The sequence below is a fragment of the Streptomyces sp. NPDC014882 genome, assembly GCF_043081325.1.
GTDB lineage: Bacteria > Actinomycetota > Actinomycetes > Streptomycetales > Streptomycetaceae > Streptomyces.
Map to the genome: position 1 here is coordinate 1 of NZ_JBIBWL010000007.1, position 115,343 is coordinate 115,343.

95 protein-coding genes and 1 pseudogene are annotated in these 115,343 nt (G+C 74.9%); 35 read left to right on the forward strand and 61 right to left on the reverse strand.

Features of this window, described 5'->3' with window-relative positions; translation table 11 throughout:
- Positions 1–91: 91 nt before the first annotated feature.
- Positions 92–1,552, reverse strand: a complete 1,461-nt coding sequence (locus ACF09K_RS17795) for a serine hydrolase domain-containing protein (protein ID WP_392244560.1) — start codon at positions 1,550–1,552, stop codon at positions 92–94.
- A 97-nt stretch (positions 1,553–1,649) separates the two neighbouring features.
- Here ACF09K_RS17795 and ACF09K_RS17800 point away from each other — a divergent pair, with 97 nt between their 5' ends.
- Positions 1,650–2,621, forward strand: coding sequence for an LLM class F420-dependent oxidoreductase (locus tag ACF09K_RS17800; protein WP_392244562.1), 972 nt, complete (start codon positions 1,650–1,652; stop codon positions 2,619–2,621).
- 247 nt (positions 2,622–2,868) lie between these two features.
- Here the strand turns inward: ACF09K_RS17800 and ACF09K_RS17805 are convergent, their stop codons facing one another.
- From ACF09K_RS17805 to ACF09K_RS17815, 3 genes are all read right to left on the reverse strand, one after another.
- The gene (locus ACF09K_RS17805; protein ID WP_392244564.1) at positions 2,869–3,363 is read right to left on the reverse strand and encodes a DUF6328 family protein; all 495 of its coding nucleotides are present in this window, start codon (positions 3,361–3,363) and stop codon (positions 2,869–2,871) included.
- Positions 3,364–3,444: 81 nt separating this feature from the next.
- Entirely contained in the window at positions 3,445–4,428 is a 984-nt protein-coding gene (locus tag ACF09K_RS17810; RefSeq protein WP_392244566.1) for an aldo/keto reductase, read from the reverse strand.
- Between the two features lie 117 nt (positions 4,429–4,545).
- Positions 4,546–5,790, reverse strand: a complete 1,245-nt coding sequence (locus tag ACF09K_RS17815) for an FAD-dependent monooxygenase (RefSeq protein WP_392244567.1) — start codon at positions 5,788–5,790, stop codon at positions 4,546–4,548.
- A 256-nt stretch (positions 5,791–6,046) separates the two neighbouring features.
- On the opposite strand from ACF09K_RS17815, the gene ACF09K_RS17820 reads away from it, so the two are divergent.
- Positions 6,047–6,499: an SRPBCC family protein gene (locus ACF09K_RS17820; RefSeq protein ID WP_392244569.1), complete on the forward strand. Its 453-nt coding sequence runs from the start codon at positions 6,047–6,049 to the stop codon at positions 6,497–6,499.
- A 15-nt stretch (positions 6,500–6,514) separates the two neighbouring features.
- Here ACF09K_RS17820 and ACF09K_RS17825 read toward each other — a convergent pair whose 3' ends face one another.
- From ACF09K_RS17825 to ACF09K_RS17855, 7 genes are all read right to left on the reverse strand, one after another.
- On the reverse strand, positions 6,515–7,222 hold the full coding sequence (locus ACF09K_RS17825) for a ribonuclease H (RefSeq protein ID WP_392244571.1): 708 nt from the start codon (positions 7,220–7,222) through the stop codon (positions 6,515–6,517).
- 49 nt (positions 7,223–7,271) lie between these two features.
- Positions 7,272–8,270, reverse strand: coding sequence for an MASE1 domain-containing protein (locus ACF09K_RS17830; RefSeq protein ID WP_392245077.1), 999 nt, complete (start codon positions 8,268–8,270; stop codon positions 7,272–7,274).
- Between the two features lie 59 nt (positions 8,271–8,329).
- A complete protein-coding gene (locus ACF09K_RS17835) occupies positions 8,330–9,229 on the reverse strand; it encodes a PP2C family protein-serine/threonine phosphatase (protein WP_392244572.1) in 900 nt (299 codons plus the stop codon).
- A gap of 284 nt (positions 9,230–9,513) precedes the next feature.
- Entirely contained in the window at positions 9,514–11,154 is a 1,641-nt protein-coding gene (gene pgm / locus ACF09K_RS17840; protein WP_392244574.1) for a phosphoglucomutase (alpha-D-glucose-1,6-bisphosphate-dependent), read from the reverse strand.
- A gap of 106 nt (positions 11,155–11,260) precedes the next feature.
- The gene (locus ACF09K_RS17845; RefSeq protein ID WP_392244575.1) at positions 11,261–11,608 is read right to left on the reverse strand and encodes a PRC-barrel domain containing protein; all 348 of its coding nucleotides are present in this window, start codon (positions 11,606–11,608) and stop codon (positions 11,261–11,263) included.
- Between the two features lie 227 nt (positions 11,609–11,835).
- Complete coding sequence (locus ACF09K_RS17850; RefSeq protein ID WP_392244577.1) at positions 11,836–12,153, reverse strand: hypothetical protein; 318 nt, start codon at positions 12,151–12,153, stop codon at positions 11,836–11,838.
- 283 nt (positions 12,154–12,436) lie between these two features.
- Positions 12,437–12,613, reverse strand: coding sequence for a hypothetical protein (locus tag ACF09K_RS17855; RefSeq protein ID WP_382786834.1), 177 nt, complete (start codon positions 12,611–12,613; stop codon positions 12,437–12,439).
- A 199-nt stretch (positions 12,614–12,812) separates the two neighbouring features.
- Here ACF09K_RS17855 and ACF09K_RS17860 point away from each other — a divergent pair, with 199 nt between their 5' ends.
- A complete protein-coding gene (locus ACF09K_RS17860; protein WP_392244579.1) occupies positions 12,813–13,481 on the forward strand; it encodes a lysophospholipid acyltransferase family protein in 669 nt (222 codons plus the stop codon).
- A gap of 375 nt (positions 13,482–13,856) precedes the next feature.
- On the opposite strand, the gene ACF09K_RS17865 is transcribed toward ACF09K_RS17860, so the two are convergent.
- Positions 13,857–14,888: a LacI family DNA-binding transcriptional regulator gene (locus ACF09K_RS17865; RefSeq protein WP_392245079.1), complete on the reverse strand. Its 1,032-nt coding sequence runs from the start codon at positions 14,886–14,888 to the stop codon at positions 13,857–13,859.
- A gap of 342 nt (positions 14,889–15,230) precedes the next feature.
- Between ACF09K_RS17865 and ACF09K_RS17870 the strand changes: the two genes are divergently transcribed.
- The 5 genes from ACF09K_RS17870 to ACF09K_RS17890 all read left to right on the forward strand — a co-directional run bounded on the left by ACF09K_RS17870 (position 15,231) and on the right by ACF09K_RS17890 (position 22,819).
- Positions 15,231–16,157, forward strand: a complete 927-nt coding sequence (locus ACF09K_RS17870; protein WP_392244581.1) for a carbohydrate ABC transporter permease — start codon at positions 15,231–15,233, stop codon at positions 16,155–16,157.
- 4 nt (positions 16,158–16,161) lie between these two features.
- Complete coding sequence (locus tag ACF09K_RS17875) at positions 16,162–17,109, forward strand: carbohydrate ABC transporter permease (RefSeq protein WP_392244583.1); 948 nt, start codon at positions 16,162–16,164, stop codon at positions 17,107–17,109.
- Positions 17,110–17,204: 95 nt separating this feature from the next.
- Complete coding sequence (locus ACF09K_RS17880; RefSeq protein WP_392244585.1) at positions 17,205–18,542, forward strand: ABC transporter substrate-binding protein; 1,338 nt, start codon at positions 17,205–17,207, stop codon at positions 18,540–18,542.
- Between the two features lie 73 nt (positions 18,543–18,615).
- Complete coding sequence (locus ACF09K_RS17885; RefSeq protein ID WP_392244587.1) at positions 18,616–20,658, forward strand: beta-galactosidase; 2,043 nt, start codon at positions 18,616–18,618, stop codon at positions 20,656–20,658.
- Between the two features lie 127 nt (positions 20,659–20,785).
- Positions 20,786–22,819, forward strand: coding sequence for an RICIN domain-containing protein (locus tag ACF09K_RS17890; protein WP_392244589.1), 2,034 nt, complete (start codon positions 20,786–20,788; stop codon positions 22,817–22,819).
- A gap of 254 nt (positions 22,820–23,073) precedes the next feature.
- Here ACF09K_RS17890 and ACF09K_RS17895 read toward each other — a convergent pair whose 3' ends face one another.
- The 6 genes from ACF09K_RS17895 to ACF09K_RS17920 all read right to left on the reverse strand — a co-directional run bounded on the left by ACF09K_RS17895 (position 23,074) and on the right by ACF09K_RS17920 (position 30,176).
- On the reverse strand, positions 23,074–24,621 hold the full coding sequence (locus tag ACF09K_RS17895) for a CHAD domain-containing protein (RefSeq protein WP_392244591.1): 1,548 nt from the start codon (positions 24,619–24,621) through the stop codon (positions 23,074–23,076).
- 28 nt (positions 24,622–24,649) lie between these two features.
- On the reverse strand, positions 24,650–25,588 hold the full coding sequence (locus tag ACF09K_RS17900) for an STM4011 family radical SAM protein (RefSeq protein ID WP_392244592.1): 939 nt from the start codon (positions 25,586–25,588) through the stop codon (positions 24,650–24,652).
- Positions 25,589–25,597: 9 nt separating this feature from the next.
- Positions 25,598–26,995, reverse strand: coding sequence for an STM4012 family radical SAM protein (locus tag ACF09K_RS17905; protein WP_392244594.1), 1,398 nt, complete (start codon positions 26,993–26,995; stop codon positions 25,598–25,600).
- Positions 26,992–27,819: an STM4013/SEN3800 family hydrolase gene (locus tag ACF09K_RS17910; RefSeq protein WP_392245081.1), complete on the reverse strand. Its 828-nt coding sequence runs from the start codon at positions 27,817–27,819 to the stop codon at positions 26,992–26,994. The genes ACF09K_RS17905 and ACF09K_RS17910 overlap by 4 nt, the downstream gene beginning before the upstream one ends.
- Before the next feature lie 154 nt (positions 27,820–27,973).
- The gene (locus ACF09K_RS17915) at positions 27,974–29,110 is read right to left on the reverse strand and encodes an STM4014 family protein (protein WP_392244596.1); all 1,137 of its coding nucleotides are present in this window, start codon (positions 29,108–29,110) and stop codon (positions 27,974–27,976) included.
- A 106-nt stretch (positions 29,111–29,216) separates the two neighbouring features.
- The gene (locus ACF09K_RS17920; RefSeq protein ID WP_392244597.1) at positions 29,217–30,176 is read right to left on the reverse strand and encodes an STM4015 family protein; all 960 of its coding nucleotides are present in this window, start codon (positions 30,174–30,176) and stop codon (positions 29,217–29,219) included.
- A 218-nt stretch (positions 30,177–30,394) separates the two neighbouring features.
- Between ACF09K_RS17920 and ACF09K_RS17925 the strand changes: the two genes are divergently transcribed.
- From ACF09K_RS17925 to ACF09K_RS17935, 3 genes are all read left to right on the forward strand, one after another.
- Entirely contained in the window at positions 30,395–30,721 is a 327-nt protein-coding gene (locus tag ACF09K_RS17925) for a hypothetical protein (protein WP_382795304.1), read from the forward strand.
- A gap of 31 nt (positions 30,722–30,752) precedes the next feature.
- Positions 30,753–31,898: a DUF6745 domain-containing protein gene (locus tag ACF09K_RS17930; RefSeq protein ID WP_392244599.1), complete on the forward strand. Its 1,146-nt coding sequence runs from the start codon at positions 30,753–30,755 to the stop codon at positions 31,896–31,898.
- Between the two features lie 317 nt (positions 31,899–32,215).
- The gene (locus ACF09K_RS17935) at positions 32,216–34,762 is read left to right on the forward strand and encodes a discoidin domain-containing protein (protein WP_392244601.1); all 2,547 of its coding nucleotides are present in this window, start codon (positions 32,216–32,218) and stop codon (positions 34,760–34,762) included.
- A 154-nt stretch (positions 34,763–34,916) separates the two neighbouring features.
- On the opposite strand, the gene ACF09K_RS17940 is transcribed toward ACF09K_RS17935, so the two are convergent.
- Both ACF09K_RS17940 and ACF09K_RS17945 read right to left on the reverse strand, forming a co-directional pair.
- Positions 34,917–35,639: an FAD binding domain-containing protein gene (locus tag ACF09K_RS17940; RefSeq protein WP_392244603.1), complete on the reverse strand. Its 723-nt coding sequence runs from the start codon at positions 35,637–35,639 to the stop codon at positions 34,917–34,919.
- Between the two features lie 60 nt (positions 35,640–35,699).
- On the reverse strand, positions 35,700–36,908 hold the full coding sequence (locus ACF09K_RS17945) for a CPBP family intramembrane glutamic endopeptidase (protein WP_392244606.1): 1,209 nt from the start codon (positions 36,906–36,908) through the stop codon (positions 35,700–35,702).
- 136 nt (positions 36,909–37,044) lie between these two features.
- Between ACF09K_RS17945 and ACF09K_RS17950 the strand changes: the two genes are divergently transcribed.
- On the forward strand, positions 37,045–39,402 hold the full coding sequence (locus tag ACF09K_RS17950; RefSeq protein ID WP_392244608.1) for a sensor histidine kinase: 2,358 nt from the start codon (positions 37,045–37,047) through the stop codon (positions 39,400–39,402).
- The gene (locus tag ACF09K_RS17955; protein ID WP_392245083.1) at positions 39,402–40,058 is read left to right on the forward strand and encodes a response regulator; all 657 of its coding nucleotides are present in this window, start codon (positions 39,402–39,404) and stop codon (positions 40,056–40,058) included. Before ACF09K_RS17950 ends, ACF09K_RS17955 begins: the two co-directional genes overlap by 1 nt.
- Before the next feature lie 242 nt (positions 40,059–40,300).
- Here ACF09K_RS17955 and ACF09K_RS17960 read toward each other — a convergent pair whose 3' ends face one another.
- The 11 genes and pseudogenes from ACF09K_RS17960 to ACF09K_RS18010 all read right to left on the reverse strand — a co-directional run bounded on the left by ACF09K_RS17960 (position 40,301) and on the right by ACF09K_RS18010 (position 55,466).
- On the reverse strand, positions 40,301–43,675 hold the full coding sequence (locus ACF09K_RS17960) for a pyruvate carboxylase (RefSeq protein ID WP_392244610.1): 3,375 nt from the start codon (positions 43,673–43,675) through the stop codon (positions 40,301–40,303).
- Positions 43,676–43,752: 77 nt separating this feature from the next.
- Positions 43,753–44,211, reverse strand: a complete 459-nt coding sequence (locus ACF09K_RS17965; protein WP_392244612.1) for a hypothetical protein — start codon at positions 44,209–44,211, stop codon at positions 43,753–43,755.
- 90 nt (positions 44,212–44,301) lie between these two features.
- A complete protein-coding gene (locus ACF09K_RS17970) occupies positions 44,302–45,150 on the reverse strand; it encodes a lysozyme (RefSeq protein WP_392244614.1) in 849 nt (282 codons plus the stop codon).
- Between the two features lie 123 nt (positions 45,151–45,273).
- On the reverse strand, positions 45,274–45,468 hold the full coding sequence (locus ACF09K_RS17975) for a hypothetical protein (RefSeq protein WP_392244615.1): 195 nt from the start codon (positions 45,466–45,468) through the stop codon (positions 45,274–45,276).
- A gap of 172 nt (positions 45,469–45,640) precedes the next feature.
- Positions 45,641–46,294 (reverse strand): beta-glucanase, encoded by a 654-nt coding sequence (locus tag ACF09K_RS17980; RefSeq protein ID WP_392244617.1) that lies wholly within the window; start codon positions 46,292–46,294, stop codon positions 45,641–45,643.
- Between the two features lie 423 nt (positions 46,295–46,717).
- Complete coding sequence (locus ACF09K_RS17985; RefSeq protein ID WP_392244619.1) at positions 46,718–49,516, reverse strand: hypothetical protein; 2,799 nt, start codon at positions 49,514–49,516, stop codon at positions 46,718–46,720.
- Entirely contained in the window at positions 49,513–50,625 is a 1,113-nt protein-coding gene (locus ACF09K_RS17990) for an AAA family ATPase (RefSeq protein ID WP_392244621.1), read from the reverse strand. Before ACF09K_RS17990 ends, ACF09K_RS17985 begins: the two co-directional genes overlap by 4 nt.
- Positions 50,626–50,755: 130 nt before the next feature.
- A complete protein-coding gene (locus tag ACF09K_RS17995) occupies positions 50,756–52,243 on the reverse strand; it encodes a VWA domain-containing protein (RefSeq protein WP_392244623.1) in 1,488 nt (495 codons plus the stop codon).
- The gene (locus tag ACF09K_RS18000) at positions 52,240–53,616 is read right to left on the reverse strand and encodes a hypothetical protein (RefSeq protein ID WP_392245084.1); all 1,377 of its coding nucleotides are present in this window, start codon (positions 53,614–53,616) and stop codon (positions 52,240–52,242) included. The genes ACF09K_RS17995 and ACF09K_RS18000 overlap by 4 nt, the downstream gene beginning before the upstream one ends.
- A gap of 81 nt (positions 53,617–53,697) precedes the next feature.
- Positions 53,698–54,192, reverse strand: a pseudogene (locus ACF09K_RS18005) (hypothetical protein); the annotation flags it as partial.
- 449 nt (positions 54,193–54,641) lie between these two features.
- Positions 54,642–55,466 carry an anti-sigma factor antagonist gene (locus ACF09K_RS18010; protein WP_392244625.1) on the reverse strand — a complete coding sequence of 275 codons (825 nt, stop codon included), beginning with the start codon at positions 55,464–55,466 and terminating at the stop codon, positions 54,642–54,644.
- 125 nt (positions 55,467–55,591) lie between these two features.
- Between ACF09K_RS18010 and ACF09K_RS18015 the strand changes: the two genes are divergently transcribed.
- The gene (locus tag ACF09K_RS18015; RefSeq protein WP_392244627.1) at positions 55,592–55,933 is read left to right on the forward strand and encodes a helix-turn-helix transcriptional regulator; all 342 of its coding nucleotides are present in this window, start codon (positions 55,592–55,594) and stop codon (positions 55,931–55,933) included.
- Between the two features lie 466 nt (positions 55,934–56,399).
- Positions 56,400–57,968, forward strand: a complete 1,569-nt coding sequence (locus ACF09K_RS18020) for an NlpC/P60 family protein (protein WP_392244628.1) — start codon at positions 56,400–56,402, stop codon at positions 57,966–57,968.
- Between the two features lie 38 nt (positions 57,969–58,006).
- On the opposite strand, the gene ACF09K_RS18025 is transcribed toward ACF09K_RS18020, so the two are convergent.
- Positions 58,007–58,180 carry a hypothetical protein gene (locus ACF09K_RS18025; protein WP_392244630.1) on the reverse strand — a complete coding sequence of 58 codons (174 nt, stop codon included), beginning with the start codon at positions 58,178–58,180 and terminating at the stop codon, positions 58,007–58,009.
- Positions 58,181–58,398: 218 nt separating this feature from the next.
- On the opposite strand from ACF09K_RS18025, the gene ACF09K_RS18030 reads away from it, so the two are divergent.
- The gene (locus ACF09K_RS18030) at positions 58,399–59,034 is read left to right on the forward strand and encodes a class I SAM-dependent methyltransferase (protein ID WP_392244632.1); all 636 of its coding nucleotides are present in this window, start codon (positions 58,399–58,401) and stop codon (positions 59,032–59,034) included.
- A 97-nt stretch (positions 59,035–59,131) separates the two neighbouring features.
- On the opposite strand, the gene ACF09K_RS18035 is transcribed toward ACF09K_RS18030, so the two are convergent.
- From ACF09K_RS18035 to rpmG, 8 genes are all read right to left on the reverse strand, one after another.
- Complete coding sequence (locus ACF09K_RS18035) at positions 59,132–59,710, reverse strand: phosphatase PAP2 family protein (RefSeq protein WP_392244633.1); 579 nt, start codon at positions 59,708–59,710, stop codon at positions 59,132–59,134.
- On the reverse strand, positions 59,703–61,082 hold the full coding sequence (locus ACF09K_RS18040) for a diacylglycerol/lipid kinase family protein (protein ID WP_392244635.1): 1,380 nt from the start codon (positions 61,080–61,082) through the stop codon (positions 59,703–59,705). The genes ACF09K_RS18035 and ACF09K_RS18040 overlap by 8 nt, the downstream gene beginning before the upstream one ends.
- Before the next feature lie 154 nt (positions 61,083–61,236).
- A complete protein-coding gene (locus tag ACF09K_RS18045) occupies positions 61,237–62,982 on the reverse strand; it encodes a hypothetical protein (RefSeq protein WP_392244637.1) in 1,746 nt (581 codons plus the stop codon).
- 168 nt (positions 62,983–63,150) lie between these two features.
- A complete protein-coding gene (locus tag ACF09K_RS18050; RefSeq protein WP_392245086.1) occupies positions 63,151–65,124 on the reverse strand; it encodes a DUF1996 domain-containing protein in 1,974 nt (657 codons plus the stop codon).
- Positions 65,125–65,321: 197 nt separating this feature from the next.
- Entirely contained in the window at positions 65,322–66,326 is a 1,005-nt protein-coding gene (locus ACF09K_RS18055; RefSeq protein WP_392244639.1) for a hypothetical protein, read from the reverse strand.
- A gap of 266 nt (positions 66,327–66,592) precedes the next feature.
- Positions 66,593–67,129 (reverse strand): isochorismatase family cysteine hydrolase, encoded by a 537-nt coding sequence (locus tag ACF09K_RS18060; RefSeq protein WP_392244641.1) that lies wholly within the window; start codon positions 67,127–67,129, stop codon positions 66,593–66,595.
- A gap of 293 nt (positions 67,130–67,422) precedes the next feature.
- A complete protein-coding gene (locus ACF09K_RS18065; protein WP_392244643.1) occupies positions 67,423–67,545 on the reverse strand; it encodes a ribosomal protein bL36 in 123 nt (40 codons plus the stop codon).
- 52 nt (positions 67,546–67,597) lie between these two features.
- Positions 67,598–67,762 (reverse strand): 50S ribosomal protein L33, encoded by a 165-nt coding sequence (rpmG, locus tag ACF09K_RS18070; RefSeq protein WP_392244645.1) that lies wholly within the window; start codon positions 67,760–67,762, stop codon positions 67,598–67,600.
- Positions 67,763–68,013: 251 nt separating this feature from the next.
- Between rpmG and ACF09K_RS18075 the strand changes: the two genes are divergently transcribed.
- Positions 68,014–68,691: a lipoprotein gene (locus tag ACF09K_RS18075; protein ID WP_392244647.1), complete on the forward strand. Its 678-nt coding sequence runs from the start codon at positions 68,014–68,016 to the stop codon at positions 68,689–68,691.
- Between the two features lie 138 nt (positions 68,692–68,829).
- Here the strand turns inward: ACF09K_RS18075 and ACF09K_RS18080 are convergent, their stop codons facing one another.
- Positions 68,830–69,684, reverse strand: a complete 855-nt coding sequence (locus ACF09K_RS18080) for a DUF72 domain-containing protein (protein WP_392244649.1) — start codon at positions 69,682–69,684, stop codon at positions 68,830–68,832.
- Between the two features lie 378 nt (positions 69,685–70,062).
- Between ACF09K_RS18080 and ACF09K_RS18085 the strand changes: the two genes are divergently transcribed.
- The 3 genes from ACF09K_RS18085 to ACF09K_RS18095 all read left to right on the forward strand — a co-directional run bounded on the left by ACF09K_RS18085 (position 70,063) and on the right by ACF09K_RS18095 (position 77,528).
- Positions 70,063–72,657: a SpoIIE family protein phosphatase gene (locus tag ACF09K_RS18085; RefSeq protein WP_392244651.1), complete on the forward strand. Its 2,595-nt coding sequence runs from the start codon at positions 70,063–70,065 to the stop codon at positions 72,655–72,657.
- Positions 72,658–73,212: 555 nt separating this feature from the next.
- Complete coding sequence (locus tag ACF09K_RS18090; RefSeq protein WP_392244652.1) at positions 73,213–75,906, forward strand: SpoIIE family protein phosphatase; 2,694 nt, start codon at positions 73,213–73,215, stop codon at positions 75,904–75,906.
- A gap of 257 nt (positions 75,907–76,163) precedes the next feature.
- Complete coding sequence (locus ACF09K_RS18095) at positions 76,164–77,528, forward strand: FAD-dependent oxidoreductase (RefSeq protein WP_392244654.1); 1,365 nt, start codon at positions 76,164–76,166, stop codon at positions 77,526–77,528.
- 143 nt (positions 77,529–77,671) lie between these two features.
- Here ACF09K_RS18095 and ACF09K_RS18100 read toward each other — a convergent pair whose 3' ends face one another.
- Positions 77,672–77,926, reverse strand: a complete 255-nt coding sequence (locus ACF09K_RS18100; RefSeq protein WP_392244656.1) for a hypothetical protein — start codon at positions 77,924–77,926, stop codon at positions 77,672–77,674.
- A gap of 557 nt (positions 77,927–78,483) precedes the next feature.
- On the opposite strand from ACF09K_RS18100, the gene ACF09K_RS18105 reads away from it, so the two are divergent.
- Positions 78,484–79,110 (forward strand): hypothetical protein, encoded by a 627-nt coding sequence (locus tag ACF09K_RS18105; RefSeq protein WP_392244658.1) that lies wholly within the window; start codon positions 78,484–78,486, stop codon positions 79,108–79,110.
- A 69-nt stretch (positions 79,111–79,179) separates the two neighbouring features.
- Here ACF09K_RS18105 and ACF09K_RS18110 read toward each other — a convergent pair whose 3' ends face one another.
- Positions 79,180–79,680 (reverse strand): roadblock/LC7 domain-containing protein, encoded by a 501-nt coding sequence (locus ACF09K_RS18110; RefSeq protein ID WP_392244660.1) that lies wholly within the window; start codon positions 79,678–79,680, stop codon positions 79,180–79,182.
- Positions 79,681–80,341: 661 nt separating this feature from the next.
- Here ACF09K_RS18110 and ACF09K_RS18115 point away from each other — a divergent pair.
- From ACF09K_RS18115 to tgmB, 7 genes are all read left to right on the forward strand, one after another.
- Entirely contained in the window at positions 80,342–81,487 is a 1,146-nt protein-coding gene (locus ACF09K_RS18115) for a hypothetical protein (RefSeq protein ID WP_392244662.1), read from the forward strand.
- Between the two features lie 138 nt (positions 81,488–81,625).
- Positions 81,626–82,186 (forward strand): 2Fe-2S iron-sulfur cluster-binding protein, encoded by a 561-nt coding sequence (locus tag ACF09K_RS18120; protein WP_392244664.1) that lies wholly within the window; start codon positions 81,626–81,628, stop codon positions 82,184–82,186.
- A complete protein-coding gene (locus ACF09K_RS18125) occupies positions 82,183–83,193 on the forward strand; it encodes an FAD binding domain-containing protein (protein ID WP_392244665.1) in 1,011 nt (336 codons plus the stop codon). Before ACF09K_RS18120 ends, ACF09K_RS18125 begins: the two co-directional genes overlap by 4 nt.
- Complete coding sequence (locus ACF09K_RS18130; protein ID WP_392244667.1) at positions 83,190–85,295, forward strand: xanthine dehydrogenase family protein molybdopterin-binding subunit; 2,106 nt, start codon at positions 83,190–83,192, stop codon at positions 85,293–85,295. The genes ACF09K_RS18125 and ACF09K_RS18130 overlap by 4 nt, the downstream gene beginning before the upstream one ends.
- A 335-nt stretch (positions 85,296–85,630) precedes the next feature.
- Positions 85,631–85,912: a DUF1232 domain-containing protein gene (locus ACF09K_RS18135; protein WP_392244669.1), complete on the forward strand. Its 282-nt coding sequence runs from the start codon at positions 85,631–85,633 to the stop codon at positions 85,910–85,912.
- Positions 85,913–86,125: 213 nt separating this feature from the next.
- The gene (tgmA, locus tag ACF09K_RS18140) at positions 86,126–86,317 is read left to right on the forward strand and encodes a putative ATP-grasp-modified RiPP (RefSeq protein WP_392244670.1); all 192 of its coding nucleotides are present in this window, start codon (positions 86,126–86,128) and stop codon (positions 86,315–86,317) included.
- Between the two features lie 14 nt (positions 86,318–86,331).
- Positions 86,332–87,318: an ATP-grasp ribosomal peptide maturase gene (tgmB, locus tag ACF09K_RS18145; protein WP_392244671.1), complete on the forward strand. Its 987-nt coding sequence runs from the start codon at positions 86,332–86,334 to the stop codon at positions 87,316–87,318.
- Positions 87,319–87,334: 16 nt separating this feature from the next.
- On the opposite strand, the gene ACF09K_RS18150 is transcribed toward tgmB, so the two are convergent.
- From ACF09K_RS18150 to ACF09K_RS18200, 11 genes are all read right to left on the reverse strand, one after another.
- On the reverse strand, positions 87,335–87,640 hold the full coding sequence (locus ACF09K_RS18150) for a DUF5133 domain-containing protein (protein WP_392244673.1): 306 nt from the start codon (positions 87,638–87,640) through the stop codon (positions 87,335–87,337).
- Positions 87,641–87,924: 284 nt separating this feature from the next.
- Positions 87,925–89,694: an ABC transporter ATP-binding protein gene (locus tag ACF09K_RS18155; protein WP_392244674.1), complete on the reverse strand. Its 1,770-nt coding sequence runs from the start codon at positions 89,692–89,694 to the stop codon at positions 87,925–87,927.
- A 299-nt stretch (positions 89,695–89,993) separates the two neighbouring features.
- Positions 89,994–90,851, reverse strand: a complete 858-nt coding sequence (locus ACF09K_RS18160) for an aldo/keto reductase (RefSeq protein ID WP_392244676.1) — start codon at positions 90,849–90,851, stop codon at positions 89,994–89,996.
- Positions 90,852–91,013: 162 nt separating this feature from the next.
- Positions 91,014–92,282 (reverse strand): ABC transporter substrate-binding protein, encoded by a 1,269-nt coding sequence (locus ACF09K_RS18165; protein WP_392244678.1) that lies wholly within the window; start codon positions 92,280–92,282, stop codon positions 91,014–91,016.
- The gene (locus tag ACF09K_RS18170; protein ID WP_392244680.1) at positions 92,279–93,427 is read right to left on the reverse strand and encodes a branched-chain amino acid ABC transporter permease; all 1,149 of its coding nucleotides are present in this window, start codon (positions 93,425–93,427) and stop codon (positions 92,279–92,281) included. The genes ACF09K_RS18165 and ACF09K_RS18170 overlap by 4 nt, the downstream gene beginning before the upstream one ends.
- Entirely contained in the window at positions 93,420–94,316 is an 897-nt protein-coding gene (locus ACF09K_RS18175) for a branched-chain amino acid ABC transporter permease (RefSeq protein ID WP_392244682.1), read from the reverse strand. Before ACF09K_RS18175 ends, ACF09K_RS18170 begins: the two co-directional genes overlap by 8 nt.
- On the reverse strand, positions 94,313–95,260 hold the full coding sequence (locus tag ACF09K_RS18180; protein WP_392244684.1) for an ABC transporter ATP-binding protein: 948 nt from the start codon (positions 95,258–95,260) through the stop codon (positions 94,313–94,315). Before ACF09K_RS18180 ends, ACF09K_RS18175 begins: the two co-directional genes overlap by 4 nt.
- Positions 95,257–96,051, reverse strand: coding sequence for an ABC transporter ATP-binding protein (locus ACF09K_RS18185; RefSeq protein WP_392244686.1), 795 nt, complete (start codon positions 96,049–96,051; stop codon positions 95,257–95,259). Before ACF09K_RS18185 ends, ACF09K_RS18180 begins: the two co-directional genes overlap by 4 nt.
- 714 nt (positions 96,052–96,765) lie before the next feature.
- The gene (locus tag ACF09K_RS18190; RefSeq protein ID WP_392244688.1) at positions 96,766–98,031 is read right to left on the reverse strand and encodes a PucR family transcriptional regulator; all 1,266 of its coding nucleotides are present in this window, start codon (positions 98,029–98,031) and stop codon (positions 96,766–96,768) included.
- A gap of 143 nt (positions 98,032–98,174) precedes the next feature.
- A complete protein-coding gene (locus tag ACF09K_RS18195; protein WP_392244689.1) occupies positions 98,175–100,865 on the reverse strand; it encodes a LuxR C-terminal-related transcriptional regulator in 2,691 nt (896 codons plus the stop codon).
- Between the two features lie 251 nt (positions 100,866–101,116).
- Positions 101,117–102,037 carry an alpha/beta hydrolase gene (locus ACF09K_RS18200; RefSeq protein WP_392244691.1) on the reverse strand — a complete coding sequence of 307 codons (921 nt, stop codon included), beginning with the start codon at positions 102,035–102,037 and terminating at the stop codon, positions 101,117–101,119.
- A 356-nt stretch (positions 102,038–102,393) separates the two neighbouring features.
- Here ACF09K_RS18200 and ACF09K_RS18205 point away from each other — a divergent pair, with 356 nt between their 5' ends.
- The 3 genes from ACF09K_RS18205 (at position 102,394) to ACF09K_RS18215 (ending at position 105,010) form a co-directional block, all read left to right on the forward strand.
- Positions 102,394–103,695 carry a diaminopimelate decarboxylase gene (locus ACF09K_RS18205; protein ID WP_392245088.1) on the forward strand — a complete coding sequence of 434 codons (1,302 nt, stop codon included), beginning with the start codon at positions 102,394–102,396 and terminating at the stop codon, positions 103,693–103,695.
- 80 nt (positions 103,696–103,775) lie between these two features.
- Entirely contained in the window at positions 103,776–104,003 is a 228-nt protein-coding gene (locus tag ACF09K_RS18210; RefSeq protein ID WP_392244693.1) for a hypothetical protein, read from the forward strand.
- Between the two features lie 119 nt (positions 104,004–104,122).
- Positions 104,123–105,010: a Gfo/Idh/MocA family protein gene (locus ACF09K_RS18215; protein ID WP_392244694.1), complete on the forward strand. Its 888-nt coding sequence runs from the start codon at positions 104,123–104,125 to the stop codon at positions 105,008–105,010.
- 22 nt (positions 105,011–105,032) lie between these two features.
- On the opposite strand, the gene ACF09K_RS18220 is transcribed toward ACF09K_RS18215, so the two are convergent.
- Positions 105,033–105,311 (reverse strand): GlsB/YeaQ/YmgE family stress response membrane protein, encoded by a 279-nt coding sequence (locus tag ACF09K_RS18220; RefSeq protein ID WP_392245089.1) that lies wholly within the window; start codon positions 105,309–105,311, stop codon positions 105,033–105,035.
- Between the two features lie 292 nt (positions 105,312–105,603).
- Between ACF09K_RS18220 and ACF09K_RS18225 the strand changes: the two genes are divergently transcribed.
- Entirely contained in the window at positions 105,604–105,810 is a 207-nt protein-coding gene (locus ACF09K_RS18225) for a hypothetical protein (protein ID WP_363090040.1), read from the forward strand.
- A 236-nt stretch (positions 105,811–106,046) separates the two neighbouring features.
- Here ACF09K_RS18225 and ACF09K_RS18230 read toward each other — a convergent pair whose 3' ends face one another.
- From ACF09K_RS18230 to ACF09K_RS18250, 5 genes are all read right to left on the reverse strand, one after another.
- Complete coding sequence (locus ACF09K_RS18230; RefSeq protein WP_392244697.1) at positions 106,047–106,520, reverse strand: DUF5709 domain-containing protein; 474 nt, start codon at positions 106,518–106,520, stop codon at positions 106,047–106,049.
- Between the two features lie 308 nt (positions 106,521–106,828).
- Positions 106,829–108,322: a hypothetical protein gene (locus tag ACF09K_RS18235; protein WP_392244699.1), complete on the reverse strand. Its 1,494-nt coding sequence runs from the start codon at positions 108,320–108,322 to the stop codon at positions 106,829–106,831.
- Between the two features lie 286 nt (positions 108,323–108,608).
- Positions 108,609–110,954 carry a glycoside hydrolase family 65 protein gene (locus tag ACF09K_RS18240; RefSeq protein ID WP_392244701.1) on the reverse strand — a complete coding sequence of 782 codons (2,346 nt, stop codon included), beginning with the start codon at positions 110,952–110,954 and terminating at the stop codon, positions 108,609–108,611.
- Positions 110,951–111,709, reverse strand: coding sequence for an HAD family hydrolase (locus ACF09K_RS18245; RefSeq protein WP_392244703.1), 759 nt, complete (start codon positions 111,707–111,709; stop codon positions 110,951–110,953). Before ACF09K_RS18245 ends, ACF09K_RS18240 begins: the two co-directional genes overlap by 4 nt.
- Before the next feature lie 148 nt (positions 111,710–111,857).
- Positions 111,858–112,253: a nuclear transport factor 2 family protein gene (locus ACF09K_RS18250; protein ID WP_392244705.1), complete on the reverse strand. Its 396-nt coding sequence runs from the start codon at positions 112,251–112,253 to the stop codon at positions 111,858–111,860.
- A gap of 91 nt (positions 112,254–112,344) precedes the next feature.
- On the opposite strand from ACF09K_RS18250, the gene ACF09K_RS18255 reads away from it, so the two are divergent.
- On the forward strand, positions 112,345–113,025 hold the full coding sequence (locus ACF09K_RS18255) for a nucleoside/nucleotide kinase family protein (protein ID WP_392244707.1): 681 nt from the start codon (positions 112,345–112,347) through the stop codon (positions 113,023–113,025).
- A gap of 145 nt (positions 113,026–113,170) precedes the next feature.
- Entirely contained in the window at positions 113,171–113,806 is a 636-nt protein-coding gene (locus ACF09K_RS18260; protein ID WP_392244708.1) for a DUF6461 domain-containing protein, read from the forward strand.
- A 12-nt stretch (positions 113,807–113,818) separates the two neighbouring features.
- Here the strand turns inward: ACF09K_RS18260 and ACF09K_RS18265 are convergent, their stop codons facing one another.
- Positions 113,819–113,992, reverse strand: a complete 174-nt coding sequence (locus ACF09K_RS18265) for a hypothetical protein (protein WP_392244710.1) — start codon at positions 113,990–113,992, stop codon at positions 113,819–113,821.
- A gap of 242 nt (positions 113,993–114,234) precedes the next feature.
- Here ACF09K_RS18265 and ACF09K_RS18270 point away from each other — a divergent pair, with 242 nt between their 5' ends.
- Positions 114,235–115,155, forward strand: a complete 921-nt coding sequence (locus ACF09K_RS18270) for a MurR/RpiR family transcriptional regulator (RefSeq protein ID WP_392244712.1) — start codon at positions 114,235–114,237, stop codon at positions 115,153–115,155.
- Positions 115,156–115,343: the final 188 nt, after the last annotated feature.

Genomic DNA, 115,343 nt, shown 5'->3' on the forward strand with positions numbered 1-115,343 from the left:
CGCGTCCGACAGGATCAACTCGGCCTTCGGCCGCCCAGTACGCGCCACCCCGCAACCCTACACATCTGACCAGAACTCCTGACTCAGAAGACTAGAGCCCGTCGGGCGGGACCGGGCCGCGCGGCGCGCGCATCCTGCGCAGCGGGCCGCCGTGCAGCGGCCGGGTGGCCCAGTGGGCGGTGAAGGTCCCGTCCGCGAGGGTGCAGGTCACCCGGAGCCGGTGCGGGGTCTCCAGGAGGACGAGGTCCGCGGTGAGGGTGTCGCCGTCGCTCCAGCCGCCGCTCGCCGCGAGGGGCACGGGTTCCTCGGCCACGGTCCAGGCACCGGTGCCCAGGCGCGCCGCCGGGCGGTCGTCGCCCTCGGCGAGGACCAGCGTCCAGCCGTCGCCGTCCGCCGTGACGGTGACGCCGGTCAGGCTCGGCCGGTCGGCGCAGACACCGCCGTACGGGGTGAAGGCGGCGTCCCGCCACCGGTCCGGGTGTTCGGGCGGCGCGGGCTTCCCGGGGGCGGGCGGGAGGGCGAGGCGGGCGAGACGGTCGGCGAGTGCCGCGTCGGCGTCCCGGGGGCCGGGCAGCGGGGCCGGGCGGAACGCCGGCAGGAGGTGTTCCCAGACGAGGTCGAGCAGGCCCTGCATGTCGGGGGTCGCCGCGGTGGTGGCGACGACGGCGTCGTGCTCGGGCAGGACGAGGCAGAACTGGCCGTAGGCGCCGTCGCCGCGGTAGCCGTGCCGGGACCGCCAGAACTGGAGGCCGTACCCGCGGTCCCAGTCCTGCCGGTCGGCGTCGCCCATGGCTCCCGCGGTCGGCACGTGCGCGCGGGTCGCCTCGGCGATCCACTCGGGCGACAGCACCCGGCGCCCCTCCCAGCGGCCCTCGTCCAGGTACAGCTGCCCCAGCCGGGCGATCGCGTCGGTGGTGCCGTGCAGTCCGCTGAATCCCAGCTCGCGGCCGGTGCGGTCGGCGAGCCAGGCGACCTCGCCGAAGCCGAGCGGGTCCAGCAGCCGGGGCCGCAGGTAGGCGGTGAGGGACCGGCCGGTGACGCGCTGGAGGATCGCGGCGAGGGTGTAGGTGGCGGGCTGGTTGTAGGCGAAGACCGTGCCGGGCTCGCGGTCCGGCGGCAGCAGCAGGAAGCCGCGGACGAGGTCGTCGCGGTCGAGGGCGCGGGCCCGGTCCAGGGTCTCGGCCTCGTGCCCGCTCGTCATCGACGCCACGTGCCGTACCCGCATCGCGCGGCTGCGGGGGTCGGTGATGTCGGCGTCGAGCTCGGGGAAGTACGAGATCACCGGGTCGTCGAGCCCGATCAGCCCCTCGGCCACGGCGAACCCGGCGGCCGTGGAGGTGAAGCTCTTGCTCAGCGAGTACAGCAGGTGGAGGCGGTCGGGCGCGTACGGCGCCCACCAGCCGGCGGCGACGACGCGGCCGTGCCGCAGGACCATGAGGCTGTGCGGCTCGATGGCCCCGGCCGCCTCGACGGCGTCGAGGAAGGCGAGGACGCCCGAGGCGTCGACGCCCTGGGCGGACGGGGTGCCGGAAGGCAGGGGACGGGCACTCATGCCCGTATCCTGCCCCGTTCGCCGGGCGGACACCGAGGGGATTTCCCGTCCCGCCCGTGGTCCGTTTCCTCCCCGTCCGCCGGGGGACCCGGCCCCCATGGTGCGAATCGGATACACGATGATGACCGAGCAGGCCGGCCCCCGTGAACTGGTCGGCCATCTGGTGCGTGCCGAGGAGGTCGGCTTCGACTTCTCGGTGACCTCGGACCACTACTTCCCGTGGCTGCGGTCGCAGGGGCACTCGCCGTACGCGTGGAGCGTGCTGGGCGCCGCCGCCCAGGCCACCTCCCGCATCCCGCTGATGACCTACGTGACCTGCCCCACGGTCCGCTACCACCCGGCGATCGTGGCGCAGAAGGCGGCCACGATGCAGCTGCTGTCCGAGGGCCGCTTCCGGCTGGGGCTGGGCTCCGGGGAGAACCTCAACGAGCACGTGGTGGGCGGCGGCTGGCCGCCCGTGAACGTGCGGCACCGGATGCTTGAGGAGGCCGTGGAGATCATCCGCGCGCTCTTCGAGGGCGGCCACGTGACGCGTCACGGCACGTACTTCGACGTCGACTCGGCCCGTCTGTGGGACCTGCCCGACCGGGCGCCGGAGATCGGCATCGCGGTCTCCGGGGAGCAGTCGTGCGCGCTCGCGGGCCGCCTCGCCGACCTGGTGATCGCCACCGAGCCGAAGCCGGGGCTGCTGGAGGCCTTCGACCGGCACGGCGGCGCGGGCAAACCGCGCGTGGGCCAGCTGCCGGTCTCCTACGACCCCGACCGGGACACGGCGGTGAAACGGGCGCACGCCCAGTTCCGCTGGTTCGGCAGCGGCTGGAAGGTGAACTCCGAGCTGCCGCACCCGGACTCCTTCGAGGCGGCGACCCAGTTCGTCACCCCGGACGACGTGGCCGCGTCGATCCCCTGCGGCGACGACCCGGACGCCTTCGTCGAGGCGGTCCGCCCCTACGCGGAGGCCGGGTTCACCGAGGTCGCCCTGGTGCAGATCGGGGGCGACGCGCAGCCGGCGTACCTGGACTGGTCGGAGAAGACGCTGCTGCCGGCGCTGCGCGAGGCCTTCGCCTGACCCCGCGCGCCCGGCGCACCCCGTGCGCCCCGCGCCGGCCCGCCGCCCCGCGCCCGTCGGCGCGGTCCTCAACCGGCGTGACGGGCGCGGGCGGTGCCGGGGTCGTGTCGAGGCCCCGCACGGGACCCGCGTGCCGCACACTGCGCCCCGGCGTCGCGCGGCCGGGGCGCGGAGACGCCGGACGGCGGCGGTACGGGCGGGCCGTCCGTACGGCCGTCGCCCGTGCCGCCGCCGTCCGGCGGGTCCCTCAGCGGGAGGTGTAGCGGTGCCGGGTCCACATCGGGATGCCGAACCAGAACAGCAGGTACCAGGCGACCACCGCGGTGACCAGGTAGGGCACGTAGCCGTCGTGGGTCGCCACCCGCAGGATCAGCAGCAGGGCGGAGGTCATCGTGGCGAGCAGCAGCACCAGGCCGGTGAAGGTCATCCGCGAGGCCCAGGTGACCGCCTCGGGTTTCACCCGCCGTCCGGAGACGAGGCGGTGCAGGGAGACCGGGCCTATCAGGGCGCCCGTCGCGCAGGCGCCCAGGACGACCGTGACGATGTAGATCGCGTGCTCGGTGTCCCCGAGGGTCGCGTAGCGCGGGGTGAAGACGACCGTGAGCAGGAAACCGAAGAGGATCTGCACGCCCGTCTGGGCGACGCGGACCTCCTGGATCAGCTCGCCCCACTTCCGGTCGGCCCTCTCCTCCTCGGTCTCGTCACGGCCTCTGCGACGCTCGTCCCCCACTGCGGTGCCCACGTGTCCTCCCCGGTTCGAGTGAATGTTCTCCCGGCGAGTACCCGCTGATCGGCGTTTTCCTCCGCCCGATCGCGGTCCGGGCTACCAGCGGCCCTCGACCTGGTCCTTGATCCGCCGCTCGTACAGGTCCCCGATCGCCGCCAGGGTCTCCCCGGACAGCTCGGGCAGGCGGGCGGCGGCCGCGTTGGCGCGGGCCTGTTCGGGGGAACGGGCGCCCGGGATCACCGTGGTCACGCCGGGCTGCTGGACGATCCAGCGCAGTGCGAGCTGGGCCGGGGTGTACCCCTCGGGGGCGAGGGCGGCGAACTCGGCGGCGGCCTCGACGCCGGTGGCGTAGTCGACGCCGGAGAAGGTCTCGCCCTGGTCGAAGGACTCGCCGTGCCGGTTGTAGGTGCGGTGGTCGTTCGCCGGGAAGACGGTGTCCTTGGTGTACTTGCCGGACAGCAGGCCGGAGGCGAGCGGTACGCGCGCGATGACGCCGACGCCGGCTTCGCGGGCGGCGGGCAGCACCTCGCGCAGCGGCTTCATGCGGAACGGGTTGAGGATGATCTGCACGCTGGCCACGCCGGGCCGGGCGATCGCCGTGAGGGCCTCGGCGCAGGTCTCCACGCTGACGCCGTAGTGGGCGATGCGCTCCTCCTCCACCAGGGTGTCGAGGGCGTCGAAGACCTCGTCCGTGGAGTAGACGGGGGTCGGCGGGCAGTGCAGCTGCACCAGGTCGATGCGGTCCACGCCGAGGTTGCGGCGGGAGCGGTCGTTCCAGGCGCGGAAGTTGTCGAGGACGTAGTTCTCGGGGATCTGGTCGACGCGGCGGCCCATCTTGGTGGCGACCAGCACGTGCAGGTCGGGCCGGCCGCTCAGGAAGGCGGCGATGGTCTGCTCGCTGCGGCCGTCGCCGTACACGTCGGCGGTGTCGAAGAAGGTGACGCCCGACTCGGCGGCCGCCTCCAGTACCGCCAGGGCCTCCTTGTCGTCGACGTCACCCCAGTCGGCTCCCAGTTGCCAGGTGCCGAGACCGATGACGGATGCGTGCTGACCAGACCTGCCGAATTCGCGCTCGTCCATGGGAGCAGTCTGTCACCCGTGACGGCCGGGTGCGGAACCGGCCGGTCCGCTCCCCGGGCCGGCCGGTCCGCTCCCCGGTCCGGCCGACCCCCTCTCCGGTCCGGCCGGTCCGCCCGGTCACCTGCGGTTCGCCTCCGGGCGGGGCCGCTCGCGGGCGGCCGGGGTCCTGCTCTGCGCGGTCCTGGCGAGCCGGGGGCCGAGCCGGCGCTTGAGGCGGCGCAGGGCTTCGAGCCGTCCGGCGGCCTTGTCGAGCCGGTAGTACAACTGGGGCGGCACGTAGGGCAGCAGGGGCGAGTGGCGCTGCCCGAGCAGGGCGAACATCCGCTCCGGGGGGAGGTCGATGTAGCGGTCGAGGTTCTCGTACCACCGGGCGCTGTGCCGGGCGGCGCTCTGCGGGACCAGCAGGGCAGCGGTGCGGTCGCGCTCGTAGCGGGTGAGCGCCTGGGGGACGCCGGGGCCGTCCCGCAGGGCGTCGGCGAGCGCGAAGGCGTCCTCCAGGGCGAGGGTGGTGCCGGCGCCGATGGAGTAGTGGGTGGTGTGGGCGGCGTCGCCGAGCAGGACGACGTTGCCCCGGTGCCAGGTGCGGTTGGTCAGGGTGCGGAAGGTCAGCCAGGCGGCGCCCCCGTCGCCGTGGGCGCGGCCGATCAGGGGGTGTCCGTCGAGGACGTGGGCGAACAGCTTCTCCAGCCGTGCCGTTCCGTCGGCGTCCCGCGCGCGGTCGAGGCCGAGGCCGGTCCAGGTCCCGGGGGAGCACTCGATGACGCACGTGCTGCGTTCGGGGCCGAACGGATAGCCGTAGCACCAGATCCAGCCGTGGCCGGTCTCCACGAAGGCGAAGGTGAAGGAGTCGAAGACCTTGGTGGTGCCGAGCCAGACGTAGGGGTTGCGGCCGGGTGTCAGACGGGTGCCGAAGTGCCGGGCGTGACGGGTGCGCAGGGCGCTGTGCACGCCGTCGGCCGCGACGACCAGATCCGCCTCGGGCACGGTGTCGGGGGTGATCTCGCGCTCGAACTCCAGGCGTACGCCGAGTGCGCGGGCGCGGGCGGCGAGGATCTCCAGGAGCTTGTGGCGGCCGATGCCGTGGCCCTCGTCGCCGGGCTGACGGGTCACCAGGTGCCGTACGTGGGCGACGCCCTGGTTCCAGCGGACGGAGTTCTCCTCGACGGCGCGCGCCGACTCGGGGTCGCGGGCGTGGAGTTGGTCGAGGAGTCCTCGCCAGTAGGTGACGCCCCAGCCGTAGGTCGAGCCCTCCGGGTCGCGTTCGTGGACGGTGATGTCGTGGGACGGGTCCTGCCGCTTGAGCAGGATGGAGAGGTACAGGCCGGCGGGCCCGCCGCCGACGCAGGCGACCTTCACGCGCACTCCCGGAGGTGACGAAATGCGATCGATTCGCTACGCAAGGTAGCAGCAGGCGCGGCCGGTCACGGCGGGGTCCGCCGCGTGATTCCGTCGCTTCCCCCGCGCGGGCCGCACCGCGGGTGGGGTGGTCGCGCGCGGCGGACCCGCTCGGCCGCGCCCGCGCCACGCCTTCGACTCCGCCCGGCCGCGGGCGGATTGGCCCCCGGGGCCACGGGTACCCGAGCGCCACGTATCCGACGAGAGCGAGGAGGAGACGACCGTGACGCAGGTCGAGGAATCCATCGAGGTCAGTGTCCCGGTGCACACGGCCTACAACCAGTGGACGCAGTTCGAGACGTTCCCCGAGTTCATGGGCGGGGTGGAGCGCGTCGAACAGCGCACGGCCACCCTCACCCACTGGGTCACGGACGTGAACGGCGTGCACCGCGAGTTCGACGCCGAGATCACCGAGCAGATTCCGGACGAGCGGGTCGCCTGGACGACGGTGGCCGGCGAGGCCCGGCAGGCCGGCGTGGTGACCTTCCACCGCCTGGACGACGTCCGCACGAAGGTCATGCTGCAGCTGGACTTCGAACCCGAGGGTCTCGCCGAGACCGTCGGCGACAAGCTCGGCTTCGTGAAGCGGCAGACCAAGGGTGATCTCAAGCGCTTCAAGGAGTTCATCGAGGAGCGCGGTCACGAGACCGGCGGCTGGCGCGGCGCGGTCCTCTGACCGGCACCGCCGCGGTCACCCGGCGGCCGCCGTGCGGCAGTCCGGGTGGCCCCAGCCCTGGTCGTTCTTGGCGATCTGTTCCCCCGCCGCGTAGGGACGCCCGCACACGCAGCGGCCGGGGAACTTGGCTTTGATCGTGCGGGCGGACGAACCGCCGGGCCGCCGGGGCGACGTGCCCCCGGCGGCCTTGCGGCGTGCGCCGGACTTCGCGGGGACGTCGGGGGCGGGGGGCGGTTCGGGCGAACCGAGGGCGCTGCCCGCCGGTTCCTGGACGACCGCCGCCCGGCTGGCGGCCCGGTCCGCGAAGTCGTTCAGCTTGTCGCCGTCCACCTGGTGGGCGGGCACGTAGCGGAAGTCGACCGTGCGTCCGTCGAGCAGTTCGTCGATGCGCACGACCAGGTCCTGGTTGGCGACCGGCTTGCCCGCGGCGGTCTTCCAGCCGTTGCGCTTCCAGCCGGGCAGCCACGTGGTGACGGCCTTCATGGCGTACTGCGAGTCCATGCGGATCTCCAGCGGTACGGCGGGGTCGACCGCCGCCAGCAGGCGCTCCAGGGCGGTGAGTTCGGCGACGTTGTTGGTGGCCTTGCCGAGCGGGCCCGCCTCCCAGCGGGCCGGGGCTCCGGATCCGTCGGCCATCACCCAGGCCCAGGCCGCCGGACCGGGGTTGCCCTTCGAGGCCCCGTCGCACGCGGCCACCACTCGTTCACGCATGCGCACGATCATGCCATGCCCCCGGAAGGGGCCGGTCCGGGGCCCGGGTGCCGCTCCGGTCCTAGGGTTCGCGGCGCGGATCGTCCTCCGGCGCCTTCTGGGGCCGGCCGTACGGCGGGTCGCCCGCCGTGAGGTGTTCCAGGACCTCGACCAGCTCCTGGCAGGCCCGTTCCACCGAGCGGCGGGTGGTGCGCTGTTCGGTGATGACGGCCGAGAGCAGCAGGGCGGTCAGGGCCATGGTGCCGTTGAAGGCCTGGAGTTTGCCCATGACCTCCGTCTGCGAGAGGTTCGCGAAGGGGCCGGTCCCGTCGGTGGCCGCGACGGTGGCGAGGACCGAGGTGAACAGGGCGCACAGCATGCTGCCGGCGAGCTGGAAGCGCAGGGCGGTCCAGATCAGCAGCGGGTAGACGAGGAAGAGCAGGCTGACGGAGCTGTTGGTGGCCAGGGGGATCACCACGAGGGCGATGACGGCCAGGCCCGTGGCCTCCTTCCAGCGGGTCAGGGACGGTGGCAGGCGGGCGGCGTGCACGGCGAGCAGGACGGGCGTGACGATGAGGACGCCCATCGCGTCCCCGACCCACCAGGCCAGCCAGACGGGCCAGAAGGCGTGCGCGGCCAGTTGGTCGGTGAGCACGAGGGCCCCGACTCCCACGGTCGAGCTGACCAGCATCGCGGTCAGCGCCCCGAGGAACACCAGGGCGAGACCGTCGCGCAGGCGGGCGAGGTCGTTGCGGAAGCCCACCCGGCGCAGCATGAGGCAGGCGAGGACGGGGGCGGCGGTGTTGCCCGCCAGGTTGAAGACGAGGGCGGGGTCGGGCGAGGTGATCGACAGGATGACGAACAGCGCGCCGAGCGTGATCCCGGCCCAGCAGCGCAGTCCGAGGACCAGCAGGCAGGCCACGGCGACGCCGGAGGGCGGCCAGATGGGGGTGAAGATCGCGCCCTCGACGACGAGCTGCCGCAGCAGTCCCAGTTTTCCGGCCGCGTAGTAGCAGGCCGCGACCGCGGCCGTCTCGGCGGCGAGGACGGCCGGCCGGCGCAGATCGCTGGTACCCACCACAGCAGCCATCAGACACCGGGCCCGTGCCCACGGCGAGGCGGGGGGCGCGGGGACCGGCCCTATGGCTGAACGCGCCGGTCCCGTTCGCCGCCGCCCGCGCCGCCGCCCGCGCCGCCGGCAACCCTGCCGTCAGCCCTCTCGTCCGCGCCGTCGTGTCCGACGACCAGGACGGCGGCGTCGTCCTCGTGTCCGACGCGTTCGGCGCCCTTCATCACGGCAGTGGCGAGGGCGGGGGCGTCCAGGCCGGCGACGGCGGCGACACCGGCGAGCCGTACGACCTGGCCCAGGCCCTCGTCGACGCTCATCGAGGGCCCCTCCACGACGCCGTCGGTGAGCAGGACGAACACCCCGCCCCGGGTGAGCCGGTGGCGGGTGACCGGGTAGGTCGTCCCCGGCAGGACGCCGAGGGGCGGGCCGCCCTCGTCCTCGGCGATGCCGGACCTGCCGTCCGCGGTGGCCCACACGCACGGGATGTGACCGGCCCGGGCGCTCTCCAGCACGCCGGTCGCCGGGTCGAGGCGCAGGAAGGTGCAGGTGGCGAAGAGGTCGCCGCCGAGGGAGAGCAGCAGGTCGTTGGTGGCGGCGAGGAGTTCGCCGGGCTCGCCGGTGACGGAGGCGAGGGCGCGCAGGCAGACGCGGACCTGGCCCATGAAGGCGGTCGCCTCGATGTTGTGGCCCTGGACGTCGCCGATGGACAGGCCGATACGGCCGTCGGCCATCGGGAAGGCGTCGTACCAGTCGCCGCCCACGTTGAGGCCGTGGTAGGCGGGTGCGTACCGGACGGCGAGCCGGTAGCCGCGTGCGGTGGGCAGTTCCCTGGGGAGCATGCCGCGCTGGAGGGCGATGGCGAGTTCGACGCGGGAGCGCTGCAGCTCCGCGCGTTCGCGCGCCTGGGCGGTGAGCGAACCGAGCCTGGCCAGCAGCTCGTCGCCGTCGTCCGTCGGGCGCTTGCGGGCCATGGCTCCCTCCGGAGAGGACGGTAGCCCCTTCGGGGCGAAACTCACCTTTTACGTTTATTGGATGATACCGACGGCTCGGTCATCCGGAGCGGTGAGCCGGGCGGCCGGCCGGGGAGCACACGCCGCAGCCCCTGACGCACCGGGGGTGCCGGGCGCCGCGGCGGCACCCGGCTTCCGCCCCGCCCTGCCTCGGGCCGTGACGTGGGGCGGGGCGGGGGCGATGCCGGGCGAGGTGAGGCGACGCCGGGCGGAGCGGGGAGACGCCGGGCGGCGCGGCGCGTGTGTCAGCCGCCGAGGGCCGTCATCACCACGTCCTTGGCCTCCTCCTGCACCCGGCGGAGGTGGTCGGGGCCCAGGAACGACTCGCCGTAGATCTTGTACACGTCCTCCGTGCCGGAGGGGCGGGCGGCGAACCAGGCGTTCTCGGTGGTCACCTTGATGCCGCCGATGGCCGCGCCGTTGCCGGGCGCCTCGGTGAGGACGCCGGTGACCGGCTCTCCGGCGAGCGTGTCCGCGCTGACCTGCGCGGGCGAGAGCCTGGCGAGCAGCGCCTTCTCCTCGCGGGTCGCGGGGGCGTCGATCCGGGCGTAGGCGGGCTCGCCGAAGCGGGCCGTCAGGGCCGCGTAGTGCTCCGAGGGGGTCTTCCCGGTGACGGCGGTGATCTCGGAGGCGAGCAGCGCCAGGATGATGCCGTCCTTGTCGGTGGTCCACACCGAGCCGTCGCGGCGCAGGAAGGAAGCGCCGGCCGACTCCTCCCCGCCGAAGCCGAGCGATCCGTCGAGGAGGCCGTCCACGAACCACTTGAAGCCGACGGGCACCTCGACGAGCCGGCGCCCGAGGTCGGCGGCCACCCGGTCGATCATGGAGGAGGACACCAGGGTCTTGCCGATCCCGGTGTGCTCGGGCCACTGCTCGCGGTGGGTGTAGAGGTAGGCGATGGCGGCGGCCAGGTAGTGGTTGGGGTTCATCAGGCCCGCGTCCGGGGTGACGATGCCGTGCCGGTCGGCGTCGGCGTCGTTGCCGGTGGCGATGTGGAAACGGTCCCGCTGGTCGATGAGCGAGGCCATCGCGTACGGCGACGAGCAGTCCATGCGGATCTTGCCGTCCCAGTCCAGCGTCATGAACCGCCAGGTGGGGTCGGTGAGCGGGTTGACCACGGTCAGGTCGAGCCGGTGCTCCTCGGCGATGCGGCCCCAGTAGGCGACGGAGGCCCCGCCGAGCGGGTCGGCCCCGATGCGGACGCCCGCGGCGCGGATCGCGTCCAGGTCCAGGACGGCCGGCAGGTCGGCGACGTACGCGCCGAGGAAGTCGTGGCGGCCCGTGCCGGGGGCGGCGAGCGCCCGGCGCCAGGGCAGGCGGCGTACGTCCTTCAGGCCGGCCGCGATGATCTCGTTGGCGCGGTCCTGGATCCAGGAGGTCGCCTCCGAGCCGGCCGGGCCGCCGCTGGGCGGGTTGTACTTGAAGCCGCCGTCACCCGGCGGGTTGTGCGAGGGGGTGACGACCACGCCGTCCGCGAGGCCGCTCGTGCGGCCCCGGTTGTGGGTGAGGACGGCGTGCGAGACGGCCGGGGTGGGCGTGTAGCCGTCGGCGGCGTCGATGAGCACCGTCACGTCGTTGGCGGCGAACACCTCGAGGGCGGTGACCCGGGCGGGCTCGGACAGGGCGTGGCTGTCGGCGCCCAGGAAGAGGGGGCCGTCGGTGCCCCGCGCGGTGCGGTACTCGCAGATGGCCTGGCTCGTCGCGGCGATGTGGTCCTCGTTGAACGCCGTGTTCAGGGAGGAGCCGCGGTGCCCCGACGTGCCGAAGGCCACCCGCTGCACCGGGTCGGCGGGGTCGGGGTGCAGCGCGTAGTACGCGGTGACCAGCCGGGCCACGTCGACGAGGTCCTCGGGGCCGGCCGGCCGGCCCGCTCGTTCGTGCTGCATGGTCCGTTCCTCCGCTGGGGTCGATCCGTCACTCCCGCCCCATCTTTCCTCGTCGGGGGGCCGGTCCGCGAGGGGGCCCGGCGCGCGGCGGCGGGCCGCGGGGCGGTCAGTGTCCCGAACCGTGCCGGCCGCCGAGCTGGTCACGGTGGCGGGGGTCGCCCAGGTGGGTGTCCACGTCGAAGACGGACGCCGCCCGCACCTCGTCCCTGGTCCGGGAGACCTGCACGATGCGCGCCCTGTGGTCGATGCCCATGACGGCGTCCGCCGGGAGCACCACGTCCTTGCCGAGGAACCAGACCCCGGTGCGCACGACCAGGAACTGCGGGCCGAGATCGGCCGAGTACTTGCTGACCTTGCCCACGTGGCCGTCCGTGGCGTCCACCTGGTAGCCGGTCAGGTCGTCGTCGGGTGTGTGTCCGGCGGTCGGGACGCTGTGCCCTCGGTACTCGTTCACGGGGTCCTCCCTGTCGTCGTGTCCTGGTTCCTGCGTGTGCCCGGTACGGCTCGCGGCAGACGTCCGGGTCTCTGCCCGGTACGGCTCGCCGCGGACGTCCGCGTGTCTGCCCGGTACGGCTCGCGGCGGACGTCCGGGAAACCGGTTCCGGCGTCCCCGCGCGCGGCAGGCCCCCAAGAGGGTTCCTCCCGGCCGCCGTTCGCGCGGGGCACGGCCCGGAGGCCGGGTCAGATGTCGGAGTCGATGCCCGTGACCGCCGCCGGGCCCAGCGGGGCGTCGCCCTCGTCCAGGCCGGACTCGCGCAGCGCCGACTGCGCGAGCCGCCGCGCGCTCTCCTCGGCGTGCGGCGCGCTGTCCGCCTCCACGGTCAGCCGGATGGTGAACGTGTCGTCGTCGTTCAGGGAGAGGGCGTCGAGGTCCTCGCTGTTCCCCATCTGCGTGCGGTGCGGGTCGGCGGGCCTGAGGGAACGGCCGATCCGGGCCCGGGTGTCCGCGTCGATGCCGGTGGTGAAGGTGCCGGGGACACTGATCACGTAGGTCGTCATGACGATCCTTTCCTGGGTTTCCTCCCCGCCTACCCCGAGTTCCGCCCGGCCATCGGAACGCCGCCACGCCTCCCCCTGCCGGCGGAGCGTTCCGGGAACGGAGGCGGGGGCGGTGCGGGGCGGTGCGGAGGGGTACGGGGCCGCTCCTCCGCGTCGCGGCCGGTCCGCCCGGCGGGCTCCGCCGCGCGGCACGGCCGCCGGACCTTCCCTTCCCCCTCCCCCGCCGCACACGTCGGCGGGCCCGCCCTCCGGGTCACGGGGGCGGGCCCGGCCACGGACGCCGTCAGTGTCTGCGGCCGCGCGCCGACCAGCCGGCGCCGATGCCGCCGACGTGGAGGGCGAGCAGGGTCAGGCCGAGCAGCATGATGTTGGTGGAGGTGAAGGTGTCGTTGGTGGAGATCTCCGCCGCGTTGATCAGAAAGGCGATGAAGAACGCCACGGCCGCGATGATGGCGAGCACGGGGTCCGTCCCTTCGGGTGGTGGGAGCCGGTGGCGGCCCGGTCGGGTCCGTCGTGGTGCGGATGCCCCGGACCGGGCCGTGGACACGGCCCAACTCGCGGAAGTCGTACGGGTGTCTGAGTAGCCGTACTCAGGCGCGGTGGCCGCGCCGCCACGAGACTGGGCTCACCCACCCGACCCCGACCGGAAAGGGCCCGCCGTGCTGACCCGTGCCGCCTCCGTCCTGGTGCCCTTGTTCGGACGCCTCACCGTGACCAGTGAACTGCGGATGCGCCTGTCCGCGGGGACCATCTTCGCCGCCAACCACGACTCCCTGGCCGATCCCGCGGTCGTGCTGGCCGCGCTGCGCGGGCTCGGTGTGGAGCCCGTGGTGATGGCGACCGCGGGACTCTGGCGGGTGCCGGTGCTCGGCCGGGCGCTGGCCCGCGAGGGGCACATCCCCGTCCACCGGCGCTCCGCGCGCGCCGCGCACGCCCTCGACGCGGCCGCCGAGGCGCTCGCCGGCGGGCGGCACGTCCTGCTCTACGGCGAGGGCGGGCTCCCGGACCGCAGGGACGCGGCGCCCGGGCCGCCGGAGGCCTTCCGCACCGGACTCGCGCGCCTCGCGCAGGTCTCCGGCGCCCTGGTGGTGCCGGTGGGCCACGTCGGCGCCCGGCGGATCTCCTCGGGTTCGACGGCCAAGCAGATGGCGGGCGCCCTCACGGCACCGCTTCGCCGCCCGCACTGCCACGTCCACGTCGGCGCCCCGATGCGGCTCCCCGCGGAGTCCCGCACCGGCACGGCGGCCGCCCGCAGCGCCGTCACGGTCGCCTGGCGCACGGCGGCCCGGGCGGTGGGCGAACGTCACCTGGAGCTGGACCTGGTGTAGGGGGCGGCCCGGCCCGACGCGCGGGACCTGCGGGACAGGCGGCAGCGGGGCCGCCGAGCAGGGGGCAGCACGACTGCCGGTCAGGGAGCCGCAGGGCGGCCGCACCGGGAGCCGCCGGACAGGGTGTCGCGCAGGACAAGCCCGACCGGGAGCAGCAGGAGAGCCGGGCAGGCAGGCGGCAGCGCCGCGGACAGGGCCCGCCCGACAGCGGGCGGCGCGCCCCGGGCAGTCGGCCTCAGTCCTCCCCCGGCCGGCAGCGCTGCCGGACCGGCGACAGCAGGACAGCCGGACCGGGAGCAGCAGGACAGGCGGCAGCGCCGCGGACAGGGCCCGCCCTGCACCCGGCAGCGGGCGGCACGCTCCGGACGGCCGGTCTCAGCCCTCCCCCGGGCCCCCGGCCGACGGCAGCGCCGACGGGCCGGTGCCCGGCGGCGGTGCCGTGCTCTCGCGCAGGACCAGCCGGGTCGGCACGAGGGTCGTGCCGCGCTGGGGGCCGTCGCGGCGCATCTTGCGCAGGACGGCCTGGACGCAGAGCCGGCCGACCTCGGCGAAGTCCTGGTGGAGGGTGGTCAGCGGGGGCAGGAAGGAGGCGGCCTCGGGGATGTCGTCGAAGCCGATCACGCTGACGTCCTCGGGGACGCGCCGGCCGCGCTCGTGCAGGGCACGCAGCAGACCGAGGGCCATCTGGTCGTTGGCGGCGAAGACGGCGGTGCACTCCTCGCGGGCGGCGAGTTCGAGGCCGGCGTGGTATCCGGACTCCGCCGACCAGTCGCCGCGGACGAGGGGCGGGACGGGGCGGGACGCGTCGGTGAGGGCTCCGCGCCAGGCGTCGGCCCGGCGCTGGGCGGCGAAGGAGTCCGCGGGCCCCGCCAGGTGCCACACCGTCGGATGGCCGAGGTCCAGGAGGTGTCGGACGGCGGTACGGGTGCCGCCCCACTGGTCGGTGTCGACGACGGTGTAGTGGCTGCCGGCGTCGGAGTCGACGACCACGACCTGGACGTGCGGCGGCAGCGTGACGACGGCCGCGTCCAGGAGATGGACCTCCATGATGACGATGACCGCGTCGACGGCGAGCTCCTCCAGGCGGGAGAACGCGCCGCGCACCTCGTCCTGGGTGGGCACGGCGACCGGCAGCAGCGTCACCGCGTAGCCCTCGGCGGCGGCGGAGGTGGCGATGGCGTCCAGGGTGCGCATGTTGCCGGTCGTGGACAGCGTGAAGGTGATGACGCCTATGGTGCGGAACTCGCCGCGCTTGAGGGCGCGGGCCGCGCTGTTGGGCCGGTAACCGAGTTCCTTCATGGCGGCGAGCACCTGCTGCCGGGTCTCCTCGTTCACCCCGGCGTAACCGTTGGACACCCGGGAGACCGTCTGGGAGGACACGCCCGCCAGGCGTGCCACGTCCGCCATCGAGGCGGTGGCCCGGCCGCGGCCACGACCGCGTCGCACCACGGCGTCCTGCTCCCGGGCGCCCCCTGCCAGGCCCACGGCCGCCCCGGCTTCACCCGCCGGGGCCCTTTCGGCCATCTCCACGCTGCCCCCTCTTCCTCTCGCCGCGGCTTCCGGGTCCCGCAGACGACCCTTGACCATGGTTATCGGGGCAGTGTAGACATGCCGCCATCAGATGTTTACGTAAACATAACAGCCCACCGGCTCTTCCGGATGGCTGATGTTTGCGTAAACATCGTGGCGATACGGACGGCACATCCGTACGGCACCGCCTGTTCCAGGACTGGATGAGCGAGGAACGACATGACGACGCTGCAACCGCCGGTGGCCGCCGAGCCGCGGCCGGCGCCCCCTCCGGCGAAACGGGACCGCCGCTCGTGGACGGGCTGGGGTTTCATCGGTCCCTTCGTGGCCGTGTTCGCCCTGGTCTTCCTGGCGCCGATCGTGTATTCGATCTACCTCAGCCTCTTCCGGGACCAGCTCATCGGCGGCAACCAGTTCGTCGGCTTCGACAACTACACGCAGGCGCTGCAGGACGACCAGTTCTGGGACTCGCTCGTGCGGGTGGCGCTGTTCCTGGTCATCCAGGTGCCGATCATGCTGGGCATCGCCCTGCTGGTGGCCCTGGCGCTGGACAGCGGCCGGCTCTACGGCAAGAGCTTCTTCCGCATCACGATCTTCCTGCCGTACGCGGTGCCCGCCGTGGTCGCCACCCTCATGTGGGGCTTCATGTACGGCACGAAGTACGGCCTGGTCGGTGACATCAACGGGGCGTTCGACGTCTCGCTGCCCGACCCGCTCTCCCCCGACCTGGTGCTGGCCTCCATCGGCAACATCGTCACCTGGGAGTTCGTCGGCTACAACATGCTGATCTTCTACTCGGCGCTGCGCGTCATCCCGAACTCGCTGTACGAGGCGGCGGAGATCGACGGTGCCGGACAGTTCCGCGTGATCACCGCGATCAAGCTGCCCGCGATCCGGGGCGCCCTGGTCATCGCGACGATCTTCTCCATCATCGGCAGCTTCCAGCTGTTCAACGAGCCGAACATCCTGCGGCCGCTGGCCCGCAACGCCATCACCACCGACTACACGCCGAACTTCTACACGTACTCGCTGTCCTTCAACGGCCAGCAGCACAACTACTCCGCGACGGTGGCCATCATCATGGGCCTGATCACGATGGTGATCGCCTACGTCGTGCAGCTGCGCGGCATGCGCAAGGGAGCGTGACCCGATGAGCAGCCCTCTCACCACCGCCTCCCCGGACGCACCCGTCAAGACCTCCGGTCCCGGCCGTAACACGCCCCGCCTGCGCAAGCCGCGCCGGCACTCCCCCGACAAGCCCAAGCGCAGCGTGCTGCTGACGGTGCTGACCTCGCTGATCGTCGTCTACACCGTCGTGCCGCTGATCTGGCTGGCCATCAACGCCACCAAGACGCAGGCGGGTCTGGCCGACTCGTCCGGGATGTGGTTCGCCGACGACTTCGCGCTGTGGGACAACATCCGCGACACGTTCACCTACCACGACGGCGTGTTCGGGCGCTGGCTGCTGAACACCCTGATGTACGTGGTGCTGGGCGCAGGCGGGGCCACCCTCCTCGCGGTCCTCGGCGGCTACGCGCTGGCGAAGTTCGACTTCCCCGGCAAGCGCGGCATCTTCGCCACGGTCATCGGCGCGGTGGCGGTCCCCGGCACGGCCCTCGCGGTCCCCACCTTCCTGATGTTCAGCAAGATGGGCCTGACCGACACCCCGTGGGCGGTGATCATCCCCTCGCTGGTCTCGCCGTTCGGCCTGTACCTGATGTGGGTGTTCGCCACCGAGGCCATCCCCACCGAACTCCTCGAGGCGGCCCGCATCGACGGGGCCGGCGAGGCGCGGACCTTCTTCACCGTCGCCCTGCCGCTGCTCGCCCCCGGCATCGTGACCGTGCTGCTGTTCACCACGGTCGCCACCTGGAACAACTACTTCCTGCCGCTGATCATGCTCAAGGACGCGGACTGGTACCCGCTGACGCTCGGTCTGAGCGCCTGGAACTCCCAGGCGGAGACCGTCGGCGGCGAGGTCATCTTCAACCTGGTGATCACCGGTTCGCTGCTCACCATCCTGCCGCTCATCGCCGCGTTCCTGCTGCTCCAGAAGTACTGGCAGTCGGGTCTCGCCGCGGGCAGCGTCAAGGAGTGACCCGGCGGCTCCCCGGCCGCCCCCCAAGCCCCACATCACGCACCACCACCCTCACCCTCACCCCGTCCCACCCACGAAGAAGTGGAAGCACCCTCATGCGCAGAAACACCAGCCGCCTGCTGCGCGGCATCGCCCTCCTGTCGGCCGTGGCCATGGGCGCCACCGCCTGCGGCGGCTCGGACGACGACTCCGCCGAGAAGGCGGTCTCCGCCTCGGACGTGCAGGCGGCCCTGAAGAAGGGCGGCACCGTGACGGTGTGGTCCTGGGAGCCCACGCTGAAGACGGTCGCCGCCGACTTCGAGAAGAAGTACCCGAAGGTCAAGATCAACCTCGTCAGCGAGCGGTCGGGCGACAAGCACTACACCGCGCTGTCGAACGCGATCTCGGCCGAGAAGGGCGTCCCGGACGTCGCGCAGGTCGAGTACTTCGCGGTGAACCAGTACGCCCTCGGCAAGGGCCTCACCGACCTGGCCCCCTTCGGCGCCGACAAGCTGGCGTCCAAGTACACGCCCGGCCCGTGGAACGCCGTGAGCGAGGACAAGGCGGTCTACGGCCTGCCGATGGACTCCGGCCCGATGGCGATGTTCTACAACAAGAAGATCTTCGACAAGTACAAGATCGCCGTCCCGACCACCTGGGACGAGTACGTCGACGCCGCGCGCAAGCTGCACAAGGCCGACCCCAAGGTCTTCATCGCCAACGACACCGGCGACGCCGGCTTCACCACCAGCATGCTGTGGCAGGCCGGTTCGCGTCCGTACAAGGTCGACGGCACCAACGTGAAGATCGACTTCAGCGACGCGAAGGCCGCGAAGTACGCGGAGACCTGGCAGAAGCTCATCGACGAGAAGCTCCTCGCCCCAGTGACCGGCTGGACCGACGACTGGTACAAGGGCCTGGGCGACGGCAGCATCGCCACCCTGACCACCGGCGCCTGGATGCCCGCCAACTTCGTCACCGGCGTGCCGAACGCGGCCGGCCAGTGGCGCGCGGCCCCGATGCCGGCCTGGACCAAGGGCGACAAGGCCAGCGCGGAGAACGGCGGCAGCTCGCTGACCCTGCCCTCGCTCGGCAAGAACAAGGAACTCGCCTACGCCTTCGTGGAGTACGCGAACTCCGGTGACGGCGTCCAGACCCGCGTCAAGCAGGGTGCCTTCCCCGCCACCAAGGCGGAGCTGGAGTCCCCCGCGTTCCAGAGCACCAAGTTCGACTACCTCGGCGGCCAGGAGGCGAACAAGATCTTCGCCGAGTCCGCCGCGAACGTCGCCAGCGACTGGTCGTACCTGCCGTTCCAGCAGTACGCCCACTCGATCTTCAACGACACGGTCGGCAAGGCCTACGTCTCGAACACCAAGCTCGTGGACGGTCTGAAGGCCTGGCAGGACGCCTCGGTGAAGTACGCCGAGGAGCAGGGCTTCACCGTCGAGAAGTAGGACAGCACCGGACGAAGGGCGGCGCGGACGCGTTCCGCGCCGCCCCCGTGCACCACACCCCGGAAGGACCGCCATGATCTCCACCCTCCACTCCCGCCGCCGCGGAGCGGACGGTGACCCCGCCCCCCGACTGGCCTACGGCGCCGACTACAACCCCGAGCAGTGGCCACGGGACGTGTGGGAGGAGGACGTCCGGCTGATGCGCGAGGCCGGCGTCACCGTGGTGTCCGTGGCGATCTTCTCCTGGGCCCGGATCCAGCCCACCCACGACACCTGGGACTTCGCCTGGCTCGACGAGGTCATGGACCTCCTGCACGCCCATGACATCGGTGTCGACCTGGCCACCGCGACCGCCTCCCCGCCGCCGTGGCTGACCACCGCCCACCCGGAGATCCTGCCGGTGACGGCGGACGGCGCGACGGTGTGGCCGGGCGCCCGCCAGCACTGGCGTCCCACCTCCCCCGTCTTCCGCGAGCACGCCCTGCGGCTGGTGCGGAAGCTGGCGGACCGCTACAAGGACCACCCCGCGCTGGTGGCCTGGCACATCTCCAACGAGCTGGGCTGCCACAACGTCTACGACTACTCCGACGACGCGGCCCGCGCCTTCCGCGGCTGGCTGCGCGCCCGCTACGGCACGCTGGAGGCCCTCAACCACGCGTGGGGCACGGCGTTCTGGTCGCAGCGCTACAGCGACTGGGAGCAGATCCTGCCGCCGCGGCTGGCCGCCTCGCACCCCAACCCGACGCAGCAGCTGGACTTCAAGCGCTTCTCCTCGGACGCGCTGAAGGACTACCTGCGCGCCGAGCGGGAGATCCTGCGCGAGATCACCCCCGACGTGCCGGCCACCACGAACTTCATGGTGATGGGCAACACCAAGGGCATGGACTACGCGGACTGGGCCGACGAGATCGACTTCGTCTCCAACGACCACTACGTCCACCCCGGCCCGCAGGACCGCGACGAGCTGTCCTTCTCCGCGAACCTGACGAGCGGCATCGCCGCCGGGCGGCCCTGGTTCCTGATGGAGCACTCCACCAGTGCCGTGAACTGGCAGCCGGTCAACGTGGCCAAGCGGCCCGGCGAGCTCGCCCGCGACGCGCTGCTGCACGTGGCGCACGGCGCGGACGCGGTCTGCTACTTCCAGTGGCGGCAGTCGGCGGCCGGCGCCGAGAAGTACCACTCGGCGATGGTCCCGCACGCCGGCGCCGACAGCGACCTGTTCCGCGCGGTGACCGCGCTCGGCGCCACCCTGAAGACCCTCGCGCCGGTCGCCGGGACCGAGCGGGAGGCCGCCCGGGTCGGCATCCTGTACGACTGGCAGTCGTGGTGGGCCAGCGAGCAGGACTCGCACCCCACCGCCCTGCTCGACTACCGGCAGGAGGCGCTCGACTGGTACTCGGCGCTGCTCGCCCTCGGCGTCCGCGCCGACCTCGTCACCACCCGCTCCGACCTCTCCCGCCACGAGGTGCTGATCGCCCCGGTGCTGCACGTGGTCCCCGCCGAGCTGGCCAAGGAGCTGACCCGGTACGCCGAGCGGGGCGGTCACCTGATCACCACGTACTTCTCCGGTGTCGTCGACGAGAACGACCACGTCTGGCTGGGCGGCTACCCCGGCGCCCTGCGCGAGCTGCTCGGCATCCGCGTGGAGGAGTTCGGGCCGCTGCTGGCCGGCGAGAGCGTCGAGCTGGACGACGGGACCACGGGCACCCTGTGGACCGACCGGATCAGCGTCGCCGACGCCGACACGCAGGTCCTGGCCGGCTACCGCACCGGCGCGCAGGCCGGACGGCCCGCCGTCACCCGCCGCGCCACCGGCGAGGGCTCGGCCGCCTACGTCTCCACCCGCCTCGGCGTCGACGGCCTGACGGCGCTGCTGCCGCGGCTGCTGGAGCCGGCCGGGGTCGTCAGCGAGCTTCCGGCGGAGGCCCGCGGCCGGGTCGAACTGACCGTCCGGCGCGGGGACGCGGAACGCTTCCTGTTCCTGGTCAACCGCACCGACGACACGGTGCCCGTGCCCGGGCTGGACGGGGATGTCCTGGTCGGCACGGGCGGCACCGGCGGCGCCCTGGTCCTCGGGCCGCGCGAGGTCGCCGTACTGCGCCGGCCCGTCGGCTGAGACGGGCGCCCCACCCCCGCACGACTCCTCGGCGCGGCACGTACGCGTGCCGCGCCGAGGGCCATGCCCTCCCGCCCCTCCGGCGGGAGGGACCCATGCAGCGACCGCACCGCAGTTGGGAGAACAGATGGCACGCCGTACGCGCAACAGACGGACCCTCGGGGCCGCCGCACTGACCGCCCTGGCCACGGGGGCCGCCCTGCTCGCCGTTCCGGCGCGGGCCGAGGCCGCCGCGGCCGTCACCGTGACGCCGGACCCGTCGTACCGGCAGGAGAAGTTCGAGGGGTGGGGCACCAGCCTCGTCTGGTTCGCCAACGCGACCGGCGACTACCCGGCGGAGATACGCGAGAAGCTCGCGAGGCTCCTCTTCGACGACGACGGGCTGGCGCTCAACATCGCCCGGTACAACATCGGCGGCGGCAACGCCCCTGACGTCCGGGACTACCTGCGGGCCGGCGGCGCCGTCGAGGGCTGGTGGAAGGCGCCCGCGGGGACCACGCGCACGGACACCGACTGGTGGAGCGCAGACGACCCGGCCGACTGGAACGAGGACGCCGACGCCACCCAGCGCTGGTGGGTGGACCGGATCAAGAACGACGTGGACCACTGGGAGACGTTCAGCAACTCCCCGCCGTGGTTCATGACCGTCAGCGGCTACGTCTCCGGCGGGTTCGACGCCGGCGCCGAGCAGCTCAGGCCGGACGCGGTCGACGACTTCGCCGCCTACCTCGCGGGCGCGACGAAGCGGCTGGAGAAGGCCGAGGGCATCAAGGTCGACACGGTCGACCCGTTCAACGAGCCGAACACCAACTACTGGGGCACCCGTCTCGGCGCGGACGGCCGGCCGGTCGGCGGCCGTCAGGAGGGCGCGCACATCGGCCCCGCGGTCCAGCAGCAGGTCCTCGCCGCCCTGGCGCCGGCGCTGAGGAAGGCCAAGGTCAAGGCCGGCATCTCGGCGATGGACGAGACCAACCCGGGCCTGTTCGCCACGAACTGGAACTCCTACTCGCAGGCCTCCCGCGACCTCGTCGACCGGATGAACGTCCACACCTACGGCACCGGGCAGCGCACCACCGTGCGGGACCTGGCCAAGGCGGCGGACAAGCCGCTGTGGATGAGCGAGGTCGAGGGCGACTGGGGCGACGGCCAGAGCTTCACCGACATGCGCCCCGGTCTCGGGCTCGCCCAGCAGATCGTGAACGACCTGCGCGAACTGGAGCCCAAGGCCTGGGTGTTCTGGCAGCCGGTCGAGGACCTCGACAACATGAGGCCGGGCGGTGAGTCCGCGAAGGGCGGCAACTGGGGCAGCATCCAGCTCCCGTTCAGCTGCACCTCGAAGGACACGCTGGAGTCCTGCCCGATCCGCACCAACACCAAGTTCGACACCGCGCGCAACTTCACGCACTTCATCAAGCCCGGCGACCGGCTGATCAAGGTGGACGACACCTCCAGCGCAGCCGCCGTCACCGCGGACGGCAAGGGCGCCTCGCTCGTCCACGTCAACAGCACGGCCGAGGCCCGCACGGTCACCGTCGACCTGTCGAAGTTCCGCAAGGTCGGCGAGGACGCCACCGTCACGCCGGTGGTCACCAGCGCCGACGGCAAGCTGCGGCCGCAGGCGCCGATCGCGGTCACGGACGGCCGGGCCACCTTCACCGTGCCCGCGCAGTCGGTGACCTCCTTCGCCGTCGAGGGCGTCTCCGGCGTCGCCAAGGACGCCCCGCTGATCCGCAAGGGCCGCACCTACACGCTCACCGGTGTGCAGAGCGGCAAGGCGGTCACCGTCGCCGCGAACGGCACCGGTCTGGTCCTCGGCACCGGCGACGGCACCGTCGCCCAGCAGTGGCGGCTCGACGCCCGGTACGGCGAGACCGGCGCCCGCCAGCGCTACGTGTTCGCCGACCCGGCCGAGGGCAAGCGGCTCGCGGTCCGCGACGACGTGCCCGTGGTGGAGCCCGACACCGGGGAGCGCGACCCCGCCACCGAGTGGGTCATGTCGACCACCGGTGACGGCACCTGGACCCTGGTGAACCCCGCCACCGGCCGGGTCCTGGAGGTCGGCGGCCAGGCGACCCACGAGGGCGCCGCCGTCACGACCTGGCCGCCCAACTCCGGCTCCAACCAGCGCTGGAGGGTGACGGACGTGACCGACGCGCCGTAACCGGCCGTACCCGGGACCGGTCCGGCGGATCATGCCCCGGGCGCGGGGTCCGGCAACGGGGTCCGGCACGTCGTCCCCCGGCGGAGGGCGAGCCGGACGCACCGGACCCCCCTCGCCCCGGCTGCGGGGCGACGCCGGTCTCCTCCGAGGTGACCGGCCGGACGGACCCCGGCCCGACGGGCCGCGCCCGCACTGTGTCGTCGGCGGTGCGGGCGCGGCCCGTCGGGTGTGCCGGGTGCGGGGCGCCGCAAGCGCTACGCCCCGTGCCTGCCGGCGCGCTCGGCCGCCCGCCACAGCTCCGGCAGCTCCCGTTCCCGGTCGGCGGCCCCGGCCTGCTCCCGGCCGTACAGCAGTCCCCAGGTGAATCCGGGTTCACCGGCCCGGTGGGCGGCCACGGCCTGGCGGCGCAGGGTCTCGCGGGCCACGACGCTGTCGTGGTGGTCGCCGAGCGCCTGCTGCACGGCCTTGACGCGCTTGCCGAGGCGTTTCGCGGTGCCGCCCAGGGCCGGCCGGGCCGCCTCGGCCGCGTACCGGACCCGCTTGGCCGCCTTGCGGGCCTGGTGGAGGGCGGAGTCGCGCTCCGGACCCGCGGGCGTGCGCAGGGCGCGCTCGACGCGGCGGGCGAGGCGGTCGTGCTCCTTGCCGAGCGCCCCGGGCAGGGCCCTGGCCGGCTTGCGGGCGGCCTTCGGGCGCAGCGGCGGGTGGCCGGCCAGCCGGTCCAGTGCCTCCAGGAGGGCCGTGTAGCGGGGCGAGGACAGCGCCGCGAGGGTGCGGTCGCGGGCCTCGGCCGAGCGGGCGACGTCCCAGGCCTGGAGGCGGGCGGAGACGGGGCCGAGGACCAGTTCGCCGGGGAGCGCGTCGACGCCGCCGCGCAGCCGTTCCAGCAGTACCTCCTGGTCGCGTTCGGCGCCCAGTTCACCGCCGAGCCACTTCAGTTCGGCGCGCAGCGGCTCCGTGACCGCGCGGTCGAGGAGCGGCCGGTAGGAGCGCAGGCCGCTGCGCAGCCGGCGGCAGGCGACGCGCATCCGGTGCACCGAGTCCGGCAGGCCGCGCCGTACGGCCGGGTCGAGGTCGACGATCGCGCGGACCTGCCGCGTGAGGTAGGCGAGCACGTGCTCGCCGGCGGTGCCGGGGGTGCCGGAGGGCGGCCGCGGGGCGGGCGGCGCGCCGGGCACGGTGTCGTTCAGGGCGCGGACCGCCTTGGACGGGGAGTCGGAGCGGGTGAAGCCCTCCTTGCGGAGCGCCTTCTCGACCCGCTTCAGGACGGTGGCGGCGGGTTCCTCGGCGACCGCCTCGACCTCCAGCTCCGTCCAGGACGTGCGGCCGCGGTCGCCGCGCAGCGAGTCGGCGCGGACCCGGTCGAGCGTCAGCTCGGCGAGGAGGCCGCCGTCGGCGTCGAGCAGTTCGCGCACGGTCCGGTCGGTGCGCAGGCGCAGCACCGGTTCGAGGCGGGCGCCGCGGGTCCGGGAGAGCACCAGGTCGCGCAGGCCCTCGGGGATGTCGTCCGGGTTGCCGTGGTCGTTCGTCCCGAGGGGGGCGCGGATCTCCTCGCGGGTGTCGCCGTCCAGCGGCAGCTTCAGGTGCCAGCCGGCGTCGGGGCCGCCCGTACGGCGGCGCAGCGTCGCGGAGGCACGCAGCAGGCGCAGGTCGGCGGTGTCGTAGTACACCGCGTCCAGGTCGCGGGTGCCCCCGTCGACGAGCGACCAGCCGGTGCCCGCGCCGGTCAGTGCGGACAGGGTCGGCAGGTCGCCCGGTGCCGGCACCTCGTACTTTCGTTCGGTCTCCCGCGTCGACTCGGTCATGCCTACCCGGTTGACACGATCCGCGGGCTCAAACCTCCCGCGGCCCCGCGGACACGGGGGCCCGCGGGCCGACGGGGGCCCGCGGGTGGCCGGGGATCCGCGGGCCGGCCGTGTGCCGGGAGGGCACCGTGGCCGGGACGCGCTCCAGCACGCCGCCCGCGAAGACGTCGTAGAGGGGCAGCGTCTCCAGGTGGACGTAGCCGATGTGGCAGTCGCAGACGGCCAGCGGGCAGGGGCGGGGGCGCAGGGCGGCCCGGTAGGAGCCGTCGTAGAGGTTGCCGAGGGGGGCGGGGACGAAGTGGCAGCGGCGGACCGTGCCCTCGCCGTCGACGGAGACCACGGAGTCGCCGGTGCGGCAGGGCAGGCCGGCGCTGGTGTGCGGGTGGCGGCTGTACGGGAACAGCGGGTCGAGGTCCGTCCACCGGGCGGCGTCGGCGTCGGTGTAGGTGTGGCCCTCCGCGGCGTTGATCCACAGGTAGACGTGGGCGGGGAGGTCGGCGCGCAGGCGGCGGGCCGCTTCGAGGTGGTCGGGCAGGCCGACGACGCCGACGCTGAAGCGGATGCCGCGCGCGGCGAGGTCGCGGCACTTGGCGAGGAAGCGGTCGTAGGGGGTCTGGCCCGGGTGGTAGGTGCACCACAGGGCGAGGGTGTCGGGGTCCGCGTCGGCGAGCCAGTCGGTGCGGCAGCTGAGGTTGGTCTGGACGGCGACCCGGCGGACGTGCGGGAGCCGGGACAGGCCGGCGAGGGTGCGCCGGTACCAGGAACGGACCAGGGCCTCGCCCCAGGGGGTGAACAGCAGGGAGAGGCGGTCCCCGGTCTGCCCCTCGGCCCACTCGGCGAAGCGTTCCAGGGCGGCGCGGTCGGCGCGCAGTTGCGCTCCGGTGTCGCGCCGCTTGGCGAACGGGCAGTAGGGGCAGTCGTAGTCGCAGGAGGCCAGGGGGCCGCGGTAGAGGAGTGTCAGGTCCACGGTGGCTGCTCACTTCCTCTCGTAGGCGGCCATGGCGGCCCGCACGGCCGGGGAGAACAGGGCCGGGCCGATCGCGTCGGAGTGGGCGAGGCCCTCCGGGGTGAGCCTGAGGACGGCCGGGTCGCCGGTCAGCCAGCCCCGGTCGGCGAGGCGTTCGAGGTCGGGGCCGAAGTCGTCGGCGGGGGCGGCTGCGAAGCGGGCCCGGTAGTCGTCGGTGCGCAGGCCGTCGGCCTGGAGGAGGGACTGCAGGAGGTGGCGGCGGCGCGCCTCGTGGCCGTCCATGACGTGGCCCACCTCGGCATGGGCGAAGTCGGTGGCGCGGACGTAGTCGTCGATGATCGCGCGGACCTCGTGCATGCCGACGGCGTAGTCGAAGGAGTAGTGCAGGCGGGCCGTGTAGGAGCGGGCGCCGCAGCCGAGTCCGATCATGCCGTCGGTCTGGCAGGCGTGGTCGTCCGGTCCCTGGGAGGGGGCGTCGGCGCGGCGGAACATGCGCATGGACCGCTGGGTGTAGCCGTGGGCGAGGAGGTGGTCGCGGCCGGCCCGGTACAGGCGCAGCCGCTGCTCGTCCCATTCCGGGTCGGGGCCGCCGCCGCGGCGGTCGAGGCCGGTGAGGGGGCGGACGTAGAGGGGGTAGAGGTACAGCTCCTCGGGGCGCCAGGCCAGGGCCGCGTCGAGGGAGCGGCGCCAGGTGTCCTCGGTCTGCCCGTCGATGCCGTAGATGAGGTCGATGTTGAGGACCGGTACGCGCGCGTCGCGGATCCGGCCGAGGGCGGCCTCGACGTCGGCGCGGCGCTGCGGGCGTACGGCGGCGCGGGCCTCGGCCTCGACGAAGCTCTGCACGCCGAGGCTGATCCGGGTGGCGCCGCGGCCGGCCAGGACGGCGAGCCGGTCGGCGGTGGCCGTGGCGGGCGAGGCCTCGACGGACAGGGGGACGGCGCGCAGGTCGGCGCCCATGCGGTGCTCGGCGATGTCGCAGAGGCGGTCCAGCTCGGCCGCGGTGAGGAAGGTGGGGGTGCCGCCGCCGAAGGCCGCGGTGGCGAAGCGCACCTCGTCGCCGTCCCCGAGCGCCTGCCGTACGGCGTCCGCCTGGCGTTCGAGCGCGTCGAGGTAGGCGCCGGTCAGACCGTCGGGGGCGCCGACGCGGGTGAAGAGGTTGCAGAAGCCGCAGCGGACCTCGCAGAACGGGATGTGCAGGTAGAGGGAGAGGGCGTCCTTGGGTTCGGCCGCCCACAGGGCGCCGAGCGCGGGGCGGTCGGGGAGGGCGCGGTAGGCCGTCTTGTGCGGGTAGGCGTAGACGTAGTGCTGGTAGGGGCTGGTGCGGGTGGTCGGCTCGGCGGTCGTCGGCTCGGCGGTGGCCTGCTCTGCGGTCGTCGGCTCGGCGGTGGTCTGCTCGGCGGTCGTCATCCGGTGGCCTCCGTCGGACGGGGTGCGGGGTCGAGGAAGAAGTGGGCGTAGGGCACGGTCCACACGGACTCGTGGCCCAGGCGGTGGCCGGTGTAGCCGTCGTCGCCGTAGGCGGTGCCGTGGTCGGAGCAGACGATCGCGAAGCAGCGGCGCCGGCTGCTCGCCGCCGCGAACAGCCGGCCGATGTGCCGGTCGACGTACTCCAGCGCGGCGGCGTGCGACGCGCGGGTGTCACCGGCCTCGCGGGTCGCGCCGGGCAGGTGGAACCAGTTCGGCTGGTGCAGCGCGGAGACGTTGACGAACAGGAACAGCCGCTGTTCGTGCGGGAGTTCGCGTACGACGCGCTCGGCGCGGGCCACCTGGTTCTCGAAGGAGCGGGGCGAGGTGACGCCGAACTCCGGTTCCCAGTGGGACTCGTGGAAGAGGCCGGGCAGCACCGAGCCCAGCGGACCCCGCTTGTTGAAGAATCCCACTCCTCCGACGCACACGGTGCGGTAGCCCGCCTCCGCCAGGCCGGACACGAGGTCGGGGGTGTCGAAGACGAAGGTCTTGTCGGCGGTGGTCTCGCTGCCCGCGAAGCTCGCCGCGAACAGGCGCGGGTGCGGTCCGGGAGCGGCCGGGGTGGGCAGGAAGCCGGCGAAGATCGCCTGGTGGGAGGCGTAGGTGAAGCTGCCGGGGGCGTGCCGCTCCTCCCAGCGGCCGCCGGGGAGGTGGCGGGCCAGGTGGGGCAGGCGGCCTGCGGCGGCCAGCTCGGCGGCGACGTCGTGGCGCAGGGTGTCGAGGGTGACGAGGAGGAGGTCGTGGCTGCCCACCACCTGGTTCATGTCCGGCTGGTGCACAGCCTGCCGGTGCACAGCCTGCTGGTCCGCGTCCGGCTCGTGCACGGTTTCCCTGTCGGTGTCCGGCCGGTTCGGGCCGGCACCCGGCTGGTTCTGGACGGTGTCGGGCCGGTTCGGGTCCGGCCGGTTCGGGTCCGGTTCACGCATGGGGTGTTCCTGTTCTGTGGCGGGCGGGCGCGCCGCTCAGGGCCGCGGCCACCTGGGTGGCGTAGGTGTCGAGGCCCTCCGCGCCGCTGCCGGGGAGGCCGGTGAGCCGGGGCAGCAGGTCGCCGAAGGCGTTCACCTCGCCGACGGCGGCTCTGCGCCAGTCGACGGCCGGCAGCAGGTCGACGCCCACGCAGAGGGTGCGGGGGAAGCAGGCGGCGGCCCGTTCGCACACGCCGAGCAGGTCGGACCAGCGGGCGCCCGCCGCCGTCACGGCCCGCCGGGCCGCCTCGAGGTCGCCGCGGCTGCCGCCGAGGTGGAGGTTGGTGAGGGGCGAGCGGCTGGTGCGCACCACCGCGTGGGTGGCGCGGCCGGCCACGACGACGACCCGCAGATCGGCGGCGCGGCCCCGCTGGGAGGCCTTCGGGAACCAGCGTTCCAGGTGCAGGCCGTCGGGGGCGAGCGCGTCGACGACGGCCGCGATCTCCCGCTCGTCCTGGTAGCGGCGGACCCGCAGAGAGTTGAACAGGCGCCCGTCGGAGGTGAGTTCCACCGAGGTGGTGGCCCTGATCCGGCCCGGTCCGCCCGTCTCCACGGCCAGCACGCCCGACGCGGACGAGCCGTGCGCGGGTTTGACGAACAGCCGCGGCATCCGGTGCTCCCGCATCAGCGCCCGTACGTCGTCCCAGCCGCGCACCGGGGCGGCCGCGGGGCCCGAGGTGGGCGAGGCCGGGACCGGCACGCCGGCGGCGGCGAGGACGGCGTGGCAGCGCCGTTTGTCGAACAGCACGGGGAGGTCGTCGGGGTCGTCGAGGCGGATGCCGCCGCGCAGGCCGGCGAGGGCGGCGGTGAAGCCGGCGTACCAGCGGGCCGAGCCCTCGACGCGGGTGGGGTCGGCGGTGCCGCGCAGCAGCCGGTCGACGTCCGCGTTCTCGCCCGGCGAGTCGATCCGGACGATCTCCTCGGGTCCGAACTCGGCCCCGCCGGCGCGCAGGACCTCCGCCCAGGCGACGACGCGCGGGGCGGGGAGGCCGGCCGCCCGCACGGCGTCCGCGAAGAGGGCGACCCGGCGGTTCTCGGGGTTGCCGACGACCGCGAAGCGGGGCCGCCGGTGGGGGGCCGGCCGCTGCATGACGTCCTCTCCTGGGATGTTCGGGGGCCTGCGCGGTGCGGGGGTTTCCGGGAGCGTGCCGAGGGGGGTGCTCGGGGACGCGCCGAGGGGGGTGTTCAGGGGCTGTTCACTCCCCCACGGCCACGTACCGCCACACCGTGCCGTCGTCGTCGTGGTCCTCGTCGGCGTCGTCGCGGTCGAGGTCCACCTCGACGCCCTCGGTCTCGACGGTCCGGCGGATCCGGTCCGTCAGGGCCTCGCTGAGGTAGTGGTGGTGGAGGTCGAGCTTCTTGAGGTGGGTGAGGGGCTGTCCGGCGAGGAGCGCGGCGCCGCCCTCGTCGGTGAGGACGCCCATGGACAGGTCCAGGACCTCCAGGCGGGCGACCACCGGCGCGGAGGCGACGGCCGCGGCGACGGCGTCCTGCATCTCGCTGTTGCGCAGGGCCAGGTGGCGCAGGCGCGGCAGGCGGGCGCCGGACAGGATCGGCTCCAGGTCGGCGGCCTCGCTGTCGCCGCCGTAGTCGGGGGTGCCCAGCCACAGGTCGAGGTGCTCCAGCGCGGGCAGGTCGCTGGCGCCGATGCCGCGCACGACCTCCGCGGGCAGGCCGCCGGACTCGATGGTGAGCCGGCGCAGGGAGTCGTGCCTCAGCGCCGGGAAGCGCAGGCCCGAGCCGCCGCGGATCCCGAACTCCTCCAGGTCGGGGTAGGCGGCGAGGAGGGGCGTCAGATCGGTCTGGTTGATCCAGGAGATCTCGCACTCCTCCATGACCATGTCCCCGACGAACAGGGCCCGCAGCGCGGGGAACCGCTCGCGGGCCGCCACCAGCGCCTCGACGACGGCGGTGGGATCGCTCTCGTACGCCTCCTGCCAGGCGCCGACGACCAGCGCGCGCACGCGGGTGGTGTCGACGGCGGCGCAGAAGCGGGCGAAGGCCTGCGTCCACTCCTCGTCGGCGTCGTACACGCCGCTGGTGACCCGCCAGGCGACGGCCTCCGCCTCGGGAAGGCCGTCGGTCGGCGCGTCGGGGCCCGGGAAGGTGTGGGCGGGCAGCCGGTACAGCGCGTCGAGGTGGTCACCGATGGTCATGCGGCTGCTCCTGGGGAGGAAGAAGGTGCGTTCCGTGGTGACCGCAGTTCTACCAACAGGCACTGACAGGACCGGTGGCGGGGCACGGTCCCGGGCGGGCACGGTCCCGGGCGGGCACGGTCCCGGGCGGGCACGGTCCCGGGCGTTGTCAGTGGGGGCGCCTACGGTCTGCGTCATGAGTCCGGCGCGTCCCGCGCCGGCGGGAGGGAGGGCCGTTCGTGTACCGGCAGGGAGACGTGCTGATCGTTCCGGTGGCGGAGGAGGCCGTGCCCGCGCACGTCGCCGCCGCGCCGAAGGAGCCGCGCGACCGGCGGGGCCGGCTGGTGCTGGCGCTGGGTGAGGTGACCGGGCACGCCCACGCGGTCGTCGGGCCGGGGGAACTGGTGCGGGAGCCGGGGCCGTTCGGCCCGCTGCTGCTGCATCTGCCGCAGGGCGGCCGGGTGGTGCACGAGGAACACGCGGTGATCCCGCTGCCCAAGGGGTGGTTCCGGGTGATCCGGCAGCGGGAGTACGTGCCGGGGTCCGTGCGGATCGTGGCGGACTGAGCGGGTGGGGACGCAGGTGACGGAGGAGCGGATGACCGGTACGGAGCCCCTGGAGACCGCGGACACCGCGGGCATCGTGGACATGGAGGGGACGGCGGACGGGCGGGGTGCGGCGGAAGCGGCGGCGGACACGCGGGACGCCGCGGACGCGCGGGACGCCGCCGAGGGCGTCGGCTTCTGGCGCGCGCGTGCGGCGGCGGCCGTGCCCGCCGATCGCGCGGCCGCCGAGGCCGGTGTCCGGCTGGCGTACCGGCGGGCGGGGCTCGTGGAGCCGGAGCGGGTGCTGTGGGCCGCCTCCCCGCGCGAGGCGGTCACCCTGATACGCGCGCTGCGGGACCGGGGCCCCAGCGTCCGTGAGGCGGTCCGCACGGCCCCCTGGGCACGCGAACGGGCCCGCGTGCACGGCGAGTTGGGGGCCGCGGGGTGGGCGGCGCACTGGGCGGCGACGGGCGGCCGCCTGTGGGAGGCCACGCAGGCCCTGGTCGAGCGGATCCGGCGGGGGGTGCTGGAGGAACTGGCGGACGGGACCGGCCCCGGCGGCCGGGCCGCGGAGACCGAGGTGCGGCTGCTCCTGCTGGACGCCGTGCTCGGACAGCACGACGCGCCGTGGCTCGCCGCGTTCCCCACCGACCGGGAGCCGCTCGACGGACTGGCCGCGGTGTGCCGCACGGCCGGCTGGTGGTGGCCGTTCGCCGGGGTCGCGGTGGTGTGCGAACGTCCGGTCGCGCTGCACCGGGACGAGGCGGGCCGCCTGGACCGCGGGGACGGCCCGGCGCTGGCGTACCCCGACGGCTTCGCCCTGTACGCCTGGCGCGGCATGCCGGTTCCCGCCGCGTTCCTCGACGAGCTGACGGCCCTGACGCCGGAGCGGATCCGGGCCGAGGAGAACGCCGAACTGCGCCGGGTGATGCTGGAGCACTACGGCTACGACCGCTACCTGACCGACTCCGGGGCGCGTCCGCTGCACCGGGACGCCACGGGCACCCTGTGGCGGATCGACCTCGACGGCGACGAGCCGGTGGTGATGGTGGAGGTCCTCAACTCCACGCCGGAGCCGGACGGCACCCGGCGCACCTACTGGCTGCGGGTTCCGCCGTCGACCCGGACGGCCCGTGCGGGGGTCGCCTGGACGTTCGGGCTGCAGCCGGAGGCCTACGCGCCGGTGCGCGAGACCTGACGCCACGGCCGGGACCGGGGCGACGGGCGGGTCCGCGGGCGGGTCCGCGGGCGTCGTCTTCTGAACACGGCGGTGACCGCGGCGAGTCGGCCGCGGTCACCGCTCGAAAAGTTTCCTGCTTCACAGGGCTTGCCGGACCAAAGACGTCATCAGTTAAATCAAGCCGTGAACTAAGCGGTCGTTCCGGCGGGTCGTCCACCCCGCCGAACCCGCACCCGCCCGCGCCCGTCCGTGACCACCCGCACCCGCCCGCTCGCGTCCACCCCCTCGCACCCACCCGTCCGTACCCACCCGCACTCACCCCGCAGGGAACCCGCATGAGACTCAGATCCCTGGGTGTCGCGCTCGCCGCCACGGCGGCGTTGCTCGCCCTCCCCACGAACCGGCCGGCCGCGGCGGCGGCCGACACCCCGCTCTCGCAAGGCCGGACGGCCACCGCGTCGTCGACCGAGAACGCCGGCACCGGCGCCGCCCTCGCCGTGGACGGGAACACCGGCACCCGGTGGTCCTCCGCCGCCACGGACGCGCAGTGGCTCCAGGTGGACCTGGGCGCCACCGCCACCGTCAGCAGGGTGGTCCTCCAGTGGGAGGCCGCCTACGGGAAGGACTACCGGCTCCAGATCTCCGCGGACGGCAGCACCTGGACCGACCTGAGGACGGTCACCGGCGGCGACGGCGGCACCGACGCCCACGACGTGTCCGGCCAGGGCCGCTACGTCCGGATGCAGGGCGTGCGCCGGGCCACCGCCTGGGGCTACTCCCTCTGGGAGTTCCAGGTCTACGGCACCTCCGGCGGCACCGCTCCCGGCACCTGCGACACCGCGAACGCGGCGCAGGGCGCGCCCGCCGCGGCCTCCTCGACGGAGAACGCCGGCACCCCCGCCTCCGCCGCGTTCGACGGCGACGACGGCACCCGCTGGTCCAGCCAGGCCTCCGACCCCCAGTGGCTGCGGGTCGACCTGGGCTCGGTGCGGGACCTGTGCGGGATCGACCTGAACTGGGAGGCCGCCTACGCGAAGGACTTCCAGATCCAGGCCTCCGCGGACGGACAGACCTGGAACACCCTGCGGAGCGTGACCGGCGCGACCGGCGGCAGGACGAGTTACGACGTCAGCGGCTCCGGCCGGTACGTGCGGATCAACGGCACCACCCGCGCCACGCCGTACGGCTACTCGCTGTGGGAGGTCGCCGTGCACACCGGCACCACCGGCACCCCCCCGATCCAGGGCGGCGGGGACCTGGGACCCAACGTCATCGTCGTGGACCCGAGCACCCCGAACCTCCAGCAGAGGTTCGACCAGGTCTTCGCCCAGCAGGAGTCGAACCAGTTCGGCTCCGCGCGCTACCAGTTCCTGCTGAAGCCCGGCACGTACAACGGCGTCAACGCCCAGATCGGCTTCTACACCTCGATCTCCGGGCTCGGGCTCAACCCCGACGACACCCAGATCAACGGTGACATCACCGTCGACGCGGGCTGGTTCAACGGCAACGCCACCCAGAACTTCTGGCGTTCGGCGGAGAACCTGGCCGTCCGCCCGGTCAACGGCACCGACCGGTGGGCGGTGGCGCAGGCGGCGCCGTTCCGCCGGATCCACGTCCAGGGCGGCCTCAACCTCGCTCCGAACGGCTACGGCTGGGCCTCCGGCGGCTACATCGCCGACTCGAAGATCGACGGCACCGTGGGGCCGTACTCCCAGCAGCAGTGGTACACCCGGGACAGTTCGGTCGGCGGCTGGACCAACGGCGTGTGGAACATGACGTTCACCGGCGTCCAGGGTGCCCCGGCGACGAATTTCGACACCGGCCCCTACACCACGCTGGACACCACCCCGGTCTCCCGCGAGAAGCCGTTCCTGTACCTCGACGGCGGCGACTACAAGGTGTTCGTGCCCGCCAAGCGCACCAACGCGCGCGGGGTGTCCTGGCCGGCCAACGCGGGCGGCACCTCGATCCCGCTGAGCCGGTTCTACGTCGTCAAGCCGGGCGCGACGGCCGCCACGATCAACGCCGCGCTCGCCCAGGGCCTGCACCTGCTGTTCACGCCCGGCGTCTACCACCTCGACCGCGCGATCGAGGTGAACCGCGCCGACACCGTCGTGCTGGGTCTCGGTCTGGCCACGCTCGTCCCCGACGGCGGTGTGGACGCGATGCACGTGGCCGACGTCGACGGCGTCCGGCTCGCCGGGTTCCTCATCGACGCGGGCGCGGTCCGCTCCGACGCGCTGCTGCGGATCGGCCCGGCCGGGTCGAACGCCGACCACGCGGCCAACCCCACCACCATGCAGGACGTGTTCGTCCGCATCGGCGGTGCCGGCCCCGGTCTGGCGACCGACTCGGTGGTGGTCAACAGCGACGACGTGGTCATCGACCACACCTGGATCTGGCGCGCCGACCACGGCGAGGGCGTCGGCTGGGAGACCAACCGCGCCGACTACGGCCTGCGGGTCAACGGCGACGACGTCCTGACCACGGGCCTGTTCGTGGAGCACTTCAACAAGTACGACGTGGTCTGGAACGGCGAACGCGGGCGGACGGTCTTCTTCCAGAACGAGAAGGCCTACGACGTCCCGAACGCGGCCGCCGTCACCCACGACGGCATCGTCGGCTACGCGGCCTACAAGGTGGCCGACACGGTGAACGAGCACGAGGCCTGGGGACTGGGCAGTTACTGCAACTTCACGTCCGACCCCTCGATCGTGCAGCACCACGGCTTCCAGGTCCCGGTGAGACCGGGGGTGCGGCTGCACAGCCTCCAGGTGATCTCCCTGGGCGGCAAGGGCCAGTACGCGCACGTGGTCAACGACACCGGGGCGCCGACCTCGGGCACGGACACCATCCCGTCGAAGATCACGCAGTTCCCGTGAAGCAGGGCGTGAGGGCCTGCCGGTGCGACGACCGCCGTCGCACCGGCAGGTCCGGTGTCCGGCAGGTCCGGTGTCCGGCAGGTCCGGTGTCCGGCAGGGGCTCGCCCGGATCAAGCCCTGGTCAGGCTGCGGTCAGGCCCGGGCCCCGCCCCGGTCAGGCCCCGGCGGAGCGGGCCACGACGTCCGCGACCTGCCGGTGGACGACCGCGCGCGCCTCGGCGGGCAGCGCGCCGAACTCCGTGCGCTCCAGGGCGTGCGACGCCTCGTCGGAGCCGGCCGCGCACGGGACGCCCTCGCTGAGCACCTCGTAGCCGTCGCGGGCGGCGACCCGCAGGAGCCGGCGGCCGTCGCCGTCGTCGTGGACGGCGGTCGCGACGACGAAGGGCGGCGGCCCGCCCGCGTCCGCGGGAACCTTGTGGTAGCCGCTCACGACCGGGTCGCGCCAGCGCAGTCCGAGCATGAGGTGGCGCTTGGCCACGGTCTCGGCGAGATCGGTCTCGTACACCCGGCCGGACTCGAGGACCGTGGCCCGCGCGTCCAGGACGAGGGCGGCGGGCAGCAGGCACCGCAGCGTGCTGCCGACGATGTTGCCGCCGACGGTGGCGGTCCTGCGCACGGCTCCGGTGCCGATGCCGGCGGCGGCCCCGCGCAGCGCCTCCGGCGCCTCGGCGCCGATGCGGTGCAGCACCACGGCCGCCCCCAGCGTCCCGCGCCCGACCACGTTGGCTTCGGGCAACTCCCTAAGAGACATGGCCAGTTCGGGGAAGCCGTCCCGCTGCCAGGTGGCCCACACGAGGGTGGCCCCGCCTATCGGCACGGCGCCCTCGGCGAGGCATTCCCGCGCTTCGGACACGGAGGTGGGGAGACGCAACAACACGGCGACCGACCTTCCTTCCCGGGGAAGTCGGCGGAGCGGAACGACGCCTCCGCCGGGTGATCACTGGCAGGGCGCATTCTGCCCACGCCCGCGGGGGCGCGTACAGGGCTCACCGCCCTGCCCCGTGCGCCCCTCATGTGGGGGAACGGCCGCCGGCCCCACCGGTGCGCGGGCGTACCCGGCCGGGGCCGGCGGGAGCAGTGCGGGGGCGGGCGGGAGCGGCGCCGGGACGAACGGGAGCGGTGGCGGGGCGGGCGGGAGCGGCGCCGGGGCGGTGCGCGCCGGCCTCCGCCGCCGGGCCAGCCACAGGACGGCGGCGGCGTACAGGGCGACTCCGGCCAGGTCGACGACGACGAGGTGCCAGGGCAGGTCGGCGGCGGTGTCGTCGCTCTCCAGGCCGTCGGCGACGGCGGCCGCGGCGGCGAACGCGAAGAGGTTGTTGACGGCGTGCAGGCCGATGGCGGCCTCCAGCCCGCCGGTACGCACGGTCAGCAGGCCCGCGACGGCCCCGAACACCACCAGGTCGGCGAAGCCCCAGGGGGTGCCCCAGCCGTGGGCGGCGGCGAACAGCACCGCCTGGGGCGCGACCGCGATCCAGGGCGAGCGGACGAACGCGCCGACCGCCTGGGTGAGCCAGCCGCGGAAGACGTACTCCTCGGCCGCCGCCTGGAAGGGCACCAGCAGGACCAGTACGGCCAGGGCCGGCCCGAAGACCTCCCAGCCGGCCCACCGTTGCGGCTCCCCGTCCTCCGCGGACAGCAGGAACATCGCCCCGCCGGTCACGGCGAGGACCGGCAGGGCCGCGAGCACGCACAGGCCCAGCCAGCGCCGGCGCAGTCCGCCCGTCACGGAGGAGACCGTGCCGGCCGGGCGGCGGCCGGTCCACCGGACCGCGAGGAGCACGAGGGGGATGGCGACGGCGAGCATCGCCAGGTCGACGGCGGTGGTCGTCACCGGCCCGAACTCCACGGTGCCGTCCGGGCCTTCGGGGTACCCGCGCGCATGCCCCACGGCGTCGACGAGGGCGTAGAGCAGCCCGGCCGTCAGGACGTACGCCACCGTCAGGAACAGGGTGCCGAGGACCGGCCGCCACCACCGGTGCCGGGCCGAGACGCGGGCCAGGCGGTGGTGGCCGAGGGGTTCGGCGGGGTGACCGGGCGGTGTGAGGGCGAACCGGCCCGACGGCGGACCGGCGGGCCGGCCCGGCTGCGGGAAGGCGGCGGGCCGGAGGGGGAGCGGGGTCGGCCCGGGGACGGGCGGGTTCGTCATGACGGCCATCCTCGTCGACCGCCCGCGCCCGGACATCGGCCCGGCGCAGGAACGGCGCCTCCATCGCAGGGTGGAGGGCGGCCTCGTGCCGGTGGCGGGTGCACCCGGCCGGGCCGCGGCCTACGCTCGTCGCGACATGGAGACGATACGCAACTGGCTGCTCCCCGCCCTGCTCGCGGCCGGGCAGCTCATCTGGTGGGCGACCGGCGCGGACCCGGCCGGCGCGGACGGGCCGGGGCCGGTCCGGCTCGCGGCCGCGCTGGCCGTCCTGGCCGTCGAGACCGCCGCGCTGGGCCACCGGCGGCAGGCACCGGTCCGGTGCCTGGCCTGGACGCTGGGCACGCTGGTGGCCGGCCAGGTGGCCTGGGAGGAGGGCTGCTTCGGGTTCGGCACGCTGGTCGCGCTGTACTCGGTCGCCGTCCGCCGCCCCGTGCCGGTGACCGTCCGCGCGGTCGCCGCGGCCGTCGGCGTCGAGTGGCTGCTGTCGTTCGCGCACCTCGGGTTCCGGCCGGCCCTCGCCTCGGAATGGGCGCTCGGCGCGCTGGTGTACCTGGTGTGCGCGGGGCTCGGCGAGGGCCGGCGCCAGTGGCTCGACGGGCGGTCGGCCGCCGCCCGCCGGCTGGCCGGCGCGGAGGAGGCCCGGCGCCGGGCGGCCGACACCGAACGGCGGCGGCTGGCACGCGAGTTGCACGACGTGAGCGCACACCACCTGACGTCCGTCGTCATCACCGCCGACGCCGCCCGCCGGCTGGGACCGGGCCGACCGGAACTGACGGCGGAGGCCCTGTCGTTCGCGCGGCGCACCGGCGCCGAGACCCTCACCTCGCTGCAACGGCTCGTCGGGCTGCTGTGGGACACCGAGGACGACGCGCGGTCCGGTCCGACGACCGCCCGGATCGAGGAACTCATCGCCGGTTTCGGCCGGTTGGGCCGGCCGATCGAGACCGACCTCCCCGCCGACCTGGCCGGTCCCGCGGCGGAGGCGGTCCACGGGATCGTCCGCGAGGCCCTCACCAACACCCTGCGTCACGCGCCGGGCGGTGCCGCGCGCGTCGCCGTCCGGCGCGGGGACGGCGTCCTGGAGCTGACCGTGGACAACGCCGCGCCGCGCGGCTCCACCCCGTCCGGGATCGGCGGCCTCGGGTCGGGGCGCGGGCTCACCGGGATGCGGGAGCGGGCGGCCGCCGTCGGCGGGGAGCTGACCGCCGGTCCCCGCCCGGACGGGGGCTGGCGGGTCCGGGCCACGCTGCCCGACGCCACCGGGCCCCGGAACCCGGACGAGGGGAGCGGGCGCCGGGACGTGCTGCGGGAGCAGCGGCTGGCCGATCCGGTCCTGGTGTTCTCGGCGGCGGTGCTGCCCCTGCTGTCCGTGCTGATCGCCGCGGAGGACTGGACGGGGACGAGCCTGCGGGGCGCCCTGCCGGGGCTGTCCGTCCTGGCGGTCCTGCTGACGGTCCACGCCGTGCCGCTGCTGTGGCGCCGGCGTGCCCCGTGGGCGGCCCTCCTCGGGGTGCTGGCCACGTCGTGGCTGTGGCCGGTGACGGTCGTCGTGGCCGACGTCCCGGTGCGGGTGTCGCGGTTCTTCGACGTGGGGGCCGTCGCGGAGCTGCTCGCCGTGTACGCGATGGGGGTCTACGGCCGCGGCGCCGCCCGGACCTGGCCGGCCTGGGGGATGTCGGCGGTGTCGCTCTCCGCGGTGGTGGTGGCGACGGCGGCGGCGGAGGGGAGGCTGACGGGGACGGCATCGGTACGGCTCACCGCCGTGCTGGTGTTCGTGCCGCTGGCCGTTCTGACGGCCGGGGTGTTCGCCGCCCTGTGGGGCGCCGGGCTGGCGGTGCGCCGCAGGCGCCTGCGGGTCCTGGCCCTGGACGACCACGCGCTCGCCACCTCGCTGTGGCACGCGGAGCGGGCGGCGGACGCGGAACGGCGGCGGCTGGCGGCGCGGCTGCGCGACGCCGTCCTGGAGCGCACGGCCGCGCTGGTCGAGCGGGCCCGGCAGGGGCAGCTGGACGAGGTGGCCGCGGAGGCCCGGGCGGCGCTGTCGGCGATGCGCGAACTCCTGCACGGCCTGGGCGGGTCCGAGGAACCCGGGCGGCACCGCTCCCCCGCGCCCGCTGCCGCGGACCTCGTCTCGCTGTGCCGGGACCTGTCCTCGTCCGGCCGCCGGGTGCGCGTGCGCGGCCTGCCGAAGGCCGCGCGGGACCTGCCGTCACCGGTGGCGCTGTCGGCGTACGGGATCGTGGAGACGGCGCTCGGCGCGGGTGACCAGGGTCCGGCGCGGGTGACGTTCAGGCGGCGCCGGGAGGTGCTGCGGGTCACCGTGTCGGGCGTGCCGCTGGCGGTGACCGGGCCGGTGGCCGGGCGGCTGCGGGCGCGGGTCCCCGCCGGGGCGGGGCGGATCGTGTGCGAAGAGCCCGGTATCGTAAGGGCGTTGCTGTCGGCCCGGCCCGGTCCGGAGCCCGTCCAGGAGGTGTCCCCGTCGTCACGCGTGTGATGGTCGTCGACGACCAGGCGGTGGTCCGTGCCGGATTCGCCGCCATCGTGGACGCCGAACCCGATCTGACCGTGGTCGCCGAGGCCGGTGACGGGGCGTCGGCGGTGGCGCTGGCCGCCGAGCGGCGGCCCGACCTGGTGCTGATGGACATCCGCATGCCCGGCATGGACGGCCTGACCGCGACCCGTCTCGTCACCTCGGTGCCGGACGGGCCGCGGGTGCTGGTGCTGACCACCTTCGACCTGGACGCCTACGTCTACGAGGCGTTGCGCGCGGGGGCGTCGGGGTTCCTGCTCAAGGACGCCATGCCCGAGGACCTGCTGTCCGCGATCCGCGTCGTCGCCGCCGGGGAGGGCATCCTCGCCCCGACCGTGACCCGCCGCCTGATCGGCACCTTCGCGCAGGGCGCCCCGCGGCCGCCCGCCGTCACCGGTGCGCTGTCCTCGCTCACGCCCCGGGAGAAGGAGGTCCTGCTGCACATCGCGGCGGGGCTGGCCAACGCCGAGATCGGCGCCGCGCTCGGGGTGACCACGGGCACGGTGAAGACCCACGTGAACGCCCTGCTGTCCAAGCTGGGGCTGCGCGACCGCGTGCAGGCCACGATCCTGGCGTACGAGAGCGGGCTGGTGCGGCCGCGCGGCACGGCCGACGCGTAGGGGTCCCGTTCGGGCCGGGCTCGCGGGCCCGGCCGCGCGGGCGGCCCCGGGGCACCCGGTCCGCGCCACCACCGGTCCGGGCCGGTGACGTCCCGCCCGCGCGGGGCACGGGAACCGCCCGGCGCGCGGGCCGGCCCGACGACCCGCCGGAGCACGACGAGACCCGCGGACGGTACGCGGCCGCCGGGGAGCGACCGGCCGCGGCCGCACGGCCGGGGCGGGACCGGCCCGCCCCGGCCGGCTCAGCCCACCTCGACGAGCAGGTCGCCGCCCTCCACCTGCTGGACGCGGTTGACGGCGAGGCGGCTGACCCGGCCGCCGCGCGGGGCGGTGATGGTGGCCTCCATCTTCATCGCCTCGATGGTGGCGACCGTGGCGCCGGCCTCCACCTCGTCGCCCTCGGCGACCGCCAGGGTCACCACGCCCGCGAACGGCGCCGCGACGTGGCCGGGCTTGGACCGGTCGGCCTTCTCGGTGACCGGGAGGTCGGAGGCGGCCGCCCGGTCGCGGACCTGGATGGGCCTGAGCTGGCCGTTGAGGGAGGACATCACGGTGCGCAGGCCGCGCTCGTCGGCCTCGCCCACCGCCTGCAGCTCGATCAGCAGCCGCACGCCGGGCTCGAGGTCGACGGCGTACTCCTTGCCCGGCCGCAGTCCGTAGAAGAAGTCCTTGCTGTCCAGGACGCTGGTGTCGCCGTAGGCCTGGCGGTGGGCGTCGAACTCGCGGGTGGGGCCGGGGAACAGCAGCCGGTTGAGGGTGGCGCGGCGGGACTTCTCCAGGCCCTCCCGGTCCTCGCCGGTCAGCTCCGTGACGGGCTTGGCCTCCGCGCGGCCCCGCAGGGCCTTGGTGCGGAACGGCTCGGGCCAGCCGCCGGGCGGGGTGCCCAGTTCGCCGCGCAGGAAGCCGATGACGGAGTCCGGGATGTCGTAGGAGTCGGGGTGGGACTCGAAGTCGGCCGGGGACACGCCGGCGCCGACGAGGTGCAGGGCGAGGTCGCCGACCACCTTGGACGACGGGGTGACCTTCACCAGGCGGCCCAGGATGCGGTCGGCGGCGGCGTACATCGCCTCGATGTCCTCGAAGCGGTCGCCGAGGCCGAGCGCGACGGCCTGGGTGCGCAGGTTGGACAGCTGCCCGCCGGGGATCTCGTGGTGGTAGACGCGGCCGGTGGGCGAGGCGAGGCCCGCCTCGAAGGGGGCGTAGATCCGGCGGACGCCCTCCCAGTACGGCTCGAGGTCGCCGACGGCCTGGAGGTCGAGGCCGGTGGGGCGGTCGGAGTGGTCGGTCGCGGCGACCAGCGCCGACAGCGACGGCTGGGAGGTGGTCCCGGCCATGGAGGCCACGGCGCCGTCGACGGCGTCCACGCCGGCCCGGATCGCGGCGAGGTAGGTGGCGAGCTGGCCGCCCGCGGTGTCGTGGGTGTGCAGGTGCACCGGCAGGCCGAACTCGCGGCGCAGCGCGGAGACGAGGGTGGCGGCGGCCGGGGCGCGCAGCAGGCCGGCCATGTCCTTGACGGCCAGGACGTGGGCGCCGGCCTCGACGATCTGCTCGGCCAGGCGCAGGTAGTAGTCGAGGGTGTAGAGGCGTTCGCCCGGGTCGGACAGGTCGGAGGTGTAGCAGAGGGCGACCTCGGCGACCGCGGTGCCCGTCTCGCGCACGGCGTCGATGGCGGGGCGCATCCGGCCGACGTCGTTGAGGGCGTCGAAGATGCGGAAGATGTCGATGCCGGTGGCGGCGGCCTCCTGCACGAAGGCGTCGGTGACCTCGGTCGGGTAGGGGGTGTAGCCGACGGTGTTGCGGCCGCGCAGCAGCATCTGGAGGCAGATGTTGGGGACGGCCTCGCGCAGGGCGGCCAGCCGCTCCCAGGGGTCCTCGGCGAGGAAGCGCAGGGCGACGTCGTAGGTGGCGCCGCCCCAGCACTCCAGCGAGAGCAGCCGGGGCAGGGTGTGGGCGACGGCCGGGGCGGCGGCGAGGAGGTCCTTGGTGCGCACGCGGGTCGCGAGCAGCGACTGGTGGGCGTCGCGGAAGGTGGTGTCGGTGACGCCGAGCGTCGGTGACTCGCGCAGTCTGCGGGCGAAGCCCTCGGGCCCGAGGTCGACGAGCAGCTGCCGGGAGCCGGCGGGCGGCTCGGCGTCGGGCAGCGGGGGCAGCTTGGTGACGGGGTCGATCAGGTCGGGCCGTTCGCCGTGCGGCTTGTTCACGGTGACGTCGGCGAGGTAGGTGAGCAGCTTGGTGCCGCGGTCGGCGGAGGAGCGGGCGGTGAGCAGGTGCGGGCGTTCCTCGATGAACGAGGTGGTGACCCGCCCCGCCCGGAAGTCGGGGTCGTCCAGGACGGCCTGGAGGAAGGGGATGTTGGTGGCCACGCCGCGGATGCGGAACTCGGCGACGGCGCGGCGGGCGCGGTTGATCGCGGTCGGGAAGTCCCGGCCCCGGCAGGTGAGTTTGACGAGCATCGAGTCGAAGTGGGCGCTGATGTCCGTACCGGCGTGGGTGGTTCCGCCGTCGAGGCGGATGCCGGACCCGCCCGGCGAGCGGTAGGCGCTGATGCGGCCGGTGTCGGGCCGGAAGCCGTTGGCGGGGTCCTCGGTGGTGATGCGGCACTGCAGGGCCGCGCCGCGCAGGGTGACCGTGTCCTGCGACAGGCCGAGGTCGGCCAGGGTCTCACCGGAGGCGATGCGCAGCTGGGCCTGGACGAGGTCGACGTCGGTGACCTCCTCGGTGACCGTGTGCTCGACCTGGATGCGGGGGTTCATCTCGATGAAGACGTGGTGGCCGTCGCGGTCGAGGAGGAACTCGACGGTGCCGGCGTTGCGGTAACCGATCTCGCGGGCGAAGCGGACGGCGTCGGCGCAGATCCGGTCCCGCAGCTCCGGTGCCAGGTTCGGGGCGGGCGCCAGTTCGATGACCTTCTGGTGGCGGCGCTGGACCGAGCAGTCGCGTTCGAAGAGGTGGATGACGCCGCCCTCGCCGTCCGCGAGGATCTGCACCTCGATGTGGCGGGGGTCGACGACGGCCTTCTCCAGGAAGACGGTGGGGTCGCCGAACGCGGACGCCGCCTCGCGGGACGCGGCCTCGACGGACTCGCGCAGCCGGTCGGGGTCCTCGACGCGCCGCATGCCGCGCCCTCCGCCGCCGGCGACCGCCTTGACGAAGACCGGGAAGCCGATGTCCTCGGCGGCGCGGAGCAGTTCGCCGATGTCGTCGGAGGGCTGCGAGGAGGCGAGGACGGGTACGCCGGCGGCCCTGGCGGCGGCGACCGCGCTGGCCTTGTTCCCGGTCAGTTCCAGGGTGCGGGCGTCGGGTCCGACGAAGGTGATGCCCGCCTCCTCGCAGGCGCGGGCCAGTTCGGGGTTCTCGGAGAGGAACCCGTAGCCGGGGTACACGGCGTCCGCGCCCGCCCGGCGCGCCGCGCCGACGATCTCCTCCACGGACAGGTACGCCCGCACGGGATGTCCCGGCTCGCCGATCTCGTAGGCCTCGTCGGCCTTCAGCCGGTGCAGCGAGTTGCGGTCCTCGTGCGGGAACACCGCGACGGTGCGCGCGCCCAGCTCGTAGCCGGCGCGGAACGCCCGGATCGCGATCTCGCCACGGTTGGCGACCAGCACCTTGCGGAACATCCTGGATCCCTTCAGCCTGCCGGTGACGGGACCATGGTGTCGGTGCCGTCACCGGAGTGCCATGTGAGCCGGGCCACTCACCCTCGCGTCTCCCCCGTTTCCGGGCGGGCGGTGTGGTCGGGATGGCCGGCGGTACGGCGGGCTTCCTTCATCTCCGCCTCGTGGAGGTGGTCCCTGCCCTCGGCCAGTTCGTCGACGGCGGCGCGCTCGAGCCGCTTGAACGCCTCGTAGTACGTGCGGTCGTAGGCCTCGACGATCTGGAAGGTCCAGTGGCCGGGGATGACGTTGCGGCCGAGGATCTCGGTGGAGACCTGCTCGGCCCATTCGTCGTGCCCGGCCCTGCGCAGGAGGGAGACCGCCTCGTCCAGCTGGAGGTCGGCGGTGCCGGTCAGCTGGTGGAATCCGTAGAGGTGGCCCCTGGCCCGCTCCGTCGTCTCCAGTGCTTTGGACAGTGCGCCCAGGGCCCGCACGGTGTCGTCGCTCATCCCTTCGGGGCGGCGGTGGTCGCGGTCGGGTCCGTCTCGGTGTGTGTGCATGGTCCTGCCTGTCCCCCGGACCGGACCGGTCATGCCCGGTGCGGTCCGGGTCGTCGGACGCCCGGCGTCGGTGCGGCGGGCCCGTCGCCGTCAGCCGGTGGCCAGTTTCCGCAGTCCGTCCGGGGTGCCGTTGAACCGGTCGTGGTCGCCGACGGTGGGTCCGGTGGAGGTGTACTGCCAGAAGGTGTGGTGGGCCCAGCCGGCCGGGAGGGTGCCCGGCGTGGCGGCGTACCGGGCGATCCACAGGGGGTTGGTGGCGGCGAAGCCGGCGTGGTTGCCGGTGCACTGGGTCCACCAGCTGGTGGCGGTGTAGATGACGGCGTCGCGGCCGGTGCGGGCCTTGTAGCGGGCGAGGAAGCTCGCGATCCAGGAGACCATCGAGGCGTGGGTCTTGCCGAAGCAGGCGTCGCCGTAGGGGTTCCACTCGATGTCGAGGACGCCGGGCAGGGTCGTGCCGTCGGGGCTCCAGCCGCCGCCGTGGTCGACGAAGTAGTCGGCCTGCGCGGCGCCGCCGGAGGTGTCGGGCGTCGCGAAGTGGTAGGCGCCGCGGAGCATGCCGACGGCGCGGGAACCGTTGTACTGCTGGGCGTGGTAGGGGTTGGTGTAGGAGGTTCCCTCGGTGGCCTTGACGTAGGCGAAGGTGACACCGGAGGCCCACAGCGTCGTCCAGGCGACGTCGCGCTGGTGGCTGGAGACGTCGACGCCCTCGGGCCGGGTCGCCGCGCGGGTGTCGGGGGAGCCGGTCCGGCCGTCGTGGAGGGCGACGCCCATGCCCATGCGGGCGGTCCCGCGGGCGGGGACGGGGGCGCCGGGCGGCTCCCCGCCGGGGGCCGGCGGGGATATGGACTGGTGCGTGGAGAGGAGTACGGACAGGGCGACCGGCAGACCGGTCGCGTACAGACGCAGGCGGCCGAACGCCGCTCTCAGGGGCCTTCGCATGCCTCCCATCTGATGCGGTGTCGCGGGCGCCCGCACCTTTTCGTCCCTCCGTCGGCCGTACCCCCGGGCGACGGGCCCCGGGGGGAGGCGCGGCGCGGGAGCTCCCGCGGGGGGCCGGCCGGATCAGTTCCGGTCGGCGTCCAGCAGCGTCTGCAGATGGAGCATGCAGGGGGTGCAGTGGCGGTCGGTGGTGTTCGTGGCCGTCGCGCCGGTGGCGGAGACATCGGTGCCGCACAGGCTCGTCCCGTGGTGCGGGACCACCACGTGCCACACATGCTCACCGCCACCCGACGCAAGGCCCACCTTCATCTCGTACACGGCTCGTCCCTTCTGTCGGGCGTACCTCCAGAAGACCGCGCGCCGCGTCCGGCGTCCCCCTGGGGCGGGCCGTTCGGGGGACGCCGTAGCCCGGCCGCACCACCCGGGTGGCCGGGCGGCGCGGGCCGTGGCACAGTGCCCGCACGCGGGCCGGGGCCGTGGGACGTCGGGCTCAGGTGTGGCGGTGGACGGTGAGGGAGGCCACCTCGAAGGACATCTCCGTCACCTCCGGGTCGGGCGGCGGGTGGTAACGGCCCGCGCACACCGAGAGGTTGACGATGAGGTAGGCGTGCCAGCGCGATCCGACGCCGCGCCGGTCGGCGAAGACCGTCGTGCCGTTCAGGGACCACACGACGTTGCGGGCGCCGAACTCGACGGCGAGGTCGATCCAGGCGCCGGGGGCGACCGCGTCGTCGCGGTGGTAGCGGTGGGCGGCCCGGACGTGGTTGGAGAGTTCCAGCAGGTCCGGGTTGTCGGGGTGGTACTCGAAGACGTCGATCTCCTGGTCGCCGTCGCGCCAGGTCCAGATGGCGGGCCAGGCCCCGGTCTCGGCGGGCAGCCGCACCCGGGCCTCGAGCCGGTCGCCGGTGCGGGCCATGAAGCCCTCGTCGCTGCCTTCCGTGGTGAGCAGTCCCGTGTCCCAGAGGCCGTCGTCGCGTCGGGTGGCCCGGAAGGTGCCGGTCCGCGAGTAGGCGGGATCGGCCACGAGGTAATCGAGTTTGTTGTCGTCGGGGTTGACGGGCCCCCCGTCGGGATAGGCCCACGAGTGGCCCGCGACCCACTGGTGGTCCGAGGCGAAATCGGCTCTGAAACAGACGTCGGTCACCGGCGTGCTCCTCGCCCTCGCGCGTTCTGTCACGGAGGATCTGCCCGGTGCGCCCGTACGCACACGGCGGGTGCCCGTGAACGACCCGGGCGGGGGACGCCGGCCCGCACGGATGCCCAAATCCCGTACTGGCATGCGGAGTCGGGCCGACGTCCCGCGACGGCACCGGTGACGGCGGGTGTCGGACCGCTCCCGCCACTCCCCTCGCTCCCGCCACTCCCCTCGCTCTCCTCGTTCCCCTCGCTCTCCTCGTTCCCCTCGTTCCCGCGGCGGGCGTTCACCGCCGGGCGGTGCCCGGGGGCGTCCGTCCGGCAGAGGACGGGCCGGCGCACCGCCGTCCGGACACGGTGCGCCGGCCCGCCGCGCGCCAGTCCGGCGCGCGTCAGTCCGGCGCGCGTCAGCCGGCCGTCGGCCCGCCGTTTGTCAGCCGGCCGCCAGCAGTGCCTCCAGCGCCGTCGCGGTCACCGGGTGGGCGGTGAGGAGCGCGGCCCCCGGCGGGGTGTCCGCGGCGGGGCCCTCCCAGGTGCCCTCGCAGCCGAGCAGCTCCGCCAGCGCGTCGCACGTCGCCGGATGCGCGGGGAGGAGGGCGGCGCCGCGGGCCGCGCCGGCCGGCCGGTCCGCCGGGACGGCCGCGGGCTCCTGCGGGGCGCGCCACGGCGGTGTCCAGGAGTCCAGTTCCGCCAGCCGGGCCGGGAAGACGCGGCCCGCCTCGCGGATCAGCAGCGGGGCCAGTTCCGCGCCGCCCGCCCGCAGGCTGGTGATCAGCGTCGGCAGCCAGGGCAGCAGCACCGGGTCCGGGAGCCGCGCGAAGGCGTTCGACACCGCCTCGACGACGAAGTCCGCCAGGTGCGGCACCGGTTCCAGGGCGTGCACGAACCCGCTGAGGTAGCGCGGGTAGGCGGGCACCACCAGGGGGTTGCCGAGCAGTTCGTCGCAGCGGGCCCGCAGGTCCGTGCGGGAGAGCGTGCCGAGGTGGGTCTGCGCCGCCCACAGCAGTGCCGTGCGGGACGGCTCCTCCGGACGGGACCGGGCGAGGGCCAGCTCCAGCTGCGTGCGGTCGCAGCCCAGGGAGAGGGCGAGGCCCTCCATGCCGAAGAGGAACCCCAGCATGGCCGCGACCTGCCGGACGGTGGCGTCCTCGTCGGTGAACGCCGTCGGCAGCAGCGTGCAGTAGTGCGCGTAGCCGGTCGTGACGAAGGACTCGATCCACGGCGGCAGGGCCGGCTCGGCGGTGCGGTAGTACGCCAGCAGGCGGCGCACGCGGCGCAGCACCTCGGGGGCGCCGTCCACGGTGCGCTCCGCCGCGAGGACCTCCAGGGCGCGGGTGCCCAGCTCGTCGGCGAGGCGGCGGCTGCGCAGGTGGAGGACGGCGTCCTCCACGGTCTCCAGGACCTGCGCCGCCGTCGCCTGCGGGGCGTACGCGGCGCGCCGCAGGCGCTGTTCCAGGACCTGCTCGATGCTGACGCCCTCGTAGCCCAGCTCGATGAGGGCGCGCTGGTGGGTGCCCAGGGCCAGGTCCCAGGACTCCTGGATGGCGCGCTCCCCCAGGCGCCGGTCGCCCATGATCGGCCGGGCGGCGCCCTGGGGCAGCAGCCGGCGCAGCATCCACAGCACGTCGGAGCAGCGCTCCAGTTCGGGCCGGCCGGCGATGTCCAGCAGGGCGCGCTGCACGCCGCGCTGCTGGAGTTTGAGGTTCAGCGGGGCGAGCCGGTCGTGGACGTCCCGGGCGAGGGGCGGCAGCGCGTCGTAGCCGACCTGGCCGATCCGGTCGCCGCCCATCATGATCTCGACGAGCCGGCCGACGTCGCGCCGCCCCGGTACGGCTTCCTTCTCGATGCAGGTGACGGCCGCGTCCTGGAAGTCGTACGGCGTCGGGCGGACCCGGTCGCGCATCCCGGCCAGCAGGATCGACGTCTCGAACACGGCGATGGCGTCGGCGGTGGAGGCGAGGTAGCCGTTGCGCCGCGCGGCCCGCACGATCTCCACCGACCAGCCGAGCAGTTCGGCCTCGTCGAGGGGGTCGAGGGCGGGCGGCCGCCGGAGGAACCCGGTGAGCCGGTCGGCCGGCGGGGCCGGGGAGGCGGGGAGCGCGGGCACGGCCGCCTTCCTCGGCCGGGTGCTCCTCTTCGTGCCGGCCTGTCCTTCCAGGCGGTACGGCCGCACGCCGGTCCGCTTGAGGTTCTTGGCCCATTCGGAGGCGGCGATGGACACCGATCCGGCGGCGAGGCCGAACTGCGCCTCGATCGCGGCGTGGCTGGAGGGGATGAGTCCGTGCCGCCACGTGGTGGGGGTGGGCGGGGTGATGGTGAAGCCGTCGCTGCCGTCGACGCCGAACTCCTCGACACGGCTGGCGGCGTGGAACGCGCCGCAGACGTAGAGGCAGTCGGCGGGGTCGGTGCCGGTGGCCGCGAGGTGCTCGCGCATCCGCGTCCACATGTACCGTTCGCGGTCCTCGTCGACCCGGACGCGGCGCCGGTCGCCGGGTGCCAGGCGCCGGAAGAGGCTGCCGATGAGCAGCATGACCTGCCGGTAGGTGTCGTGGTCGCTGTCGCCGAGCGGCAGTTCGACGTACTGGTGCCACCACTCCGACCAGTGCCGTACCCGGCCGTGGCGCAGCAGGTGCTGCTCCAGCTCGGCGAAGCGGGGCCGCAGGTCGCCGATCTCGACGCCGACCGCGTCGCCGTGCAGGACGCTCTCCTCGTCGGCGGGCGGCGCGTCGGGGTCGGGGTCCGCGGCGGGCGGGGTCTCCCACTGGAAGACGTGGTCCGAGGAGCGGTCGACGAGGACCAGCTCGACGCCGGGGGTGTCGAGGGCGTAGGCGATCGCCTGGTACTCGGCGGAGGCCTCGGTGACCGGGGCCACCACCGACAGCGGCGACCAGTCGGCGGGGAAGCCATCCACCTCGGTCGCGAACGCCTGGACCGCCACCGGGAGGCGGCAGTTGCGCAGCTCGGTGAGGAGGGGCGCCATGTCCTCGCACAGTTCCAGGTAGACCACCTTCGGCTGCTTCTCGCGCAGTCGGCGGGCCATGGCGAGCGCCGAGGCCGGGGAGTGGTGGCAGACCGGGAAGATCTCCAGCGGCTCGCGCACGGCGCGCTCGACGTCGTCGACGATGCCGCGGAGGATCCCCTCCAGGGCGCCGGGGCCGTCGGCGAACGCGGTCGCCGCGTCCTGGAGCTGGGTGCGCAGGGCACCGAACGTGCCCTCGGGCGGGGCGCTCACGACAGGGTCGCGATCGCGTCGCGGCCGCCCTCCAGGAACTCCGGCCAGGAGCCCCCCTCCTCCTTGCTGCGCGGCTCGACGACGCCGTGCAGGTACTTGTTGAGGATGGCGAGGTCCTCGGGGTCGCGGCGGGCGAGGGAGCCGACCAGGGAGGCGGCGAGGGTGCGCGCGGTCAGGGCGCGCTCGCCGAAGAAGTCGCCGTGCAGGACGGCGTCCTCCAGGACGCCGATCTGCTCGGCGGTGGACAGCGCGGACTCCAGCTTCTCGTCGTCGCCGGCCGCCGCGGCGGCGGAGGCGCGCAGGTCGGCGAAGCTCTGCAGCAGCACGTCCAGCAGGGTGGGCGGGACGTCGAGTTCGATCCGGTGGCGGCGCAGCAGTTCCTCGGTGCGGAAGCGGACGATCTCCGCCTCGCTCTTCTTGTTCGTCACGACGGGGATGCGGACGAAGTTGAAGCGGCGCTTGAGGGCCGAGGACAGGTCGTTGACGCCCCGGTCGCGGCTGTTGGCGGTGGCGATGACGGAGAAGCCCGGCTTGGCGAACACGATGCCGTCGCTGTCGAGTTCGGGGACCGAGATGTACTTCTCGGAGAGGATCGAGATCAGGGCGTCCTGGACGTCGCTGGTGGAGCGGGTGAGTTCCTCGAACCTGCCGATCGTGCCGGTCTCCATCGCGGTCATGATCGGCGAGGGGATCATCGACTCGCGGGACTGGCCCTTGGCGATGACCATGGACACGTTCCACGAGTACTTGATGTGGTCCTCGGTGGTGCCGGCGGTGCCCTGGACGACCTGGGTGGAGTTGCGGCAGACGGCGGCGGCCAGCAGCTCGGCCAGCCAGCTCTTGCCGGTGCCGGGGTCGCCGATGAGCAGCAGGCCGCGGTCGGAGGCGAGGGTGACGATGGCCCGCTCGACGATGCTGCGGTCGCCGAACCACTTCTGGGAGACGTCCCGGTCGAGGCCGTCCGCCCGCTCGGAGCCGAGGACGAACAGCCGGATCATCTTGGGCGACAGCCGCCAGGAGAACGGCTTGGGGTTGTCGTCCACCGACTCCAGCCAGTCCAGTTCCTCGGCGTACTTGATCTCGGCGGGGGCGCGCAACAGGTCGGACATCGACAGGCCTTTCTACGGAAGGGCGAGCAAGAGGAGAAGAAGGAGAAGAAGAAAGGGGAAGGCGGGAAGGCGGGAAGGCGGGAGAGGGAGAAGGGGAGAGAGGAAGGGAGAGGTCGGCGCGGCGGGCGTCTCAGGTGAGGAACGTCTTCAGCTCGTGCACGAGCTTGCGGATGTGACCGGAGAGCACCGGCGTGCCGAGGTCCTTGAAGCGTTCCCGGAACCAGGGGTTGACGCTGCCGCGGCCGGAGCTGGTCACCGAGCCGACGGGGATGAACTTGACCCCCGAGCGGTGCAGGGCGGCCATGCTGTCGTAGAGGGGCTCGCCGCGCCACTCGTAGAAGTCGGAGATCCACACCACGACGGTGTTGCGCGGCTCGGCGATCTTCGGCTGGGCCAGGGCCATGGCGACGGTGCCGTCGGTGCCGCCGCCCAGCTGGGTGCGCAGCAGCGTCTCGAAGGGGTCGTGCACCCAGGGGGTCAGGTCGAGTGCCTGGGTGTCGTACGCGATGAGGTGGACGTCGACCTTCGGCAGCCCGGCGAAGATCGAGGCCAGGATGGTGCAGTTGACCATGGAGTCGACCATCGAGCCGGACTGGTCCACCACGACGACGAGCCGCTGCGGTGTGGTCCTGCGGGCGGTGTGCCGGTAGTAGAGGCGGTCGACGTAGAGCCGCTCCTCCTCGGGGCTGTAGTTGGTGAGGTTCTTCCAGACGGTGCGGTCGAGGTCGAGGTTGCGGAACACCCGCTTCGGCGGGACGGACCGGTCGAGGGCGCCGACCGTGGTCTTCTCCACCTGGGTGCGCAGCACTTCGGCGACCTCGTCGACGAACCGGCGGATCAGCGCCTTGGCGTTGGCGAGGGCGACCCCGGAGAGGTTGTTCTTGTCCCGCAGCAGTTGTTCGATCAGCGACATGCTCGGGGTGAGCCGGGCGGCGAGCGCGGGATCGGCGAGCACCTCGCGCAGGTGCATCCGCTTGACCAGGTCGCCTTCGAGGGCGCCGAGTTCGGGTCCGATCTGCGGGATCAGCCGGCTGAGGTCGGGGGTCCGGCCGTTGCCGCCCGAGCCGGTCGGGCCGGCGCCGCGGCCGCCGCCGGCCCGTCCGCCGCGCAGGTCGCCGGGCGAGCAGCCGAGCGCCCGCTCCAGCCAGCCGGCGTCGGACTGCCAGCGTGCGAGCTGCCCCGCGCTGACGGCTCCGGTGCCGGTGGCGAAGACGTTGAGCAGCACCTTGGAGACGAGGGCCGCGCGCCGCACCTCGGCCGGGCGGTCACGGGTGTCGTCGGCACCGGGGCCGGCGGCCGGGTCGGCATCGGGTTCGGGGTCGGGGTCGGGTTCGGGGACCATCAGGCCGTCGAACTCGGCGGCCAGCTCCGGGTGGCGCTGCACGACGGAGTCGACGGAGGCTCCCGGGTCCAGCAGCGCGGGCGGCAGGCCGATGTCCTCGACGACGGCGAGGCTCGCGGACTCCAGTGCGGCCTGCTCCTCCGGGTCGAAGAGGCGGGCCAGGAGACGCCAGTAGAGGACCTGCCGGCGGTTGTCGTGGCCGGCGTGGTCGGCGTGGGGGGTGGTCGCGGTCTCGGCCGTGTGCCGGACGCCGCTCTCGGTCTCGGTCCCGGTCATTTGCGCAGCAGCCTTCCCGCCCGCTCCCGCAGGACGGTCACGGCGTCCGTGGCGGCCTTCTCGGCCCTGGCGCCGGTCTTGTCGGTGGTGCCGCCCGCCCAGGCGCCCGCCTGGAGGGCGGTGGTCCTCCTGCGCACCGTGGTCTCCACGGCGAGCGGCTGGAGGTGGAACGCGCCGTCGTCCCAGCGCAGCAGGCCGATGCAGGCGCTGGAGGCGGCCACCGCCGCGGGGGTGAGGGGGCCGGCGGCGGGGATGCGGTCGGTGTCCACGGCGAGGGTGTGTCCGGCGAAAGCGAAGGAGATCGTGGAGTCGCCGTCCTGCCGGGCTTCGTAGCCCTCCAGGAACACCGGTTCGGCCAGGCGCGCGGGGTGGCGGTCCAGCGGTGCGGTGGGCGGTGCCGTGGCGGCCGGGAGGGCGACGCGGGCGGCGGCGAAGGCGTCGGCGGGTTCACCCGGGTGGGCCCGGTCGTCGTCCCAGATCAGGTCGCCGTCCTCGGTGAGGGGCATGTCGGTGAGCTGCATGGACCGGCCTTCGCCGAGGGCGGTGAGCAGCGCCAGGTGGGGCCGCAGGAGCTGCCAGACGCCCGCCGCGACGACGGTGTCCGGCTTGGGCACGGAGACGCTCGCGCGCACCAGGCGGGCCGCCCCGCCGTCCGCCGGTTCGAACACCGCGTGGACCTGCGCCTGGGCGGCCGTCGCGTGTTCGTGCAGGTCGACGCCGAGGGGGAGCAGACGGCCGGTGGCGGGGGCGGTCGGCGCGGGCTCGGCGGCGCCGGGCCGGGTCAGCAGCAGGGCGCGCGCCCACAGGTCGCCCCAGCGGCGGGCGGGGAAGCGGTCCAGGGCGACGCCGGGGCAGGAGGCGGCGAGTTCGGCGGCGAAGCCGTCGAGCAGGGTGGCCAGTCGGCGCAGGGCGGGATCGGGCAGCATCGCCGAGACGATCTGCGCGGACGATCCGACGAGTTCGTGGTCGATGCCCTGCCAGCCGGCGCGGGCGAGGTCGGCGAGCCAGGTCCGGGCGGCCAGCAGCAGGTTGACGGTCTGCCGCGGCGCCGGAACGGGTGCCGCGGCCTCGCCGCGGGTGCGGCCGGTGCTCTCGTCGGCGCGGGCCGTCAGGGCGTCGTGGACGGCCCCCAGGAGGGCGGTGCGGGCGGCGGCGAGGGCGACGAGGTGGTCCTCGCCCGCGGCTCCCGCCGCCGCCTTCTCGACGGCTTCCGCGACCCGGGCGGCCAGCGGTGATCCGGCCACGGCGCGGGCGAGTTCCGTCAGGTCGGCGACGCGGGCGGGCTGCGGGCGGAGCAGGCCCGCGACGAGGGCCCGGTCGAGGGCGTCGACCGCCGCCAGCGCCTCGTCGAGTCCGTCGACGGGGGCGGTCAGCGGGTCCGCGAGCCCCGCTTCCGCTTCCGTGCCGGGCGCGGAAGCGAGGGCGGGCGCGGGCGTTCCGGGGGCGTCAGCCGTCCGGGTCGGCGGGAACCACTGCATCTCGGGCGACGGGACCGTGGTGGGCGCGAGTTCGAGGTAGGCGAGGTGCCGCAGGAAGCGGCTGAAGACGGAGGCCGCCGAGGCCTTGCCGTCGGCCGGGGCGGGCCGGGCGGCGGTCATGGCGTCGGTGATGCCGGGGACCGTGGCCTCCCCGCCGGCCGGCTCGACGCGCAGGTAGCGGGCGACGCGCTCGGCGCCGTACTGCAGGCCGGCCTCGGTGATCAGGGCGCGGATGTGGTTGCAGTACGAGCCGCGCGCGCCGCCGCAGGGGCGGTTGTTGTTGGTGCTGCACGCGAACGCGTACGTCCCGGCGGCCACCGACGAGACGTACACGCGCTCGATGTCCGAGCCGCTGGAGACGACGCCCTGGAGGCGTCCGTCGGCCAGTTCGACGAAGGGGACCTTGGCGAGTTTGCGGGGCCGCGCGGGCGGCACCACACGGGCCGTGCTCGACTTCTCCCAGTCCGACAACGCACCATCTCCTTTGCAGCACGAAGCCCGGGCACGCCGGGTCGGCGCGGCACAGGGGGGCTGTCGCACCGGAGTCGGCGCGACAAGGACGAAGCTACCGGTGACCACTGACAACGGCCCTCGATCACCCGTGCGGAGCGGTTCCGGCACCCACCGCCCGCCGCCGGACCGGCGGATGCCCGGCCGACGCGGCGTCAGACGCCCGCGACCGAAGCGGAGTCGGATCCGGGGCCGGCGCGAAGTCGGGTCCGCTTCGGTCGCGGCAGGGGACGCGGGCGGACCGGCCACGGTCACCGCGCACGGGTCGGCGCGGAGTCGGATCCGGGGCCGGCGCGAAGTCGGATCCGCTTCGGTCGCGGCAGGGGACGCGGGCGGACCGGCCACGGTCACCGCGCACGGGTCGGCGCGGGCGCGGGCGTGATCACCCCGCGCGGGTCACCCCGCGCGGGTCATCCGTCGACGCGGTCGGCCCTCTCGTCCCTCTCCCCCGCCGGGCACTCGGAGCGGATCCGGGCGACGGCAGCCGCCACCTGCTCCCGGACGGCCTCCGGCGGCGGGTCCCCCTCCACGGCGCCGACGAGGTCGCGGGCGAGGTGGTGCAGCTTGGTGTTGGTGTGCTGGGAGGCGTCGACCAGCACCCGCCAGGCGTCCTGCGCGCTCAGGGCGAACGAGGCCATGAGGATGCCGCGGGCGAGGTCGATCACCGGACGGGTCCGCATGGCCCGCCGCAGCTGGACGACCTCGACGCGCAGGTTGCGTTCGCCGTCGGGGTCCTGCGGCGGTCCGGGGGCGAGCACGTCGTCCGCGGAGCGGGGACCGACGCCGGTGCCGGTGCCGGTCTCGGCGTCGGTACCGCTGTCGATGTCGGTCTCGGCTTCGGCGTCGGCGTCGGCGAACAGCCGTGCCGTGCCGGTCAGTTCGAGGAGCCGCTCCACCTCGGGGGCGGCCGAGCGCACGACGACCCTCTTGCCCTGCCGCAGGCCCCGCTCGCGCAGTTCCAGCAGGACGTTCAGGGCGGCGCAGTCGCAGAACACGACGGCACCGAGGTCCAGGTCCACGGCGGCGGCCGCGGCGGCCAGTGCCGCCCGCAGGGCGTGCTCGAGCTGCTCGGTGGCGTCCAGGTCCAGCTCACCGCGGATCTCCACGGCCACCCGGTCACCGCGCGCGTGCAGGGACACCCAGGGCACCGGCCGGGTGTGCGGCGCACCGCTCCCCCCGGCCCCCGGGCCGTCATCTCCCGCGTCGCGGCCCGCGCCGTACGCAAGCTCTGCCATGACCGCCTCCCCGGTCACCGTCCTCACCTTCCCAGCCTCACTCCGCTACCCGCGATGCGTCAATCGATACAGGAAGTTCAGTTCCGGTTTTCGTGTACATGAATCCCCGGTCGTACGATTGCGGCATGGGAGGACTGCCCGAACCGCACACCGGCTGGACGTTCCTGACGAACCACGCCCGCGTGCTGGCGGTCATCGCGGACGACCGGACGACCCGGATCCGCGACATCGCCGCGCGCTGCCGACTGACCGAACGCGCCGTCCAGAAGATCATCACCGACCTGGAGCGGGACGGTTACCTGTCCCACACCCGGGAGGGGCGCGGCAACACCTACCGGATCGAACCGGGCAAGGTGCTGCGCCATCCGGCCGAGGCGGGGCTGACGGTGGCGGCCCTGCTCTCCCTGCTCGCCCGGGACGAGGCGGCCCCCGCCCGCGCCCCCGGACCGGACCCCGGCGGCGCGTGACCGGACGGGGCCGCCACGGCCACGGCCACGGCCACAGCCGCAGCCACGCCTACCAGTCACCGGCCTCCGGCCTCCGGTCACCCTCGGACAGCCGGACCGGAGAATCCGAGCCGGACGGCCTAGCGGAGTGGCCAACTCGGCCGGAGTGAAACGCCGTTGTGGTGAAGAGAGACCAAGGTCACGAATACGTATCGGACATTTAACCCTTGAATCTTCACACCAGCCACACAAGTTGGCTAGGTTGACGCAAGGCCGCACGACCGACTCCGGCGAACCCCGCCGGCCGCGCGGCCTCCGCCGAGTCCGGGGCACCACGTGCCGCGGCCGGAGCCGGGACCCCTCGTCCCCGGAGCGGGACGCCCGACCGCCCTGCGGGACGGCGTGCGCGGGAGCACCTTGCCGCAAGGAGCGTTCCCGGACCCACCGCCCGACCCGGCCGGCGGAGCACGGAAGGAGTACGTCTTCCATGGCGACGGATCGCACCGCGCTCCCGACGGGCACAGGTTCCGCACGTGTCGAGGACGCCGGCGTGCCGAGCCGCGCGGAGGTCCAGCAGCGGGTCAGCGCCCTGTACGACCGGGCCGAGACCGACACCGGGACCTTCAACGCCACCCGCGCCAGGTCGGGCGGAGGCGGCCGCCGGACCGTCACCTCCGTCGCCAACAGCGGGCGGCCCGCGTCCGATCCCTCGCTGGAGGCCGTGACCCGCCAGTGGTTCGACATGGCGCGCAGCCGGATCGGACCGACCACCGCCGCCACCCTGCCCACCGACCGCCTGCCGGACCGGCGGGCGGGCCTCCCCCGCCCGCGGAGCGCACCGGAACCGCAGTCCGGCGGCGGCGCGCGGGAGTCGGAGGCGGGTGGCCGGCTCGAACTGGAGGCGGGCGGGCGGACCCCGGCCGCGCTGCCGGCGGCCCCCGCCGCCCCGTCGCCCAGGGCACTGCCGCCCGTTCCGGCGGATTCCGCGCCCGCGCCCGCCCCCGCCCCGGCCGCCCCGCGGGCGACCCTGCGCAGCGGCAAGGAGGCCGTCCGGCAGAAGCTCGCCGTCGCCCGTGAGGTGCTCGCCCGCGAGGTGCGGGCCCGCGCCGTCCCGCAGTCGGTGCCGCCGCTCCCCGCGACCGCGTCGCGGCCGGTCGAGCAGACCTGGGACACCGGGCAGTGGCAGACCTACCGGCCGGGGACGGACACCTGGGCGGGACAGTCGGCCGGCACCGCGGCCGACGCCCTCACGACGACCGGCCGGAACGCCGTCGTCCACACCAGCGCCGAGACCGGCCCGCCCGTGCCCGCCGCGCAGCCCGGCCCGCCCGCGTCCGGCTTCCCCACCCCCGCCTCGGGTTTCGCCGTACCCCAGCCGCCGCTGGCGGCGCCCGCCCAGGCCTTCCCGGAACCCGAGACGGGCCTCCTGGCGGCCAGTTACGGCGACCTCCTGGCTCCCGCGCCCGAACACACCGCCCCGGGCGTCCCGGCCGTCCCGATCACCCCGGCCGTCCCGGCCCAGCCGCTCCAGGCCACGCTTCCGGCACCGGAACCGGCCTTCACCGGCGCCGGGTTCCCCCTCCCCGCTCCCGGCATCGGCCTCCCGCTGCCCGAGTTCACCCTCCCGACCGCGCCGGTGGCCGCGCCCGCCCCGCCCCTGCTCGACGCCACCGCCCACACGACCGGGACCGGCTACCTCGGCAAGGCGGACAAGGCCCTCGCCTTCGCCCGTGCCCAGATCGGCAGACCGTGCGTGACGGGCGCCACGGGGCCGGAGTCGTACGACTGCTCCAGTCTCACCCAGGCCGCCTGGCGGGCCGCGGGGGTGACGCTGCCGCGCACGGCCCTCGACCAGGCGCGGGCCTTCACCCGGGTCGCCCTGGACGACCTGTGCCCCGGCGACCTGGTCTTCTTCCACGACGATCTGAGCCACACCGGTCTGTGCACGGGCGGCGGCATGATGATCCACGCCCCGGGGCCCGGTGCGGCCATCCGCGAGGACTCGGTGCACGCCCTCGGCGCGGGCGCCCTGCGCGGAGCGGTGCGACCCGCCTGAGCCCGCCCGTCCCGGTCACCCGGTGTGACGAGAATCGCTCACCGCGCGCCCGAGCCCGCCCGCATCTGCTGCCGGCGCGCGTTGTTGTAGACGCGCAGCAGGTGCTTCGAGACCGCGCACGGCACGGCGTCGTAGTGACACTGCCGACAGGTGCGGGCGTGCTCCTCGTAGGTGGCAAGGGCTTGCTGCAGGGCGTCCTGGGGCGAGGTCATCGGGGGTCCTCCGAAGGGAACGACGGTCGCGGGGCCCCACCTACCGGCCAGTAGCCCCCTCTCAGAAAGAAGAGTGGATCATGTTACTGACGGTAGCGGAAACTCGGATTCCGCCTGCTTGCGGAAACCGGCCACGGCCCGGTCCGGACCGCCCCTACACTGGGGCGCCGTCAGGGCCGCGCGGGTGCGGGGCCCGCCCACCACGACGGGAGGCCGACGTGACCGGCGAGGACGGCAGGCGGCGCGCGGCGGCGGTGTTCGACGCGCTCGGGTCCGGGTACGAGAAGGCCTTCGCCCGCTCCGAGGGGCACCATCGATCGCTGCGGTGGCTGCTCGGGCGCCTCGCGCCGGGCAGCCGGGTGCTGGACGTGGGCAGCGGGACCGGCCGGCCGACGGCCGAGACCCTGGTGGAGGCCGGGCACGACGTGCTGGGCGTCGACGTCTCCCCCGTCATGGTCGGCCTCGCCGCCCGGCAGGTCCCCCGGGCGACGTTCCGGTGCGTCGACGTACGGGAACTGCCCCTGGAAGATGGCTCGTTCCACGCGGTCTGCGTCTACTTCTCCCTGCTCCAGATGGACCGCGCCGAGCAGAGCGCCCTGGTCGCCCGGCTGGCACGGGCCCTGGTTCCGGGCGGCAGCCTCGTCCTCGCCACGGTGCCGCTGGACGTGGAGGGCGTGGAGGCGGTGTTCATGGGGCAGCCGGTGCGGGTCACCAGCTTCGCCCGCGACGACCTCGTCGAGATGGTGCGGGGCGCGGGGCTGACGGTGCTGGCCGAGGAGAACCTGCTGTTCACCCCCGACCACCCCGAGGCCGTGCCCGAGCCGCACGTCTTCCTGCACTGCGCACGGGCGTAGCCGCACCGCCCCGGCTCCCGCCCGCCGCCGCCCGGCCGTCCGGCCGTCCCGTCGGCCTCGGCCGCCCGGCCGGGCCCGCCCCCGTCCCCGCGCCGCCTCAGCGGTCCAGCCGGCCCGCCACCCCCAGCACGACGGCCGCCGCCCCCGTCCCGAGGAGCGCGCCGGCCACGACGTCGCCCGGGTAGTGCACCCCGGTGTGGACGCGCGAGTAGCCCACCGCGCAGGCGAGCAGGCCCAGCGGGACGGCGGCGACCGGGAACGCCTGGCCGACGGCGGCCGCGAAGGCGACGGCCGACGCGGTGTGCCCGGACGGGAACGAGGCGGAGTCCGGCATCGGCACGTGCCGCCCGGGGAACGGCGAGTCGACGGCGCGGTGCGGACGCGGACGGCGGACGAGACGCTTGCCGAGCAGGTTGGCGCTCGCCGAGGCGACCCCGACGGCCGCCACGCCCAGGGCGGCGGCGCGCCGGGCCCGGCCGCCGCTCAGCGCGAGCCCGCCGGCGATCACGAAGGACAGTTTGGAGTGGTCCGACGCGGCCGACAGCCGGCGCAGCGCGGTGTCCAGGGTGGGTGTCCTGGTCACGGTGACGGTCTCGTAGAGGGCCTGGTCGAGGGTGGCGAGGTCGTGCACCAGGTGTGGTGCGCGGCTGCGCGGCTCGGTTCGGCGGTCAGACATCGGGCGTCTCCTGGATCGTGCGGGTGTCGGTGCGGCCGAGTGCGAGTGCGACGATGCGCCGCCAGTCGACGGCGGGGGGCGCGTAGGGGGCGCCCGGACGGTGGCGGGGCACCCGGACCCGGAGCGCGCCGGGCCGCAGCGTGCACACGACCGGGACGGGCAGGCCGAGCGCCTCGCCGTCGACGGCCACCGGGATGTACTCCCCGGGCGCCTCCACGGTGACCCGGCGGGACGTCACGGACGTGATGCCGCTGGCGCGTTCGCCGAGCAGGACCAGTTCGGCGGCCTGCCCCGGTCCCTCCACGTGGACGCCGACGACGCCGAGCCGTCCGGTGTCCAGGCGGGGGCGGCGGCCCCCGCCGAGCGGGTCGGCGCGGGCGTAGGGGTTGTTGCTGACGAGGAGTGCCTGCGGGGCGTGCAGCCGGGTGTCGTCGGTGTGCACGTCGAGGGCGGCGCCGGCCTCGCCCGCGAGCAGGTCGGGCAGGTGCTCCAGGAAGGTGGCGGCCTTGGCCTCGCGGTACTCCGGGCTCTGCACGATCTCCGCGTACGCCCCGAACGACACGGTGTTGACGAACGGCCGGCCGTTGACGTCGCCGAGGTCGACGCGGAGTTCCACGCCGTCGGTCAGGGCGTCGAGGCCGCGCGCGGGGTCGGCGCGGTCCAGGCCCAGGTCCATGGCGAAGTGGTTGCGGGTGCCGGCGGCGATGACCAGGAAGGGCAGTCCGTGGTCGGCGGCCACGGCCGCGACGAGCGCCTGGGTGCCGTCGCCGCCCGCGACCCCGAGCAGGTCGGCGCCGTCGGCCACGGCCTGCCGGGCCACCAGCGCGGGGTCGGGGTAGACGTCCGGGCCGAGCACGATCACCCGGGCACCCAGTGCCTCGGCCCGCTTGACCAGGTCGAACCGCTCGACCTTGCCGCCGCCCGAGCGGACGTTCATCAGCAGCACCGGGCGCTTCGGGGGCGGGACCTTACGGGTGTGCATGCCGCGCGGGCGGCGCAGGTTGCGCAGCGCGGAGCGGGCCGAGGCGAGGGCCGCCGTCCACAGGGCGAGCGCGCCGACGGCCACGATCCACAGCCCGGACGCGGCGTACAGCACCAGCACGCCCGCGGGCGCCGCCACGGCCAGCGACGCGCCCACCAGCCGGGCCCCGCCGCGGTGCGCGAGCATCCACCAGACGCCGGCCCCGGCGAGCGCGAGCCCGGCGAACCCGGTGAGCAGGATCAGCCAGCCGCCGGAGTCGAAACCCGAGAGGACCACGGCGACGCAGCCGGCGAGCAGCAGCAGGGCCAGTCGCGCCCAGCCGCGGGCGCGGCCGATCCCCCCGTGCGGCCGGGTCGTGTCCGTCGTCCCCTTCGTGCCCGTCTCCTTCACCCTGCGCCCACCATGCTCCGAGTTCCCCCTGTCCACGTGGCCCGGGCCATCGTGCCGCCGTCCGCTCCGGATGTCCGCACCCGGGCACCGGACCCGTCTCCCGCGTCCCCCGTGGGGGCGGCGGGGCGGCTCGGCGTCCCGGGCGTGCCCTCGGTCAATTGTCCATGCCGCAGCAGCCGCTCGCGCCGGGGACCCCGGACGCGGTGTCGAGACGGCAGAAGCAGGACGCCTCGACGGGCACGTCCGTCAGCGCGTCCGCGAACTTCAGCTGCTGGGCCACGATCCGCGCCTCGCCGTCCTTGCCCAGCCGGACGAGGCATTCGTGCAGTCCGTGCAGGGACCAGATGTTGCCCGGGTGCTGGGAGGGCCGGGGCAGCGAGTCGTCGAGGCCCAGGTCGGCCCGGTAGACCGCCTCCGCCTCGGCGATCCGGCCCTGTTCGAGCAGCAGGGCTCCGTAGGCGTGCCGGGTGGGCTGCATCCAGCCCCAGGGCTCGTCGTAGGGGAGGCCGTCGTCGAGTTCGATCGAGCGTTCCAGGGCGGCGAAGGCGGCCTCGTACCGGCCCTTGCGGTACTCGAGTTCGCCGTCGAGCATGGCGTCGGCGACGGCGAGGATGTCGGCGCAGGTGTTGTTGAACAGCATGCGCGTCCGCGGGACCCGGGCGGCGGCCTCCCGGAACCGGGTGCGCTCCGCCTCCGCCTCCGGGATCCGGCCGGTCGCCGAGAGGGCGACGCCGCGGGCGTAGTGCCGCATCGCGGTCGTCATGCTGTACAGCCGCGGGTCGGCGGGCTCCGGCAGGGCCAGGACGTCGGCCCAGCGGCCGAAGCGGATCAGCACGTGGACCCGCATCGCGAGGAACGCCTCCAGCCAGTCCGCCATGGGCGGGCTCTCCACCCGCAGCAGTTCCTCCGGCAGGCACTCCTCCAGCCGGGCGGCGGCCTCCAGGGCGGTCTCCGACCGGCCGAGGAACATCGCGCCGTAGATCCGGAAGTGGTGGTTGTGGGCGCGGTAGAGGGTGTAGAAGTTCATCGCCCCGGCCCGGGCCGCGTACTTCTCGTCGGCGGCGATCGCCCGGGTGTTGTCCGCCACCACCGCGCGGTAGTTCCCGCACAGCACCTCCAGGTGCGAGGGCATGTGCTGGAGGTGGCCGGCGTCGGGCACGAGGTCGCGCAGCCGGTCGGCGGCGGGCAGCGCCCGCTCGGGGGCCGGGGACATCTCCATGAGGTGGAGGTGGAAGTGCAGTACGCCGGGGTGGCGGGCCCCGGCCTCCGTGGCGAGCGCGGCGTCGAGCACGGCCCGCGCCTCACGGGTGCGCGCGCCCTCGGCGGGCTCGCCCGTGCGCAGGTCCCACAGCCGCCAGGGGGTGAGGTTCATCAGCGCGTCGGCGTACAGGGCGGCCACGTCGAGGTCGTCGGGCGCGAGGGCGTGGACGGCGGCCATGGCGTCGGCGTAGGGCGCGTTCCACACCGAGCAGTCGGCGGCGGGCCGGTCGCGGGGGTAGCGGGCGCGGAGGGCGCCGATCAGGGCGCGTTCGACGGGGGTGGCGTGCCCGGCCCTGTCGTGGGCGCGTTCCACGGCGGCGTGGGTGCGCGCCACGGTCCGCGCCAGGTCCCGGTCGTCGAAGAACTCCCAGGGCTTGTTGTAGTTGGGACCGAGCGCGTAGGCGATGCCCCAGTGGGCCATCGCGCAGTCCGGGTCGGCGCGGGCCGCGGTCTCGAAGCAGGCGACGGCCTCCTCGTGGTGGAAGGCGTACGACCAGACCAGGCCGCGGTCGAACCAGCGCTGGGCCTCGGCGGAGGAGGTGGTGACCGTGCGGTGGTGGTCGCCGAGGTCGTAGTACTCCGGGTCGGTGTCCGTGGTGGTGTCCCTGGTCGTGTCCCTGGTGCTGTCTGCGTCCCGCATGGGGCTCCCCTCGTCGCGCGGCCGCCCCGCCGGTCCGGGGCCGGCGCCGCCCGGAGCGACCCGTGCGGTCACTCCGAGCGACATATACCGTGCGGCCCGGTGGCGGGGCGGTCTCTCGCGGCGGGAGCACCCGTTCGTGCCCGTGCGCGGCGGTTGTCCGGCGGAACCTCAGGACGAGCGTCCGGCGGAGCGGCGCAGGAGGACGAACCCGCCGATCAGCAGCAGCGCGCCCGCGGCGGCCGGCCACAGGCCGGTGCCGGTCTCGGCCAGACTGCCCTGGGCCTGCGGTGCGGGGACGGGGGGCGGGGAGTCGCCCGTGTCCGCGGTGACGGGGCTCTGCTCGGGGGCCGTCGCGGGGGCCCCGACCTCGCCCTTGGCACCGGCGTCCGGGGCGGGGGCCTGCGCCGCGGGTCCGGTCGACTTGGCGGTCGGCTTCGTGTCGATGCGGGGCTCCGCGGTGCGGGGGGTGTCACCGGAGCCGGCGCCGCCCTCGGCGGGCTCGGTCCCGGGCTCCGCCGTGTTCCGGGCGGGGGGCTGCTGCTGACCTGCGCCCTGGTCCTGACCGCCCTGGTCCTGACCGCCCTGGTCCTGACCGCCCTGGTCCTGACCGCCCTGGTCAGCGCCACCGGCGTTGTCTCCGCCGCCGTTGTCGGCCCCGCCGTTGTCACCGCCGGCGTTGTCACCGCCGTTGCCGCCGCCCGTGCCGGCGCCGCAGGTGCGGCCCTCGTTGATGCAGGCGACCATCTCGTTCATCAGGTCCTCGTCGAAGACGTTGATGAAGTCGCCGTGGTCGGTGACCGGCTTGTGCAGCTGCTCGGGGAAGGAGTCCACCGCGAACAGCGGGGTCGTGCGGCCGCCGTCCTGGAGGCTCGGCGCGTCGACGTCGTAGACGATGCGCTGCACCAGCTGCGGGACGGCCTTGAAGCCCGCCGGGCAGCTTCCGTCCGCCGCCGCGAACGCCACGTGGGTGCGGTGGTTGGCGCTGTCGATGTTGTTGCCGTCCCAGCAGCTCTGGAAGCGGAAGGTGCGCACGACGTCGCTGCCGTTCGGGCAGACCGGGTACTTGTCCTTCAACTGCCGGTCCTCGAAACCGGTGCAGCTCCACGAGGCGTTGGCGTTGGCCGTGCCGTTGACGAAGGCCTTGGCGTCGCCGGTGATGATGCGCAGCAGCCGGGGCATGGCCGTGACGGTGGAGCGCGGGTTGCCCACGAAGGTCATGGTGACCTCCTTGGGCGTGACGATCTCGCCCGCGTTGCCCTCGACGCCGCCGCCGGGGGACTGGGCGTCCTTCTCCTGGGCGCCGTTCTGCAGTCGCAGCACGGGCCAGAAGTACGACGACTTGTCGCCCTGGTCGACGCAGGTGGTCTCGGCATCGGCGAGGTCGCCGTCCGAGGCGAAGGCGTCGTTGGCCTGGTTGCCCACGTAGTCGTGGAAGTGGTGGGCGCCGTTGGTGACACCGGGCGCGACGATCACGTTGTCGGAGTTGAAGACGCCGTTGGCGTTGACACCGCAGCTGGTGGCGAAGGTGCCCCGGGAGGGGCCGGTGCCGGGGGCGACCGCCTGCCCGGAGGGCTGCACGGACGTGATGTCGGCGAAGTCGGCGGCCACGGGGCCGTTGCCCGCCTGCCCGCCGTTGCCCCCGCCGCCCTGGCCGCCCTGCTGCCCGCCGTTGTCCTGCTGCTGCCCGTCGCCGCCCTGCTGCCCGTCTCCCTGATCCTGGCCGTTTCCTTGGTCCTGGCCGTCCCCGCCGTTGCCCCCGGCTTCCTCGGCCGCCTTGTCGTCGGCGGTGCGCAGCGTGCAGGCGGCGAGGTCGGCGAGGCCCTCCGGGCGGTCGCCCACGCGGTCGATGGCGATCCCGATGCGCTCGATCGTCGCGGCGCGCTTCTCCTTCAGCGGGTTCATCACCGCGTTGTCGGCGAAGCCGGAGTCGTCGCGCACGGCCTGTGCGGATTCCTGGAGTTGACGGTAGGCCGCGGCTGTCTGCTGGTCCAGCAGGGCGAGTTCGCGGTCGACCTCCTCGCCCGCCGCGTCCGGTACCGAGGTCAGCCGGCTGCCCACGTCCGGGCAGTCGACGGTGACGGAACCGGACGTCCAGGGCCCTTGGCCGCCCTCGGTGGCGGAGGCGTAGACGTTCGCGGCCATCAGCCCTCCGCCGCCGAGCATCAGCGCGACCGCGGCGAACGTCGCTCGTCGTCCGCCCGTCGGGCGCCTGCGCCTGTTGTGTCCCACGAAGTGCTCCAAAAAAAACGTCGTCGGCGGCAAGGACATGAAATCCCCGCGGCTCTATACGCGGCCGGGCCCAGGAGTGTTCAACCGCCCCGGAGATTCATGGGAGTTTCTCAGATATCCACACCGATCCGGGCTTCGGCCCTGGACGGGGAGCCCTTCGCCGCAGCCGGTGCGGCCGGGGTGACGGCCTTCCGGGCGGCCGGCCCACCGGCACCGGTCCGGTCGACGGCCTCCCACGCGGCCGGCCCACCGGCACCGGTCGGCAGGGCCGACGCGGTTCGGCCCGCAGGACGGCGCCGGGCGAGGCGCCGGGCGGGCGTCGACGCGCGGAACCGAGCGGGCGGCAGCGTGCGGAACCGAGCGGGCAGCCGTCGGCCGTGGAGCAGCCCGAGGACGATCGCGGCGGCCACCGCTATCAGGTGCTCGCGTCCCGCGAGGTTGGGCTTGGCCACCGACTCCCACACCATCGAGCCGCCGGTGAGGGTGAAGACGACGGGGGCCCGCCGCACGACGGAGATGTAGGTGAACAGGCCCACGACCGCGGCCGACGGGCCCGTGTCGAGCACCTGCCCGGCCTCCGGCGGCAGGCCGAACCCCCACCGGTCCGGACCCGCCATGATCATCACCCGGGCGGTGAGGGTGCCGGCCAGCGTGGTCGCGTAGGCGACGGCCAGCGTGCGGGCCCGGCCGATGCTGTTCTCGGCCAGCGCGAAGGCGAGGAACAGCTGGGTGATGCCGGCCCAGACCGGCAGGTCGAGCGCGGGGACGTACAGCGAGACCGGGGTGCGCAGGAGGGTCAGCCACAGCGGGAGGTCGCCCTGGACCCCGCCCACGGCGCGCACGACGTCGGCTCCGGCGGGCCGCTGGGCGAGGGCGTGGAAGAAGATGACGCCCCCGACGGCCACACCGGCGAGCAGCAGCCCGGCGGGTCCGCGCCGCAGCAGTCGCCGTACCGGGTCGACGACGACGGCGTGCGCCTCGGCGCGCAGCGTGCGCAGGACGAACGCGCCCGCGCCGGTGACCCGGGCCGCCGCGCCGGGCCGCTCGCCCGACGCGCCGCCGCGCACAGGCCGGCCCTCACCGGCGCCGTGCCGCCGTCGCTGTGCTGGACGCACGATCCCCAAGGTCTCCCCCACCGCTCGCCGCGCGCGGGGAGCGAGCGGCCGGATCCGGCACCCGGCGCGCGGTGCCGGCCCGGGGGCGGACCCGCGCGCCGGGTCGTACGCCCATGTAGACGCAGGGAAGGCCTTCGGGGATCACTCCCGGGCGTGATCAGGCAGAACACCGCGCGGGACCCGGCCAGAAACCGTCCGGAACGTGCCGTACGCCTACGCCTCACGCCTCATGGCCTACGCCGGGACGGTCGCGCTCCGGACGCCGGTCAGCTCCACAGCTCCTCGCTGCCGCACAGTCGTGCCCCCATGTTGCGTTCCATCATCCGCAGCGCCGCGTCCGCGAGGTCGGCGTGGATGTGGGCGACCGCGTCCCGCGGGACGGTCACCTGGAGGTGGCGGATGTGGGCGTCCAGCGCGGAGTACAGGACGCACTGCTCGGTGACCTGGCCGCACAGGACGAGATGGTCGATGCCCTGCTGGTCGAGCAGGTAGGCCAGCGGGGTGTCGAAGAAGATCGAATGCCGGGCCTTGACCACGAAGAGGGAGTCGTCGTCGGGAACCAGCGGTTCGACGAGGTCGGCGCGCGGCCCGGAGAGCGCCGTGTCGAGGAGTTCGCCGTGGTGGGACCGCCACTCGCCGAAGTTGTCGTTGACGTAGACGACCGGGATCCCCGCACCGCGCGCCCGTTCCAGCAACCCGGCCGCCGCCGGGACCACCTCGCGGGCCGACGGCAGGAGCAGGTCGGCGTCGGGGTGGTCGTAGGTGTTGATCATGTCGATGACGATCAGTGCGGTGTTGCCCATGCGCGCACGGGTTCCCCTCCGGGAGCGAATACCACGGACCGCCCTCCGACCGGACGGCCCGGTTCGGCGTCGCCGGTGGGAGGGGGTCCCGGCCGGATCGGAGACGGGGGAAGTCGGCGCCGGCCGGGAACGGCCGGGGTCCCTCCGGGGAGCCGGCCGCTTCCCCACCGTAGGACGGTCGCGCCGGGTCCGCGCGCCGGGCGGGCGGAGCGGGTGACCGGCGGCGGACAGGCCGGTGGGCCCGGGTTCCGGTCGGTGCCGGAACCCGGGCCCGCCGGGCCGCCGCGGGGCCCTCAGCCCTGGCGGGCCTGGAAACGGGGCTCCTTCTCGTCGATGACGAAGGTGACCCCCTTCCGGCGCACGACCTGCGCTCCGGGCCCGGACTTCAGGGAACGCGGGGAGCCGCGCACCTTCATGGCCGCCTCCTCCCGTGCCGCGCCCCGGTGCTCCTCGGCCGGCCCTTCCCGGTCAGCGCTCCTCGCGGAACGTGACGTGCCGTCCGGCGACGGCGTCGTACTTGCGCAGGACCAGCCGGTCGGCGTCGTTGCGGCGGTTCTTGCGGGTGACGTAGGTCGTGCCGGTACCGGCCGTGGACCTCAGGGTGACGACGGGGCGCGCCGTACTGCGTGCCATGGGGACCTCCTTCCACCGGCATCGCCCTCATTGAGCGGTGCATGCCAGTCGCATGGTGCAACAGCCGAGGGGACCGGGTCATTCCCGCCCGGAACGGGACGTGACCGGCCGGCCGGCGGCGCGGACGGCACCCCCGGCGGACCACCGCCCGCGGCGGCGCCGGCCTGCCCCTCCGGTGGCTCCCCCGCCTCGGTTACAGTGCCCCGCCGGTATCGAACAAGGAACCGGTTTCGAGCGGAGGAGAGACAGCGGTGCGCTTCGGGGTGGGGAACGGATGGCGGGGCCTGGCGGCGGCGGTCCTGCTGACGGGGCTGGCGGCGGGGTGCGGGGAGTCGGGCGACGGCCCGGACGCGTCCGGCGCGAAGGCGAAGGCGAAGGCGTCGGCCGGCGCCGAGGTCGCGGCGCGGGGGGAGAGCGTCGGCGCCGCGGGCTCGGCCTGCGAGCTGCCCGTCACGTTCGACATCGCCGAGTTCTGGGAGGCCGAGGCCATCGACGCGGCCTCCCGGCAGGGCGAGACCGGCAACGAGATCGTCGACGACCTCTCCGACGCGTTCCTGCACCAGGGCCGGGTCACCATGGCCTGCGAGGTCGACGCCAAGCCGGCCGGCAAGCTCGGCTTCCTCCGGGTGTGGACGGGCAGGCCCGGTGACGCCGACGCCCGCGCCGTGCTGGAGGGCTTCGTCACCGCCGAGGAGGGGGCGGACGGGGCCGAGTACCGCTCGTTCAGGACCGGTTCGCTCGCCGGCACGGAGGTGGAGTACACCACGACGAGCGAACTGCTGGAGGAGACGAAGAAGGAGCGCGCCCTGGCCGTGAGCACGCCCGACGGTCCGGTCGTCGTCCATCTCGGGGGCATGGACACCGAGGAGCACGAGGCGATGCTGCCGGCGTACGAACTGGCCAAGAGGACGCTCCGGCTGACCGCCTGACGGCCTGACCGCGTCGGCGTCGGGGCGGGAGCCCGGGCGGGGGCCGGGGCCGGGCCCCGCCCGCCCTGTCTCGCGCGTCCCGTCTCCCGTCCCCCGCGCCCCGTCTTCCAGGTCCCGCCGTCCCGTCCCCGGGTGCCGTCAGGGCTGCCGGTCGGCGAGCAGTTCGCGCATCCGGGCGGCGGCCCGCACGGCGGCGTCGGCGCAGCAGTTGTTGAACAGCACGTGCACCTTCTCGGCCCGGTCGGCGAGCGCGTGCACCCTGGGCAGCCATTCGCGCAGTTCGTCGTCGGTGTACTCGTGCCGGAAGCGGTCCTCCTTGCTGCCGGTCCCCCAGGCGCGGCTGCGACCGTGGAACCGCACGACCGCCAGCCGTTCGCAGGTCACGGGCGTGACCGGCGGGATCGCGGACGGCAGCGACGGCTCCATGTCGACGGCGACGGCGGAGAAGCCGTACGACCGCAGCCATTCCTCCGTGGCGGGCCGCTGCCGCTCGTGCCACCAGTCGGGGTGCCGGAACTCCACGCAGACCGGCCACCCGGCGGTGCGTTCTCGGCACTCGTCGAGGACGGCTCGCGCGCGTGGGCCGGGCCTCAGCCACGGCGGGAACTGGAACAGGACCGCGCCCAGCCGCCCCGCCTCGCGCAGCGGCCGGATGCCGTCCGAGAAGCGCCGCCACACCTCGTCGAGCGCCTTCGGTGAGCGGACGTCGTCGGGCAGCCCCGGCGGCAGCACCGCGGACCGGGTGGGGTGGCCGGTGAGCAGGGAGAAGGCCTTCACGTCGAACACGAACCCGTCCGGCGTGCGCTGCGCCCACAGCCCGCTGGTGCGTTCGGAGGGCAGGGCGTAGTACGTGGAGTCGGCCTCGACCACGGAGAAGTGTTCGGCGTAGTGCCGCAGCCGGCCCTCCGCGTCCCGCCGCCCCGACGGGTACCAGCCGCTGCCGAGGAGCGCCCGGTCCGTCCACGAGCAGGAGCCGATCAGTATCTCGCCCATGGCGGCCGGTTACCCCGGACGGGCGGGGTCAGCCACCGGTGCCCCGGATCCGTCCGCGAGGTGACCGTCCGTCCCCGTGGGACGCCGGTCGGCCCACGGCGGTGGCGGTCCCGCGGGCAGCGGCGGCGGCAGCGGCCCGGCGGTGACCCCGGGGGCGGCCCGGACGCCACCCCGACGGCGGCCCCGACGGCGGCCCCGACAGGCGGACCGCCGGGACGAACCACCGCGACGACCGGCGGGGTCCGCGCCGCGCCGCGCGGACCGGAGGCGCAGCGCCGCGCGGCCGTGTCCCGGCGCGCCGCGCGGATGCACACCCGCCCCCGTGAGGCGCATTCTTGCTGTGTCGCCCTCCGGGCGGCGCACGGACGAGGTGGGTCGATGACTGGGAGCGCCGGGGACCGGCGGAAGCCGCCCGCTCCGCCGGCCGCGCTGCTGGCCGGGGCCGTGGCCGACGGGCTGCGGACCGCGGGCGGCCGGGCCGGGGGCCTGTACCTGTGCTCCGGCACGCCCGGGCTCCTGCGGCTCGCCGTCCTCTCCGGTCTGCCGGGTCCCCTGTTCCGTCCCTGGGACCGGGTGACCGTGGACCGCCCGTTCCCGGTGGCCGACGCCTACCGGCTGGGCTTCCCGGTGGTCCTCGCCAACGCCACGGAGGCCATGCGCCGCTATCCGCAGTTCGCGGCCGGGCTGCCGTTCCAGTTCGGGACGCTCAACGTGCCCGTCGGCGCGGCGGGCCGGACCTTCGGGGTGATGACCGTCCTGCGGCCGGCCGCCGACGACGCCGCGGCGGTCCTGGCCGAGAGCGACCGTCTGCAGCGCGTCGCCGAGTACCTCGGCGTCGCCCTGCTGCGGAGGGAGGCGGCGGGCGGCGGCGTCACCTGGGACGAGGATCCGCTGTGCGTGCGCCCGCCGGCCGTGGGCCGGGCGCCCGGCCGGTTCGGCCACCTGACCTGGGACCCGGCGACGGACGCCGTCACCGCCGACGGCCCCGTACGGACCCTGCTGTCCCTGCCCCCGGACCGGGAACCGGGCACGCTGGCCGCCCTGACCCGGTCCGTCGACCCGGCCGACGCCCACCGGCTGCCCGCCCTGCTGCGGGAGACCGCCCACGGCCGGCCCCCGCCGCAGCCCGTCCAGGTCCGCCTCGCCGACGGCGGCCTGCGCCTGCTGGAGCTGTGGCCCTCCGTCCCGGCGGCGCCCGCCTCCGGCCCGCGTCCCGTCGCCGGGGTCCTCTTCGACCCGGGTCCGGGTGCCCTGGCCGACGGCGCCGCCGACCTGCTGCCCGAGGGCGTCTTCTGCCTCGACCGGCTCGGGCTGGTCGTCTACGCCAATCCCCGTGCCGCGCACCTCCTGGGCGTCCCCCGGGACCGGCTGGTCGGCCGGTCCCTCTGGGACGCCGTGCCGTGGCTGGACCAGCCCGTGTGCGAGGAGCACCTGCGCGGCGCCCTGCTGTGCCCGGAACCGGTGCACTTCCACGTCCGCCGGCCCGACTCCGGGGAGCCCCGCCCGTACGACGCCGGCGGCCGGGACGGCCGGCCGGGGCGTGACCGGCCCGCGGCCCCGCGCCCGTACGAGGGCGACTGGCTGAGTCTGGCGGTCTACCCCGGCCTCGACGTCCTCACCTGCACCGCCGTCCCGGCGAACCGGGTGCCCCCCGCCCCGGCGGCCGGGGCCGGCGCGCCGACGACCGCCGGGCCGGTCCCGGAGCCTCCCGCCGACCCGGAGACCGGCACGCCCGCGCCGGATCTCACCGCCTCGACCGCCCCGCCGTACCGGCCCATCGCGCTGGCCATCGCCCTGACGGAGGCGGTGACCGCCCGCCAGGTGTCGGCGGTGGTCATGCAGGAGCTGCTGCCCGCGTTCGGGGGCCGCCGGATCGCCATCTACCTGTTGCAGGAGAGGCACCTGTACCTGGCGTGGGAGAGCGGCTTCCCCGAAGGTTTCCTGGCGCCGTTCGAGGGCGTGGCGCTGGACGCACGGCTGCCGGGCGTGGAGACGCTCACCACCGGCCGGCCCCTCTTCTTCGACTCGATGGAGCAGATCGCCGAGGCCTACCCCGGCATCCCGATGGACGCGGCGGAGGGCGCCCGCGCCTTCCTCCCGCTGATCGCCTCCGGCCGCGCGGTCGGCTCGTGCATCCTCGGCTTCGACCGCCCGCGCAGTTTCAGTTCCGAGGAGCGCACGGTCCTGACCGCTCTGGCCGGGCTGATCGCCCACGCGATGGAGAAGGCCCAGCGCTACGACACCGAGGCGGCCCTGGCCCGCGGGCTCCAGCAGGCCCTGCTCCCGAGGCGGCTGTCGCAGCACGCGGGCGTGGAGACCGCGGGACGCTATCTGGCGGGCACCGAGGGCATGGAGGTGGGCGGCGACTGGTACGACGTCGTGGAGGCCGGGGACGGCCTGGCGCTGGTCATCGGAGACGTCCAGGGACACGGGGTGCAGGCCGCCGCGACCATGGGGCAACTGCGCAGCGCGGTGCGGGCCTTCGCGCTGAGCGACCGGCCGCCCGAGGAGGTCATGGGGGGCACGAACCGCCTGCTGATCGACCTCGACCCCGGCCAGTTCGCCAGCTGCTGCTACGTCCGTCTGGACCCGGCCACCGGCCTGGCCCGGGTGGCCAACGCCGGGCACCTCCCGCCGCTGCTGCGTCACCCGGACGGACGGACGCGCGTCGTGGACCTGCCGGAGGGGATGGTGCTCGGCGTCGACGCCCGCGCCCGGTACGCGGTGGCGGAGCTGCGTCTGGAGCCGGGCGCCGTGCTGGCGCTGTACACGGACGGGCTGGTCGAGCGGCCGGGGCACGACATCGACGACGGCATCGGCGCCCTGCGGGCGGCGCTGGCCGAAGCGGGCGCCCTGCGGGGGCGTTCCCTCGCGGACATGGCCGACCGGCTCACCGCGACCGCCCGCCAGGCGTCCGACCGGCCCGACGACATAGCCCTGCTGCTCGCGACCCGCAGCGCCCCGCCGGCGTAGGGTCGCCGAGCCGCGGACACCGCTCCCGTCCGGGACCGGCCGTGCCGGCGGCCCGACGCGTCACAGGGTCACCGCACCACCGGGCGACCGGACGCCGACCACTCGGCAGACCCCCACTCCGGCGCCGGCCAAGCCACCATCACCCGCAGCCGGCCCGCCCCAACCCCCGCCCCGCTCCCGCCCCGAGCAGGGGCCCGGCCTCCGCAACCGCCCCGCCCCACCGCGGGACCCGGCAGACCGCCGACGGCCACCCGAACCGGTGGACCACCGGACCGCAGGACCACCGGACGCCGACCACCCGCCGGACCCCCACTCCGGCGCCGGCCAAGCCACCATCACCCGCGGCCGGCCCGCCCCAACCCCCGCCCCGCTCCCGCCCCGAGCAGGGGCCCGGCCTCCGCAACCGCCCCGCCCGGCCACGGGACCGGCGGGCCGTCGGCGGCCGCCCGGACCGGCCCGCCCCACCCGTGCCGGCGGCGCCGTGGGGGCAGCCGCGGTCCGTCACCCCGCGTAGTGCCCCTCGCCTGACGGGGCCGGGCAGTGTAGACATGGCACATGGTCCGACTCCTGGGGCGATCGGGTGCCCGGCCGGCCCGTCGCCCCCGGGCCCCGCTGGTGCGGCGCACGCCCGAGACCTCTCTCGGCAGGCGCAGTCTCGCCGCGCAGGTGTTCGTCCTGCAGGTGGTCGTCGTCCTGTTGCTGGTCGTCGCCGCGGTCGTCGCCCTGGTGCTCCAGGCGCGGCGCGACACCACCGAGGAGGCCCGCAACCGCTCGCTCGCCGTCGCGCAGACCTTCGCGAACTCGCCCGGCATCCTGGCGGCGCTGCGCAGCCCCGACCCGACGGCCGTGCTCCAGCCGCGGGCGGAGGCCGTGCGGAAGGCGTCGGAGGTCGACTTCGTCGTCGTCATGGACCCGGACGGCATCCGCTACACCCACCCCAAGCCGGACCGCATCGGCAAGAAGTTCGTCGGCACGCTGGCCCCGGCGCAGGCCGGCGGGACGGTGGTCGAGCAGATCGACGGGACGATCGGGCGGCTGGTGCAGGCCGTGGTGCCGGTGAAGGCGGCCGACGGCCGGGTCGTGGGGCTGGTGTCGGCCGGCATCACCACCGCCCGCGTCGGCGGGAACGCGAACCGCCAGCTGCCGCTGGTGCTGTCGACGGCCGCGGTGGCGCTGGCCCTGGCCACCGGCGGCACGGCCCTGGTCAGCCGCCGCCTGCTGCGGCAGACGCACGGTCTGGGCCCGCGCGAGATGACCCGCATGTACGAGCACCACGACGCGGTCCTGCACTCCGTGCGCGAAGGGGTGATCATCGTCGACGGCGAGGGCGGTCTGCTCCTCGCCAACGACGAGGCGCACCGGCTGCTGGACCTGCCGCCGGACGCCGAGCTGCGCAAGGTGGTCGACCTGGGCCTGGACGCCGACACCGCCGAGCTGCTCGCCTCGGGCCGGATGGCGACCGACGAGGTGCACCTGGTCGGGGAGCGGCTGCTGGCGATCAACCAGCGGCCCACCGACCTCGCGGGCGGCCCGGCCGGCAGCGTCGCCACGCTGCGCGACTCGACGGAGCTGCGCGCCCTGTCGGGCCGGGCGGACGCGGCGCGCGAGCGCCTGGACATGCTGTACGCGGCCGGGGTGGGCATCGGGACGAGCCTGGACGTGACGCGGACCGCGGAGGAGCTGGCGGAGCTGGCCGTGCCCCGGTTCGCGGACTTCGCGTGCGTCGACCTCTTCGACGCCGTGCTGGAGGGCGAGGAGCCGGAGCCGCGGGGCGCCCTGCGGCGCACGGCGATGCGCGCGGTCCGCGAGGGCGCGCCGCTGTACCCGGTCGGCGGGCGGATCCGGTTCGTGAAGTCGTCCCCGCAGGCCCGCAGCCTGGCGGAGGGCCGGCCCGTGCTGGAGACCAGGCTCGCCGAGTCGCCGGGCTGGCGGGCGCAGGACATGGAACGGACCGAGCAGGTGGTGGGGTTCGGCATCCATTCGCTGATCACCGTGCCCGTGCGGGCCGGGGCCCTGCTGCTGGGGGTGGTCAGTTTCTGGCGTTCGGAGCGGCCGCAGCCCTTCGACCCGGAGGAGGTCGCCCTCGCGGAGGAGCTGGTGGCGCGGGCCGCGGTGTCCATCGACAACGCGCGCCGCTTCACCCGCGAGCACGGCATGGCCGTCACCCTCCAGCGCAGTCTGCTGCCGCGCACCCTGCCCGAGCAGGGGGCCCTGGACATCGCCTACCGCTACCTGCCCGCGCAGGCGGGTGTCGGCGGCGACTGGTTCGACGTGCTGCCGCTGTCGGGGGGCCGCGTCGCGCTGGTCGTCGGGGACGTCGTCGGGCACGGGCTGCACGCGGCGGCCACCATGGGGCGGCTGCGCACCGCCGTGCACAACTTCTCCGCCCTGGACCTGCCGCCGGAGGAGCTCCTCGGGCTCCTCGACGAGCTGGTCGCGCGCATCGACCAGGACGAGACGGCCGACGGCACCACCGCGCCCGTGGCGGGGGCGACGTGCCTGTACGCGATCTACGACCCGGTGTCGCGGTGCTGCGCCGTCGCCCGCGCCGGCCATCCGCCGCCCGCGCTGGTCCGCCCCGACGGACGGGTGGAGTTCCTCGACGTCCCGGCGGGTCCGCCGCTGGGGCTCGGCGGGCTGCCCTTCGAGACGGCCGAGGTGGAGCTGGCGGAGGGCAGCCGGCTGGTGCTGTACACCGACGGGCTGGTGGAGGACCGCAAGCAGGACATCGACACCGGCCTGGAGCGGCTGCGCGCCGCGCTCGGGGACGGCGACGGCTCGCCCGAGGACACCTGCCGGGTCGTCCTGGAGTCGCTGCTGCCGGCCCGCCCGAACGACGACATCGCGCTGATCGTGGCCCGCACCCGGGCGCTCGGCGCGGACCGGGTCGCCGAGTGGGCGGTGCCGGTGGACCCGGCGGCCGTCGGCAAGGTGCGGGCGGCGGTGGCCCGGCAGCTGGCCCGCTGGGAACTGGAGGAGCTGTCGTTCACGACGGAACTGATCCTCAGCGAGCTGGTCACCAACGCGATCCGGTACGGCAGCCCGCCCGTCCGGGTGCGTCTGCTGCGCGACCGCACGCTGATCTGCGAGGTCTCCGACAGCAGCAACACCTCGCCGCACCTGAGGTACGCGGCCATGACGGACGAGGGCGGGCGCGGGCTGTTCCTGGTCGCCCAGCTCACGGACCGCTGGGGGACCCGCTACACGCCGACCGGGAAGGTGATCTGGGCGGAGCAGCCGCTGCCCTGAACGGGCCGGTCCCGCGCCGGCCGTCCTGACCGACCGGCCCGAACCGGGCTGCGCCTGCGCGGACCGGCCGCCCCCGCGCCCGGCCTGCGCAGGCCGGGCGCGGGGGCGGCGGCGTCCTCGGCGGGGTGCCGTGCGGCCGTCCGCTGCTCATCAATGTCGCTTATGAGTTCATAGAGCGGACCCGCGTACCGGGTTAGGTTCGCCTCAGTTTAGGCTTCCCCCGAGTCGATCTGTCACCGCTCGAAGGGAACCTGATCATGCCCCGCCCCCTGCGGGTAGCCATCGTCGGAGCCGGCCCCGCCGGGATCTACGCCGCCGACGCGCTGCTCAAGTCGGATGTGGCCACCGAGCCCGGTGTCTCCATCGACCTCTTCGAGCGCATGCCTGCCCCGTTCGGTCTGATCCGGTACGGCGTGGCCCCCGACCACCCCCGGATCAAGGGCATCATCACCGCCCTGCACCAGGTCCTCGACAAGCCGCAGATACGTCTCTTCGGCAACGTCGACTACCCGGCCGACCTGAACCTGGACGACCTGCGCGCCTTCTACGACGCCGTGATCTTCTCGACCGGCGCCATGGCCGACCGCGAGATGTCGGTCCCGGGCATCGGCCTCGACGGCTCCTACGGCGCCGCCGACTTCGTGTCCTGGTACGACGGCCACCCGGACGTGCCGCGCACCTGGCCGCTGGAGGCGGAGAAGGTCGCCGTCCTCGGTGTCGGCAACGTCGCCCTGGACGTGGCCCGCGTCCTCGCCAAGACGGCGGACGAACTGCTGCCCACCGAGATCCCGCCGAACGTCTACGAGGGCCTGAAGGCCAACAAGGCGCTCGAGGTCCACGTCTTCGGCCGCCGCGGCCCGGCGCAGGCGAAGTTCTCCCCGATGGAGCTGCGGGAGCTGGACCACTCCCCCAGCATCGAGGTGATCGTCGACCCCGAGGACATCGACTACGACGAGGGTTCGATCGCCACCCGGCGCGGCAACAAGCAGGCCGACATGGTCGCCAAGACGCTGGAGAACTGGGCGATCCGCGACACCGGCGACCGTCCGCACAAGCTGTTCCTGCACTTCTTCGAGTCGCCCGTGGAGATCCTCGGCGAGGACGGCAGGGTCGTGGGGCTGCGCACCGAGCGCACCGCCCTCGACGGCACCGGCAACGTCAAGGGCACCGGCGAGTTCAAGGACTGGGACGTCACGGCGGTCTACCGCGCCGTCGGCTACCTGTCGGAGAAGCTGCCGAAGCTGCCCTGGGACCTCGAGTCGGGCACGGTCCCGGACGAGGGCGGCCGGGTCATCGAGGAGAGCGGCGCACATCTGCAGTCGACGTACGTCACCGGCTGGATCAGGCGCGGCCCGGTCGGCCTGATCGGCCACACCAAGGGCGACGCCAACGAGACGGTGTCGAACCTGCTGGACGACTTCGCCCACGGCCGTCTGCACACGCCGTCCTCCCCCGCTCCCGAGGCGGTGGACGCGTTCCTCGCCGAGCGCGACGTCCGCTACACCACCTGGGAGGGCTGGTACAAGCTGGACGCGGCGGAGAAGGCGCTGGGCGAGCCGCAGGGCCGCGAGCGCGTCAAGATCGTCGAGCGCGAGGACATGCTCCGCGAGAGCGGCGCCTGACCGGCCGCGGAAGCGGCGCGCGACCGCTGGTGGGAAGGGCCCGGGACCGCCGTCCGCGGGCCCTTCCGCCGTCCGCGGGCGCACCTCGGGCGCGCCGCGGGGCCCGGGTGGAGTCCCGGCCCCCGCGGGCCCGCGCCGGGCGCTCAGTCCTCCCTCTTCCGCCGGATGGCGGTGGCCCCCGGGATCATCCCGTCGTCCACCGCCCGGTCGACCGCTTCGTGCACCTCCCGGTACACCAGGTCGGGGTTCTCCGCGGGCCGGTCCGGCAGGCCCGCCTCCTGCCGGTCCAGGGCGGTGCGCCGCGCGAGTTCCTCCTCGTCGGGCCGCAGGGGCAGGCCCTTGCCGTGGCCGGAGTACGGATCGCCCTCGACGGCGCGGTTGGATTTGTGATGCGTCATACCGTCTCGCCCTCCTTCTCCTCCGCCCGTCCGCGCGGCCGCTGAGCACGGTGCGCCGGAGGGGGTCGTCCCGCGCATCGGCGACGGGCAGGCCGCCGGACGGACCACCACCCGGCGACGGCATCGACAGGAGCGGCTCCCGGTGCGGCGACGGGTCCCTTCAACCGAAGCGCGGCGCCGGATGCGCCGCAAGTGGAGGTGAAGGTTCCGCCACCGGCCTCCGTCACCCCCACGGCCTCCGCCCCCTCCCTGGCCTCCGCGGCCCCCGTCACCTCCCTGGCGTCCGCGGCCTCTGTCACCTCCATGGCGTCCGCGGCCCCCGTGACTTCCGCGGCCTCCGCGGCCTCCGCGGCCAGAACACCCGGAGCGTCGGCGCGCCCGTCCGTGCCCCGGTGTGACCTCCCCGTGCGCCCGTCCCGCGGGCTCGGCGGGAATGGCGTCGTGAGGTCACGGGCATGCTGTGGACGAGGTCACCTCCGGTGGGCCGTACCGGAACCGGAACGCAGTGCCCTTCCCTTCTCTCCCCCGCCCGCCCGCTCGCTCGAAGGAATCCGGTCTTGGCTCAAACGTTCCCCGAGGCGCCGTCAGCCCGCCGTCCCGGCCGCTCCTGGACCATTCGCGTGGTCGGGCACCGGGACCGCACCGCGTCGGTCACCTGTTCCTCCGCGTGCGCGATGCCGTCGCGCTCGCGCGATCTCGCGGCCCTGCGCCGCTTCGCCGAGGCCCATGCCGCCGCGCACGCCAGGGCGGCGTCGGTGCGGTACGACGCCGCCTGCGGGTGCCGGCGCGAGCAGTGCGCCCTGCACGAGGGCACGCGGGTCGCCTGCGCGGGCGCGGTCCTGCTGGTGCTGCGGCACGACCCGGCCGTGGGCCAGGTGTGGACGCTCAGCGAAGTCTGCTCCGCATGCGCCGCGTTGATGCCGCACACCCGGATCATCGGCCGGGCGACGCCGCCACCGGCCCACGCCGCCGGTCCGGTCCCGGCCGACGTCCGCCCGGCCGGCATCGGTGCGGGGGAGATCGGCGCGGGGGACGTCCGCCCGCCGTCCGCCGCGGCCGTGGCACCGCCGCGGCGGGTTCCCGGCGGCTTCAGCGCGCCCGGCGCGAATCCGGGCGGTGCGGAACGGTTCGTGGACCGGCGGCGCGGTGCCGGCCGCCGCCGGGGACGGACGGGCGGCGCGTAGGCCCGCTCCGTGGCGCGGGGCCGGGCCCGGGGGCGCGGGTGCGCCTCGCGGTGCGGTCCGCCGGCCGGTTCAGCCGCCGTACTCCGGACCCCGCTGGGATCTGAACTGCCGCGGGAGGCGCATCGGCAGGGTGCCCAGGGCGCGGTCCTCGGGCGGGGGCGGGGCGGTGGGGACGGCCGGGTGCGCCGGCTCCGGGGTGGGCAGGCCCGCCATCAGGCCGGCGATGTGGGCACCGCTGCGCCGGCCTTCGAGGTGCAGGCGGCCGACGTTGGCGCGGTCGTCGGCGAGCAGGGTGAGGACGGCGGTGGGGCCGGCCGCGTACGTGGCGACGTACCCCCCGGCCCCGCGCACGAGGAGTTCGCGGAACTCGCCCCGCGCCGTGAGGTCCACCAGGCGGTGTCCGACACCGAGGGCGGCCGCGGTGAGCGCCGCGAGGCCCTCCGCCTGGACGCCGGGCATGTCCTGGGCGAGGACGAAGCCGTCGACGCTGGCCGCCAGCGCCCCCGTCAGCTGGGGCATGCGGGTGCGCAGCCGGTGCAGTTCGTTCAGGACCTCGGCCTCGACGGCCATCACCAGTCTCCTTTCGGCGCGAGTCGACGGCGCGGCGGTCACCGGTCCGGCGGAGTCCGGCGGAGTCCGGCAGCGGGCGGCCACCGAGGGCGTGATCCCGAGATTACGGAAAGTGGCGGCCCCGGGTGGGCGCTTCGGCATTTTCCTCCGGAACATGCCGCCCGGTTCCGGGGAAGGGCCCACCGGACTCCGCGGGAGGACTGTTTCCGGGGAAGGATCCGCGGGCTCCGCGGGAGGGCTGTTCCGGACGCGGGGACGGGGCCCGCCCCGACGCGGATGGTGGGCGGGCCCCGTCCGCCGGGTCGATGGTCGGCGGCCGCCGGACACCCCGTGTGCGGGCCGGGCCGGCGGCGACCGCCGCGCCGGCATCCGGGGAGGAGCCCGCCACCGGCGCGGTCCGTCCTGTGAGACCGGGTGACACCGGTACGTTTCTCCTGCGTACGGTCGGCCGGATGCCGCCGCCCGCCCTCCCCGGGACCGCACGGTGCGGGGCCGCACCGCGCGGGACCGCCGCCCGGGCGCCCCGCCCCACGCATGGCGCGGGGCCCGGACGGAAAGGCGCATCACGACCTGTTCCGCACCGACCCCGCTTGATCACCCGCCCGCCGCGACGGCGATACTGGCACCGCCCCGCCGTCCCCCGCTCCTCACGAAGGGACTCATGCTCACCTCTCCGACCGTCCCGGCCCCGACGCCCTCCACGGTGTGGCTGACCCGCGGCCGCCACACCGGGCCGACCGCGCCGGACGTCCTGCGCAAGAACCTCCGGTCGCTCAAGGACGCCGGCACGCTCCAGGACTTCCTGGAGGTCCCCGACGCCGGCACCGCCGAGGGCGGACTGGTCTTCGAAGCCCGCTGGCAGGTGTCCGGGGACATCACCGTACGGGCCCGGCTGACGCTCGGCGAGTGGTCCGGGCAGGGCCAGGAATGGACGCTGGTCGCGGAGGCGGAGCGGCCGTGGGACCTGCGCTGGCCGTCGCCGGCCGCCATGTTCTGGCCGTGGGACGAGGACGCCCTCTGGGGCCAGGAGACGGTCACCGGCGGCCGCTACCTCGACGTCAGCGCGCTCCCGGCCGACGACAAGGAACTGCGGCGGGTGCTGCGCGGCGCCCAGCGGGACACCTGGACCATCGACGTGCTGGTGCACGAGGCCATGACCCCCGACGAGCGGGGCCGCCGCTCCCTGGTCCCGCTGCTGCCGCCCGGACTGCACCACCGGGTCGTGGAGCACCGTGCGGCGCCGCACCAGTTGCGGACCGCGAACTGGGCGCTGCGCGAGTCCGGCGTGGAGCTGCCCCGCGGCGGCGCGCTGGTGCTGCCGGGGTCACCGGCCCCGGCCGGGTACGAGGCCGCCGACTTCACGGTACGCAGCGTCTTCCTGGACGGCACGCGCCCCGGCGAGCTGCTGGACGCGGTGACCCGGTTCGCCGCCCTGCCCCAGCCGCTGCCGGCCGGCGGCGAGGCCGCGCTGACCGCGCTGCGGGACGAGTGGCGGCTGCTGACGCTGGAGGAGGAGCTGGCCCGCGAGCGCAGCCTCGTGGTCAGGTACCGGGAGGCGCTGGAGGCGATGACGCAGTCCCGTGACCTGTACCGGGAGGCCGCCGAACAGGCGCACGAGGCGCTGGCGGCGTACCGGGAGGCGGCCGGGCCGGGTGAGCCTCCGCAGCCGGCCGCCCGGTCGGCCGGCTCGCCGTTCCAGCAGCTGGGCCGGACCCTGGAACGGCTCCGGGAGACGGCGAAAGGCCTGCGCCCGGCCGCCGCCGAGAGCCCGCGGGAGCGGGGGCCGGCCGACGGCGGGGCCGGGTAGCCGGGGCGGGCCCGCCCGGCCCGGCCACCCGGCCCGGCCCGGCCCGCGGCCGTTTCCCGCCCTTCGGACGTGTCGGGCGCCGTCCGCTGGATACGCGGTCCCCACGGCACGACGGGTCTTTCCGAAGGGGTCCACGACATGGGCAGCGAGCAGCATCCCGAGCACGACGCCGGCGCACCGCCCCCGCACCGTTCCGAGACGGCCCTGCGGGTCAACGGCACGCCGCACACCCTGGTCGTGGACCACCGGCGCGTCCTGCTGGACCTCCTGCGGGAGGACCTGGACCTCACCGGTGCCAAGAAGGGCTGCGACCACGGCCAGTGCGGCGCCTGCACGGTCCTGGTCGACGGACGGCGGGTGAACAGCTGCCTGCTGCTCGCGGTGGCCGCCGACGGCTGCGACGTGACGACCGTCGAGGGGCTGTCGGGTGACGGCGGGGAGCCGCACCCGCTCCAGCGGGCCTTCCTGGAGCGCGACGCCTTCCAGTGCGGCTACTGCACTCCGGGGCAGCTCTGCTCCGCGGTCGGCGCCCTCGCGGAGGCCGAGGCCGGCCACCCCTCGCACGTCACCGGCGCGCGGGCGGTCCGCGGGCCGGTGCCGCTCGACCGGGACGAGATCCGCGAGCGGCTCAGCGGCAACCTGTGCCGCTGCGGTGCGTATCCCCGCATCGCCGACGCGGTCGAGGACGTGATCCGGTGAAGCCCTTCGCCTACGTACGGGCCCGCAGCCTCGCCGAGGCCGCCGACGCCTACGCCTCCCACCCCGGCGCCCGCTACCTGGGCGGCGGCACCAACCTCGTCGACCTGATGAAGCTCGGCGTGGAGCGGCCCACCGCCCTCGTCGACGTCACCCGTCTGCCCCTGGGCGGGGTGACGGAGCTGCCGGACGGTTCGCTGCGGGTCGGCGCGCCGGTGCGCAACAGCGACCTGGCCGCGCACCCGCTGGTCCGCGAGCGCTACCCCGTGCTGTCGCAGGCGCTGCTCGCCGGTGCCTCCGGTCAGCTGCGCAACGCCGCGACGACCGGCGGGAACCTGCTCCAGCGCACCCGCTGCCCGTACTTCCAGGACGTGTCCAAGCCCTGCAACAAGCGGGAGCCGGGCAGTGGCTGCGGCGCCCTGGCCGGCGTGCACCGCGATCACGCGGTCCTCGGCCACTCCGAGCACTGCGTCGCCACCCACCCCTCGGACCTGGCGGTCGCCCTGGCCGCGCTGGACGCCGAGGTCGAGCTGTACGGCCTCGCGGGCGTACGGCGGGTGCCCGCGGCGGAGTTCCACCGGCTGCCCGGGGACCACCCCGAGCGGGACTCCGTGGTGGAGCCGGGCGAGCTGGTGACCGCGGTCCTGCTGCCGGCCGCCACGGCCGGGGTGCCCTCCGCGTACCGCAAGGCGCGCGACCGGGCGTCGTACGCCTTCGCGCTGGCCTCCGTCGCGGTGGTCCTGAAGGTGTCGGACGGCGTGGTCGCGCACGCGGGGATCGCGTTCGGAGGGCTGGCGCACCGGCCCTGGCGGGCCCGGCGGGCCGAGGAGGCGCTCGTGGGGGCGGCTCCGACCCGGGCGGCGTGCGAGCGCGCCGTCGGCCTCGAACTGGAACGGGCCCGGCCGCTGCCAGGCAACGCCTACAAGGTGCCCCTGGCCCGGAACCTCGCCGTCGACGTCCTCGGCCGGCTCGCGCACGACGGCCCGGCACCGTACGGGGAGGACGCGTGAGGCCGCCCGCGACGGGCGCCCCGGCCGAGCGCCTCGAAGGCCGCGAGAAGGTCACCGGCACCGCCCGCTACGCCGCCGAGTTCTCCGCCCCCGGGCGGCTGTTCGCCCGTCCGGTGCCCGCCGGGGTCGCCCGCGGCCGGGTGACGGGGGTGGACGCCTCGGCCGCGCTCGCCCTGCCCGGCGTCGTGTCCGTGCTCACCCACGAGAACGCGCCGCGGCTCGCCGAGCCGGACGATCCGACCCTCGCCGTGCTCCAGGACGCGCGGGTGCCGCACCGGGGCTGGTTCGTCGCCCTGGTGGTGGCGGACAGCCCGGAGGCCGCGCGGGCCGGCGCCGCCGCCGTGCGCGTCGACTGCGCGGCGGAGCCGCACGACGTCACGCTGTCCGGGACGCACCCGGACGCCTACGAGCCCGAGGAGGCCAACGGCGGGCACCCGGCGGTCCGCGAACGCGGCCGCCCGGCGGAGGCGTTCGCGGCCGCGGCCGTCCGGGTCGACGTCGGCTACCGGGTGCCGCCGCTGCACAACCACCCCATGGAACCGCACGCCGGCACCGCGCACTGGGACGGGGAGCACCTCAGGGTGCACACCTCCAGCCAGGGCACCACGACCGTACGGGACGTCCTCGCCGGGCTGTTCGGGCTGGACGGGGAGCGGATCACCGTCACCGCCGAGCACGTCGGCGGCGGCTTCGGCTCCAAGGGCACGCCCCGGCCGGACGTGGTGCTCGCGGTGATGGCCGCCCTGCGGCACCCCGGGCGGCCGGTCACGGTCGCCCTGCCGCGCCGCTTCCTGCCCTCGGTGGTCGGGCACCGGGCACCCACCCTGCACCGGCTGCGCCTCGGCGCGGACGCCGACGGCCGGCTGACCTGCCTGGACCACGAGGTCACCACGCACACCTCCCGCGTGAAGGAGTTCGTGGAGCAGGCGGCGGTGCCGGGCCGTGTCATGTACGCCGCCCCGCACAGCCGTACGGCGCACCGCGTGGTCCCCCTCGACGTGCCGAGCCCCTCCTGGATGCGGGCGCCCGGGGAGGCGCCGGGGATGTACGCGCTGGAGTCGGCCGTGGACGAACTCGCCGCGGAACTGGGCATGGACCCGATCGAGCTGCGGGTGCGCAACGAGCCGGAGACGGAACCGGACAGCGGACGGCCGTTCAGCAGCCGTCACCTCGTCGAGTGCCTGCGTGAGGGGGCGCGCAGGTTCGGGTGGGAGCGGCGCGACCCGCGGCCGCGGTCCGGCCGGCGGGGTCCGCTGCTGGTCGGGACGGGCGTGGCCGCGGCCACCTACCCGGTGCTGGTGTCGCCGTCGGCCGCGGCGGCCCGCGCCCTGCCCGACGGGAGCTTCCTCGTCGAGGTCAACGCCACGGACATCGGCACCGGGGCCCGTACCGTCCTCGCGCAGATCGCGGCGGACGCCCTCGACGTGCCCCTGGAGCGGGTCCGGGTCCGGCTCGGCAGCAGCGACCTGCCGTCCGCCCCGCTGGCCGGCGGCTCCTCCGGCACGGCCTCCTGGGGCGGGCCGGTCCACGAGGCGTGCGTGCGGCTCGCGCGGCGGCTGGCCGCCTTCCCGGGACCCGTGTCCGAGCACGGCCTGGTCGAGCACGCCGACACCGCCGGTACCGCCGACGCGGACACCGGGTACGCCCGGCACGCGTTCGGGGCGCACTTCGCGGAGGTCGCCGTGGACACGGTGACCGGTGAGGTACGGGTGCGCCGGCTGCTCGGGGTGTACGCGGCGGGGCGCATCCTCAACGCCCGTACCGCCCGCTCGCAGTTCGTCGGCGGCATGATCATGGGTCTGGGCATGGCGCTGACCGAGGGCAGCACGGTGGACGCCGCGTTCGGCGACTTCGCGGAGTCCGACCTGGCGTCGTACCACGTGCCCGCGCACGCGGACGTGCCGGACGTCGAGGCGCACTGGGTCGAGGAGGACGACCCCCATCTCAACCCTATGGGCAGCAAGGGCATCGGGGAGATCGGCATCGTCGGCACGGCCGCCGCGGTGGGCAACGCGGTCCACCACGCCACCGGGGTCCGTTTCCGCGAACTCCCCCTCACCCCGGACCGGGTGCTCACCGCGCTGCCGGAGCCCGGCCGCTGAACCGGCGCCCGTCCCGCCCCGTACGTCCGCGGGGCGGGACGGGCGGCCTGGCCGGGTCGGGCCGGTCCCGGGCGGGCGGTGCCGCGCCAGCGCGGCCGGGTACCGGGGTGCGGGCCGTCCGGTGGCCGCCCCGGAGCCGGACGAGGAGGGCCACGGCCGCGGCGACCGTGTGAGCGCGCCGCGGCCGTCCGGGGCGGGCGCGCCGCCGTGGCGAACGACACCCGCCCGGCGTGGTTTCCCTTCCCCGGACGGGGCATTCGGCATCTGACAACGGGGAAATCGACAGTCGGGGAACCACCGGACACCGCGCGGCGGACCGCGCACAGGGAGGGCCCGTGGATGCGACCACCACGCTCGTCGCCGTCGCCGCGGTAGTGGCGGTGGCGCTGTTCGCCGTGGCCGCCACCGTCATGGTGCGGCTGGTCCGGGCCCGGCGCGGCCTGCGGCAGGCGGGCCTGCCGACCGGACCGCGCTGGGTGTTCTGGGGCGCTGTCGCCTACTTCGTCCTCCCGGCCGACCTGCTGCCCGACCCGGTCTACCTCGACGACATCGGCGTCCTGCTCCTCGCCCTGCGCTCGCTGCGCCGCTCCCCCGACCACGCGGACCTCACCGACTGACCGCTCGGGAAGACGTTTTCACCCCGCACGAGGCTCATCGCCCCTGCTCAGCTCCCTGTGCCCGGCCCGACCCGGCGATGATCACGGAGAGTGAGGAAACCAACCATCCGTTCGATTCGTATAAGTGACTGAAGGTGGCACCACAGCAGCGGGCCCGAGTGACGTCGCACGGCGGCACCGCTTGATCGACGCAGTACCGACGAGGGAGAGACGATGCAACCGTTCGCGCTCAACTACGCACGCCCGGCGGCGGAGTTGGAGTTCACCGCTCCGTACGCCTATGACCAAGGAATGCAGTTGAACGTGCTCCTCGACGGCCGGATCGCCGCCCGCGACCACGCCCTGCTGAGAGAGCTCGGGACGACGACCTCCACAGCCGGCTCCAAGACGCACTTCGACGACTGAGCGCGGCGGCCGAGATGACCGTGCTCATCCTCACCACCGAAGAGGACGTCACGGCGGACATGGTGGTCGTGCACCTGAACGCCGCCGGCGTTCCCGTCGTACGGCTCGATCCCGCCGACCTGACCGGTTCCGTCGCGCTCTCCGGGGAGTACGTGCACGGTGTCTTCCGGGGCCATCTGTCGTCCGCGGGACGGCTGGTGGGCATCGACTCGCTGCGCTCGGTGTGGGTCCGCCGGCCCGGCGCGGCGGCGGCCCGCGCCCCCGAGCCGTCCGCGTGGCTCACCGAGGAGGCCTCGCAGGCGCTGTACGGGATGCTGCGCGGCGGCGCGGCGCGCTGGATGAACCATCCGGACGCGTCCCGGCGGGCCCGGCACAAGCCGTGGCAGCTGCGGCTGGCCCAGCGCAGCGGGCTGCCCGTGCCGGCCACGCTCATCACGACGTTCCCGCAGGCGGCGCGGGACTTCGCCGAGCGGTACCCCGACCTGGTGGTCAAACCGGTGTCCGGGGCCCATCCGCAGGACCCGCCCCGGGCGGTGCCCACCACCCGGGTCCCGCCCGGCACCGACTTCGCCGCCGTCGCCTACGGCCCGACACTGCTGCAACGGCGGGTCGCCAAGCGGGCCGACATCCGGCTGACGGCGGTGGGCGACCGGCTGCTGGCCGCCCGCAAGGCGGCCTGCGCCGACGGCGACCCGGAGGTGGTGGACGTGCGCTTCGCGCCGTCCACCGCGCCGTGGCGCCCGGTCGACGTCCCGCCGCGCCTGGCCGAGGCCGTGCGGACGTATCTGCGCGAGGCGGAACTGGCCTACGGCGCCTTCGACTTCGCGGAGGACGCGGACGGCACGTGGTGGTTCCTGGAGTGCAACCAGGCGGGTCAGTTCGGCTTCGTCGAGGTCGAGACCGGCCAGCCGATCGCCCGTACCATCGCGGGGTGGCTGGCCGGGACTCCCCCGCGAGGGCCGGCCCGGCACGCGGACCGCTGTGGTTCGGCGGTGCCGTGAGCCGGGCCGGGGGGCCTCAGACCGCCAGGGACAGGCCGCTCTCCTCGTCCCGCTCACCGTCCCTCGCCGTCCCGTCCTGCACCAGGTCCTTCTCCTGCTTCGGCAGCCGGGCCGCCGGCGGGTGCACCTCGGCGGCGAGCAGGGCGTCCGCGGCGGCGACCGCCTCACGGACGTCGGACGTGGCCATGAGGACGCACAGCGTGTAGGTGACGTCCTCCAACTCGCGGGCCGTCTGCGGCGTCTCGCGCTCCGCCTGAGCGATCCTCAGCGTCGCGTAGCGGGTGAGCAGCGTCCTGACGGTCTTCGGGTCCGGAACGATCACGAGCGCCCCTTTCTCCAGGTGTGGTGGGCTCCGTGTGCCCGGACCCGGGCGATTCATGCACGGGTGGGGCGCGCGTCACCCTCCGGGGGCACGGTTTTCGCCACTTGGCTCAGGAGGCCGCACCCGTACCCGTACCCGCACCCGCGTCACGGGGCACGGGGCACGGGGCACGGGTGCGGGCTCCGAGACCCGGGGCTCTGTCGTCACGATCCCGGATCCCGGATCCCGGATCCCGGATCCCGTCGTCACGATCCCGTGCCACCCCGGAGGGCGGCCCCGTCGCGTCAGGCCACCTGCCCGCTGTGCAGGGCCGCGTAGGCGCCGCCCCGGCGCAGGAGTTCCTCGTGCGTGCCGGTCTCCAGGATCCGCCCCTCCCCCATGACCACGATCCGGTCGGCGCCGCGCACCGTGGACAGGCGGTGCGCCACCACGAAGGTGGTGCGTCCGTGCAGCAGCCGGGCGAGCGCCTGTTGGACCAGGGCCTCCGAGCGGGTGTCGAGCGCGGACGTGGCCTCGTCCAGGATGAGCACCTTGGGGTCCCGGATCAGCGCGCGGGCGATCGCCAGCCGCTGCTTCTGTCCTCCCGACAGGCGTGCCCCCCGCTCACCGACGAGGGTGTCGAGTCCCTGGGGCAACCGGTCGACGAACTCGAGGGCGTTGGCGGCGCGCAGGGCGGCGCGGACCGCTTCCTCGTCGGCCTCGTCCTCCATGCCGTAGGCGACGTTCTCGCGGACGGTGCCGTCGAAGAGGATCGACTCCTGCGGGACCACGGAGACGAACCGCCGGTAGGTGCGAAGGTCGAGGGTGTTCATGTCGGTGCCGTCCAGCAGGAGCCGGCCCGAGGTCGGCCGGATGAAGCCGATGACGAGGTTGAGGACGGTCGACTTGCCCGCGCCGGAGGCGCCGACCAGCGCGACGGTCTCGCCCGGCGCCACGGACAGGGTGAAGTCGCGCACCGAGGGTCGGCCGCCCTCGTAGGCGTGTCCGACGTCCTCGAAGTCCACCGCGCCGTGCAGCGCGGTCAGTTCGGCCTTGCCCTCGTTGTCCTCCAGTTCGGGCGCCTGGAGGACCTCGCCGACCGAACGGACCGACTCCAGGCCCTTGGTGATGACCGGCGCCAGACCGGTCAGCGTGGTCGTGGAGTTGGTCAGGGTGGTGAGGAAGGCGCTGAGCATGACGACGTCACCGGGGGTGACGCCCCAGACCTCGTAGTACGACACGAGGGCCGCGCCCGTCAGGACCAGTACGCCGACCACGTTGAGGACGACCCAGGAGATCGAGCCGAAGCGGCCGTTGACCAGGTCGAGGCGCATCCCGGAGGTGAGCAGGCGGCGCAGGGTGCCGTCCATGCGGGTGATCGCCTTGCCCTCCAGGCCGTGGGCGCGGGTGACCGGTATCAGCCGGGTCATCTCGGTGACGCGTGAGGAGAGGGCCTCCACCTCGTGGCGGAAGTGCTCGTTGTGGGTGCGCAGCCGGGAGCGCAGGCGGGCCACGACGAACGCGGCGACGGGCACCACGATCAGGAAGACGGGCACGAACTCGGGGGTGCGGACGGCGATGATGACGAGGCCGCCGGTGAGCACGGTGATCGCGCCGAGCCCGTTCTCCGCCGTCTGCTGCACCATCTGCTCGACGGCCTCGACGTCCCGGACGACCTTGGCCTGGAGCACTCCGGCGCTGACCCGTGAGTGGTAGCCGATGGACAACTGCTGCATGCGGGTGCACAGCGCGGAGCGCAGGGTGGTGCCCATGCGGCGGACGCTGCCGTACAGGAGGCGGACGTAGAGCAGGTGGAGCGGGTAGTTGACGATCAGGATGAAGAGGATGACGCCGGTGCTGGTCCACAGGCGGCCGATGGGCTGGTGCTCGACGACGGTGTCGATGATGGACGCGGTGACGAGCGGCAGCAGCCAGATGGGGCTGTGTTTGACGGTGAAGACGACGACCGCGCCGGCCAGCCGGTGCCGGTCGGCGCGGAAGAGGTAGGCGAGCGTGCGGATCGGGTGCTCGTCGCGGTAGCGGTGGTCGAGGGGTCTGTCGAGCGACGACGCCATCGGCGGTGGTCCTCCCCGGGTACGGGATGCGGATGCGGGAATCGGGTGGGGTGTGCGGGTCCCGAGCGTAGGGCAAGCGCTTTCTATCCCGGTCGACGGGATCGCATCCGGCGACGTGGCCCGGGGGTGCGTCCCTGCGGTCCGCCCCCAGGGCACATACCGGGGGCACGTCCCGGCGGCCCGTCCCGGAGTGTGCCCCGACGGCCCGTCCCGGGGCGTGCCCCCCGTTCCCGCCTCTCCGTGGCGCGCCCGGTCGGGCCGCGGCGGCGTGCCGGGTCAGGCCGCCGTGGCGCGCCCGGTCAGGCCGCGTCCAGCTCCGCCAGTTCCTCCGCCGTGAGGACCAGCTCGGCCGCCGCGGCCGAGTCGCGGATCGTCTCCGGGCGGCTGGCGCCCGGAATGGGCACCACCACCGGCGACTTGGCGAGCATCCAGGCCAGGCACACCCGCTGCGGGCTCACCCCGTGCCGCTCGGCGATCCGGGCGAACGGCGCGTGGGCGGAACCGAGTTCACCGGCGCGGGAGATGCCGCCCAGCGGGCTCCAGGGCAGGAAGGCGATGCCCAGTTCGTCGCACAGGCGCAGTTCGGGCTCGCTGGAGCGGAAGGCCGGCGAGAACTGGTTCTGCACGGAGACCAGCCGGCCGCCCAGGATGTCGTTCGCCAGCGTGATCCGGTCGGGGTCGGCGTTGGAGATGCCGGCCGCGAGGATCTTTCCCTCGTCGAGCAGTTCGCGCACCGCGCCGACCGAGTCCGCGTACGGGACGCGCGGGTCGGGCCGGTGGAACTGGTAGAGGCCGATCGCCTCCACGCCGAGCCGGCGCAGCGAGGCCTCGCAGGCCTCCTTGAGGTGCCGGGGGCTGCCGTCGAGGGTCCAGCCGCCGTCGCCGGGGCGCAGGTGGCCGCCCTTCGTGGCGACCAGGACGTCGGCGCCCCGGTCGTGCGAGGCGAGGGCCTTGGCGACGAGGGTCTCGTTGTGGCCGACCTCGTCGGCGTGCAGGTGGTAGGCGTCCGCGGTGTCGATCAGGGTGACGCCGGCGTCCAGCGCGGCGTGCACGGTGGCGAGGGAGCGCGCCTCGTCGGGGCGGCCCTCGATCGACATGGGCATGGCTCCCAGCCCGATCGCGCTGACCTCGACGTCACCGATGCGGCGGGTGTGCATGGCTCGTGACCTCTCTCGACGGTGGGGCGTGACGAAGTCCGGTGCACCGGAAGGTGAGCGCGGTGCACCGGACGCGTTCCAGCCTGGCCCCGGCGGGCCTCGGAGGTCCAATGGAAGAAAGCGAACGCATTCAGCAGCGGGGCCGCTGAATGCGGGCCCGGTTCAGGACTTCGACGTCAGGTACTCCTCCACCCCCGGCGCCCGGTGCGCGTCCTCGACGCCCACCACGCCGCCGGCCGCCTTCGCGTCCGGCTTCAGTACGTACGTCGACAGCGCGGCGGGCCGGTCGACGGCGGTGAAGTCCTGCGGGCTGCCGAGGCCGGTGTCGACGTTCTTCTGCGAACGGTGCGCCTTCACGACGTCCTCGCGGGCGAGACTTCCGCCCTCGCAGGCCTTCTTCAGGTCGGCGCCGAGGAGCTGGGCCGCGTTGTAGCCGGAGAGCGCCCCGGAGTCGACCGGGGAGGCCGGGTACTTCGCGGTGTAGGCGGTGGCCATCTTCTTGACGCCGGGGATGTCGGAACTGACGGCCGGGGCGCCGCTGACGATGCTCAGCATGGCCGTCAGGGCCGGCGCGGCGGGGGTCTTCATCAGCTGCGGGGCGAAGCCCGGCGCGCTGCTGACGACGGGGACGCGCAGGCCGCGGGAGGCGGCGACACCGACCAGGGAGGCCGTCTGGGCGGGCCCGGCGCTGATCAGGATCGCCTTCACGCCCTCCTTCTTCAGCGCCGTCACCTGGGCGGAGAGGTCGGTGTCCGTCGCCTTGATCTTCTGGCCCGCGATCTTCAGCCCGGCCTTGCGGGCCGCCCAGATGGAACCCTGGAGCGCGTTGGAGCCGTAGTCGCCCTCGAAGTAGACGTGCCCGATCGTGTCGCCCTCGGCCAGGCCCTTGGTGCGGGTGAGGAAGTCGACCGCGGCGATCATGTCGAGGTCGTACGTGGTGGCCATGACCTGGACGGAGTCCTTGCCGAGCAGGGAGGCGGCCCAGGCCTGGGGGTAGGTGAGCAGGTGGTCGCGCTCGATGTCGTCGAGGAGGGCCGCGACCACCGGGGAGCCGATGACCTGGGGCAGGGCGACGACGTCCGGGGAGATGTCGGCGTAGGCGGTGACGGCCTTCTGGACGTCGTAGCCGTGGTCCTTGACGACGATCTCGACCTTGCGGCCGCAGATGCCGCCCTTGGCGTTGGTCTCGTCGGCCCACATCTGCTGGGCCTGCACGATGGACTTGCCGAGGGTGGCGTAGGGGCCGGTGAGGTCGGTGAGGGCGCCCAGTCTGATGGCCTTGTCGGTCACTCCGGGGCCGGCCTTGACGCCGTCGGCGCCGTCGGAGGTGGTGCCGCCGTCCGCTTTGGAGCTACAGCCGGTGGCCGCGATCAGCAGGGCAGCCAGTGCCGCGGTGAGGGCGGTGCCGCGGGTGCGGTGCTTGGGGTTCACGGGGTGTGCTCCTTGGCTCGTGCCGGTGTGGCGGGTGAGGCGGGTGTGGCGTCGGTGGTGGTCGGCGGGGGTGCGGAGGGCGTCCGGTCGGGTGAGCGGGCGGACCGCAGGCGGGCGCGTGCGCGACGGGTCAGGCCGTGCAGGCCGTCGGGGGCGTACAGGAGGATGACGACGATCGCGGCGCCGTAGAGGTAGCGGGCGGCCTCGGTGGGGCCGACGGCGCCCTCGCCGCCGGTGCCGGGGGCGGCGACCAGCGGGAGCTGGTCGGCGTACCGGGTCATCAGCAGGGGCAGCGCGGTGACGAAGAAGGCTCCCGCGGTGGCTCCGGCGACGGAACCGAGACCACCGATGACGATCATGGCGAGGTAGTCGACGGAGAGGGCCAGGCCGAAGTAGTCGGGCACCACCCGGCGGAAGGAGAGGGCCAGCAGGACCCCGGCCAGGCCGGCGTACATCGACGACACGACGAAGGCGGCCGAGCGGTAGCGGGCGACGTTCACGCCCATGACGGCCGCCGCGGTCTCGCTGTCGCGGACGGCCGCGAGGGCCCGGCCGGGGCGGCCGCGCAGCAGTCCGCGCGCGGTGAACCAGGTGAGGGCGAACAGGGCGAGGCCGAGGTACCAGAGGCGTTCCTCGGCACCGAACGGCACACCCAGCACCGTGAGTTCGGGGTCGTCGGCGGTGAAGCCGAAGCCGCCGAGGGTGAGCGGGGGCACCGAGCGGCCGTTGAAGCCGCCGGTGACGGAGTCGGCGGTGAGCAGCAGGTGGTGGCCGAGGAAGACCAGCGCGAGGGTGGCGATGCCCAGGTAGATGCCGCGCACCCGCCCGGCGACGGGGCTGAACAGGCCGCCCGCCGCCCCGGCCAGCAGCACGGCGAGGACGGCGGCGAGCGCCGGGGGCAGGGCCGGGCCGGGGTCGCCGGCCAGCCAGGTGTAGCCGTAGGCCCCCACGGCGAGGAAGAAGGCGTGGCCGAGGGAGAGTTGGCCGGCGGTGCCGCTGAGCAGGCCGAGGCCGACGGCGCCGATGGCGGCGGCCAGCGAGAACAGGCCGATGCGCAGCCAGAAGGCGTCGAGGTAGAAGGGCAGGGCGCACAGCACGAGGGCGGGCAGCAGCAGCCTGGCCCACTTCGGGACGAGTTCAGACACGGACCGCTCCCTTCGCGCCGAACAGACCGGTGGGCCGCACCAGCAGGACGACCACCATCACGGCGTAGGGGGCGACGTCGCCGAACCCCTCGCCGAGGACGTGCAGTTCGGACTGGTAGCCGGCCACGAGGGCCTCGGTCAGGCCGATCAGCAGACTGCCCGCGAGGGCGCCGGGCGGTGAGGCCATGCCGCCGAGGATGGCCGCGGGGAAGGCCTTGAGGGCGATCTGGCCGGTGGTGCGCTCCAGGCCCGGCGCCGGGAAGGCGGCGAGGAACACGGCGGCGAGCGCGGCGAGCGCGCCGGCCAGGCACCAGGCGAGCATGCGGACCCGGCTCAGCCGTACGCCCATCAGGGCGGCGGCCTCGACGTCCTCGGCCGCCGCGCGCAGGGACAGGCCCCAGGGCGTGTACCGGAAGAGGGCGAAGACGGCGGCGATGACGACGGCGGAGACGGCGATGGCGGCGAGCCGGCTGTCGGCGACGGTCACCGGGCCGAGGCCGGTCACCGCGTCGCCCCACGGGTCGCCGAGGGTGAGGAGGTCGCCGCCGATGCGCCGGGCCAGGTCGGTCACCAGCACGATGTCCACGCCGATGGTGACGATGGTCTGCACGTGGGCGGCCTTGGGGTCCGGGTCGCCGCGTTGCAGCAGCAGCCGGTCGACGGCGCCGGCCACGGCCGCGGTCGCCAGGACGGCCACCGCGAGGGCCCCGGCGAAGCCGAGGTCGTCGTGGAGGACGGCGACGAGGTAGCCGCCGAGCAGGAGCAGCGAGCCGTGGGCGAAGTTGAGGACGCCGGAGGCCTTGAAGATGACCACGAAGCCGAGGGCGACGAGGGCGTAGACGGCGCCGAGGGCGAGTCCGTTGAGGAGGGTGTCGAGGAGGGTGGTCACTGAGCGTTCTCCCCGGGGGGTTCGGTCACGGCGGTCTCTTCATGGGGCTCGGTCGCGTCGGCCGCGTTTGTCGTGTGGGTCGTGTCGGTCGTGTCGGTCTCGTCGGGGGCGCCGGTCTCGTCGGGGGCGCCGGTGCCCAGGTAGGCGCGCAGCACCTCGGGGTGGCGGCGGATCTCCTCGGGGGTGCCGTGGGCGAGCCGGCGGCCGAAGTCGAGGACGGTGACCTCGTCGGCGAGGCGCATGACCAGGCCCATGTCGTGCTCCACGAGGACGACGGACAGGCCGAGCCGTTCCCGGACCGTGCGGACGACGTCGGCCGTGGCGGCGCGTTCGGCGCCGTTCATCCCGGCCACCGGTTCGTCGAGGAGCAGCACGCGTGGCTCCAGGCAGAGCGCGCGGGCGAGTTCGACGCGTTTGCGGTCGCCGTACGACAGCAGGGCCACCGGGGTGTCGACGTGGGCGGCGAGGCCGGTGAGTTCGGCGATCTCGTGGACCCGGTCCAGGTGGGCCCGCTGTTCGCGCACGGCGCTCGGCAGGCGCAGGGCGCTGGCGGCGAAGCCGGCGCGGGACAGGGCGTGACGGCCGAGCATGAGGTTGTCGGCGACCGTGCCCTCGGTCGTGACGATGTTCTGGAAGGTGCGGGCCACGCCGAGCGCGGCGATCCGGTGCGGGGCGAGGCCCGTCAGATCGGTGTCGCCGAGCAGGACCTGGCCGGCTGCCGGGCGGCACAGGCCCGACAGGACGTTGAAGCAGGTGGACTTGCCCGCGCCGTTGGGTCCGATCAGGGCGTGCACCGAGCCCGGGGCCACGGTGAAGGAGACCGTGTCGAGGGCGGTGAGGCCGGCGAAGCGGACGGTGACGTCACGGACGTGGAGCGCGGGCGGTGCGGCCGGGGCGCCGGCGGTGGCGCGGGCGGCCGTACGGCCGGTGGTGCGGAGGTTCACGCGGCCCCCTGCTCGCCGGCCGGTTCGTCGGCGCTCTCGCCGAGGTAGAGGCGGCGTACGGCGTCCGTGCGGGCGAGTTCGTCGGCGGGGCCGGAGAGCCGGATCTCGCCCACCTCGAGGACGTGTGCGTGGTCGGCGAGGGACAGGGCCATGCCGGCGTTCTGCTCGACCAGCAGCACGGCGGTGCCCTGCTCGTTGATCTCGCGGACGACCTCGGAGATGCGGAACACCATCCGCGGGGCGAGGCCGAGGGACGGCTCGTCGAGCAGGAGCAGGCGGGGGGCGGCCATCAGGGCGCGGCCGATGGCGAGCATCTGCTGCTCGCCCCCGGACAGCAGGCCGGCCGCCTGCCGGCTGCGTTCGGCGAGGACGGGGAAGAGGCCGTACACGCGGTCGCGGGACTCCTGGACCAGCGCGGGAGCGCGCCGGCCGAGCCCGAGGCCGCCGGCGCGCAGGTTCTCCTCGACGGTGAGGCCGGCGAAGACCCGTCTGCCCTCGGGGACCTGGACGACTCCGGCCCGGACCGCGGCGACCGGGTCGCGTCCGTCGAGTTCCGTGTCGCCGTAGCGGACGCGGCCCGCGGTGACGGTGCCGCGGTGCAGGCGCAGGGTGCCCGAGACGGCCCTCAGCAGCGTGGTCTTGCCGGCGCCGTTCGCGCCGAGCAGCGCGACGACCGCGCCGTGCGGAACGGTCAGGGACACGGAACGCAGGGCTGACAGGGCCCGCCCGTACATGACGTCGAGCCCCTCGACGTGCAGCGCGGGCGGATCCTGCGGTGGTGCTTCGGGCATCGCGGCTCCTCGGGTCCGTGCCGGCCGGTCACGGCACTTCGGGGGACGGGGGCGCTCACCACAACACGGGGCCGAGGCGCCGGTACAGGCACGGGGACGGGGTCGCTGCGCGGGCCCAGTGCGGGGGGCGGGGGCTTGTGCGGGTGCCCAGGCGGGGAACGCGCGCCGTCGCGGCGGCGGGCGGGGGCGCGCGGGCACGGGCACGGGCGCCGCGGCGGTGCGGCCCGTATCGCCGTACCGCCCCGCCGCGGCGCCCGTCACGGGCCGGTCCGGGCCGCCGGAACCGGGGTGGCCCCGATGACATCCGCCGGACGGGGGAGACCGCGGCCCGGCCGGGAGGAACCGGCCGAACCCGCCTCGGCCCGCCCGGGGCGGGGGCCCGGGCGCGGGGACCCGGGCGCGGGCAGACGCAGGACCCGGCCGGGCTCGGAGCCCCGGGGACGCGGGCAGAGCTGGGGGCCCGGGGACGCGGGCAGAGCTGGGGAGCTGGGCGCGGGCAGAACCGGAGACGCAGAGCCCCGAAGGCGCGGGCACACCCGAGGATGCAGAGCCCCGGAAACCCGGGCGCGGGCAGACCGGGAGACCCGGAGCCCTCGGAGACGCGGGCAGACGGCGGAGACCCGGGCGCGGGCACACCCGGAGCCCCGGAGCCCCGGACACGCGGGCAGGCGCGGAGACCCGCACCGCCCGTGCCCGCCTCCCCCGCGGTGTCCGTCAGCGGGCCGGCCGGGTCGCCAGGGCGAGGGTGATCTCCACGACGTCCGTCGGGCGGGAGAGGCTGCGGCCGGTGAGCTGTTCGTAGCGGCGGAGGCGGTTGAGGACGGTGTTGCGGTGGCAGTAGAGGCGTTCGCCCGCCCGCTGGGCGGAGCCGTCGCAGGCCAGCCAGGTGGCGAGGGTGTCCAGGAGGACGGCCGCGTCGGCCGGTTCCAGGGCTCGCAGGGGACCGAACACCCGGTCGGCGAGGGCGGCGGCGAGGTCGGGCGCGGAGATCACCAGGGCCGCGGGGAGGTGTTCGGTCAGGCGTACCGTGCCGCCGGTCCCCGGGCACATGCGCAGCGCGGTGTCCGCGAGCCGGCGGGCGTCGCCGACGGCGGCCAGGCCCGACACGGCCGTACCGACGCCGACGCGCGCGCCCGAGGGCGGGCCGCCGTCGATCGCCGTCCCGTCCCGGCCGTCGCCGAGCAGGACGATGCCGTAGTCCACCTCGACCCCGGTGTGCCAGTGCACACGCGCGCCGCGTCCCACCGCGGCACGGGCACCGGCCGCCTCGGCCGGGGAGCCGCCGGACACCGCGACGACGACGTAGCGGCCCTGCTCGGGCAGGTCCAGGGCCTGTGCGGCCTCGGGGAGGTCGGCGATGCGGCTGGTGCCCTCCAGGAGGGCGGCGGCGAGCAGCCGCAGCCGGTTCTCGCGCCGCCAGGCGAGCTGGCGTTCGACCTGCCGGTAGGCGTCCGCGACGAGCGTGCAGTGTTCGTCGACGAAGTTCCACACGTCGGTGGCGACGTGCACGAGGAGGCGTACGTCCTCGGGGGCGGCGCGGGAGGTCTCCTCGACCAGGCCCTGCCAGACCAGGGAGCCGCCGAGCCGGAAGGCGTGCAGCAGGGCGTCCAGGGGCAGGCCCTGCTCGGCCCGGGTGGCGCCGATCTTCCAGGAGCAGCGGCGGGCCGCGTCCCGGTTGCCGCGCGGGTCGAGGAGCGAGTTCACGCTGTGCCGCAGGGAGCGGTGGATCTCCTGCCAGGTGGCGGCGGGGTCGCTGTCCACGGCGGTGCGGTAGGCGGGCTCCTGCTCCTGGAGCGTGGCGACGAGCCGGTCGGTGAGGTCGGGCAGGTCGTCGAGGAGCACCCGCGCGGCGCGGTGCAGGACGCGCAGGGCGTCGGCGTCGATCAGCGACCGGACGCGCGGCCGCGGCCGCGGGCCCGGTCCGGCGGGCCCTGCCGGTGCCGGGCGCACCGCAATCCGTGGCCGAAGGGCGTGGTGCATCGCGGTCCTCCCCCAGGGGTCGGTGACCCGGCGGCTCCCGCGCGGGGTGCCCCGTCCGGCTCCGGGCCGGTCACGGGGGTCCGCGCGGGTCCCGCCGGCTGGCGGGTCCTGCCCCGAAGGATGACATACCGTCCGGTCGGTCCCTAGGGGTGTGCACCGGTCTTTTCCGCCTGCTCGACGAGTCGGGCCAGTTCCAGCCGGGATCGCACACCGAGGGTGGCGAACACCTTCCGCAGGTGGTAGTCGACGGTGCGGGTGCTCACGGACAGCGTCAGCGCGACCTCCCGGTTGGTCGCGCCCTCGGCGACGCGGCGGGCGATGCGCAGCTGCTGCGGGGTCAGCCCCGCCAGGTCGGCGGACCCGTGCGGGCGCGGTCCGCCGGCCGCGGCGCCGTTGGCGCGCAGCTCGTCACGGGTCTGTTCGGCCCAGGCGCGGGCACCGCACCGTTCGAAGCCGACGAGGGCAGCGCCGAGCCGGTCGCGGGCCTCGCGCAGGCGGCGCCGGCGGCGCAGCCACTTGCCGTGGAGGAGTTCGGTGCGGGCCCGCTCGAAGTCGCCGCCGGCCGATTCGTGCAGGTCGAGGGCGTGCCGGTAGAGGGCGTCGGCCCGGTCCTGCGGGGCCAGCAGGGCGCGACAGCGCAGGAGTTGGGCGGGGGCCTGGGGGTCGGCGCCGAAGACCGCCCAGCGGGCGAACTCCTCGACGACGCTCCGGGCGCCCTCGGGCTGTCCGGCGGAGACGGCGGCCTCCACGTAGCAGGGGACGGCGAGCATCCACAGCGCGAAGTGCCCGCGCCGGGTGCCCGGCCGCACGAGGGGGCCGAGCCGGTCCGCGGCCTCCTGGGGCCGGCCGCGCCCCAGGTCGGCGCGGGCCGCCGCCCACTCCGCGAGCGTCGCCGCCTGGGCGAGGCCGTGCCGGCGGGCGGTGCCGAGCGCGGCCGCCACGTGCCCGGCGACCCGTTCGGTCTCCCCCTCGATCGAGGCGGCCAGCGCCAGTACGGCGTGCTGGTGGGCGGCCGTGTTGCGCTGCCCGGCCCGGTGCGCGGCGCGCAGTCCCTCCTCGGCGTGGGTGCGGGCGAGCGCGTGCCGTCCGGCGCGCAGTTCAGCGTAGGCGAGGTACTCCCGCGCGCGGGGCACGGCCGCGACGGTGTCCAGGGTGCGGGCGGCGGCCAGGGCCCGCGCGCCCGCCCGGCGGGCGCCGGCGAGGTCGCCGAGCATGAGGGCCGCCGCGGCGGCCCGCAGGCTGTCCTCCGGGTCGCCGGAGCCGTCCGGAGCCGGCACGACCCGCCGCAGCCGGACCGCGGCCTCCTCGAACCGCGCCTCCAGCAGGGCTCGCAGCCCCAGCCGGTAGTCGGCGCGGGGGTCGTCCGGGGCGGGGGCCGAAGCGACCTGTCCGCAGCGTTCGAGTGCGGCGAGGCAGCCCGCCGGGTCGCCCGCCGCCCACGCCGCGTCGCAGGCGGCCAGGGCGGCGGCCACGGCGTCGGCCGGGGAGCGGTCGGCGAGCAGGGAGGTGGCGAGCAGGAGGGAGGCCTGGGCCTCGTCGACGGGTCCGTCGCGCAGCGCCGTCGTGCCGCGCAGGAGTGCGGCCCGGCCGCGTACGCCGACGGACGCGCCCCCGGTCGGGGCCGCGTCGAGGAGCCGCAGCGCCTGGTGGGGACGTCCGCCGAGCAGGGCCTGCCCGGCGGCGGCCGTGTAGCGCTCGGCGCGCCGCGGGCCGTCGTCGCACAGTTCGGCGGCGCGGGTGTACGCGGCGCAGCGCAGCCGACGGGACGGCAGGTCCCCGGCGACCGCCTCCAGTTCGTCGCCGCCCACGGTTCCGGCCCAGGCCCGGTGCAGCATGCTCCGCGGGTCGCCCTCCGCCAGCTCCCGGGCCAGCGCGAGGTGCGCGGCCCGCCGCCGTTCGTCCGGCGCCGCGGCGTACACCGTCCTGCGCAGCAGCCCGCTGTGGAAGCGGACCTCGCCGTCGGCGGCCGCGAGCAGGTCGGGCAGGCCGGGCAGCGGTACGGGGCCGTCGTGCCCGAGGTGGTGGACCGCCCGCAGGACGAGTCCGAGGCCGACGCCCGTGTCCTCGTCGTCGCGGGCGGCGGCCGCCACCGTCAGCAGGAGGTCGCGGTGGCCGGCGGTGAGTCCGTCCAGGTACCCGCCGGCCAGGCCCGTCAGCACCTCGGCGCCGGGCAGCGGGCGCGGCGGCGGGCGGTCCCCGCGCACCTGGGCGGGCGAGAGCCGCCGCACGAGGGCCAGCAGGAGGGCCGGGCTGCCCTCGGCCGCGTCCACGATCGCGTCCCGCACTCCCCCGTCGAGGGTTCCGCCGGTGGCCTCGTCGAGGAGCGCCACCGCCTCGGGCGGGGTGAGCGGGTCCATCCTGACCACCGGCAGCCCGGCGAACTCCGGGGCGGGCGGGCGGTGTCCGGGGACCGTGAGCAGCAGGCGCGCCGCCGCCGTCGTACGGCACAGCTGCCGGGCGGCGTCACCCAGCACGGCGCGGGAGAGGGGGTCCCACAGGTGGGCGTCGTCGACGCACACGAGCAGCGGGACCGGACCGGCGGACAGCGCGTCGAGCAGGGCCGGTCCGGAGCGGCCGGCCGGCGCGTGGCCGGTGACGTCGCCGAGCGCGCGCAGCAGGGTGCGCAGGCCCCCGCCGGGTACGGCCGGCCGGGCGGGGTCCGCCCGTACCCGGACCGCGGGTCCGGCGAAGGCGCGGGCGGCCTGTTCGAGGAACCGGCTGCGGCCGCAGCCCGGTTCGCCCGTGACGACGTGCGCGGCGCCGTCGAGCCGGTCCGCGGGGGCGGCCGCCCGGTGCGGCGCCGGGCCGGGGGTCGTGGTCGTCTGTCCGGTCATCACCGTGACGTTACGCACGCGTAGCGTGAGGCGGAAGTCACACGTTCGTGTGCGCGGCCCCGATTCCGGCCCCCCACCTGGGCGTTCGTGGTGGAGCCCGGTGTGCGGGCTTGTGCCGGTGCCCAACCGCCGCCCGCCCGCGCCGTGATCGTGCACAACGGCGGCGGCGGTCGCGGGCGGGCGCGACCGCCGCCGCCGGCGTCACCGTCGCCGTCGCCGTCGTCGGGCGGCTCGGCGCGGCGTCGGGGAGGTCAGGAGGTGTGCGGGCAGTTGCCCCGGTACTCCTCGATGGTCGAGCTCGGGCTCGGCAGCGGGCACAGGAACTGCTCGTAGCGGGTGTCGTTGTCGATGAACCGCTTCAGCCAGGAGACGCTGTACTTCGCGACCGTGGTGTTCGAGCTGGTCGGGGCGGAGTGGGTGGCGCCGTTCAGCTCCAGGTAGGCGCGGTCCAGGGAGGACGGCAGCGAGGTGTAGAAGGGCTCGGCGTGGCTGGCCACGGGGGCGACGGTGTCGCCGTCGGCGCCGACGATCAGGGTGGGCGTGCCGACCTCCGGCCACGTCTTGTCGGTGTTCCACGGCGTCAGCGGGATGGCCGCCTGGAGGGAGGGCCGGCTCTTGGCGGCCTCGAGGCTGCCGCCGCCGCCCATCGAGTGGCCCATCACGCCGAGCCGGGTGGCGTCGACACGGGTCCGGACCGCGCTGCGGCCGGTGAGGTAGTCCAGGGCCGCGAGCAACTGCTTGCCGCGCGAGGCGGGTTGGTCCAGCGTCGAGGTGGTGTCGATGGTGAAGACGACGAAGCCCTGGGAGGCGAGCCGCGGGCCCAGCCAGGAGACGGAGGACTGGGTGGCGGTGAAGCCGGGCGAGACGGCGACCGCGCCGAAGGTGCCGTCGGCGGTGCTGGTGGGGTAGTAGATCGTGCCCCCGCCGAAGCCGGTGACGGCGGAGGAGGCGACGGCGGTCTGCGAGACGGCGTACGGGCCCCGTGCCGCCTCGATGCTCGACGTGGTCGGCGCCGGGCCGCGCTCGTAGGGGTTGTCGGCGGCCTGTGCCGCGGGCTGGCCGAGGGTGGTGAGTCCGACGACCGCGGTGATCGCCGTCACCAGGCCGGCGAACCGGCCTCTTCCGCGGTGGGGGGACCGGTGGGCGGCACCGGTGCGCGCTTGCTGCTGCACGACGAGTCGTCCTCTCTGCCGTGGCGGCCCGCCCTGCCGGGCGGGCCCTCGTGGGGGTTGGCCGTGCCACTCTGGGGGTGATCGCCGCCGGGGGAATCGGCAATGTCGCCGGTCTCGTGCGCCCCGCCCCGCCGCCCGCGGCGTCCTCCGCGGTCGCCGTGCTCCCCCGCGCGGGACGAAGCTGGAGGTGACCGCACCCGCCCGGCACCGAAGGAGGCCCTCCCGTGGTGCTCCCCGCCGACGACGGCCCCCGCCCCCACGACGGCCGCGCGCAGGACGGCCCCGGCCACGGCGCCCGCCCCCTCGACGGGACCCGCCCCACCGGCGCCGACGGCCCGGCCCGCGTCGCGGCCGTCCTGCGCGGGGCCGTCGCCGACGGGCTGATCGGCGAGGACCGGCCGCTGGCCGGCTTCGTCGATGTACGGGGGGTGCGGGGCGGCGTCGCCGCCCTGCACGGGGCGTTCGCGCACGTCCCCGACGTGCTGCACACGTTCGCGGCGAAGGCGTGTGCGCTGGTGCCCGTCCTGCGGCTGCTCGCCGACGCGGGGATGGGCTGCGAGGCGGCGAGCCCGGGCGAGCTGCGGCTGGCGCTGGACGCCGGTTTCGCGCCGGCCCGCATCGTGCTGGACTCGCCCGCGAAGACCCGCGCCGAGATCCGCGAGGCCCTCGCCCTGGGCGTGGCGCTGAACGCCGACAACCTGGCCGAGCTGGAGCGCGTGGACGCCCTGCGCCCGCCCGGCTGCGCCTGTGTCCTCGGGCTGCGGGTGAACCCGCAGGTCGGCGGCGGCACCATCGGCCCGATGAGCACGGCGACGGCGCACTCCAAGTTCGGTGTCGCCCTGCGGGACCCGGGGGCCCGGGAACGCGTCGTCGAGGCGTTCGCGCGTCGCCCGTGGCTGACCCGCCTGCACGCGCACGTGGGGTCGCAGGGCTGCCCCCTGCCGCTGATCGCCGAGGGGGTCGCGGCCCTGCACGACCTCGCCGAGGAGATCGACGCGCGGTCCGGCCGCCGGCAGGTCACCAGCCTCGATCTGGGCGGCGGCCTGCCAGTGAACTTCGACGGCGACACGGTCACCCCCACCTACGCCGACTACGTGTCCGCGCTCACCGCCGTCCGGCCGGCCGTGCTGGACGGCCGCTACCGGCTGGTCACCGAGTTCGGCCGTTCCCTGCTGGCCAAGAACGGCTTCCTCGCGGCCCGCGTCGAGTACGTCAAGGACGCCGGCGGCCGCCGGGTCGCGCTCACCCACGCCGGCGCCCAGGTCGCCACGCGCACGGTGTTCATGCCGCGGGACTGGCCGCTGCGGGTGTCCGTGCACGGCCCGGACGGCACGCCGAAGGACGCGCCGCCGCTGCGCCAGGACGTCACCGGGCCGCTCTGCTTCGCCGGTGACGTCGTGGCGCACGACCGTCCGCTGCCCGAGATCGCCGAGGGCGACCTGGTCGTCCTGCACGACGCGGGCGCCTACTGCTTCTCCGCGCCCTGGGCGTACAACAGCCTGCCCCGGCCGGGGGTGTACGGCTTCACGTCCGGGGGCGGCGGCGTCGGGTTCGTCACGGTGCGGCCGGCGCAGACCCTGCGGGAGGTGTCCGAGGAGAGCGGGCTGGCGCAGGCGGACGCGCTGCTGGGCGGTTTCACACACCCTTCACGCCCCTGACGGCGTTTCGGGGGCGTTCCCAGGCATCAACGGCGCGCACCGGTGCACCCGGAGGGGGTCGCCGGACGAGGAGGGGCGCCGTGCTCTGGATCGCCGTACTGCTGCTGCCGTCGCTGTCCGTCCTGCTGGCGGTCATGGACCGGATGGAGGACCGGGTGCTCGCCCCGGCCCGGCCCAGGCGGCGGCACGCCGGGCACAGGAGGCATCTGCACCTGGTCCGGGACACCTCGCGGAGCACGGGGACGACCGTCCGCAAGGGTGCTCACAAGGCCGCCGGCGAGAGCGCCGCGGGACCCCGCGCCGCCTGACGGCCGGGCCCCGGCCGGCGCGGGCTCCCCGCGGGCTGGGCTCCGACGCCTTCGTGTGCGAGGCTCGCCGTGGACGGCGTCCGGCGTCACCCCGGCCGGCAGCAGGGAGAGTCAGCGGCATGCGCATCGGTCTGCTCGGCACCGGCCCCTGGGCGCGGGCGGTCCACGCGCCCGTCCTGAGCGCGCACGAGGGTCTCGACCTCGTCGGGGTGTGGGGCAGGCGTCCCGCCGCCGCGGGGGAACTGGCGGACCGTCACGGCACCCGGGCCTTCGACGACGTGGACGAACTGTTCGCGGAGGTCGACGCGGTGGCGGTGGCGCTGCCGCCGGACGTGCAGGCGGACCTCGCGGTGCGGGCCGCCGGTGCCGGCCGTCATCTCCTGCTGGACAAGCCCCTCGCCACGACGGTGGCGGGGGCGCGTGAGGTGGTGCGCGCCGTGCGGGAGGCGCGGGTCGCCTCGGTGGTCTTCTTCACCACCCGTTTCCTCCCCGGACCCGAGGCGTGGATCGCCCGGCAGGCGGAGGCGGGTGGCTGGTTCACCGGCCACGCGCAGTGGCTGGGTTCGGTGTTCACCGGCGGGGAGCATCCGTTCGCCACGCCGTGGCGGCGGGAGAAGGGCGCCCTGTGGGACGTCGGCCCGCACGCGTTGTCCGTGCTGCTGCCGGTCCTCGGCGACGTCCGCCGGGTGGCCGCCGCGGCTCCGGGGCCCGGCGACACCGTCCACCTGGTCCTGGACCATCGCGGCGGGGCCTCCAGCACGCTGACGCTGAGCCTGACCGCCCCGTCGGCGGCGGCCGGTGCGGGCGTGGAGGTCCGTGGGGAGGCCGGATCGGCGCGTCTCCCGGAGAGTGCCGCGGACGCCGGGAACGCGCTCGGCCGGGCCGCGGACGCGCTGTGCGCCGCGGCCCGTGACGGGCGTCCGCATCCGTGCGACGCGGCGTTCGGCCTGCGGGTGACCGAGGTCCTCGCCGAGGCCGAGGGGCTGCTGGCCTCCGGATCAGGCTGAGGCCGGGGCCGCGGAGGGCCGGTCAGGCGTGCCGGTGGGTCCGCTTGTTGCCGGTGACGGCGCGGTAGAGGACCAGCAGGATGAGCGAACCGACGATCGCGGCGATCCAGGTCGACAGGTCGAAGAAACCGTCGATCGAGTCCACGCCGAAGATCACCTTGCCGAGCCAGCCGCCGAGCAGACCACCGGCGACGCCGATCAGCATGGTCACGATGATGCCGCCGGGGTCCTTGCCGGGCAGCAGCAGCTTGGCAATGGCACCGGCGAGCAGACCTATCAGAATCCAGGCGATGATGCCCACGGTTCCTCCCATCTCTGTCGGAAAGCGTGTATGCCTTCCGAATGCACGGCGAGGGGGATCGCAAACCTGTCAGTGCGTCGTCGGTCCCCGAAGGCCCCACGCTCCCCTCGCTCCACCGGAACCGGGCCCGCTCAGTTCGCCGTGTCCCCGATGCGATGCACGGGACAGCGGCCGGACGGGACGCGCATCCGGGCCCCCGGGATGCGCACTTCGCTCCCGCGATGAATGGTGTTAGTGGACCCCATGACCGCACCGGGGCCGCAGCAGCCCTCCGGACCGAGGAGCCGTGACCATGCCGACCACCGAGCCCGATCCCTCCCGGCCGCCCTCCGAGCGCGCCACCCCGGACAACCTGCTCCACACCCGCACCGGCACCGAGGTGTCGCCCGAGGACATGGTCCTGGCCACCGGCCGGGACCTCACCCCGCGCAATCTCGAGTGGGCCCGGCGCAAGCTGGAGGCGGAGGGGCCGGACTGCATCGAGAAGATGCTCCCCTGACCCGACCCCGCGGACACCTGCTCCTGCGGACGCCGGGGACGCGCACGCCCGTGCCCGGCGTGCGCGTCCCCGGCGTGCGCGTCCCCGCCCCCGCCGTGCCGAGCGGCGGGGGCGCTCGTGCTCAATACGCCCAGGGGATGTCCGGCACATGGGCGTGGGAGAAGGAGCGGTGTCCGGTGCGTGCGGCCGCAAGGCGCCGGAGCGTCCTCGTGGCGGACGCCCCCTTCAGGCACCCCCTAGGGAAGGTCGTGGTCGTCCACGATGTGCACGGCGGCCTCCTCCGCGCCCGCGGCGCCGCCGTCGATGCCCACGTCCTCGGCGATCTCCTCCTTGGTGGCGTCCGGATGCGCGCCCTCGTCGGGCGCGACCAGACGGCCGGCCCGGTCCTCGCCCGCCTCCGGGTCGACCGGTTCGCCCTCGCCCCGCGGCAGGTCGCCGACGCCGTCCCCGGCGGGCTCGGACACGTCCGGGACCTCCTGCGCCAGGCGCTGGTCGAGGCTCTCCCCCTCGTGCTGCTCGGCCGCGGTGGTGCCGTACTTGGTGACGCCCAGCGGCTTCTCCGGCGGTGAGTAGCCCTCGTCCAGCATGTCGTCGTAGGTGCGTTCGTCGAGCGCGTCCTGGAGGTCGAGCGGCGCCGCGTCCTCCTGCTCCTCGTTGGTGCCGGTGGGCTGGTAGGCGTCGTCGGCGGTCGTCTCGGGCTCCGTGCCCATGGATGCCTCCCGGGGCTGTTGCGGCTGCTCTGTCCCCGTCCGCGTATCCCGTCGCACGCGCCCCAACCGTGCCACCTGCCTCCTTGCCCGTGCCGTGGAGCCGCTCCCCCGCCGCTCCCCGCCGCTCCGCACGGGCGGACCGCACGAGTCGGTGCGGGCACCGGTCAGTACCGGCGGACCGGTGCGCGGCACGAGCCAGTGCCGGTGGGGCGGCCGGACGGCGGGCGTCGGCACGGCGGGCGTGAGCGCCGGCCGCCGGCGGTCGCCGCCGCCCGCGCGGCCGGTCCCGGCGGCGGCCCGCTCGGAGGTCATCGCGCGCCGGTGCCGGGCGGCGGCGCGAGGTGCAGGTCGAGTCCGGCGGACGGACGGGTCCGCCAGCCCCGGGCGTACGGCGGCGGCCGTCCACCGGGCGGGGAGAGGGCGGCGGTGGGGATCCGGCGGGCGGTGCGCGCGATGCCCGCCTCGGTGGTGTTGGCGTCGTGGCCGCGCGGGTTGGCCGAGGAGCAGCCGGCGTAGTAGGCGACCGGGACGGCCTGCGTGCCGGTGACCAGGCAGGGCGGGCGTACGCCGGACCGGTGCAGGTCGGCGGCGGTACGGCTCCAGTCGCGGCGGTCGGCGGCGGTCCGGTCCACGACCCGGTCCAGGACGACGTACTGCACCGCCAGGTGTCCGGCGAGGCCGAGCGCGAGGAGCCCGGTGGCGGCCGGGCGCACCCGGCCGCGCGGCGCGGTGACCAGGTGGGACAGCGCGTCGGCGACCGGGAGGGCGAGCAGCGCGTAGGCGGGCAGCAGGAAGCGCGGGGCGGCGTAACCGATCAGGAAGAGGTACGGCACGGCGGCGGTCGCCGCGCAGGCCAGCGGCAGCAGCGTCGGAGTGGTGCGGCGGGCCCTGACCGCGACGGCGAGGCCGGCGGCGGCCGCCAGGGGCAGCAGGCACCACCAGGCGACGACCACCGGGTCGGGCATCGGGCCGGTGCAGGGGCGGCACAGGGTCCGGCCGACGAGGCTGCGCAGCTGGTCGTCGACGGCGAGGTGCCGGCCGAGGCCGCCCTGGATGCGGGAGGCGTCGGACAGCCGTTGCCCGAGACCGCCGTGGCCGAGGTACGCCTCGGCGATCCACTGGCCGCCGCCGGTGGCGAGGCCCGCCAGGAGGGCGAGGGCCAGGCGGCCGCTCCGGGCCGGGACCAGCAGGACGAGCAGCGGGAGGGTGGTCCAGACGGCGTCGGTGGGACGCATCCAGGCCATGAGGGCGGCACCCGCCGCGACGCCCCACAGGGCCGCCCGGTCGGTGCGGTCGGCGCGGGCCCGAAGGAAGCAGCCGACGCAGGCGAGGGCGCCGATCGCGACCCAGTGGTTGGGCATGGCCGCCGGGCCGTAGAACAGCGTCACCCACAGGGACGCGAACAGGGCGCCCGCGGCGGCCAGGACGCGGGCCGGGAAGAAGGGGAGCCAGACCCGCAGGGCGAGGTGGAGCCCGAGTCCGGACAGCACGGCGAGGTAGACGCGCAGCAGTGCGGTCGAGGTGGACCAGGACGTCACCGGGGCGACCAGCAGGGAGACGCCGCGGGCGCGCGGCGCGCTGAAGAAGGCGGGCGGGGCCTGTGCGGAGATCTGGCTGACGTACACCGTCTCGTCCCAGCCGAGGCCCAGTCCCGGCCCGACGAGGACCAGTTGGGCGACGGTGAAGGCGGCGGCGACGGCCGCGAGCGGCCAGGAGCCCTGCGCCCGCCGGCGTGCTCCGGACACGGTCGCCGGTGTGCCCCGGCGCGCGCCGGCGAGTGTGGCGTTCCTGCCGTCGGCCATGTCCACCCCTTGCCCGTCGCCTGCCCGTGACCGGAAGAACATGGTCAAACTAACGCGCTGGGGCCGGGCACGCGGGGTGATGTACGGCCAGTCGCGCGGACCCGTCGGGCCGGACCCGGCCGTCACGCCCGCCGTCGCCGGAAGGGCGGGCCCCGGCCCGGGTACGTCCCGTACGAGGACCGGGGCCCGGCACTCCCCCGGCCTTCGGCCGGCGGCACCCCCGGAGCACGCGCCTGACGCCGCGGGGCCCGTCCGCCGGCGGACGGCGGAAAAGTGACGGCAGGGCCTAGCGGAGGTGCGGGCGGCGGTGCCGCGGCTGTTCGGGGGCCGGTCGCGCGGGGGCGGGCGGGACGGGCCGCACCGCGGGTCCGTCGCCGTTGAGGTGGACCCGCGTGCCGTGGTGGGCGATCGTCAGCGGCGGCCCGGACAGCAGGGTGTACGTGGCCTTCTCGGGGCCGATCTCCACGTGCAGGCGGCGGCCGAGGAACTCCAGGGAGAAGGCCAGGCGGCTGAACGCCTCCGGCAGCCGGGGCGAGAAGTACAGGGTCCGGTCGCCGTCCCGGCGCAGTCCGCCGAACCCGGCGACCAGCGCCATCCAGGTGCCGGCCAGGGAGGCGATGTGCAGCCCGTCGCTGGTGTTGTGCTCCAGGTCGGCCAGGTCCATCAGGGCCGCCTCGGCCGTGTAGGCGTAGGCCAGGTCCAGGTGGCCCGCCTGGGCGGCGATGACGGCCTGGCAGCAGGCCGAGAGGGAGGAGTCGCGGACGGTGAGCGGCTCGTAGTAGGCGAAGTTGCGGGCGATCTGCTCCTCGTCGAAGAACTCGCCGCAGGTGTACATCGCCAGCACCAGGTCGGCCTGCTTGACGACCTGTTTGCGGTAGAGGTCGAAGTAGGGGAAGTGCAGCAGCAGGGGGTACTGGTCGGGGCGCGTGCCGTCGAAGTCCCAGTGCTGGTAGCGGGTGAAGCCGGCGTGCTGCTCGTGGACGCCGAGTTCGTCGTTGTAGGGGATGTGCACGGCCTCGGCGGCGGCCCGCCAGGCCGCGGACTCCTCCTCGTCGACGCCGAGCCGGGCCGCCTCCTGCGGGTGGCGTGCGACGGCTTCGGCGGCGGCCAGGAGGTTCGCCCGCGCCATGAGGTTGGTGTACGTGTTGTCGTCGGCGACCGCGCTGTACTCGTCGGGGCCGGTGACGCCGTCGATGTGGAAGACGCCGTGTGCGTCGTGGTGGCCGAGGGAGCGCCACAGGCGGGCGGTCTCCACCAGCAGCTCGACGCCGGTGTCCCGCTCGAACGCGGTGTCCCCGGTGGCCGCGACGTACCGGACGACGGCGTCGGCGATGTCGGCGTTGACGTGGAAGGCGGCGGTGCCGGCCGGCCAGTACGCCGACCCCTCGGAACCCTCAATGGTGCGCCAGGGGAACGCGGCGCCGCCCAGTCCGAGCTGGGCGGCCCGCTCGCGGGCGGCGTCCAGGGTGGACTGCCGCCAGCGCAGGGCCTCGGCGACGGCGTCGGGCGCGGTGTAGGTGAGGACGGGCAGGACGAAGGTCTCGGTGTCCCAGAAGGCGTGGCCGTCGTAGCCGGAGCCGGTGAGTCCCTTGGCGGGGATGGCGCGCCGCTCGGCGCGGGCGCCGGCCTGCAGGACGTGGAAGAGGGCGAAGCGGACGGCCTGCTGGATCTCCTCGTCGCCGTCGACCTCCACGTCCGCGCGGGCCCAGAAGTCGTCGAGGTAGTCCCGCTGTTCGTCGAGGAGGCCCTGCCAGCCGCTGTGTGCGGCCGCCGCGAGCGCCGCCTCGACCTGGTCGCTCATCGCGGGCCGGGAGCGGGCGCCGGACCAGCCGTGCGCGACCAGTTTCTCCACCCGGAGCGTCTCGCCGGGCTCCAGTACGGAGGTGACGGTGAGGCGGGAGACGTCCACGTTGCTCTCGCTGCCGGTGGTGGTGTGCCCGGGGCCGGTGATGGTGTGGTCGGCGGCGACGGCCACCCGCAGTCCGCTGCGCCGGGTGCGGTGCACCAGTCGCAGGCGGCGGCCGACGGCCACGTCCTCCTCCGGTTCCAGCGGCGACTTCAGCGCCCGCGCGGCCCGCGGGTCGGCGGCGGGCTCGGGCAGGCTCTCGTTGGCGACGAGTTCGGACTGTATGACGACGCGGCAGCGGCTGTCGACGGCCTCCACCTCGTAGGCGACGGCGGCGACGGCGCGCTGGCTGAGGGAGACCAGCCGGGTGGAGCGCACCCGGACCGTCGAGCCGGCCGGCGAGGTCCATTCGCAGGTGCGTTCCAGGACGCCCCGGCGCAGGTCGAGGACGCGTTCGTGGGAGACGAGCCGGCCGTAGCGCAGGTCGAACGGCTCGTCGTCGACCAGCAGCCGCAGGATCTTGCCGTTGGTGACGTTGATGACGGTCTGGCCGGACTCCGGATAGCCGTACCCCGCCTCGGCGTAGGGCAGCGGGTGCAGTTCGTGCACGCCGTTGAGGTAGGTGCCGGGCAGGCCGTGGGGTTCGCCCTCGTCGAGGTTGCCGCGCCAGCCGACGTGCCCGTTGGACAGGGCGAACACCGACTCGCTGCGGGCGAGGGCGTCGAGGTCGAGGCGCGTCTCGCGCACCCGCCAGGGCTCGACGGCGTAGGGCCGGTCGGCGATCACTCGTGTTCCCCCAGTTCCCCCGGTGCGGCCAGGTCGGCCAGGTCCTTCACGACGACGTCCGCGCCGTGGGCGTACAGGGCGTCGCGCTGTCCCACCCGGTCAACGCCCACGACGTAACCGAAGTGCCCGGCGCGGCCCGCGTCCATGCCGGCCAGCGCGTCCTCGAAGACGGCGGCCCGGTCGGGCGCGACGCCGAGTTCGCGGGTGGCGGCGAGGAAGGTGTCGGGGTGCGGCTTGCCCGGCAGGCCCCGTTCGGCGGCGACCACGCCGTCGACGCGCACCTCGAAGAGGTCCTCGGCGCCGATCGAGCGCAGTACGTCACGGGTGTTGGCGCTGGAGGAGACGACCGCCGTGCGCAGGCCCCGCGCGCGGGCGGCCCGCAGGTAGGCGAGGGTGCTCGCGTAGGCCTCGACGCCGTCGGCGCGGATCCTCGCCAGGAGCAGTTCGTTCTTGCGGTTGCCGAGCCCGTGGACCGTCGCCGCGTCCGGCGGGTCGTCCGGGGAGCCCTCGGGCAGGTGGATGCCGCGGGAGGCGAGGAAGGTGCGGACGCCGTCCGCGCGCGGGCGGCCGTCGACGAACTCGTCGTAGTCGTGGGAGTCGAAGGGCCGGTGGCCGGCGCCGTCGCGTTCGCGCAGGAACGCGTCGAACATCTCCTTCCAGGCCGCCGCGTGCACGACGGCCGTCCGTGTGACGACCCCGTCGAGGTCGAAGAGGCAGGCCTGGATCGTGTCCGGAAGACCGAGCGTCGTCGTCATACGGGTCCCGTTCCCCCTCCGCGGGCTCCCCACCGGGTGGCGCACGCCACATGGTGTCACGCGCGGTCGCACGCGCGGTCGGTCGTAGGGTCACGCGCGGTCGGTCGCGCGGTCAGTCGTGCGGGAACACGCGCGGTCGGTCGCGCGGTCAGTCGTGCGGGAACGAGTGGTGCTCGTGGGCGATCTCCCAGCGGCCGCGCCGCTTGCGCAGACCGAACGTCAGCCGCAGCCGCAGGGTGGGCCGTTCGGCCAGTTCCCCGGGGGTGCCGCAGCGCAGCAGGGCGTACGCGAAGGCGACCTCCGGGCCGGCGGTGACGTCGAGGACGTCGATCTCGAACAGCGCGCCGTCGGCCTGCCAGGCGAAGAACGGCGGCCACAGCGCCCGGTAGGCGGCGAGTCCGCGGATGCCGTCGTCGGGCGGGGTCACGTGGTACAGCCGGAGGTCCTCGGCGTGGCCGGCGAGCACGCCCTCCAGGTCGCCGCGGTGGACCGCGTCGGCCCAGCGCGTGATCAGCGCGCGGATCCGCCTCTCGTCCTCCGACATGTCCCGTCCCGCTCCTTGCCTCCAGGACCACCGGCCCCTCCGACTCCTCCGGCCCCTCCGGTTCCCCTTCCGGGCTGCGAAACTCTGTTGTGTGCTCACCTATGACGACCTGCTGCCCCGCGCCCGTTCCCTCACCCGGCCGGGACGGCGCGCGATCCTCGGCATCGCCGGCGCCCCCGGCTCGGGCAAGACGACGCTCGCGGAGCGCCTGGTGCGGGACCTGAACGGCGCCGGGGAGCCCTGGGCGGCGCACGTGCCGATGGACGGCTTCCACCTCGCCGACGCCGAACTGGACCGGCTGGGCCGCCGCGACCGCAAGGGGGCGCCCGACACGTTCGACGCGGCCGGGTACGCGGCCCTGCTGCGCCGGCTGCGGGAGGAGGCGGACGGCGACGAGGTCGTGTACGCGCCCGGCTTCGAGCGGGTTCTGGAGCAGCCGGTCGCGGGTGCCGTCCCGGTGCCGCCGGGCGCCCGCCTCGTGGTGACGGAGGGCAACTACCTGCTGCTGGGCACGGGTGCGTGGGCGCGCGTGCGCGCCGAGCTGGACGAGGTGTGGTTCTGCGAGGCCGACGAGGAGGAACGCGTGCGCCGACTGGTCGCCCGCCACGAGGAGTTCGGCAAGTCGCACGGGGAGGCGGCCGCCTGGGTCCGGGGCCCGGACCAGGACAACGCCGACCTGGTGGCGGCCACGCGCGACCGCGCGGATCTGGTCGTGCGGGGGGTGCCGGGTGGCGTGGGGCCGGGCCGGACCGGAGCGCGGTCCGTCGACTGAGCGCCGGCCCTGCCGCGGCGGGCGGCCTCCCCACGGCACGGCGGGGCGGGGTCCGCCGGGCCCGCCCGTCGGGCGACGCCACTCGTCCCCGGCGCCCTCGAGTTCGGCGGTCCCGCTGTCGGTGCCTCCGCCTAGGGTCCCCACCATGAGCGACGGAATCGTGTGGTTGGTCGACCGTGAGCACTGGATGTCCAGCGTCGTGTTCGCCCGGGGGATCACCCCCGAGGAGCTGGCCGTGCGCATGGGTGGCGCCCCGGACGGCGCGACCGGGCCGTTCACGGACCTGGAGGTGGAGCACCTCGGGGTGTGCTGGTACCGGCCCGGTGATCACGGGGATGGGGTGGTGCGGGTCGGTGAGTGCGGCGGCTGGTCCCTCGCCGTGGAGTACGGCGACTCGACCGGTGGTGACCTGCTCGCGGAAATATCGCGGGACGGCGTCGAGGTCGTGCGGTACGTGCCCATGCAGGAACATCCGCCCGCCTCGGTGGACTACGCCCACGACGGAGTCTTCCTGTGCGGCTTCGGACTGCGCGAGGAGGTGTGGCGCTGGGGGCGGGAACCCGATCTGCTCCTGCCCGACCTCGTCGCGGCCGGAATCCTCTCCTCCGACGGGAGGACGTGCCTCCCGTCGGAGGACGAGGACTACCGGACCGGTTACCGTCGCGGTCTGGGCGTCGTGGAGCGGCGGTTCGGGCTGTCGCTCCCCCGGGAGTACCTCGAAGACGCGCGGCTGCCGGCCTACGCGGTGCGCGGGACCCCACGGATGACGCTCGACGTCTGACCGTGCGCGCGGTCAGTGTGCGCGCACGGCCGGTTCCGGTTCCCCGTGGGCATCGTCGCCGCCGAGGACGGCCGTGAAGGCGGCGGTGCGGACGACGAGGTCCGTCCCGTCCCGGGTGACGGACCAGGACTCCGACCGCCTGCGGACCGTACCGGTGTACAGGGCGGAGGGTCTGTCCGTGCGCATCGAGCGGCGCTGACGCCCTGACGGGCGGGAGCGGTCCGGCGGCGGGCGGGCGCAGACACCCGCACCCGCCCAGCGCCGGGCCGCACGGCCCTGGGGGACTGCTCCCGCCCGTACGCCGTCGCCCACCGTCCCGCCGGACCTCTCCCGCCCTCTCCCGGGCCCCGGCCCCCTCTCCCGCGCACCCGGCCGGGCACGGTCCGTGGGCTATGTTGAGCCTCGTGGGAGAACACGGAGGAGAACCGGTGCCATCGCCCCAGCAGGCACGCGCACAGGCGACCACGATCACCTCGGGCAGGACCGGTCCGGAGGCGGAGGTGTCCTCGACCTCCCGGCTCAGGACGCTGTTCGACGGGCCCCATCTGTCCCCGGGGCAGCGGCGCATCGCCCAGTACCTGATCGAGCACCTCACCGAGGCGGCGTTCCTGTCGATCACCGACCTGGCCGAGCGGGTCGGGGTCAGCCAGCCCTCGGTGACCCGGTTCGCGGCGGCCGTCGGCTTCAGCGGCTACCCGGCGCTGCGGGAGAGGCTCCAGTCGATCGCGCTCGGCACGCTCTCGGGCGGTCCGGCGGCGGAGGAGAACCGGAGCAACGAACTCCAGGCGGCGGTCGACGCGGAGCTGGAGAACCTGGAGAACCTGCGCCGCGACTTCGCCGACCCGGACCGGGTCATCGACGTGGGCCGGCAGTTGTCGGCCTCCACCCCGCTGACCGTCCTGGGCCTGCGCATCTCGGTCTCGCTGGCGGAGTACTTCGCCTACGCCGCCCGCCGCATCCACCCGGACGTACGGCTGGTGACCCGGGGCGGCAGCGTCGCCTACGACGCCCTGCTGCAGTCCCGGGAGGCGGGCGGGACGTGGGTGCTGGCGTTCTCGATGCCCCGGCACGCGCAGGAGACGCTGACCGCGATGCGCGTCGCGCGCAGCGCCGGGCTCAGGGTCGCGCTCGTCACCGACCTGGCGCTGGGGCCGATGGCCGACGAGGCCGACGTCACGTTCGCCACCGGGACCGGCTCCCGCCTGGTGTTCGACTCCTACGCCGCCCCCGGCGTGATGGCCGCGGCGCTGCTCCAGGCCATGACGGACGCCGGCCCGGAACGGACCCAGGCGCGGCTGGAGGAGTACGAGCAGATCGCCGAGCAGCACCAGTTCTTCCTGCGGGAATGACCCGGCGCCGACCGCCGGCTCCCCCACCCCCTCCCCCCGGAATCGCCGACGGATCATCGCGAACGCATCACACATGAATGTTTTCATACGTCTTGCAAAGAAGACGGCATATATAAATACTGCTCACGGCCGCACCCGCCCGCCAAGGGCACCAGAACGAGCACCCGAAGCCGCCGTCACCCACCCGC

Bases quoted from the DNA above. Each gene is read 5' to 3' on its own strand.
- ACF09K_RS17875 (WP_392244583.1), top strand. From the start codon at position 16,162: ATGAGCAGCCCTCTCACCACCGCCTCCCCGGACGCACCCGTCAAGACC.
- ACF09K_RS18115 (WP_392244662.1), top strand. From the start codon at position 80,342: ATGCTCACCTCTCCGACCGTCCCGGCCCCGACGCCCTCCACGGTGTGG.
- ACF09K_RS17960 (WP_392244610.1), bottom strand. From the start codon at position 43,675: ATGTTCCGCAAGGTGCTGGTCGCCAACCGTGGCGAGATCGCGATCCGG.
- ACF09K_RS18250 (WP_392244705.1), bottom strand. From the start codon at position 112,253: ATGTCGGAGGACGAGAGGCGGATCCGCGCGCTGATCACGCGCTGGGCC.
- ACF09K_RS18015 (WP_392244627.1), top strand. From the start codon at position 55,592: ATGGGAGGACTGCCCGAACCGCACACCGGCTGGACGTTCCTGACGAAC.
- ACF09K_RS18120 (WP_392244664.1), top strand. From the start codon at position 81,626: ATGGGCAGCGAGCAGCATCCCGAGCACGACGCCGGCGCACCGCCCCCG.
- ACF09K_RS18225 (WP_363090040.1), top strand. From the start codon at position 105,604: ATGCCGACCACCGAGCCCGATCCCTCCCGGCCGCCCTCCGAGCGCGCC.
- ACF09K_RS18045 (WP_392244637.1), bottom strand. From the start codon at position 62,982: ATGCGGGACGCAGACAGCACCAGGGACACGACCAGGGACACCACCACG.
- ACF09K_RS18095 (WP_392244654.1), top strand. From the start codon at position 76,164: ATGCCCCGCCCCCTGCGGGTAGCCATCGTCGGAGCCGGCCCCGCCGGG.
- ACF09K_RS18260 (WP_392244708.1), top strand. From the start codon at position 113,171: ATGAGCGACGGAATCGTGTGGTTGGTCGACCGTGAGCACTGGATGTCC.
- ACF09K_RS17880 (WP_392244585.1), top strand. From the start codon at position 17,205: ATGCGCAGAAACACCAGCCGCCTGCTGCGCGGCATCGCCCTCCTGTCG.
- ACF09K_RS18025 (WP_392244630.1), bottom strand. From the start codon at position 58,180: ATGACCTCGCCCCAGGACGCCCTGCAGCAAGCCCTTGCCACCTACGAG.
- ACF09K_RS18245 (WP_392244703.1), bottom strand. From the start codon at position 111,709: ATGACGACGACGCTCGGTCTTCCGGACACGATCCAGGCCTGCCTCTTC.
- ACF09K_RS17990 (WP_392244621.1), bottom strand. From the start codon at position 50,625: ATGTCCGACCTGTTGCGCGCCCCCGCCGAGATCAAGTACGCCGAGGAA.
- ACF09K_RS17955 (WP_392245083.1), top strand. From the start codon at position 39,402: ATGGTCGTCGACGACCAGGCGGTGGTCCGTGCCGGATTCGCCGCCATC.
- ACF09K_RS18235 (WP_392244699.1), bottom strand. From the start codon at position 108,322: ATGGCCGACGGCAGGAACGCCACACTCGCCGGCGCGCGCCGGGGCACA.
- ACF09K_RS17895 (WP_392244591.1), bottom strand. From the start codon at position 24,621: ATGACCGAGTCGACGCGGGAGACCGAACGAAAGTACGAGGTGCCGGCA.
- ACF09K_RS17950 (WP_392244608.1), top strand. From the start codon at position 37,045: ATGGAGACGATACGCAACTGGCTGCTCCCCGCCCTGCTCGCGGCCGGG.
- ACF09K_RS18100 (WP_392244656.1), bottom strand. From the start codon at position 77,926: ATGACGCATCACAAATCCAACCGCGCCGTCGAGGGCGATCCGTACTCC.
- ACF09K_RS18050 (WP_392245086.1), bottom strand. From the start codon at position 65,124: ATGGCCGCGAACGTCTACGCCTCCGCCACCGAGGGCGGCCAAGGGCCC.
- ACF09K_RS18085 (WP_392244651.1), top strand. From the start codon at position 70,063: ATGACTGGGAGCGCCGGGGACCGGCGGAAGCCGCCCGCTCCGCCGGCC.
- tgmA (WP_392244670.1), top strand. From the start codon at position 86,126: ATGCAACCGTTCGCGCTCAACTACGCACGCCCGGCGGCGGAGTTGGAG.
- ACF09K_RS17825 (WP_392244571.1), bottom strand. From the start codon at position 7,222: ATGATCGTGCGCATGCGTGAACGAGTGGTGGCCGCGTGCGACGGGGCC.
- ACF09K_RS18090 (WP_392244652.1), top strand. From the start codon at position 73,213: ATGGTCCGACTCCTGGGGCGATCGGGTGCCCGGCCGGCCCGTCGCCCC.
- ACF09K_RS17970 (WP_392244614.1), bottom strand. From the start codon at position 45,150: ATGCGAAGGCCCCTGAGAGCGGCGTTCGGCCGCCTGCGTCTGTACGCG.
- ACF09K_RS17930 (WP_392244599.1), top strand. From the start codon at position 30,753: ATGACCGGTACGGAGCCCCTGGAGACCGCGGACACCGCGGGCATCGTG.
- ACF09K_RS17915 (WP_392244596.1), bottom strand. From the start codon at position 29,110: ATGCAGCGGCCGGCCCCCCACCGGCGGCCCCGCTTCGCGGTCGTCGGC.
- ACF09K_RS17965 (WP_392244612.1), bottom strand. From the start codon at position 44,211: ATGCACACACACCGAGACGGACCCGACCGCGACCACCGCCGCCCCGAA.
- ACF09K_RS17945 (WP_392244606.1), bottom strand. From the start codon at position 36,908: ATGACGAACCCGCCCGTCCCCGGGCCGACCCCGCTCCCCCTCCGGCCC.
- ACF09K_RS17885 (WP_392244587.1), top strand. From the start codon at position 18,616: ATGATCTCCACCCTCCACTCCCGCCGCCGCGGAGCGGACGGTGACCCC.
- ACF09K_RS18110 (WP_392244660.1), bottom strand. From the start codon at position 79,680: ATGGCCGTCGAGGCCGAGGTCCTGAACGAACTGCACCGGCTGCGCACC.
- pgm (WP_392244574.1), bottom strand. From the start codon at position 11,154: ATGCAGCACGAACGAGCGGGCCGGCCGGCCGGCCCCGAGGACCTCGTC.
- ACF09K_RS17795 (WP_392244560.1), bottom strand. From the start codon at position 1,552: ATGAGTGCCCGTCCCCTGCCTTCCGGCACCCCGTCCGCCCAGGGCGTC.
- ACF09K_RS17865 (WP_392245079.1), bottom strand. From the start codon at position 14,888: ATGGCGGACGTGGCACGCCTGGCGGGCGTGTCCTCCCAGACGGTCTCC.
- ACF09K_RS17800 (WP_392244562.1), top strand. From the start codon at position 1,650: ATGGTGCGAATCGGATACACGATGATGACCGAGCAGGCCGGCCCCCGT.
- ACF09K_RS18160 (WP_392244676.1), bottom strand. From the start codon at position 90,851: ATGCACACCCGCCGCATCGGTGACGTCGAGGTCAGCGCGATCGGGCTG.
- tgmB (WP_392244671.1), top strand. From the start codon at position 86,332: ATGACCGTGCTCATCCTCACCACCGAAGAGGACGTCACGGCGGACATG.
- ACF09K_RS18035 (WP_392244633.1), bottom strand. From the start codon at position 59,710: ATGTCTGACCGCCGAACCGAGCCGCGCAGCCGCGCACCACACCTGGTG.
- ACF09K_RS17890 (WP_392244589.1), top strand. From the start codon at position 20,786: ATGGCACGCCGTACGCGCAACAGACGGACCCTCGGGGCCGCCGCACTG.
- ACF09K_RS18080 (WP_392244649.1), bottom strand. From the start codon at position 69,684: ATGGGCGAGATACTGATCGGCTCCTGCTCGTGGACGGACCGGGCGCTC.
- ACF09K_RS18020 (WP_392244628.1), top strand. From the start codon at position 56,400: ATGGCGACGGATCGCACCGCGCTCCCGACGGGCACAGGTTCCGCACGT.
- ACF09K_RS17920 (WP_392244597.1), bottom strand. From the start codon at position 30,176: ATGACCATCGGTGACCACCTCGACGCGCTGTACCGGCTGCCCGCCCAC.
- ACF09K_RS17850 (WP_392244577.1), bottom strand. From the start codon at position 12,153: ATGACGACCTACGTGATCAGTGTCCCCGGCACCTTCACCACCGGCATC.
- ACF09K_RS17910 (WP_392245081.1), bottom strand. From the start codon at position 27,819: ATGAACCAGGTGGTGGGCAGCCACGACCTCCTCCTCGTCACCCTCGAC.
- ACF09K_RS18185 (WP_392244686.1), bottom strand. From the start codon at position 96,051: ATGCCCGAAGCACCACCGCAGGATCCGCCCGCGCTGCACGTCGAGGGG.
- ACF09K_RS17935 (WP_392244601.1), top strand. From the start codon at position 32,216: ATGAGACTCAGATCCCTGGGTGTCGCGCTCGCCGCCACGGCGGCGTTG.
- ACF09K_RS18060 (WP_392244641.1), bottom strand. From the start codon at position 67,129: ATGGGCAACACCGCACTGATCGTCATCGACATGATCAACACCTACGAC.
- ACF09K_RS18265 (WP_392244710.1), bottom strand. From the start codon at position 113,992: ATGCGCACGGACAGACCCTCCGCCCTGTACACCGGTACGGTCCGCAGG.
- ACF09K_RS17995 (WP_392244623.1), bottom strand. From the start codon at position 52,243: ATGACCGGGACCGAGACCGAGAGCGGCGTCCGGCACACGGCCGAGACC.
- ACF09K_RS17870 (WP_392244581.1), top strand. From the start codon at position 15,231: ATGACGACGCTGCAACCGCCGGTGGCCGCCGAGCCGCGGCCGGCGCCC.
- ACF09K_RS18155 (WP_392244674.1), bottom strand. From the start codon at position 89,694: ATGGCGTCGTCGCTCGACAGACCCCTCGACCACCGCTACCGCGACGAG.
- ACF09K_RS18195 (WP_392244689.1), bottom strand. From the start codon at position 100,865: ATGACCGGACAGACGACCACGACCCCCGGCCCGGCGCCGCACCGGGCG.
- ACF09K_RS18190 (WP_392244688.1), bottom strand. From the start codon at position 98,031: ATGCACCACGCCCTTCGGCCACGGATTGCGGTGCGCCCGGCACCGGCA.
- ACF09K_RS18065 (WP_392244643.1), bottom strand. From the start codon at position 67,545: ATGAAGGTGCGCGGCTCCCCGCGTTCCCTGAAGTCCGGGCCCGGAGCG.
- ACF09K_RS17905 (WP_392244594.1), bottom strand. From the start codon at position 26,995: ATGACGACCGCCGAGCAGACCACCGCCGAGCCGACGACCGCAGAGCAG.
- ACF09K_RS17810 (WP_392244566.1), bottom strand. From the start codon at position 4,428: ATGGACGAGCGCGAATTCGGCAGGTCTGGTCAGCACGCATCCGTCATC.
- ACF09K_RS18230 (WP_392244697.1), bottom strand. From the start codon at position 106,520: ATGGGCACGGAGCCCGAGACGACCGCCGACGACGCCTACCAGCCCACC.
- ACF09K_RS17835 (WP_392244572.1), bottom strand. From the start codon at position 9,229: ATGGCCCGCAAGCGCCCGACGGACGACGGCGACGAGCTGCTGGCCAGG.
- ACF09K_RS18010 (WP_392244625.1), bottom strand. From the start codon at position 55,466: ATGGCAGAGCTTGCGTACGGCGCGGGCCGCGACGCGGGAGATGACGGC.
- ACF09K_RS18215 (WP_392244694.1), top strand. From the start codon at position 104,123: ATGCGCATCGGTCTGCTCGGCACCGGCCCCTGGGCGCGGGCGGTCCAC.
- rpmG (WP_392244645.1), bottom strand. From the start codon at position 67,762: ATGGCACGCAGTACGGCGCGCCCCGTCGTCACCCTGAGGTCCACGGCC.